This window comes from Neptuniibacter sp. 1_MG-2023 (genome assembly GCF_030547185.1).
In the GTDB taxonomy this organism is placed as follows: Bacteria; Pseudomonadota; Gammaproteobacteria; order Pseudomonadales; family Balneatricaceae; genus Neptuniibacter.
In genome coordinates, this window is record NZ_JAUOQR010000008.1 from 57,672 (window position 1) to 151,014 (window position 93,343).

Genomic DNA, 93,343 nt, shown 5'->3' on the forward strand with positions numbered 1-93,343 from the left:
CCCTCAAGCAACAGCTCAATCGGTTGAACAGATCGTTATTAATGATCCTTTACTCACCTATCGAATCTTACGCGTGGTCAATTCTGCGGCATTCAATTTCCCAAGAGAGATAGAGTCTTTATCTCATGCGATTAGCTTATTGGGATTTGATCAAATTCGTAAATGGGTCAGCCTCTTCTTAGTCACCGATACCCAAGAAAAACCGGAAGAATTAACACGCTCGATGCTGGTAAGAGGGCGTATGTGCGAGTTGCTCGCCGAAATGCTTGGCAGAGAGCAACCTATTAATAACTTTATTGCAGGGCTATTTTCAAAACTTGATGCGCTACTCGATATGGAGATGCCTGACCTGCTAACACAAGTCTCACTCCAGAACGATGTTAAAGCTGCACTGCTAAACCACGAAGGTCAATTAGGGCAGATCTTAGAGCAAGTTTGCCAATATGAAAGTGGTGAATTTGATAAAATGACCTTTCTACTAGATAAAGCCTACTATGAGACCGCTTATCGACATAGCTTAAACTGGTCTCAGCAAGTGATGGCATCACTCAGTGATAAATAAACACCTTTTCGAATCCTAATGCATTTATTAGATAATATTGAGCTATCTCTGCTCCTAATCCTATCTTCTGCAGTAACTTCATTTATAACTGCAGCGATGGGAATAGGCGGAGGGGTGCTTCTCTTAGCTATTCTAGCCTCAGTTCTCCCGCCAGCGGCCCTTATACCTGTCCACGGCCTCGTCCAGCTTGGTTCAAATGGAAATAGGGCTTGGATGACCAAACAGCATACCGACTGGACCATGGTTAAATTCTTCTCCATCGGCGCTTTGCTAGGTGCCCTTTGCGCCTCATTTATTGTGATTCAGCTTCCACTTGTTTTAATTCAATTGAGCGTAGCGTTCTTCATTTTATATCTAATTTGGGGACCAAAACCAAAACAGCAGCAGATGGGTAATAAAGGCTATCTATTGGCTGGGTTAGGGACAACACTGATCTCAATGTTTGTTGGCGCAACCGGCCCCCTTGTTGCAGGTTTTGTGCATCGCCAAAGCTACGATAAATTTACCACGACCAGCACCTTTGCAACCTGTATGAGCCTGCAACATCTTCTAAAAATACTTGTATTTACATTTGTTGGCTTTGCATTTTGGGAGTGGCTACCTTTAGCCATATTGATGATTTTAGGTGGCATCTTCGGCACTTGGCTAGGGCTGAAAATGTTACATAAAATACCCACTAAGTACTTTTCCAATATTTTTAGAGTCGTGATTACCTTGCTCGCCATACGCTTACTGTGGCAAGCGGTTGAGAGCTTACTCTGATAAAAAAAACCATAAACTAAAGACAAAAAAAGGGCCGATGGAATATCCATCAGCCCTTATTAGATTGTGCAAAAACCTTAATCGAGCATGCTCAGATCACGCACGGCACCTTTGTCAGCCGATGTAGCCAACAAAGCATAAGCCTTCAGCGCCGCAGACACTTTACGCGGACGCTCTTGAACAGGTTTCCATCCCAATTTATCTTGCTCTACACGACGAGCTGCAAGCTCTTCATCTGACAACAGAACATCGATTGTACGGTTAGGAATGTCGATCCGAATACGATCTCCATTACGTACTAAACCAATTGCACCACCAGCCGCCGCTTCAGGGGACACATGGCCAATAGATAGGCCAGACGTACCACCGGAAAAACGACCATCAGTTAATAGTGCGCAGGCTTTACCTAAGCCTTTAGATTTAATATACGAGGTTGGATAAAGCATCTCCTGCATACCTGGACCACCCTTAGGCCCTTCGTAACGCACGATTACAACATCGCCTGCTTTAACTTTATCATCCAGAATGTTGGCAACAGCCTCATCTTGAGATTCAGTAATATGTGCAGGACCTTCAAATACAAGAATAGACTCATCAACACCAGCAGATTTAACAACGCAACCATCCACAGCAATATTACCGTGCAAGACAGCCAAACCACCTTCTAAGGAGTACGCATTTTCGATCGAACGGATACAACCATTTTCACGATCACCATCCAATGTAGGCCAACGTGTTGCTTGGCTGAATGCAGTCTGAGTTGGGATACCTGCAGGGCCTGCCTTATAAAATTCCATTATTTCTGGTGAAGGGTTCCGCATAATATCCCATTTATCTAGCGCATCCTTCATTGTAGCTTCATGCACAGTAGGGACATCTGTATGTAAGCGACCAGCTCGATCTAGCTCACCCAAAATACCCATAATTCCGCCTGCGCGATGCACATCTTCAACATGGTATTTAGGGGTATTTGGCGCCACTTTACATAGCTGAGGAACAACGCGTGAAAGACGATCTATATCTTTCATCGTAAAGTCGATCTCTGCTTCCTGAGCAATCGCTAAAAGGTGAAGAATGGTGTTGGTAGAACCACCCATAGCAATATCTAGTGTGATCGCATTTTCAAACGCTTTAAAGCCAACAGAACGAGGCAATACACCTTCGTCATCCTGTTCATAATACTTCTTCGCCATCTCAACAATGGTACGACCGGCCCCTAAAAATAGCTGCTCGCGATCTGCATGGGTAGCGACTACAGTCCCATTACCTGGAAGCGCCAAACCTAGAGCTTCAGCAAGACAGTTCATAGAGTTGGCCGTAAACATACCCGAGCAAGAGCCACAAGTAGGGCAGGCTGAACGCTCAACTGCATCCACCATCTCATCTGTCGCATCAGGGTCTACCGCCAGAACCATTGCATCAACCAGATCCAATTTATGCTCAGACAGTTTAGTTTTGCCCGCCTCCATAGGTCCACCGGAAACAAAGATAACTGGGATATTTAGGCGCATAGCTGCCATCAACATTCCCGGTGTGATCTTGTCACAGTTAGAGATACAGACCAATGCATCCGCACAGTGAGCATTGACCATATACTCAACAGAGTCGGCAATAATATCTCGGGACGGCAAAGAATAAAGCATGCCGTCATGACCCATTGCGATACCATCATCGACCGCAATCGTATTAAATTCTTTTGCTACGCCACCCGCCTTTTCAATTTCGCGTGCAACAAGCTGTCCCATGTCTTTAAGATGTACGTGACCTGGAACAAATTGAGTAAACGAGTTAGCCACAGCAATAATAGGCTTGTGGAAATCCTCATCCTTCATACCGGTCGCACGCCATAGCGCACGCGCACCCGCCATATTACGACCCGCAGTCGATGTCTTAGAGCGATATTGAGGCATTAGATTGACCTTTGAAGTTATAAAGTTTTATTTAGCTGATTGCCGATTATAGCAGAATGAAGAGCTAAGCCACCTGCATATATATTGTTTTCTATGCAACAGAACATGCCAATAATTGATTTACCCATTCTTTGTCTAAACTGTAAGTAACAATATACAAGGGAGGGAACGTTATGCGTATTGGCATTCCTAAGGAAATCAAAGTCCATGAGTACCGTGTAGGGCTAACACCTTCTGGCGTCAAACTGCTGTGCCAACAAGGACATTCCCTTTTTATAGAAACAAACGCGGGGGAACAAATAGGCTTTAGTGATCAGCAATACCAACAAGCTGGCGCAACGATCTGTCACCAAGCAGAGGAGATATGGAAGCACGCGGAACTAATCGTTAAAGTAAAAGAGCCACTTAGCTCTGAAATACCCTTTTTACGCCCAGATCATGTTTTATTTACCTATCTACACTTAGCCGCCAACCAGCCTCTTACCGATGCCCTTTTAATCTCCGGATGTACAGCTATCGCCTATGAAACAATCACGGATAAAAACAACCGATTACCTTTACTAGCCCCCATGAGCGAAGTCGCCGGTCGAATGTCCATCCAAGCCGGCGCCCACTGTTTAGAAATATCTCAACAAGGTCGGGGCGTTTTGCTCGGAGGCGTTCCCGGCGTGGCAGCAGGAAAAGTTGCAATTCTAGGTGGTGGTATGGTGGGAACGAACGCTGCGATGATGGCCTTAGGCTTAGGCGCAGATACTACTATTTTCGATAATTCACCAGATAGACTGCGTGAACTCGATACACTCTTCCACGGCAGATTAAAAACCCAATACGCAACGAGTGATAGCATATATAAAGCCGTTACCCACAGCGATCTAATTATCGGCGCGGTCCTTATTCCTGGCGCAGCCGCCCCTAAGCTAGTGTTAAATGATCATCTAAAAGATATGCAAAAGGGAACAGTGTTAGTTGATGTTGCTATAGACCAAGGAGGATGTTTTGAAAGTAGCCATGCCACAACCCATACAGAACCCACATTCACAAAAGAAGGCATAGTTCATTATTGCGTCGCTAACATGCCAGGAGCCGTCGCACGCACATCTACAATGGCACTCACCAACGCAACTTTGCCCTATATTATTCAATTGGCAAATAATAGCTGGGAAAGCGTTCTCAAAGGAGATGAAAACTTTGCAAAAGGACTAAATATTGCTAAGGGCAAACTGTTTTGCAAAGGTGTCGCAACCGCATTTAATCTCCCGCTCCATGCTACGACTGAACTATAAATTATTGATAACCTCTTGATCACTGGATGACTGCACTCTACCCTGTAAAACATCTAAAAGTTTGGGGTTAAGCATGTCAAGTATCGATAAAAAAGAGATCCGTTCAGATAAATGGATGAACTTACTGATAAAAACCGGACTCCCTATTGCCTTTATTAGCATTATTTCATTATGGGTGGGTTGGTATTTTAAAATTCCAGAACTAGGCAACTTGTTTATCATCACCGCAGCCACCGCACTCACATTGGGTATGATCTACAATGTTCGGTTTGTCATTCTCTCTGTACGTCAAATCAAAGCTAAGCAGGCGAAAGAGAAATAAACCTCCGGTAGCTTTCCACTTAAGATATAGATCGACTATAGTATTATCAGTGTTATCTAATATAGGGAGAGTATGATGGATAAAAATATTGGTAATGTTGATAAAGCAATACGCATCATCGTCGGATTAGTGCTGATTGCTTTGGTCTTTGTTGGACCACAAACCCTCTGGGGTTGGATAGGCGTGCCTGTCATTCTCATCGCAGTGTTTGGCTGGTGCCCTCTCTACAAAATACTTGGTATTAGTACCTGTAAACGCTGCAAAGAATAGCGAGTAATCAACATCGTTTTATGGGATGAGTTAACCAACTCATCCCATTTATTTCCCTGTAGGCAATCAATACCCTCTTCACTATTCACTCCCTATACAGTTTATACGCATTAGACTTACCTCTATACTTCCAACACGCACCGTTAAGTTAAATAAACATTTCTATTTACTACTTGATAGCGGATACGGGATACTATTCCCATCAATAAAGTATGAGGTTCTACAATGCTCAACCAGCATTTACGTGTTGCTGTGTTATTTACATCTCTCCTTATAGGTTTTAGTCATAACGCATTTGCAAATGGGCAAGAGAATGTTTTATCGCCAAAACAAGCGATGGAAATTGCCACTAAACATGCAGAAGGGAATGTAATCAAAACAGAAGCATCTGAGCATAATGGCAGAGCCGTATACGTAATCCGTATTGTAAACGAAGGCCGTGTTAAGGATATCTTGGTAGATAGCCTCAACGGTAAAATCGTCAAGCCTGAAAAGGACTAAATCAGACATGAAATTACTCGTTGTTGAAGATGATCCAGATCTACGCCGCCAACTCGTAACGGCATTGGGCAGTAATAATTACACTGTAGAAGAAAGTGCTGACGGTGAAGAAGCACTTTATATGGGTGAAGAGTATCCCTACGATCTGGCCATTGTCGACTTAGGACTACCTAAGTTATCAGGCATTGAAGTAATTAGAGGCTGGCGTGCGGCAGGCAAAGAGTTTCCTATTATCATTCTCACTGCACGTGGGGACTGGCAGGACAAAGTAGAAGGTTTAGAGGCCGGTGCAGATGACTATCTAGTCAAACCTTTCCATATGGAAGAGCTGACCGCCCGCCTTAATGCTTTGTTACGACGTGCAGCGGGGCATTCAAAACCGATTCTTGAATTTGGCCCAATTAAAATTGATACCACTGGACGTGTTGTTTATCGCAACGATGAAGCGGTAAAGCTCACAAGTTACGAATATCGTACCTTTGAATACTTAGTCTTAAATGCGGGCAAAACCATTTCAAAAAGCGAGTTAACCGAGCACCTTTACCATCAAGATTTTGACCGTGATAGTAATGTGTTAGAAGTCTTTGTGCGTCGATTACGTCAAAAATTAGACCCCGATCAAAACCTAGATCCTATTACAACGGTTCGAGGGCTAGGCTATCGCTTTGCATTAAGTACATCTAAGGATAGCGAGTGAATGTAAAATCCCCCCTGCACTCATTGCAGGGGCGCTTACTTATTGCCTCAGCCGTCATATTGCCGATTGTGCTTCTCATTGCAGGCATCGCTTTAAGTAAAGCCTATAACTACAGTTTAGAAAATGCAGTTAAAGACCGTCTTCAACTGCAAGTTTATCTGCTGTTAGGTGCCGTCGAGCTAAAAGAAGACCATATTATCTTCCCCGAACGCCTCCAAGAACCACGCTACGAGCAGGTAAACTCGGGGCTCTATGCGGCAATCCACGATCAGAACGGCAAACTTCTTTGGCGCTCTTTATCCTCCATTCTACTAGATGATCCAAAACTATCAGAAGTGATCAGCTTAGCTGGTATCACCACTGGGGAACCCCTTTTCGAGCATAAACCCGATGCTGGCGTATTCAGTTTCCAGTTACGTATCATCTGGGAAACTGAAGGAAAAGAGCACTCATTCCTATTTACTGTGATGGAGTCTGACGAATTAGTTACACGTGACATCACCGCCTATGAACAGCAATTAATTGTCTGGCTAGGGATTATCTTTCTCGTCGCACTGCTCGCACAAACATTGATTTTAAGCTGGGGCTTAACGCCTCTAAGACGATTAGCGCGCGACTTAAAAGCGATAGAGTCAGGTAAAGCGGATAAATTAAGTGGCCATTACCCCGACGAAGTTCAACCCGTCACTGAAAACTTAAACGAGCTGATCGAAAGCGAAAGAAAGCAACGGGAGCGATATCGCAATACCTTAGGAGATCTTGCCCATAGTTTAAAAACGCCGCTCGCTGTAATGAGAGGAGCTGAGCTCGAAGAACATGAGCTCCACACTTACCAAACACTAGTCGCTGAACAGGTGGAACGAATGGATCAAATCGTTCAATATCAGCTCACTCGTGCGGTAAAAAGCCATCAAAAACCACTAGGAAAATCGGTACAAGTCACACCGATTATTGAACGAATGCTAGCCGCTCTAGGTAAAGTATATAGACATAAAGCGGTGCGCACCGACGTACAACTTGCTGATGATCTGCTCTTTCATGGTGATGAACGAGATCTAATGGAAGTGCTCGGTAATATTATGGAAAATGCGTTTAAATATGGTCACAATCGGGTCTGTGTATCCGGCACTCATCTTAATGACGAATTAAAACTCTCAATCTGTGATGATGGACCGGGCGTTACCCCAGATATGCGTCAGGTTATCCTACAACGTGGAGAGCGCTTAGACACTTCGATTCAAGGACAAGGTATAGGTCTTTCAGTAGCTACCGATATTATCAGTAGCTACCAAGGCGAGATTGAAGTGCAAAATTCACCTTTAGGAGGCGCCTGTTTTATTATCCGCTTTCCTGACTAGCCTTTTACAAAAAAGTTAGCCCAAATCCCGTATAAAAACTTTCGAGTTCCGTTGCAAGTTAAAAAGCGCCTTCTTCTCTTTAGGAAGCTGATCAACATTACTTTCAACAAAACCACGTTCAATAAACCAATGGGCTGTTTTTGTTGTCAGAACAAACAATTTTTCTAAACCTTGCCCTTTAGCTTGCTTCTCCACTGCGCGTAACAGCTCATCGCCCCTTGCCCCACCTTTATATTCAGAAGCAACAACAACGCAGGCCAACTCACCAACTTTCTCATCTGCAAATGGATATAGAGCAGCACAACCAATAACAACGCCGTCACGCTCAATCAAAGTAAAGCGTTCTATCTCGTTCTCCAGTACCTCGCGGGAACGGCGTACCAAAGTCCCATTCTCCTCTAAAGGACGAATCAACTCTAATACAGCACCTACATCCTCTATACTGGCTTTCTTGAGCTGCTCATAAGATTCAGACAGAATCATCGTTCCAGAGCCATCCCGGGTAAACAGCTCAGCTAATAAGGCTCCATCCTCTTTGAAACTAATCAGATGACACCGCTTAACCCCTTTACGACATGCATTAACTGCCGCCTCTAAATGACGCGAAAGCTCAGTATGTGCTTGATCTGTATCCTGCAATGAAGATAAGTAATGACTCACTAACCGTTCAGCTTTACGCGTTAATAGTTCGCTGCGAAGCGCCCCTGCACTATCAAGAACCCCATTATCAGCACCAAAAATAATTAATTTATCCGCACTCAATGCTGTTGCGGCACAAGTAGCAACATCTTCAACAGATAAATTGAATAACTCACCTGTCGGCGAATAACCTAAATGGGATAAAAGAACGATATTGCCATCATCCAATTGCTGAATAATTGCTTCATGATCTATACGGCGAACTTCGCCGGTATGAGCCATATCAATACCATCTAAAACACCAACGGGCTTAGCCGTCACAAAATTGCCAGAAATAACCTTTATGCGAGACCCAGCCATAGGTGTATTCGGCAGCCCGAGCGACAAACGTGCTTCAATCTCGGCACGCACAATAGCTGATGCCTCAATTACACAGGTCATCGTATCTTGATCCGTCACCCGCAGATGATGGTGCAACTGTGATGGAATCGACTTCTGTTGTAACCGTTCACTAATTTGTGGGCGTGACCCATGCACTAAAATCAACCTCACTCCAAGGCTGTTCAGCAGCGCAATATCATGCACAATGTTAGCAAAGTTAGGCTCGGCAACAGACTCCCCGCTCAACATCAATACAAAGGTGTTTCCACGATGAGCATTAATGTATGGAGAGGAGTGGCGGAACCAATTAACGTATTGTTTAGTTTCGTCGTTCACGGCAGTCTACAAACAGTATTGAGTGATCATTTTCTCTAGTATGGCTACTGTAGGCTTTATCTGATCAAAAGCCAAATACTCATCCGGTTGATGCGCCTGATCAATCGACCCAGGTCCCATCACAATCGTATCCATGCCTAAATCTTGTAAAAACGGCGCTTCTGTTCCAAATGCGACAGATTCAGCTTGAAAGCCAGTTAATTTTTCAGCGGTTCGCACCAGCTCAGAATCCCGTTGGTTTGCAAAAGAGGGAATACCGGGGAACAGTGATTTTGTCGTTATCGCCACACCGAATTGATCCGCAAAGGGAGCCAAACGCCGACTGACATCTTCTCGTAAATTATCTAAGCTCATTCCAGGTAGAGGACGAAGGTCATATTCCAGCTCACAATGCCCACAGATCCGATTTGGGTTGTCACCCCCATGAATACAACCTAAATTAAGCGTTGGTTCTGCAATTTTAAAAGCACTGTTCTGATGATCACGCTTCATTTCATTACGAAAAGAGATCAGTTCGGACAACACAGAGTGCATCGCATCTAATGCATTAGCACCAAGAGATGGGTCTGAAGAATGGCCGGCTTTACCCTCGATTCTTACCGACTCCATCATCATCCCCTTATGCATGTAAATGGGCTTCATTCCTGTAGGCTCACCTATCACGGCGTAACGCGCTTTAGGCTTACCTGTTGATGCTAAAGCACGGGCACCACTCATCGAACTCTCTTCATCCGCAGTTGCAAGAATAATCAATGGCTGCTTTAAGGGTTGATCAAGAAACTTCTTCGCAGCTTCGATAGCAATCGGGAAAAACCCTTTCATATCGCAGGTGCCTAATCCATAAAAGCGATTATCTTTCTCCGTCAACGTCAAAGGATCACTTTGCCAACGTTCAGCATTAAAAGGGACAGTATCCGTATGGCCAGAAAGCACTAATCCACCAGGGCCTTTTCCTAAAGTCGCTATAAGGTTCGCTTTACCTGGGTGTCCTTCAACAGGAATCACTTCAGTATCAAAACCCAAATGAGATAACCAGCCTTCTAACAGCTCAATAACAGGCAGGTTACTTTGATCCCAATCAGCTTGAGTACAACTGACCGAGGGACTTGCGATCAACTGCGACAACATAGTGACCAGATCAGGGCATTTCTTCGACATCAGTGACTCCAAACAAAGATAGATTTAACGCCTTTAATATAATTATCATGGCGGATAACGTCTAAAAAACATTTTAAGCCGAGCAGTTTAGTTTAGATAGGGTTTTCCCGCTGCAGCTGAGGTAAACTGCACCATATTAGACCACCCGCATTAATCTAAGCGAGGTCTAAATCTTAAACAATAATAAAAAGAATAAAGACAATTCCCTAACTCCAGAGTATAGAGAATCAAACGATGGCACTTGAAGTAGAGCTCAAACTAACCTTAAGCCCACACCATATTGAATCCCTAAAGCGTCAACCGCTGTTTAGGTCTCAACAGATTCGAGAGCTAAAAACAGAGCAATTGGGCAACACCTACTATGACACCCCTGACCAGTTGCTCACACAACATAAAGTAGCATTACGCATTCGTAAGAAAGGGGAGCAACTCATCCAAACACTCAAAAGCAGTGGCAGCTCAGAAGCGGGCTTGCACAGCAGAAATGAGTGGGAGTGGCTGCTCAACTCACCGGAATTAGATTTCCAGCTACTCGCCTCTGCTGAATGGCCAAAAGCGCTCGATAGTAAAACCCTACAGAGTAATATAGCGCCAGTATTTACAACCAACTTCCAACGCACGACTTGGATCTTAGATAGCTTAGATAGCCAAGGACAGGTATTAAAAGCAGAGATAGCATTAGATCAAGGCACTGTAACCGCGGCCGGAAAAGAAGACACCATCTGCGAATTGGAGATCGAATTACTAGAAGGTAATGGATCAGAGTTAGTAAAATTCGCTCTTAAATTAGCTAAGCATGTGCCGCTCTATATTAGTGATGTAAGTAAAGCAGAGCGCGGCTACCGTTTATTGCAACCGGACAACTATGAGGTCCATCGCACCTCAGCACAGCTGGATGCCGACACGAGCCTTGAACAAGTCTTCATTAAACTACTAAAAAATGAACTCAGCTTGTGGCCTCGCTACTTTGAAGCTTGGCACTTTACCAATAACTGGAAATTCATACCTCTTGCCCTCGAGTCATTGAGAAATGTAAGTGCATGCTATGAAAGCTTTAGCAGTATTATTCCAGCAGAACCCGATGGCGTAATAGATAAACTACTCACCAAATTAATACGCCAACTTAGAGATATAGACGCATGGCGTAGAACAGCGTTACTCTCAGGCCATAAGGATAACCGTTGGTTCAAACAGCAAGCAGAACAAGCTGCAGCCAGAATCAATGTCCTATTACAAACAGCAGAGCCCGGCGTACTTGCTCTATTAATTTCAGAACAATTAATCGAGCAAACTTGGCGCAGCCGCTGGAATGAGCATCACAAACAGCTCGCTAAGCAAGCGCTATTTGATAAATAAATATTTAATCATCGCCCAGCGCCTGATCACAATCAGGAACTGGGCAAACGAGCACTGATACGATTAAGGGATTCTTCTCAGGAGCCATATTACTCATGCTGAAACCGCAGATGGAACAACTACCCGAAGCGCTACACCCCCTCTTACAACAAAACTGGGATCAAGTTGCGCCTGTCTTAGAGCAGATTAAGTCATCCCCTACATCCTTTGCCGATGACTTAACCCGAACATTAACGGGTAGCACATTTGTTGCTGAACAGCTGAGTCGTCACCCTGAAATGCTTCCTGAACTACTCACCAGTGGTGACCTATATTCCGCCTATGATGAGGATCACTATCAAAACAGTTTAAAATCACTCTTTGCACCATTAGAAACTGAAGAGCAACTGCATAAAGCCGTACGCTGCTTTAGGCAACGCGAACAAGTACGCTTGATCTGGCGAGATCTAAACCGTTTCAGCGATATGCGCACAACCACCCGCGAACTTTCCTGGTTAGCCGACGCCTGTGTAGAACAAACCATGAACTGGTTATATCAGCAAGCCAGTGAACGCTGGGGAACACCTATAGGTAGAGAGAGCAAAGAGCCACAACGTATGGTGGTACTTGGCATGGGGAAACTCGGTGCTAATGAACTCAACCTCTCATCAGATATAGATCTGATCTTTGTTTATCCAGAGAATGGCGAAACCCAAGGCAGTAAAAAATGCCTAGATAATCAGGATTTCTTTATTCGCCTAGGTAAAAAGCTGATTCAAGCGCTTGATAATACCACCATCGATGGCTTTGTTTTTCGTGTAGATATGCGTTTACGGCCTTTCGGATCGGCGGGGCCTTTGGCCATTAGCTTTGATGCGATGGAAGGCTACTATCAAGAACATGGCCGTGAGTGGGAACGCTACGCGATGATCAAAGCTCGCGTCATGGCTGGCGACAAAGATGCAGGCAATGAACTTATGGGGATTCTTCGTCCCTTTGTCTATCGAAAATATATAGACTTCAGCGCCTTTGATTCCCTAAGGGAAATGAAGGATATGATCAATCGTGAAGTCCGTCGCAAAGGGTTAAACAATAACGTTAAACTCGGTTCAGGCGGCATACGTGAAGTTGAATTTATCGCGCAAGTATTCCAGCTTTTACGTGGTGGCAGAGATTCAAGGTTACAACAACGGGAGTTATGCAACATTCTCCCTCTCCTACCTGAAGCGGTTGGTATGCCTCAAGTCGCGTCTGATGAACTAATGCAAGCTTATGAATTTTTACGTAATACAGAGCATGCTATTCAAGCAGTTGCTGACAAACAAACTCAAGAGCTTCCTACAACAGAGGTAGAACAACTCAGACTTGCATTTAGCATGGGATTTAGCACATGGGACGCCTTTTTAAACAGCCTCGAAGAACAGCGGGAAAATGTGCGTCAGCACTTTGCTGATCTGATCGCTCCTTGCGAAGAGGAAGACCCAGAACAGACTTTAACCGATCAGCAGTTATGGTTATCCCTCTGGAAAGACGAGCTAGAAAACATTCAAGCAGAAGCCATTTTAAAAGAACAAGGTTTTGATACCCCAGAAAAGGCGTGGGCACTTATTGATAGCCTACGCCAATCAAAGACAGTACAAATGCTCCAGAAAATAGCACAAGAACGTTTACTCTTAGTGCTACCCGCTCTTTTTCAAGAAGTGACTAAAACTGACAACCCAACTGAAACATTAAGCCGCGTTTTTGAGTTAATTCAGGCGATACTACGCCGCTCAGCTTACTTAGTCCTCTTAGCTGAAAACCCCAACGCCCTACAGCAACTCGTTAAGCTCTGCTCGGCTTCAAACTGGTTTTCAGAGAAACTAAAAACACAGCCTATATTACTTGATGAGCTGATCGATCAAAACACACTTTACACTCCTACTGACAAGCAACAGCTAGATAGTGAGCTACGCCAGCAGCTATTACGTATACCTGAAGAAGATACCGAGCAACTCATGGATGCGTTACGTTACTTCAAAAATGCCCATGTATTAAAAGTTGCAGCATCAGAGATAACCGGCGCCCTTCCTCTAATGAAAGTAAGTGATTACTTAACCTGGACGGCTGAAGTTATTATCGAAGCGGTTGTTGATATCGCTTGGAGACTAATGACTGAAAAGCACGGTTTACCACAAAAAACAGCCGGCGTTCCCTGCAATCCTGACTTTATCGTTTTAGGCTACGGTAAAATGGGCGGCATAGAACTTTCCTATGGATCAGATTTAGATCTTGTCTTTATCCATGATGCAGACCCTAACCTCTTTACTGATGGCGAAAAACAGATCGCCAATGCCGTTTTTTATACCCGTTTAGGGCAAAAAATCATCCATATACTCAACACCTTCACTACTTCAGGTCAGTTATATGAAGTGGATATGCGACTTCGCCCTTCAGGAAATTCAGGCTTGTTAGTCAGCTCATTAAAAGCCTTTGCTGAATACCAACAGAAAGAGGCATGGACATGGGAGCACCAAGCTTTAGTACGTGCACGGGTCGTCGCTGGCGATAAAGCACTACAAACACGTTTCGAATTAGTTCGTGCTGAAATTCTCAGCAAGAAACGTAATACCGAGCAGTTGCTAGCTGATGTCACTGAGATGCGTGAAAAAATGCGTCAGCATTTAGGCAGTAAAGAGAGCGAAAGCGATCAAGTTTTTCATTTAAAACATGATCGAGGCGGCATTGTAGATATTGAGTTTTTAGTACAATACCTCGTACTCAATTACTCAAATCAATATCCCGAACTGTACCAGTTCACCGATAATATCCGCATTTTGGATGCCGTTGAGAATGTAGGTCTACTGGAAGAACAAGAGACTGAAACACTACGAGAAGCCTACAAAGCTTATCGTGCCGTAGGCCATAAACAATCAATGCAAGACCTATCAAATACGATATCAGCTTCAGAGATGAAAGACCTTAGAGAAACGGTCGCCACGATTTGGCAGAAAGTGATCAACAAATAACAAAAAAGGCGGACTTTTTTCAAAGTCCGCCTTTTTATAATGAAAACAGCTTAGATTAAACGTCGGTCAACCAACCGTGCTTATCTTCAGCTTTACCCCATTGAATATCATTCAGAGCGGTACGTAGTTTAACGGTAGTTTCACCAATACCACCGTTACCTACTTTGTATTCTTTATCTTGGTAAACCATAGTACCAACAGGTGCTAGAACAGCAGCAGTGCCTGACAAAGCAGCTTCACAACCCGGCTTTTTGATGCGTTCAAGCATCTCATCAACGGTAATTGTACGCTCAGAAACTTTCATACCTAAATCGCGAGCAATCGTTAAAACGCTATCACGGGTAACGCCGTGCAAGAAACTATCATCAAGGGAGCGGGTGATCACTTCATCACCATCAATTAATAGGAAGTTTGCCGCGCCGGTTTCCTGAACATCCCCATTTGGACAGAATAAAACCTGATCGACCTTATGTTCCGCTTTAGCTTTCATGGTGGGTAAAAGCGCACTCGCGTAGTTACCACCACTTTTGATCATGCCATTATGAGGTGCGCAGCGCAGGCCTTGATCTTCTACCAAAATACGTAACGCACGATCACCACCCGCAAAATAATCCCCTACCGGCGATAACAACACATAAAAACAAGCGGTTTCAGAAGGTGCGGCGGCTTTACCTACAGCGGGCTCAGTACCAAACAATGTAGGACGAATATACATTGAACCCGGAGGCTGTGGCACATCAGACGCAAAACGTTTAACCGTATCTAAAATCATCTGAGTGACAAAAGCTTCATCTAATTCAGGTAGTGCCAACAAACGTGCACTTTGCGCTAAGCGCGCGACATTACGATCAATCCGGAAAACCTTAACTGAACCATCCGCATGTTTAAATGCTTTAAGACCTTCGAAACAGGTACTGGCATAATGCAACGCATGAGCACCCGGATGTAACTGAATGCTATTACTCGGGACCATTTCGACCGCACTCCAGCTTGAACCGTCAAACCAAGTGATTGACATTTCCGGCATAAAAACGGAGCCAAATGCAGTAGCCATGATACCTTCCTTTAATTAATTACCCGCTGTGCCGATAAATCCCCTCATAATAGGGACAGCGACAGAGATGAAACATGATGAGTGTAAATAGGGCTGACATTCTAATCCTCAATAGAACAAATTGGAATTACCTCAGCCGCTAACTTGCCCTCTTCTATAAAAAAAACGCTCTAGCCCTATTTTTGCATAGAAATTGGGTGTTTTTTGCTAATTATTGTATGATTCTCAACTTTAAATAATCGATTCTTTGGCCCAATTTACCAAACAAGGCCACCATCAGCGTGAGCCAAGACCTTATTTTACTCGGTTGCTTTTAGATAAATAAAAACAACCTTTAATCGAGAAACAATGGAACAATTATTCATTAAGCTAGTAAACCTAGGAAGATCTGCACCCAAACGTGCATTCCTAGTTATTTTTCTTTGTCTCGCGCTATGTGATCTATTGTTAGTTCGCGATATAAACTGGCTCATAGAAAATTGGGAGGGAAAACGGTTTTGGGTTAATTATAGCTTCAGCCTAATCTCATTATTGCTCCTTATGCTGATCATCTCGCCAAGTAAAAACGGCCCGGTTCGATCTATATTTCTGTTTTTTATCTTAGGCACCCAAATCGCCCAACAATCTTACTTTTCCATTTATCGAAATTTTGTCACGGTCTTTGACCTACGGTTTGTCGCTGCCGATCCCTTACTGACCTTAGAGTTATGGCTTGATAACGCCATTATATTCAAACCGATCTTATTACTTGCGATAGAGCTCCCGCTCTTAATGTTACTTTTCCGCTTAAACCTCAAACCTAAATGGTGGGTTAGAGGCGGTAGCTTTCTTGTTGCATCACTGTTCTTTTTACTTGTCTCATTTAGCTGGTATGGCATTAGCAAATATCAATTTAGTTCAGTCGCCTACGCTGGCGTGTTTCCTAACCTTATCGAAAGAAATGCCTTTGAAGGCAAGTTAGCTGACAAACCAGTCTTAACCGCTCAAGAACCCGCCAGTAACGCACCCAATATAGTTTTTGTAGTTGGTGAATCCCTTACCCTAGATCACACAGGTATTGCCGGATATGAACGGCAAACAACACCAAGATTACAAGGGATGATGGAACGTGGCGAGATGCTGTTGTATCGCAATGCAGTCAGTATAGGCACACGTACACTTAGCTCAGTGCCTTATATGCTCACAGGCTTACAAGGAATCGATCCTCACGGCCTCGTCTATAGTAGCCCCACTATTTTCAATTACGCCAAAGCGGCGGGATACAGAACGGCGTTAATAACGGCTCAAGACTTTCAGTGGCGAAATGTAGATCAAATATTTGTTGATCAAGACTTAGATTTCTACAAACCAGGTACAGACTTCAGCGTCTCAGTTTCCGTCTCAGAAGGGGCGGATGATATGAAAGTACTTAAAGAAGGTATTATTCCCTTCCTTGACTCATCATTAGGTGATCATCAAAAAGCACCTATGCTTTTAGTGGCGCAGATGAACGGTAGTCATTACCCCTATAGCAACCACTCGCCTGAGTCGATCAAAAAATTCCTTCCAGAAGAGAAGCCTAACGGTATTAATGCCTACGACAACACTGTGTTATACACAGACCTGTACCTTGAGACATTGGTCAAAAATATCAGGCAGCGTGACCCAAATGCCTGGGTATTCTATTCTTCCGATCATGGCCAAGATATCTCCCACAACAAAACATCGTTCAACTCAGGCTATGGGTCCGGCGTTATACACAACCCGCTAATGGTATTCCCACCGGCAGAGTTCTTGGAAACACTGAGAATCAATGAAACGGCGCCGGTTAGCCAAGCGGATATTTTTGCAACTATTATCAATTTAATGCAGATTGAACCTGTATCAGAAATCAACGGCATCGATTTGAGAACGGCGATCGACCCAACAAGGTTACGTGTCGTATCCGCTTATATGAAAACGCTCCACAATGAGCCAAATGCGGTTCTTATTATGCCGAACCTCAGCTATATCTATATCGATTTTGATCGACAAAGCGCTACGCTGACTGATGGAAACACCATCATTCCCTATAAAGAGATGGCCGCAGAATATCGAGCTATTTTTGATCGTCGTCTAAAACCAACAAACCACAATGAGCCTTAGATTATGTTTGCTAATGCTGCGTTTACTTATCAAATGCTAGGTCGCTTCAAATGAAAACACTGATTATCGGACCTTCATGGGTTGGCGATATGCTGATGAGTCAATCACTCTACAAGCATCTAAAGCAACAAAACCCTGCACGAGAAATCGATGTATTAGCGCCTAACTGGTGCCGTCCTGTTTTAGCTAGAATGCCCGAGATCAATCAAGCAATTGAGATGCCGGTCGGCCATGGTAGTTTACAATGGTCACTGAGGAAAAAAATTGGCAAACAACTCGCTCAAACAGGCTATGAGCAAGCATTTATTCTACCCAACTCCTTAAAGTCCGCATTAATCCCTTGGTTTGCGAAGATCCCAACACGCACAGGATGGCGTGGGGAGATGCGCTATGGATTGCTAAATGATCTACGCGTATTAGATAAAGACGCATTTCCCTTGATGGTCCAACGTTATGTCGCTTTATCACAACCATCAGAAGCGTCAGCCTTAGCATTAGATAACATACTCTATCCACGCCTTACCGTAGACGATGAACAGCGTATAAAAGCTTTAGAGCAGTTCAGCCTTACAACCGATCAAGCCATTGCTTTCTGCCCAGGTGCAGAATTTGGCCCGGCTAAACGTTGGCCCGATTACCATTATGCGTCACTCGCGAAAAAACTAATTGCCGACGGCTATCAGATTTGGTTATTTGGCTCAGCAAAAGACCAAGATACCTGCCAACAAATACAGAACCAGCTAACAAGCAACGAACAAGCAAGCTGCCATAATCTAGCCGGAGAGACCAGCTTACCCCAAGCGATCGACCTCATTTCGCAGTGTAAAGCGGCTGTCAGTAACGATTCAGGCCTAATGCATATTGCAGCAGCCGTTAATACACCGCTAGTAGCTCTTTATGGGCCCACCAGCCCAGGCTTCACCCCGCCGCTATCTCAACAAGCAGAAATAATCCGCTTGATTGATGGTTTTCACAAAATAAGAAAAGGCGATGCAGACCAAGGCTACCATCAAAGCCTCATCGATATCAGCCCAGATATGGCTTATACAGCACTGCAACAGTGGTTAAAATAATGAAAGTACTGATCGTAAAAACTTCCTCTATGGGCGATGTCATCCATACACTTCCTGCATTAACTGATGCCGCTGCTGCCTATCCTGATATTCGCTTTGATTGGGTAGTGGAGGAGGGGTTTCAAGAGATCCCCCATTGGCATCCCAAAGTGGATCACGTCATTCCTGTTGCGATTAGACGGTGGCGCAAAAGCATTATTCAAACCTTAAAAAAGGGTGAATGGTCAGCTTATAAAGCTCAATTACAGGCACAAAATTACGATTTTGTTATTGATGCTCAAGGACTATTAAAAAGCGCGCTTCTAGTTTCTAAACTTGCCCACGGCCCCAGCTATGGCTTAGATAAAGAGTCTGCTAAAGAACCGCTGGCAGCCCGCTTTTACGACAACCCCATCTATGTAGATAAAAACCTACATGCTGTCGAGCGTATACGTCAATTATTTGCCAAAGCTCTAAATTACCCCCTACCTAAGCAGCTAGGTGATTTTTCCATTCGCCAACATTTTGTACCAACATCACCGACAGAGCCCTATTTAGTATTCCAACACAGTACAACTCGATTTGATAAGCATTGGCCTGAAGAGTATTGGATCTCACTCATCGAAAAAGCCAGTGATTGGAAGATTAAACTCCCTTGGGGTAGTGAAGCAGAGAAAGAGCGTGCCGAGCGCTTAGCGCACAACCAACCACACGTAGAGGTTCTCCCTAAACTATCGCTGTCAGAAATAGCAACTGTGCTTGTTAGTGCCACAGGGTGTGTTTCAGTAGATACAGGCTTATCTCACCTCGCTGCCGCGCTTGATACACCCAACTTAATACTTTTTGGCCCAACCGACCCCGGCTTAGTGGGTGGTTACGGCAAAAATCAGCAATGCTTAGAAGCTAAAAATTATCCTCTCAACACACACAAAGCTGAACCTGCCGTTTTTGCTCCGTTAACACCGGACATAGTTTGGGCCACTTTCCAAAAAATGATTTAACCCTTACTGATCTTAATCACATTATCACACGGATATATTGGCGGCCTCATTCATACCAACTAGCATTAGAGTAGGGTATGTTTTAATAAAAAACAGAGCGAAAACCAAATGTTCGAATCACTACTAGAGCGCCGAGATCAAGCAGATGTTGAACGGCTATCTAATGAGATCAAAACAGCCTTGGCCGATCATCATCACTGGATGCATAAAATCAGCCTAGCGATTGCAGCACGCAAGCCAATAGATGAGCCTTCATTTATTGCTGAAGATGCGCACCAGTATTGTAATTTTGGCCTATGGATAGACTCAATATTAAAAGACAAAGATTTCCAGACTCACGCATTTACAAGAATTGACCAACTCCATAAAACCCTTCATGACCAAGCACGAATGTTGTTAGTCTCTCTCGAAAAGACCCAACAATTTGACGAGCAGAAATATGATGATTTCTTAGAGACCCAACGTAACTTTTTTAATGAAGTGCTTTCAATGTTGGAATTCTCAGTCATCAGTAAATACCAATTTGACCCTACAACCAAATTACTTAATCGCAGAAGTGCAAATATGCTGTTGGCCCATGAAAAGGCACGTATTCAGCAAACAAACCACTCCGACTGCTGTATTGCCTTAGGTGATATAGATAAGTTTAAGGACTTTAATGACACCTATGGTCACGACTTAGGGGATTTAGTTTTAGAACATGTCGCCTTTATATTTAATACAACAATAAGAAAGCATGATTCTGTTGCACGCTTTGGCGGTGAAGAATTTCTTTTCGTTATGCCTAACTTAAATTTAGAAAATGCGAAAAAAGTCATTGAACGGGTACGTAAAAAACTAGAAAGCACACCTTTTATACATCAAGGGAACGCACTAACGATCACTGCATCATTCGGAGTTACTCAGCTTAGCCATGATGATGATATCAAAAACTCTATAAAGCGAGCGGATGTCGCGCTATATACCGCAAAAAACAGCGGCCGAAATAAAACCATTAGCTTAGATGCTGCAGAAGCCGAAGCGATTAATCACAACAGTGCCGATAGTGAACTTAATCAAGTAGACGCCTAAACAGCTGGTAATCTAAACATATAGATATAGTTTAAGGACGTAATAAAGTGATTGAAGAGCTTTCCTAGAACAAGGAAAAAAATGGTGCCGGCACGAGGAGTCGAACCCCGGACCTACTGATTACAAGTCAGTTGCTCTACCAACTGAGCTATACCGGCACACTGAGGACGCGAATCTTAGGGATTTTTTATCAGCGAATCAAGCCCCTTTTTTAAAAAAATAACTTTTCTTTAACATTATTCTCTTCTGATAGATCTACCTAGTATTTTTATAACCCATCCGACCTCCGACATATTCCTTGACAATGAAATTGAACGATCGTTAAACTTGGTCGATTAAGGTTCTATAAAAGAGCATTGCAAAGACCTACTTTAGAACAGGTTCTTAGATAAATAGAACCAATTCTTAGACAAATGGTTGCGGCATACGCTTTACCATGTAAGCCTAATAACTCACCTTGTTCGGAGAAAAATAATGCGCGCTTATCAAGTAACGACTGCTGATGGCATCAATGCGGTCCAACAAGTAGAAATAGATATTCCTACCCCGGCTGCTGATGAAATTTTGGTAAAAATGAAAGCCTGTTCACTCAACTATCGTGACATACTGATCACCATGGGTGGATATGTAAGGAATGATATACGTCCAATCATCCCTCTTTCTGATGGTGCAGGCGAAGTTGTTAGCGTAGGTGATTCTGTCACCAACTTTCAAGCAGGTGATCGCGTTATTGGCAACTTTTTCCAAGCCTGGAAAGAGGGAAAAATTGATGACGATGGACTTAATTCTGCAATGGGCGGCAGTATAAATGGTGTGCTTGCCGACTACTTTATCCTTAAAGCCGATTGTAGTGTCAAAATCCCTGATTATCTCTCATATGCTGAAGCTGCAACGCTCCCTTGCGCAGCAACGACTGCATGGCATTCACTTGTCTCTGTTGGTGAATTAAAGCCTAACCATACAGTTCTACTTCTAGGTACTGGCGGCGTTTCTATCTTTGGATTACAAATCGCTAAGGCCCTAGGTGCCAAGACGATTATCACCTCTTCCAGTGATGAAAAGCTTGCGCACGCTCGCACACTTGGCGCAGATCACACAATCAATTATAAAACTCATCCAAATTGGGAAGAAGAAGTACTAAAAGTCACTAACGGAGAAGGTGTAGATAACGTACTTGAAGTTGGTGGTGCAGGTACATTTGAAAAATCTTCAGCCTGCGTAAAACCCAATGGAACGGTCTCCCTAATAGGCATTCTGACCGGACTTGAAAGCCCCTCCATTAGCTTGATGACTATTTTCAACCTATTACGGATTCAAGGCATTTATGTCGGCAGCACCGAGATGCTTACGCAGCTAATCTCAGCTATGGAAACCCATAAGATCCATCCTCAGATTGATAAAAAGTTCCCATTCTCTCAGGCACTCGATGCTTATGAATGGATGGCGCAAGCTAAACATTTCGGCAAAGTTGTGATCGAAAGCGAAGACTAAGATAGATTTGCGGGGGAGCTAAAAAAGAGCATCGGCTCCCCCACATTTTTATTACAGCGATGTTTGTGTTTCTACCGGCAATGATTTTAACCGGAAGGAATGGAAAATATGATACATAATAGGCACGAGCACTAGGCTCACGAGCATAGAAAAGCTTAGACCCCAAACAACAGTCACAGCCAAGGGCTGTAACATTTCAGCCCCATCGCCCCAACCTAAAGCCAAAGGCAACATGCCGACAACCGTACTTAATGTCGTCATTAAAATCGGTCTTAAACGCAATCGTGCAGCCGTAACAATCGATTTAGATAACTCTGCACCTCGCGCACGTTCCAACTCAATATACTCAACCATCAAGATAGCATTATTCACTACAATACCAACTAACATGATCATACCGAGCCAAACGGGCATAGACAGCGGCAGAGCCAATGCATAAATACCTAACGCCACCCCCACAGAAGCAAATGGCACACTCAAAATAATAATTAATGGGTTCATTAGTGACTCATACTGAATAGCCATCACAACAAACACTAAGAAAAGCGCCAAGAGTAATAAAATATCTGTTAATTCTTGCTGTTCAGCTAACGCTTTTTTAGAACCACCATCATACAAAGTATATCCAGCAGGTAGCTCAATCTGCTCTCTTAATTGATCTAAGGCTTGAACCGCCTCTCCTAAGGTAGCATTACCGGTCAAGGACGCAGTTACCTCAACAATACGCATCTGGTTATCACGTTTAATCGTAGCGGGTGTTTCTAACAATTCGATAGACGCAACCGTACCAAGATAGACCGGTGGCGAATCACCCGATGCAGGGAAAAGAATAATAGACTCTAAATCCTGTGGAGAGATTATCTCTGTTTGCGCTAAGCGAAGACGGATATCGTAGGATCGATCACCCTCAAGAAAATCGCTTACAACAGTACCTTGCAAAGCAATTTGTGTGGCTTGAGTAAGATCCTGTAGATTTAAACCTAATTGTGCGGCCCGCTTTCGATCCAAAGTAATGGCAATTTCAAACTGCTCGTCCTCGGCGGAATGGGTAATATTACTCAAACTTGGGATATTAGCCATTTTCGCGCTGATATCATCAGCAATCAGCTTAAGCTGCTCATTATCACTACCCTGTATTCTTAAACTAAGGTCATCATCGCCTCTATTTGTTCTAATGCCCCTAATACCTCGTTGAGACATATTAATCTTAAAACCGGCCAACTGAAGGTCATTTATCTGCTTATTCATACGCTCCATCCACTCATGACTACTTGCTGAGCGCTCTGATAGAGGTTTAAGCTGGGCAATGATAGTGGTACGGCTAGGTGTTTCCCTTTGCGTTCGACCAAATACGGAACCACCTACTAAAGTAAAAACAGTATCGATTTCTGGCTGTTTGGCAAACAAGCTTTCAATTATATGCGCTTTCTCATCCATCTCTTCCAATGAAATACCAATATCAGCAGAGACAATCACTCGAACACGCCCATCATCCAGTTGCGGCAAAAATATCTGTTTACCACTCATAAAAACAGGAACACTAGCCGCTAAACCAAGGACAAATAAAACCACCGTAAGCCAACGTACTTTAAGTACTTTAGATATGATAACCGCGTAAAAATCCTGCAAGTGGTTAACGCCCTTATCCACCTGTTTACGCAGCCAGTTTGTATTCAAGCTAGTCACTTTCGCGGCATAAGCTGGCACTAGCGTTAACGCAATAATCATTGATGCAAAAATGGCCGCAGAGATAGTAAAAATCAGCTCCCGAAACAACAAGCCTGTCAGCCCACCAATAAAGAGAAAAGGTAATACCGCAGACAGGTTAGTAGAGGTGGAGGCGATGATAGCCCCATTTACCTCTGTAGCCGCATCAGAGGCCGCATCCTCAGGCTTTTCGTGCTCACATTGATGTCGATATATGTTTTCCAACATCACAATCGTATTGTCTACCAACATCCCCACGCCTAACGCTAAACCACCTAAGGTCATCACGTTTAAAGTTAGCCCACCGAGCCCCATCAAGACACAGGTAAACATAATGGCAATAGGGATAGCGCTACCAATAATCAGCGTGCGACGTAAGTTGCCTAGGAAGATATACACAACCGACATCGCCAACAAAGCACCACTAATGGCCGCTAAACTAGCATTTTGTAAAGATTGAAAAATATAAACAGACTGATCAGATACAGTAGTTACACTGACATCTTCAGGTAAAATTTTCTGTTCTTTGAGCCAACGCAATCGCTCTTGAACTACATCAACTACTGACGTGGTGTTAGCTGTAGGCTGCTTCTGGATAGATAATTTGATGCCACCAATACCATTAGCACGTACTTTAATACGCTCATCCTCATGGGTATCAAGCACCTCAGCAACATCACTAAGATAGACGGTGTTCCCAGCATGCTGGGCCACTGGAAGTTGCCTTATCTCCTCCACACTTTTAAGGCGACCGCTAATACGGCCCGTAATTTCATGGGCGGGCATCTGCAATCGCCCTATGGGCTCATCGCTATTAGATTTTTCCAAAGTATCAATAACATCTTGATAACTCAGCCCTAACCCCGCTAAGCGACTTTGATCAGGAATAATCTGAATTTCTCTCTCTAGTCCACCACCCACCTCAGCAGCAGCGACACCAGGCAAATTCAAAAACCATTTAGCAAATACATCATCTACCCAACGGCGAAGCTCGACCCCGTTTCTGAATTGAGAACTAATAACAAACTCCATAACGGGAATTTGAGATGGATCGAGTTTAAAAATAACGGGAGGATCAATACTATCGGGAAGAAATCTTTTTGCGCGGTCTAATCGTGTACTGGCATCGCGTAGCGCAATATCAATATCCTTCCCATAATCAAACGCCAAATCAACCGTTGAGAGCCCGCGCGTTGTATTAGATTGAACACTGATTGCATCTTCTGTAATTGCTAATTGCTCTTCAAGCTGGCGAGTTACTTTATCCTCCATCACAGAAACAGGTACACCGCTATCGATAATGCGCACACGCACTTCTGGATAAATAATATTAGGTAAAAGATCTATAGCTAAACGGCTAAGTGTAAATAATCCCAAGACAATCACAGCCGCAGCAATCATACTCACCCCAACAGGATGGCGAATGGACCAGCTGGCAATGCTTTTACGATGGTTATTCATTAGGAGAGTCTATGCGAAGGTTGTTATTAAGTTCTGCAGGTGCTGTATTCGATGCAATAACTTTGACCTGCGTACCATTGCGTAAATTCGTATAGCCCCGAGTTACTATTCTTTCACCCTCTTCAAGGCCTCTTAAAATCTCAATTTGTTCGCCTATTTTCAACCCACTCACAACTGGTCGAATCTCCGTCCGATTATCATCACCGATAATATAGACATATTCCCCCTGCGAAGAACGTCTAAGGGCAGCAAAAGGAATCAACAGCCGAACAGCTTCCTGAGTTTTTAATTTAACCCGTGCCAACTGCCCAGGTAGAGCGCCTTTAGGTACAGGAGACAATGCAATTTCTACGATCCCGGTACGCGTAACCGGATTAAGGGTGGGATAGATACGGGTTATTTTTCCTTTAACAAAAGGTTCTGCTAAATCTTGGCTACCAGCAAGTGCATCAATAGTCATAGAAACCGCATCACCTAAATGCAGTTTATTAATCAACAAGGCCGATACATTTAATTCAGTAATCAATGAGCTTTGATCGGAGATAGTTAATAGATGGCTATAGCTTTCAACGATATTACCTTGCTCAGTTAAACGCTCACTAATAACCCCATCAATCGGTGCTCTTATTTGCGTGTAATCTAATCGAGTCGCTAAAAGCTGCTCGTCTGCTTGAGCAACTGCCAATTCAGTTTCAACCCGTGTTAATTCTATTTCCGCCGCTAATTTACGTTTCGCTAAGCCGCGGATACGCTTTAAATCCTTTTCCGCTTTACTGCGTAAGGCTTGTGCACGTTTAAACTGTGCTTTTAACAAACGATCATCAAGACGCGCAACTATATCCCCAGCCTTTACCTGATCACCTTCATAAAAAGGGAAGAACGTAATGCTGCCCTCCTCCTGACTATAGATGTGTATATCTTGGTGGGCTCGCAATGTACCTGTTCGTTCTCGCTCTATAGAGGTACTAACTTTTGATGCAGCAACGATTTGGACCAGATGCTCTTTTTTCTTCTTCACCTGATTCGCTTCAGGCTCAGAACAGCTACTTAATATCATGCAAAGAAAGAGAGAACCAATTATTAGAAAAAGATTACGCAACATCAAAATATACCTATAAATAAAGCGACACTGCGTCCACTTATCTAACTAAAAAGAAAAGAGTCACGCGATTTGTACTTTTTTGTTTCATTCTAGAAGCTAAAAAAATTCAGGTCTATATCTATGTTTTACTACTCTTATATTACAAATAATAGAGCACATAAACTTACTCTACTTCATATAAATTAAAATTAAGAAACATCTTCAAAACTAACCGTTTTTATCGCCGTAATATTGATATGGTTTTATCTTCATACGCTAAGCCGTTTACTGAAATTCAAACGCTTTACCCTATACAAAAAGAGCGACAATAACGATTACTTCTAATTTAAAAATAGCTAATATAGCTAATACACAAACCGCTCTAGTTAAGCCTAAAAAGAATACCAACATCGCCTAAGCAAGCAAAACATACTACATAAGTAGTAATTAACTAGATATAAGCTTGCACAAAAACAAATAAAGACTATGGTGTTACAAAATACTACTTAAGAGTTGATTTCATATGATTAGCTACAGTAATAAGTTACGTAAAACTGAGCAGCTACAATCCGAGCCATCTCTAGTATCAACCCCAAAAAACAGAACTAACTTCCGCTGCTTTCAGAACTTAAAAGACGCATTAGAACGTTCTGAAGAACTACTCCATAAAGCAGAAGAATTACAAAAAGAGTTTGGCAAAAAAAGCATGAGATCTTAACCACATATACAACATTACAAATTCATCTCTTTTTTTGCACACTAAAAGAAAAAACACTCCTACTTGGCTTTATTTACCTTACTCACTAAGGATAAAGCCACTCGCAAATAAATCTCTATAAGCGATCAATTCAAACAGCAAGGCCTTTTTTTATCCTTTATAAAGTGTCTTTTAGACCTTTTAAGCATCTAAAGTTCCACAAACACCGCTACAAAAACCACTAACTAATCTTTATCTAACCGGCTTAGCATCTTTAATCATGCTCTAAGCCTTAAATAACCAATAACAGATAAGCTTCCCCACAACACTTCCAACAAAAACACAGGCCAATTTTCATCTAAATAAAGTTGCGGCAACAGAATAAAAGCAGCATAAGCACTAAATAGAAAATAACCTTTTTGTGATAACTGCCGACTAGAAAAACGCCAATAAGATAGGCAAAAAGCAATCACCGAGCTCCATGCCAAGATATATAGCCCAACCATCTGATCAACTAGCAAAAACCAGATACAGCCAATACAAAAAACAATACAAACAAGAAAAGCGAGATAGCGGTTAGTCAGAAAAAGTGCCGGCAACTTATACCGATAAAGCGCAGCAAGACTGATCAATGCCCAAAAAGCGTTGATCAATACCGGCTGCCATGATGAGAGAAGCATAGAAGAAACAACGACAAGTACAGCAGCACAGAAATTGATTACATAGTAACCACGATCTGAACTACGTTTTAAAATCGATATCCATCCATGTGCAAATATATATAAGGCGGTCCCCGCCCAACCTAAGGTTAATTCAAGCACTAATTAATCAACCTCTAAATGCATATTTCGCACATAGAGTTCTCGCCCCGCGTGGGGGCCATCTACAATCCGTACTTTTGAGTAATTCATCATACCGTCGAAAATTTTCTCTGTGGCATGAGGTTTTAATACAACCTGATCCCAGCTCAACACTACGGCTCGACTGCCTTGAGGAACCACATAAAAAAGCTTGTCAGCCTCCTCTGAGGTTAGCTCAAAACCGGTGACAACAGGGAAACCCTCCGTTGGGACAAGCCTGACATAACCGCTACCTCCGCCTAATTTAGGCGCACTTAAAATTTGGTCTATCATCCCTTTCTGCTTTAGAGTCGCCAACGCCGTATTAAAGTTAGTAATAAACGCAGCACCTTCCTCAGTTTTAGGCGCGATTAGGTGGATAGCATCCTTTGAACTGTACCCTGCTAATAATTTAAATTCGTGAATACGATGGGGGTAATACTCTTGTATCAAGTTACGTGCAACTTCGACACTGATAGGTAACAGATCTATTTCGCCCTTTACCAGTGCTGTAATCGCCATTACCTCTCCACTAAAGACTGTCGCATCATTAAGTAAAAAAGCTAATTTTTCGCCATAACTATAGCCAGCCACTCGGCCCACTTTTAGGTGATTAATGTCAGTCAGATCTGGCTCAACTGAATTGTTTTGTGTTGAGTAAAAAACACCATTCTCAACCTTCATCAACGGCGCAGAAAACAATACTTCATCCGCACGCTGCTGTGTCCAAAAATAGGGGAAGCTGGCCTTAACACCGCTTTTTACCACCTGTTGATAACTAAAGTAATAATCCAGCTCTTGCCAAGAGGGTGACAACCCCATCTGGTAATAAACCATCTGCACTATGCTTGATGCTGTACCTAGTTCCATACCGGGTTTATTCACATATGGAGGCCAGTGAGCGGTATAGACCTCTGATGGCGCAAACGGCTGGGCCTGAAGGGGTAAGCAGAAAAATAAAAAACTTAATAACCCAGCACGTAATAAATTAGCGGCTTTTGGCATACCAATAGCCTCCTAATAATGAAAGGATCATAACGCAACTTAACATCAGCAAGTTATCCGTTTCCCAACTCGCTATTTCAGTCAAAAAGCCGGACGGTTCCACATCCCGATAACCTAGCGTTGCGTTCGATGTGTATGCGCGGCTATATTGAGAGAGCGATACAGCAAGATCAAATAAGCTTATAAAACCTATACCCACTAAAATTAGGTCGGTATAGAAGGTGCTTTTTTCTGAACGTGATGTATGAATATCTTTAAGACGACTAGAGCAGGTATCCAATAAACGTTGGGAGTTTTCAGTTAATTTATTGAAATCCCACCCACTGAGAATCTGCTCGATAAGCTGCTTCTTATCCCGCTGTAGATATTTTAAACTTTCTTGGTAAGCACAAGTATGCATTCTAGTGATTGCACGAATACCATCTAAGGTTTGCTCTGCACTATGGGTATTATTTTCTAAATATGCATCAGAGATCGCACGATATAAATGCGTATTACATACATCTTGCACTGCATATACATACTGAGATAAGCACATAGCTTCTAGCATGTAATCTAGCTCGCCCTTCTGTTCTTCCACTAAGACATAGTGAAGCCAGGAAAGGGCATGGTTTTTTTCACCGCGTATTATTTTATTTGCATCTTCAGGGCAAGGCGTATCTCGTAGCCAATCAACTATCGCCTGTTTATTCTCTGCCATTTCGGAATGACTAAGTCGCATTAAACTTGAGCTCCACAACTGCTCCACCTCAGAGTCACCCGTGAAGGGCATGTTAATATCCGTGAAACCCGTAAACTTACCCACAGTTTCCAGATAAGATGGCTGCACAGACTGAGGAAGACTTTTAAGCAATGGGAAAAGAATCTCTCGATAAAAGCGATCAATTAACTCGGTTGTTTTCGTCTGTAAATACGTTTCCAGCTCGCTCCCATATTCCGTATCTTCAAGATCAAAACAGATCGAAACAATACTCATACAGTTACTATAAACCTGAACATCTAACTGAGCTTGCAACTCAGGGTAATCTTGTTTCAGTCGAAATAAGCAAAGTGTATTTCGGTCATCTACATTTATCTTTTCGTAGGCTTTTTCATTACGAAATTGCTGCACTCGGATAGAAGGAGCAGCTTGTGACAGGCTATCAAGGAATATCTTATACCCCTGACTTTGTTCATTAACACCCACCTTCAAATTCAGATGGCTTCGAATCGGGGTAAGGGTAATCAGCTGCATCGGATGTCCTTAGGATTTTTTCGAGTATTTTAGAGAAAACTTTCTTTTACAAACAGACAAAAGGAGCATAAAAGCCCTATTAGATAAAAACTAGATCAAACAGCGAGGGGGTAGAAAGATCTTACAGGTGTAACGACTAATCAGCGGTCAGTACCCGAACCGCCATCCCCTTTTTGGGCAATGCATCTATCCGATGAGAAAAAACTAATATTATTTCTACCTAAGCGTTTAGAAGCATACATAGCTATATCTGCATTATTGATTAAATCTATAGACGTATTTCCATCATCAGGGAACATGGCAATACCGACAGATGCTCCTATATTCAACACATCATTGCACACACTTATGGGTTCATTAATGGATTCAACAACACGCTTAGCCACATACTCAACCTCATCTTTGCCCTGAGGGTTATTGAGGATAAACATAAATTCATCACCACCCACTCGCGCAACTGTATCCGACTCCCGCACTAACGCGAGTAAGCGCTTGGCAACCTCTTTTAATAAACCATCGCCAATGTTATGGCCAAAGCGGTCATTAACAGCTTTAAAGCCATCAAGATCTAAAAACATTACCGCAAGACTAAACTGCTCACGATTCGAATTGATAAGTTTTTGGTTGATACGATCCATCAATAATGTGCGATTAGGCAGATCAGTCAAAGCATCATGAAAAGCCAAATGTTTAAGATGCTCATCTTTACGTCTAAGCGCTGTAATATCATTGAATACCGACACATAACGAACAGGCTCACCGTTTTCATCACGTACCATACTGATGGTCATACTTTCTAAATAAAGGTCCCCATCTTTACGGCGGTTCCATATTTCACCGCTCCAACGACTATTCGTCTGGATCTCTTCCCACATTGATACATAAAATTGCTCATCATGCCGGTTAGACTGCAGGATACGAGGGTTTTTTCCAATGACATCTGCTTCGCTATAACCTGTAATATCAGTAAAAGCAGGATTCACTGATAAAATAGCGCCATTTGTATCGGTAATAAGAACACCATCCAACGTATTTTCAAAAACACAGGCTGCGAGTTCAAGCTCTTCCGCGGTTTCTTTAAAAACAGTCACCTCATTGGCTAAAATCGAAAACCCTTTGACCCTGCCCTCATCATCGAAATCTGGAATATAGTGCCCGATGATATGCCCATCACTGCCATCAACTTTATTGAGAGTCCGCTCAAAACGTTGTGGCTCACCGGCAAGTGCTCGACTAATATGAGGCTCATTTAAAGCAAACAGTTCCTCATCAACCAAATCTTGGAATGCGATCCCTACAATTTCTTCAGGCTTTTTCTCAAACCACTCTTGGTAAGCATTATTGGCATACAAACAACGGAGATCGGTTCCCCAATAGCCAATCATACTCGGCGAAGCGTCAATAATAGAGCTGATAAATTGCTCACGCTCAACAGATTCCTTTAACGCCTGCTCAGCCTTTCTGAGCCTTTGACGAAGGGCGCATAAATGGCTAAAAAAATACGCCATAGCACCTGATATGATGGCAAACATGGCCATATCAAGAAAATCAAACATAGACTCTACTGGAGGATGTGAAAACAATAATGGCCACAAGAATGTGACCACCAAACATGAAAATAACGTTGTTAATAAACCTGCGTAAAACCCCGCATAAATCGCAACTACGATCACAGCAGGATAAAATGTCAGCCACGTAAGTTCCGACTCTAGCCCTTGCAAAGGCCATACTCTTATACCAGCGGCTAAGCTAACCATGAAAAATGCCGTGATAAATGCCTTAATGACCCTAGATCCTTTTCCCGTTATGACATTCATGTATTACCGTTGGCCATATGTAGCTGTTTTTCCAGTTCCAACGGATCGTCAGTAAAGAAAGAATAGATGTGCGTAGTTTACGCTGTTTACGGAGGTTATAGAATCGTTCGAGGCCTATTCATCATTGTTTCGCTTCACTAGGCGCACACCAAGACTCTAACGTCCAAACTCCCGTATCAAGCATTCCACATCTGTATAAGCCTAGCAGACTTCAACAGAAATGGTATTACTGGTAACAAGGTTTTTGCCTACTAAGAAGCAGACTAGATCAACACTTTTACAAATGGCCTTCTAATAAATAACTAAGATATAATTTGACCTAGCTAAAGAAGCACTATAAGGTAGTACCTCGTAAGACGCTTTATTCTCTATTTATGCACCTCATTTCGATACCTTTCTAAGTCCCTCGTCCTGTTTTCATATTTACAAAGTAAAAACGCCTGCATTTATCTGCCTAATTTCTGGCGGACTCATATTTCCGAAAATAGGATAAAAAAATTATGTCTACTACAACAACTGGCACAGTAAAATGGTTTAATGACGAGAAAGGCTTTGGCTTTATCGAACAAAAATCAGGTGCTGATGTTTTTGCTCACTTTAGCGCTATTGCTGGCGACGGCTTTAAAAGCTTACAAGAAGGTCAACAGGTTGAGTTCACTGTAACTCAAGGCCAGAAAGGCCCTCAGGCTGAAAATATCCGCCCGTTATAAGTCGCTATTGAGTTAAATCAATTTTGACAGTCAAGAGCACAGGCTAATCTGTGCTCTTTCTAAACATCACTTCGTTACACCCTATCCAACACTGTATTTTGTCAATTAGACTACTCAGTTCCTCTTATGCTGTCGTCACGACTCCAGATGAATCAGTCCTGATAAATAGCACGTTAAACACTATCGTTTTCAGGATATAGGGCATTCGAAGCATTATAGAGTTACTACTATGTTAGAAAATTTAAATGGGGATCTTTGTGTGTCCCGCTTTGCAGGTAAAGAACATGACCTTTGGGCATGCTATGAACCGCTTACAACGCAAGAAAATACTAAACGCCAAACGTGGAAACGTTTGACTGGACTCTTATCTATCTCTGAAATGCATGGCTATCTAGAGAGAAATTACCACTCTACTGCCATCACAGACAAATACGCATCTATCTCGGCCCGAGCCTAACGACAATACCTTAGCTCGCGCATATAAAGATAAAGCCCCCGATCCACTTAACAAGATCAGGGGCGAATGCAATTAAGGCTCTTGCTTTGTTGGAGCAATCACAATCTCTCTAATACAAACATTTTGCGGCTGCTGATAAGCAAATAACGCTGACGCAGATATATCTTCCGGCCTTATCGCTCCACCTATAGCCTCTTTCCACTCTTGATAACCATCAATAACCTCCTGCGACGTTGTATGAGAAAGCAATTCCGTCTCTACTGCCCCAGGTGCCAGTGTAATAACACGAACATTTTTATCGGCCACCTCTTCACGTAAATTTTCACTGATCGCATGTACCGCAAATTTGGTACCGCAATAAGCCGCATGATTAGGAAAGGTCTTTCGCCCAGCAACTGAGCTCACATTAATGATTGTGCCACACTGCCTCTCTTTCATCCCAGCCAGCACCAAATGAACACCATTCAATAGTCCTAACACATTCACATCAAACATCTGTTTCCATTCAGCAGGGTTCTGACTATCCATCTGCCCTAGCAACATACAACCCGCATTATTGATAAGACAATCAACTGGCCCATAAACCCCTTCAGCTTCGGTAATAGCCACAGACATAGATTGGCTATCACTCACATCAACCTGCCGACATAAGGTATCTGATAATTGAAGCGCTTCTAGCTGATCTACACGCCTTGCCAGTAACAACAATGGAAATCCCTCAGCATTAAAGCTGCGCGCCATTGCAGCACCAATACCGGAACTCGCACCAGTGATAACAACTAATGGTTTTTTCACAATCCACCTCTCACAAAATTAAAATCACGGCAACACTATCTGTGTCCATTTTAACTTGCTTACTGTTATGATAAATAACCCTAATATGAAAACATTGTTTGAAAATAATGAACAAAATATATTGGAATGGTATTCGCTCCTTTTTGGCCGTTGCTAAACATGGCAGCTTTTCAGCCGCCGCAGAAGCAACAGGGCTATCTAAAGCCAGTCTGAGCCAGCAAGTGTCACACCTTGAGCAATTACTGAATGTTCAGCTGCTCTATAGGACCACGCGCTCTTTGCGCCTATCTGAGGTTGGCGTTCAATATTATGAGATGTGCAAACAGGGCTTTGACCAGCTCGATGCAGCACAAGAGTGGGCCCAGCACACAAATCAAGAGCTACAAGGCGCCATAAAAGTGAACTCTGTTGGTGGGATTATTGGAGAAGACGTTATTGCTCCACTCCTGATCGGGTTTCAGCGTGAATACCCACAGATTAACGTTGAGCTCGACTTTTCTAGCCGTAGAGTTGACCTTATTAATGATAAATATGATCTTGTAATAAGAATGGGAGACCTACCAGACTCCAGTCTAATTGCTCGCAAGCTGCATACCTTAACGACCCATTACGTAGCTAGCCCATCCTTAATGCATAAATACCCACCGATATTACATCCTCAGGAGCTTAATCAACTCCCTATGATTTGCGGTAGCGTAACTGAGTGGGAATTTTCAACACAAAATGAACAATATAAAATCAATTTTAAACAAGGTTTTAAAATTCCAAATGGCAGGGTCATGTTACAAGCGGCCCAAGCAGGCTTAGGCGTTGCAAGGCTACCTGATATTTACGTACAGACAGCGATGAATAACGGCGATCTTATTGAGATCTTGCCCGATTGGGCTCAATCAACCACCTTATCGTTGATCTGTCCTCCTTCTCGCTACCAATTACAAAGAATTAAAACCTTGATGGACTGGTTAGCTACCCACTTCCAAGAGCAATATGATCAAGTTCTTTTAGATAAACGCTGAACGTTAACACTCAGCCCATCCTTATAGCTAAGACCCACCAAAAACAACAAGGGTAATCTCTATCTATTTAGGAAATGACGACCATTATTGAAGCATAGCGCCGATATATACAATATATTTAATGTATAACCTTTATAAATTCTCATTTCTCTACAATACTGCTTGGATGAAACTAAAAAAATCAAACACCTCAACCAGTGATTTCACCTCTGAGCATCTATTTAAAATGGTGTTTGATCAACAACCTCAATTTATGGCGGTTTTATCTCCCGATGGGCGCGTACAGGAGGTCAACCGCCTTGTCCTAAACAGGCAAGGCGCTAAACGCGAAGACTACATTGGAAAGTTATTTTGGGAATCCCCAGCTTGGAAAGGAATGCCAGAATGGGAAAAAATTTGGAAAGCCCGTTTTAAGCAAGCCGCGTCCCAACGCACACCTATTATCACGGAGGACATTTATAATATTGATGGCTCTATTTTTTATGCCGACGCAACGACAACTGGCCTATACCTAGCAGATGATGGTCCACTCATTGGTTATATCGTGCAAGCAACAGATACCACTGAACGCCGTTTAATTGAAAATAAAAATCTCGAGATTCACGACCGCCTAAACTTTGTTCTTGAGCAAAGTAAAACAGGGAGCTGGGATCTAAATATAATTGATCACACATCTTATCGCTCACCCCAACATGACCAAATCTTTGGATATGAGCGTCAATTGCCTGAATGGACCTATGAGATGTTCCTCGAGCATATTGTCCCCGAGGATAGAGCCGAAATAGATCAAAAATTCCAGCAATCGATCAAAGATAAATCTGACTGGGATTTCGAATGTAGAATCCTTCGTAAAGACGGTGAGATCCGTTGGATTTGGGGATCAGGAAGCCATCGACTCAATGCGAAAGGCCAAATTAAGAGCATGGCGGGTATAGTGCAAGATATCACCAAACGTAAACAGTTTGAGGCCGATAAACTACACTATGCAGCTGAACTCAAAAGCCTCTTTCAAGCCTTACCTGATATTTACTTCCAACTAAAATCTGACGGTACAATTTTAGATGTTCAGGCCCAAAATCAACGTCAGCTTTATATGGAGCCCTGCTCTTTTATCGGCAAAAAGATGCAAGAGGTTTTACCGCCAGATGTAAGCCAACTATTTCAGACTAAACTCGATGAGATAGAACGCTTCCAAACAATGCAAATATTTACCTACGCACTCACAATACAAGGGGAATTAAAGTACTTTGATGCACGATTAAATCAAATGTCCATTGATAACAAACTAGTTTGCGTTATTCGCGATGTCACTGAAATAAAACGTTCGGAAAAAGAACTTTATCATCTAGCCCATCACGATGCCCTTACCGGCCTGCCCAATCGCCTACTGTTAAATGAACATTTAGATCATGCAATTAAACGAGCAAAACGCTCTAAATCCATAGTTGCAGTTATCTTCTTTGATTTGGATAACTTCAAGATCATCAATGATAGTTTTGGTCACATTATTGGAGATCTACTACTGAAAGAAGCAGCACAACGGCTGCAAAGCTGCGTACGGGAAGAGGACTCTGTTTCACGCATTAGTGGTGATGAATTTATTCTTTTACTAGAAGACATTGATCACACAGATGACCTCATTGTTGTAATAAAAAAATTATTAGACACCTTCCAAAAAGAGTTTGTATTAACAGACCATACTGTCTCCGTCACCGCCAGTATAGGTATTAGCCTTTACCCTCAAGACGGTCAAAACTCCACTGAGCTATTGCGCAATGCTGATGCAGCAATGTACCGGGCAAAAAACAATGGTCGTAATACTTACCAGTTTTACAGAGAGGATATGACTAACAGTGCGCTTGAGCATATATTTTTCAAAACCAGCTTGCATCAAGCCATTGAAAGGAGTGAATTTCATCTAAATTTCCAGCCACAAATACGTTTGCAAGATAACGCTATCATTGGGTTAGAGGTATTGATTCGTTGGACACACCCATCAGCAGGAAACATACCACCAGGTAAATTCATCCCCTTCGCAGAAGAATCCAATTTAATTATTCAGATTGGTGACTGGGTTTTACTTGAAGCCTGTAGCCAAGCCAAAAAATGGCTTGATCAGGGCATTGAATTTGGTCGCATTGCGGTCAATGTAGCAGGCCCTCAAATCAAACGGGGAAAACTCGTCGACACTGTAAAAGCTGTTTTAGTAGAAACCGGCTTACCTCCCAACCATCTGGAGCTAGAAGTAACAGAAAGCTACATTATGCAGGAAGCAGATAGAGCCGTAGAACAACTGAACGAACTCAAAAACCTTGGCATCACTTTATCTATTGATGACTTTGGAACGGGCTATTCATCGCTTAGTTATCTAAAAAAGCTCCCTATTCATAAATTGAAAATTGATCGTAGTTTTATCCGCGATATTCCATCCGATACAGATGACATGGCCATCTCAAAGGCGGTCATTGCTTTAGGTGCAAGCCTAGGACTTACAGTGATTGCAGAAGGTGTTGAAACACAAGAACAAGTGGACTTTCTCACTCATGCAGGCTGCAACGAAGTCCAAGGCTTTTTATATAGCCAGCCTGTGGATAAAAATGCGATTGAATCATTTTTACTCGGCAAGCGAGATCTGCCAGTCTTACCCACAAACAAAGATCATCCATGACATCAACGAAGCATCTGATCAAACTCGGCATGAATAACGATGAAAACAGTAGGCAAGAAGAAGGGAATACAATAGCGAAAAAATGTATCTAAGAGCCGATTAAAGCTCTTAGATACACGGATATCATACTTCGACAGTCGCTGCCTCAGATGCAGCTCTCATAACAGCCTCTGTGCCGTTTTTAGCACCCTGTTCCGATGTGTAACCTTGGCTCGAAAGAATAACCTCATGATTACCAGCCTTCAAATTGAAGTACCACTTACCACTTTTACCCTCAAACACTTTGTAGCGTTCTTCAAGGGCAGCATTCTTTTTAACTGATTCAATACCATTTTTAGCGCTAGCTTTAGCTTTATAACCTTCAGAAGAGCCAATATTCTCGCCATTGCCTGCTTTTAGTCTAAAACGAAACTCCCCTGCTTTATCTTCGTACAGTTCAAACTTAGCAGCCATTATATTCACCTCGTGAGTTATCAACTCGAATTGGATTAATTTAGGTATCTAAGGTTGGACGAGACAGCTCAAATAAGACTTCATCCATAAAAAGACATCTACGATTTGAGCATATCCACATGAACCTAAGGTGAATTAAGTCCTCGTTAGCGGTCTTCGAAAAGTAGGCAATTAGAAGATTTTAGGGCAGATTTTTTTTGCGAAAGCATATGACACAAGCCACATAATTATTAAGGCTAATTCCAGATCGTCATCTCAAACATTTCAATAATAATGTTTAAATACTTAGAGGGAGATCGCATCACTGCGAATAATACCGTTTCATAATAATCCACATTACAGTGCAAACTAAAACACTAATCCCGCGGCACTTTATACTAATGCGATTACTTAGCATCATATATAAGGAGGCTTATATAGCCCCTTCACATAAATTATTTGTAACCCTAAAAAAGTAGAAACGCTAATCAAGTTACTCCCTGCCAAAACAGGCATCAAGCAACCTTATTAAATATGGAAGGGGCTAATTAGATGGTAGATCATGCCGCACACTCCGGCGCATTTGCTTGCTGCCATAGAGAATTCATAGCATTCCAGTACCAGTTATTAAGGGAGATAATCTCCTCTATAGACTCACAAGTCGATAGAATTTCATGATGTGTTTCAGTAAGCGAATGGGTCCGCTCTATTAGTTCGTTCAAGCTCATAGAAGTAGGTATGCTCATGTTTTAATCTCCTCACAGCCAAGCTGTGAAAGTTTATTAATAAAACGTTGGCTGTTGCCTTATATCTATTCCCCGCAATTCAAAAACGAGTCACTTTATATAGATATAAACAACTAACTACTCTGCTATGTTTTTATCTTTATCAAATTTACAATTCAGGCTCTTATTATAAGGAGTTAGTGACAGCGAATCTGAGATCAACATCTTTGCTTTTTCTAACCTAGCACTTTCTAACCCCTACAGGCCTGCCTATAAAATAACCAATTTACAACCAAAAGTCATTATATTTTTGTGCAGTGCAGCAAAATACTTAATATGACCGATTCATGTAAATTCAAGGGCCTCTATATAAATAGATGCAAAGGCAGCTAAAAATGATAACTGCACCGCACAAAGAAAATTGTCAGCATAATATTCAAGACAATTTTACGTAATGAGCAATATTAGGGCACCGTCAAAACAAAGTAGAACCTAAAGTGCGATATGATATGAGCGCATAAACAGGATTCAAGGACGCATCTCAGTATGAGCAAAACACTTTCAACATCGGCACTTGCAAAAAACAGAGCGATATCAGGTAAAGAACTATTTTCACAGTTAGAAGCATGTGGTTTCATCCAACGCGCAGGAAACGAGTGGAAGTTACTCCCAGCAGGCGAAAAAGCAGGAGGCCAATATTTTGATCATCCAAAATACGGTAAGTACATTACTTGGCCCGAAGACCTCTCACTCGAAAGCTCATCTGCAAACCCAACAAATTCAAGTCTGGAAAAACTTGTCACAGCTACAGTGATCGGTAAAACCTTCAAGCTGTCAGCAAATCGAATGAATTCAATCCTGTCAGAACTGGGCTGGATAGATAAAGCACTCAAAGGCTGGACCATCACCTCTTCCGGCACAGCAGCTGGTGGTGAACAAAAAGAAGATTTCCGCTCAGGTATCCCTTATGTTGTTTGGCCCCAATCCATCACTAAAAACAAAGCCCTAAAAACCACCATTAGCGAAGTCCAAGGTGAAGCGGCATCCGAAGAAGCAAAACAAGAAACGAGTGATGACTCAAACTTCCGTGACAAATTTGAAGCAAAACTTCGTACCACCGATGGACATTACGTTCGCTCCAAAGCAGAAATGCTCATAGATAATTGGTTGTACATGGCTGAAATAGTTCATGCCTATGAGCGAAAACTACCTATTGAAGAGGAGGTCTACTGCGACTTCTACATCCCAACAGGCAAGGTCTACATCGAGTACTGGGGCTACGAAAACGATTCAAAATATCTACACAGAAAAGCACAGAAGCAGGAAATTTATAAACAATACGGCTTTAAGTTAATCGAACTTGAAGATAAGGACGTTCAGAACTTAGATGATGTTCTACCTCGCATGCTATTGAAGCATGGGGTGCAGTCATATTGATTGCTTGATATTTGAAGTTGTGGCCAAAGCATAGGAGATTATCTAAAAGCAGATAAAACGAAGGGGAACTGTATGGTTACCACTTCCCCTTGTTGTTTTGGATATAGGTAAGAATGAGGCCAGTATCTATTTCTCGGACACTAAGAACAAAAAGGCCGATACTTAGTTGATGTTTTCGCCTCTACCCTTAAGCCTCACTAAAGGCTTAAAGTAATCCAGTGCTGTAACTATTTCCACATAACGTCTGATTTTTCCTTCGCAGCAGCAGTAAGAAGCTCAATGAGCGGAAGCGCACGATTGGTAATGCTCACTTCTGCCTCCTCAGTATCCTCGTCCATCACGGGTGACTGGTTTTTATCCGCATCAATTGCAGCGGATAACTTGCTCAGTGCTTCAGGCACATCTTCGGCCAGAATTGCGCCAGGTACGGTAGCGCTATGTCCCATCATTTTTAGCATGGAAAGACCTACATCGCCAAACATCGTAATACTGCTATATGCATCGGTTGAAAATGTTATCAGCATGAGCTGCTCCTTGAATTAATAAACCTCCACTACTGAGTAAAATATAGCAGATAGAACAGACATCTACATTGTTACAGGTCCCTGTGACACCAATACGTGATACCCCGCTCGACAAATATCGGATGTTGCATTGTGACCAACAGACAAATACGTCATGCAAACGGATCTTGGGGGCGCCTTTGGCTCGGTTAGATAGCCAACAAGAACACACATAAAGAAAAAAGAGGGATTATTCGCTGCGCTCACCCTTCGGGCCGTCGCAAGCTCCGTTGTCTCGCTTCGCTCAGCTCGAACCCATCGGGGGTTCTCACCCTCCAGTTTGGTGCACTGAATTTTGGTGAGGAGGAAACTGAAAGATGTGGAGACATATAAAAAAGTGGCGCGCCTGGAGGGATTCGAACCCCCGACCAACAGGATCGGAACCTGCTACTCTATCCAGCTGAGCTACAGGCGCACTCAAGAAGTGTTTGCGTGGCGTATTCTACCGATGCGCTGCTTATTCGCCAAGGCTTTTTAAGCTCAATTTGTTTGGGATTGAGTAGAGGTCGTGCAATATAGGCTTTTTAACTCTTCTTCGAGGTCGCCTTGCATAATAACCTCCCATTCATCTTTGTCTTCTGTATAAGCTAAGAACGAATGGCAACTACTGCACCTATAGATGCGCTGATTAGGTATAGAACTTAATAAGGTAAGCTTGGTTGTTGGGCTTGGTTTACCGGTCAACGTTCGGCAAACACAATTCTCATACATTCCATTGCTGGTCATCATAACCCCGCTGTTGATTTTAGACCTTAGTCTTAATATATTTTTACTCCTTTAGTTTAATAAAATCCATTCCTTTATCAATTCCTTGTTAAATTTAAGGTTTATTGCTTTTTAACTACAAAAAATTGCCCTAAATCAGCGGATTGCTGCGTTCTCCTGCCAAAGCCCCATTTCAGTTGTGATTATTTACCGTTATAATCCGCAGCCGGTGAAACTTTGAGCAGTCGAGTCTGAATTTCCGCCTCAGAGCAACTTATGTTGTGGTTGGGCATCCTACAGATCGCACTGCGCATATTAATTTGTGGTTTATTGAGAGGTCGTGACTGTGAAAAAAATCACTTCAGCATTGGTTGCTCTAGGTCTAGGTATTGCATTAAGTGCATCTGTACAGGCGACATCTAACGATGAAGCTGTTGCCGAGCGCATTAAAGCAGTAGGTTCTGTTTGTATAGAAGGCGATGATAGCTGTGGCGGCGCTGCTGCTGTAGCGGCTCCTGCTGCGGCTCGTACAGGCGAGCAAGTTTATTCAACTAAGTGTGCTGCGTGTCACGCAACAGGCGCTGCAGGTGCACCGAAATTTGGTACTTCTGAGTGGGCTGACCGTGGAGCTAAAGGCATTGACGCTCTACTTGCTTCAGCGATTAATGGCTTAAATGCTATGCCACCACGTGGCTTATGTGCTGATTGTTCTGATGATGAGCTAAAAGGTGCGATTCAGCATATGATGGATAGCGCTCAGTAATTAAGCGCCGTTCTGATATAAAAAAAGCCGCTTATGCGGCTTTTTTTATCTTTGTCTTATAACAAATCTAGTCAAACATATTTTTTAAACTATTCAGCGTAGCTTGGCCCCGTTTCTGATTTTGCACAGGGCACTTCTCTCCCGCTCCCTCTATCTCTAAATCTTCAGGCGGTAGTTCATCTAAAAAGCGACTTGGTAGGCAGTCCAACACTTCACCATATTGTTTACGTTGCTTCGCTAAGGTAATGGTCAAACAGCGTTTCGCCCGCGTAATACCTACATAGGCTAAGCGTCGCTCCTCTTCGATATTATCGGTTTCTATACTGTTCCTATGGGGAAGCAGCTCCTCTTCCATCCCCATAAGAAATACATGAGGAAATTCGAGCCCTTTTGACGCATGCAATGTCATTAATTGAACACGATTTGAATCGTCCTCTTCCTCTTGCCTATCTAGCATATCGATCAATATTAAGCGGTTAATCGCCTCTTGGATTCCCGCATCAGGTTCTTCTTCCTGTAAGCGCTCCATGGTCGATTTAAGTGAGTCCATTAAGAAATGCACATTCTGCATTCGCTTTTCGGCCATCGCATCACTAGAGCTATTTTGCGCAATCCAGCCTTCGTAATCGATATCGCGCATCATTTCATAGATCGCATCAATCGGATCACCTTGGTGACATTGACGGTAGATATGTTGCATCCAGCTACAGAAACGGCGCAACCGCTCTAAAGCATTGGCAGGCATCACTTGCTCTAAACCTAGTTCTTCGCAGGCATTGAACATACTGATCTGGCGTTCAACCGAGTACTGGCCTAGCTTTTGTAGCGTGCTCGGACCAATCTCTCGGCGCGGCAGATTGATAATACGTAGAAAAGCGTTGTCATCATCAGGATTAACCAACACTTTTAGGTAGCTCATTAAATCTTTAATTTCTGCACGGGCAAAAAAGGAGGTGCCACCATTTAACTTGTAAGGTACTTGATAGTGTTGCAGCTTCATCTCCAATAGACGTGCCTGGAAATTGCCACGGTATAAAACAGCCATATCTTTAAACTGAATATTATTCCGCAGATGCAGGTCTAAAGTTTCTGTTGCTATCCGTTCACATTCAGCATCTTCATTACGCGTATGTATCACCCTTATAGGATCACCCATACCCATATCACTCCATAAGGTTTTTTCATACACATGGGGGTTATTGGCAATCAGGGTATTGGCTGCTTTCAGTATACGGCTCGTGGAACGGTAGTTTTGTTCTAGTTTGACAACTTTTAGACTTGGGTAATCTTTCTCAAGCTGCACTAAGTTCTCAGGCCGCGCGCCGCGCCAAGCATAAATAGATTGGTCATCATCCCCTACAACGGTTAGTGCGCCTCGATGCCCAACTAAGAGTTTAACTAAACGATATTGAGAAAGGTTGGTATCTTGGTACTCATCCACCAGCAAATAACGTAACCGGTTTTGCCAACGCTCTAAAACCTTCGGATGTTCTTCAAACAGGCGAACAGGCACAAGAATTAGATCATCAAAGTCTACTGCGTTATAAGCACGCAAGTGTTGCTCGTATTCCTCATAGGCACGGGCACATAAAATATCTTGTGGTAACTGCGCTGACGCCAAAGCTTGAGCTGGCGTTAGCATCTCGTTCTTCCAACTAGAGATCTGATTTCGGACTATATCAACCTGATCACTTTCTTCGTTGTTCTGTAGCATCAGATCTTTTAATAGGGCTTTTGTGTCCTGATCATCAAAGATAGAAAATCCCGGCTTAAAGCCAAGATGCTTATGCTCACGCTTAATAATTGTAAGGCCAAGGTTATGGAAGGTAGCAACGGTCAGGCCTTTACCTGCTGGACTCCCCTCTAGCAGAGCATTAACACGCTCTTTCATCTCTCGTGATGCCTTGTTAGTAAAGGTAACAGCGGCAATATTGCGCCCAGCAATTCCACATGAGTTGATCAAGTATGCGATCTTGCGCGTAATTACACTGGTTTTGCCAGACCCGGCACCGGCAAGCACCAGTAAAGGACCACCAATATAGTCCACCGCTTCTTTCTGTCGTGGATTTAATCGAGACATTCTTTAAAAAACCTTAAAAAACGGCTAAAGCTTAGCCATACGCAGCCGAAACATAAAGGATGCGACTAGGGTAATACCAACTATAAATTTAGATAACTCTTTGATATATAAAAATAAAACAAGTGTTTGAATAATTCTTGCAGAGTGTTAATCTGAATAAAGTAAGACTTATTGGTAATTATGACACGAAAATTTTACAGGGAGACATCTCTTTATAAAATTTGTGTCTATAAATAAAGTGTCACACTGGGAAGTTGGCGATGTGCTCAGCGCTACAGCAGTTACCCGATAAACATAAAAAGATTTTACTGATCGATAGTCATCAGGAGAATCAAAGCAGACTTAAGTCGATACTGGAGCAACATCCACTGTATCAACTAACGCGCTGCAATGACCATGTAGAAGCATTGCTGATTCTGCAGCAGTCCTCTATTGATTTCATTTTACTCAGCTGTAACAACTCTCCACTCCCTTGCACAACTATAATTTCTGACCTGCATAAATTTCGCCCAAACACGCCAATTATTGCACTCAGCCCTCACATTACCGAAGAACAGGGGCAGAAACTCTTAACAGCGAACGCCACCGACTTTTTATCTTATGAGACACTGAATACAGAGATATTTTTAAGGACGCTACGCCACGCAGAACTCACCATTAAGCAAAGCACAGAGATACAACTTTTACGCCATTCCGATACTTTAGCTCCTGTTGGCAACCGCCAATTCTTCTATTTAACCCTCCTATACAAACTCAATTCCCTAATACAACAAGGCCGCCAACTTGCCCTAATCACTATTGATTTAGACCATTTCCGTAAATTTAATACCCGTTATGGTTTTTCAGCAGGTGATGAAGTTGTTTTAGAATTAGGTAAACGTATACAAAGTAGCGTTAGCAACGATGAAATGGTCGCAAGAATAGGCAACGATGAATTCGCCATTATTCTGGATCTACCAAGTACAGCGCCACTATTAGACACCGTCAAATCCCTACTGGGTAAGCTTATCGCCACATTAAAATCGTCCTATACTCACAGCCAGTCTCAGACCCAGATCGACTGTAGCATTGGTGCGGTATTGGCCCCTGAACATGGCAGTGAAGTTGATCTACTTACCAAGCGAGCCAGCATGGCTCGTATGCAAGCCAAACAAATTCATGGCTGTAGTTATTCAATCTATCGCCCTGGTATGGAATTAACGTCTGATAAAACCGTAGGTCTTGAATCAGAAATAATGACCGCCCTAAGAGCAGAACAGTTTGTGCTCTTTTACCAACCCCGTATCGACCTCCGTTCAGGCAAGATTGTCGGGGCTGAAGCGCTAATTCGTTGGCAACATCCAACCCGCGGAATGATAATGCCTGGCGACTTTATCCCCCTATGTGAGCGGAATGGTTTAATTGTACCTATAGGGTATTGGACCATTAGACAGGCAGGCTTGCACCTTAAAGAATTAAAAGAAGCAGGCATCCATATTGATCGTTTAGGGGTCAACTTATCTTTCCGGCAGTTTAAGGATGATATGTTAGTCGATACCATCAAACGTATTATCAAACAGGAAGATATAGATACATCGGTTCTCGAATTTGAGTTAACAGAGTCAGCTATTTTTAACGATGAGAACCACGTTAGGGAGTGCCTCGATTCCTTAGCAGAAGAGGGGATCACTTTTTCATTAGATGACTTTGGTACCGGCTACTCCTCATTTTCATTACTGCATAAACTGCCCATCAGTGCGTTAAAAATTGATCGCTCATTTGTAAGTCACCTCAATGAGTCTTCAGAAGCCGAGGAGATTGTGCGCTCTATCATTAGCCTTGCCCATAATATGAAATTAACGGTTGTCGCTGAGGGCGTTGAAACAAGGGAGCAGTTAGACTTTTTGATTCAAGATAACTGCGACCAGATCCAAGGCTACTTCTACAGCCCTCCCGTTAGCTTCAGTGATTTTAAGCGAATGTTTCCTAAACCTCAGTAGCAACAGAAAACCTCTTCGAGCTAATACAATATTACCGCTGCGCTATCAGCTTTATCTTAATAAAGCCCTAGCAGATACTCGATAGCTCAACGCTTCCAGTAGATGCTTACTCTCCACCTTTTCCGCACCAGCAAGATCCGCAATGGTTCGCGCCACCCTTAAAACACGATGATACGCACGAGCTGACAACTGTAGTTTCTCCAACGCCTTAGCCAACATATCTTTATCTGAATCACTGATACAACAGATCTGTTCAAGCTGTTTACCCTCCAACATCTGGTTTGGGTAGCCTTGGCGCTCCATCTGCTGTGATCTTGCAAGAATAACGCGCTCTCTTACCTGCTCACTTGTTTCTTCAGCATCGGGGTAAGCCATCAGCTCTTTTTGTGACAAGGCTTGAACACTTAACTGCAAGTCAATACGATCCAACAATGGGCCCGATACTCGGGACTGATAACGTCGCACTTGATCAGGACTACAGCGGCAACGTTCCGTACCATCATTGTAGTAACCACATGGACAAGGGTTCATTGCGGTAACTAATTGAAATCGAGCAGGGAACACAGATTGACGAGCGGCGCGAGAGATTAAAATCTCACCAGATTCGATAGGTTCACGCAGTACCTCTAAAACCTTACGACTAAACTCAGGCAGCTCATCTAAGAATAAAACACCTTGATGAGCAAGAGAGATCTCACCCGGTTTAGGATTCCCACCCCCGCCCACCAAAGCAACAGAGGATGCAGTGTGGTGTGGCGCACGAAAAGGGCGCTGACAGATAAGCCCTTCACCGCCACTACGTTGCGCAATCGAATGTATTGATGCCACCTGTAAACGTTCAGATTCTGTCATTTCAGGTAGCAAGCCGGGCAAACGATTGGCCAACATACTTTTACCGCTACCGGGAGGGCCGACCAATAGTATGTTATGTGAACCTGCCGCCGCGATCTCTAAAGCCCTTTTCGCTTGAAGCTGCCCCTTAACATCATTCAGATCGGGATAGACTGCACTATATGTATGCGCTCCGGGACTAGCGACCGCACAGCTAATCAATTGCTCTGCTTTTAAATGGGCACAAACATCCAACAGATGAGAAGCGGGATAAACACTCAACCCTGAGGCAAGCGTTGCATCATCTCCATTTGAAGAAGGAAGAAACAAACCCCGACCAGCCCCACGACAAGCCAGTGCTACAGGCAGCACACCCGCAACAGGTCTGAGCTCACCAGAAAGAGCGAGTTCACCAATCAGCTCTTGGGACTTCAGGGGCTCCACCGGTACTTGGCCACTTGCAGCTAAAATACCAATGGCGACAGCAAGATCGTAACGCCCACCCTCTTTAGGAAGATCTGCAGGCGCGAGATTTACTGTAATTCTACGTTGAGGAAAGTCATATCCAGAATTTATTAAGGCACTGCGGACCCGTTCTCGACTCTCTTTAACCGCAGTTTCAGGCAAGCCAACAATGGAGAAACTAGGCAGTCCACCTGAGAGGTGAACTTCCACAGTAACTAGGGGCGCATCAATTCCCACCTGCGCACGGGTATAAACAATCGCTAATGACATAAGCTTCCATCCTTGGAAGAATATTGAAAAAACTAAAGATAACCGCTAAACAGAAACTTGAAAAGGGCCCTTCTTATTCATGATTATTGGAGGGCCGATTAATGCTCAACAGCCAAATGTTCAAGAAGCTGCTGCAAAGTTAGTGGCATACCAAAATAACGGCCCTGCATTAGCATACAACCTTGCTCTGATAACTGTCCTCGCTGACCCTCAGTGCTAACACCATCGGCCAACACTTCAATATCCAGCTTATCCGCAATTTTTAAAACGTTATCAATAATTTTATGGCGCCCCTCATCACTATTCATCATAGTGACTAGGCCTGCGTCGAGTTTAATAAAATCAGGATCTATATCACGTATTTTCTCCAGAACCGGCGCCTCACAAACGAATCCGCTGATGGATAAAAGCGCTTCGCTAGTCAACAGATCAAACAAGGCGCCCTCTTTTTCCAACGCGGTTTGAATATCCACGTCGATCATCACCCGCCCTATTTGCTGATATTGGCTTAACTGATTAACCCAACGCTGAATGCTTTCTTTGCTCGATAGCTGCTGAGATTCAATGCGAAAAGAGATAAAACGAAGGCTAGGGAAACGCTCCCAAACTACATCTAAAGAGCGCAGTTCTGAATCGATCCAATGCTCAAATTGTTCGATGGAATCTGAATGTTCCAACAGTGCTGAAAATTCAGAAAATGGCACTAAGCCTAACTCAGGATGAATCCAACTAGGCCTTGCATGTACAGCCACAACTCGATGACTATAAATACTGTAAATAGGCAGATAGGTCATCTGGATTTCATGGCTGACAAGCGCAGTCACCAGATCCTCCTCTCGGAGAATCTGAGGGCCTTTGCTTCTCTCCATTAATGCACTATAGGCTCTAAATGTGTTCCGCCCACCCTGCTTAGCCGCATACATCGCAACATCTGCTTTTTTAACCAGATCTTTACCCCGCTCTGCATGTTCGGGATAGAGTGATATACCTACACTACCACTAATAAAAATCTCTCGATGGTCAACAAACACACCATGGGATAGCTGCTCAACAACCCTTTGTGCCACTTTAACAGCCGCATCCATACCATCAACAGCCGGTAGCATCATCACGAACTCATCACTACTTAAGCGTGCTAATGCATCTTCATCACGCACCACTGAGCCTAATCTACGTGCGACCTCCTGCAACAAATTGTCGCCAACATCGCGCCCTAAATTATCGTTAATCCATTTAAAACGGTCCAAATCAACCAGCATTACAGCCAGCTGTTCATTATCTGCTTTAGATTTTTCCAGTCGCTTATCCAGTATGCTTTGAAACATCTCCCAATTAAGTAGACGTGTAAGCTCATCATATTGAGGAATTTGTGACGGCGCTTCAGCGCTAGTTTTTAGCTGACTCATATTAAAAAATTGAGCAATATAACCAACAAACTCATTGTCATTATTGGTTATCTTTATCACATTAAACCAAGCGGGATAAACAGAACCATTTTTATGCCTATTAAACAGTTCACCCTGCCATACATGAGTATCATTAAGATCAAGCCAAGCTTGCTCGTAGCTCGTATCTGATAAATTACCCGCACCTAAGACGCTCGGTTTCTGACCCACAACCTCATCAAAGCTATAACCGGAAATTTGCTGGAAGGCAGGGTTCACCCGAATAATATTATTATCCCTATCCGTCACAATCACAGCCTGAGGAGAACATAGAAACAACTGCTGCTCAAAATCTTTCATTATAAAAAACCAACCCCGTCTGGGTTAAATGTAAATGAGATAACATGTAAAACGGCTTAACTTTTCTATTTAAGACTACGGCTTTTTCTGTAAGGTTTCGTCTAACGCCTTTAACTGCAATTCTAATGCTTCAACTTTTTCTCTCGTCCGCAACAAAACCGCTTTTTGCGCATCAAACTCTTCTCTACTGACAATATCCAATCGATCAAACGTACCTTGTAGTAGGGATTTCACCTGCGCCTTAACGTTTTCTTGGTCTAGCACTTTCGCTTCACCAGAGAATAACTGAGAAAACTGTTCTGCTAAGCCTTCAATTAAATGTGGCTTGATCATTTTGTACCTCTAAAATCAGATAAAACACGACTCCAACTATAGCAATAAACCCATAACAAACCAGCCTCTCAAACAACAGCACCATTATGGTGCATCTACAAAAATAGCACTCAAACAACCGCCCTAAAATATCGCACAAAAATCAACCAAAGACAAAACAAACCAAATAACTAATTGATATTAAAGAGCTTTTAAAACATGGCACATCCTTCGCTATAGTCAGGGCAAGAATTGGTAATTAACTGTTTACTTAGCAATTTAAGTATTTTGTATTGAATTTAGTATTTATGGGGGATAACAAAATGAAGATGGTCTCCGCTGTCATCAAACCATTCAAACTGGATGATGTCCGTGAAGCTCTTTCTGAAATCGGTGTTCAAGGTATCACCGTTACAGAAGTAAAAGGCTTTGGACGTCAAAAAGGTCACACAGAGCTATATCGTGGCGCTGAATATGTAGTCGATTTTCTACCTAAAGTACGTGTAGATGCGGCTGTGTCCAGTGACATAGTAGATCAGGTCGTAGAAGCGATCAGTTCAGCCGCTCAAACCGGCAAAATAGGTGACGGTAAGATTTTCGTTACTTCTATTGAACAAGTAGTGCGTATCCGTACCGGTGAAACCGGCACTGAAGCGCTTTAAACATAGACTTACGATTGCTTCTGGAGGAACCAACCAATGGAAGAACTTTTAAATTCAACAGCTGCTGATGTAACTCAGCTGAAGTATGCCCTAGATACTTTCTATTTCTTAGTATGTGGTGCATTGGTCATGTGGATGGCTGCTGGCTTTGCTATGCTGGAATCTGGCCTAGTACGTGCTAAAAACACCACAGAAATTCTAACTAAAAACGTCGCGTTATACGCGGTGTCATGCATCATGTACTTAGTTTGCGGTTACGCAATCATGTACGGTGGTGACTACCTACTTTCAGGTATTACTGGTGATGGATTCACTGGCGCTGAAGAACCTGCTACTTACGCTCCATCAGCTGACTTCTTCTTCCAAGTGGTATTCGTAGCGACTGCAATGTCTATCGTTTCTGGTGCCGTTGCTGAGCGTATGAAGCTTTGGGCTTTCCTTGCTTTCGCTATCGTAATGACTGGTTTCATCTATCCAATGGAAGGTTCTTGGACTTGGGGTGGCAATGCTGTATTCGGCATGTACACGCTTGGCGATCTAGGTTTCTCTGACTTCGCAGGTTCTGGTATCGTTCACATGGCTGGTGCTGCTGCAGCTCTTGCTGGTGTTCTGGTTCTTGGTGCTCGTAAAGGCAAATACACTAAAGAAGGTGGCGTTAACGCTATCCCTGGTGCCAACCTTCCTCTAGCTACACTAGGTACATTCATCTTGTGGTTGGGTTGGTTCGGTTTCAACGGTGGTTCTGTACTTGCTACATCCGACGTTGAAAACTCAAACGCTGTTGCTGTTGTGTTCATGAACACTAACGCAGCTGCTGCCGGCGGTGTTGTTGCTGCGCTAATTGTTGCTCGCCTACTGTTTGGTAAAGCGGATCTAACAATGGCACTTAACGGTGCGCTAGCAGGTCTAGTTGCTATCACTGCTGAACCATCAACTCCTTCTGCACTACAAGCTACATTGTTCGGTGCGATGGGTGGTGTATTAGTAGTATTCAGTATCCTAACACTTGATAAAATGAAGATTGATGACCCAGTCGGTGCAATCTCTGTACACGGTGTTGTAGGTCTTCTAGGTCTTCTACTAGTACCACTAACTAACGATGGTGCTGCGTTCTCTGGCCAGATCATTGGTGCACTAACTATCTTCGGTTGGGTATTCGGAACAAGCTTGGTTACTTGGTTTGTAATTAAAGCGGTTATCGGTGTACGTGTAACTGAAGAAGAAGAGTACGAAGGTGTAGATATCTCTGAATGTGGTATGGAAGCATACCCAGAGTTTACATCTGCTAAGTAATCTATCTCTAGATTGAAAAGGGGTGCTTCGGCACCCTTTTTTTGTATTATTAACAAGCGCTTTTGAACCCCCTCCTGTAAATCTGATATACCACTCTGCATTTTTCTAGGTATACTTATCCCCATAGTTCACTGTAGTTAAAACTGCTAAGTGTTGAGCTAAACACTTAACGCAGGTACAAACTGAGGAATCGCATAATGAAACTGGTCACGGCGGTGATTAAACCATTTAAACTTGATGATGTACGTGAAGCTCTTTCTGATATTGGTATTCAAGGCGTTACCGTTACAGAAGTTAAAGGCTTTGGCCGTCAGAAAGGCCACACTGAACTCTATCGTGGCGCAGAGTACGTAGTAGACTTCCTACCAAAAGTTAAAATCGAAATTGCTGTTGATACAGATATGGTTGAGCAAGTGATCGAATCTATTGCAAAAACAGCTAATACTGGAAAGATCGGGGACGGGAAAATATTTGTTGCCCCCCTTGAACAAGTGATACGAATACGTACAGGCGAAAGCGGGCCTGACGCCCTTTAAAAACAAAAAAGCGCCTAACGGCGCTTTTTTTTACTAAAAGACAAAACGCTGAGCCAAATCAAACTATTTAAATGAAATAAAGTTCATTATTTAGTGGTTTTCAGCAAACAATTAAAACAAAAATAATATAATGTCGAAACTATTAACATCTAAAAATAACATCAAAATGCTGATCGACTGGTTTAGCCAATCCAGTATCGGTATTTTGTTACTTGATCACTCACTGCAACCGGTGGCGAGTAATCCCTACGCGCTCGAACTCATTTGGGGGGCCGCGCAAACAGCCGAGTCAAAAAGTGAATTGCCTCAACTATTTAAACAAAAGATCAAGGCTCATTTAGACCGCCTGAAAAATACTGATATTCAACATCACTCCGATTATCAGCTTATAGAGCAATCTAATTCGCCTCCTATTCTACTCAAGATCGAATGTTCTCTAGTCGAAATAGACCCAACAGAACAAGGCTTTTTCATTACCCTTCGTAATGCGAGTAAAAATGCTCATTTGGCAAGAGAGCTCAAACTGTTTAGGAATGCTGTAGAAAACACAGGAAGCGCTGTAGTTATTACGAATGCTCAAGGTGAAATAGAGTACGCCAACACTCGTTTCAGCGATATTACCGGTTATAGCTTTCCTGAGATACAGGGTAAAAAAACCAGCATTTTACGCTCAGACACAACATCAAAGGGTGCCCATGACAACCTATGGAAAACCATTAGTCGTCATAAAAAATGGCATGGAACACTTCTAAATAAACGGAAGGACGGCACTACATATTGGTCTTTACAAAATATATCGCCAATACATGATGAGCTAGGAAATATAACGAACTTTGTCTCAGTCAGTGAAGATATCTCTAAAATAAAAGAGCATGATCAGCAACTGGAAAAAATGGCTTATTTTGACCCACTCACCAATTTAGGCAATCGTCGAAACTTCAGACGAACCCTTGATCAATATCTGCAAAGCCCAGCCAATGATGGCCCCCATGCTCTACTGCTTCTGGATTTAGATCATTTCAAGCAGATAAACGACACTATGGGTCATGAAGCAGGCGACGCTTTACTGAACACCATCGCCAATAGGCTCTGCTATTGCGTGCCAGATCAGGCCTCTGTCTTTAGATTAGGCGGCGATGAATTTACCATCATATTCCATGCACTGAATGACCCTAATTTAATTATCCATAATGTAAATGAGATTCTGAGACTCCTCTCACAGCCAGTACAAATAGGCTTCCATGATGTGAGAATCACCGTCAGCATAGGGATAACCTTAATTGGTGCCGATAGCCAAGATCCGAGCGACCTGTTAAGAAATGCAGATTTGGCTATGTATCATGCTAAGCAACTCGGGCGAAACACCTTTGCTTTTTATGAAACACATATGGATGAAAAAGCTCAACGAATACTAAGTATCGAGCACGATTTAAGAAACGCACTCACAAGCAAGCAATTATCCTTAGTCTACCAACCTCAAGTTGATGGGAAGGATGGGCGAATTTCTGCAATAGAAGCTCTTTTACGCTGGGAACATCCGAGCAGAGGGACGATTCCACCCGACGAGTTCATTCCCCATGCAGAAGAAACAGGGGCGATTATTCCTATTGGCCGCTGGGTATTACTAGAAGCTTGCAAAGCAGCCCAGCAGTTGCAAGATGAAGGCTTGCCGCCTTTAAAGGTCTGTGTAAATTTATCCGCCCGACAGTTCGATGATCCCGATCTAATTGAACATATTGAGGAAGCTATTTATAAATCCGGCTTGGCCTCAGAATGGCTAGAATTAGAGATCACCGAAAGTATGCTAATGCGTGATATGCAGCATGCTATAGAGACACTTAAAAAAATAAAAATGATGGGTATCAGCTTAGCTATAGATGATTTTGGAACAGGCTATTCATCATTAAGTCATTTAAAGAAAATGCCCGTAGACCTATTAAAAGTAGACCGCTCTTTCCTACAAGACATCCCTGCCGATAAAGACAATATTGCTATTACATCAACCATTATCGCCATGGCAAAACAACTGGGCTTAAGTGTAGTAGCAGAAGGCGTAGAAACTAAAGAGCAGATGCTCTTTCTCCAAGGGATAGACTGCAGGATGATGCAAGGGTTCCTATTTAGCCGACCCATCAGTTTTGAAACATTCAAAACTCTGTACCAGACCTGTCAGTTTCATTGCGGGATATGCAAAGAATATGAAATATGCACATTAAAACAGGATGCCGAAAAAGGTGTGTCTTTTCTCAATTAAAAAACGACTAACCGGAAGGCAAAGCCCGTCCTTATTAGAATCAACACTGTTCTCTGTCTGTATATCCTGAGCATATATCCTATAAAAGCTCGTTTAATATCAGGCCGAACCCAACACCCTCTATGTAGTGGTCTACAATGTTAAATAATATTAATAAATATAATGGCTTTTGAGCGTTTTATGGCTAAATTAGTTTTAGGTTATATCTGCCTATTGCTCGCCTTCCCAGCACAGTCGCACACTGCACCACTTGAGTTTAAAACAACTCATTTACCTCCCTTTATGTTCACTAGAGATGGAAATGTAGAGGGACCTGGCAAAGAGATTATTGCAGCAGCATGTAAAGCTGAGCAGTTAGCATGTCACTTTGAGATGCTCCCATGGCGACGTGCCCATCAAGCGGTCAAGAGAGGTACGGCTGACGGTTTATTCCTAGTAGGGAAAAATAGCGATAGAGCAAAATGGCTGTACTTCAGTCCGCCTATTTTAGAAACAGGTTACGGCTTTTTCTCCCATAGCAGTCTGGATGTAAACTACACCCGCTTAGAGAGCTTAGCGGGTTTATGTGTCGCCGTAAATTCGCCCTCTAACATGCTGAATCGTTTAAAAGGCATCAGAGAGGAGATGGTGTCTAGTAACATAGAACCGATTAAAATCATCACTACAACCAACTTCCCTACCGCCATCAAGATGGTCAATGGTGCCCGATGTGATTTGGTTTTCGGTAACGTAGATGTAGTAAAAACAGTTATCAAAGAACTACAGCTGGCATCTATACGCCCTGCAGGTTTCTATAAGCATGTTTTCTATTACGTAGGGCTATCAAAAAGCAGATTTTCTAAAGATCTAGTTGATAGGTTCAATCAGCAATTGATGCAACTCTATCAACAAGGAAAAATCCAAACGATCTTAAGGCGTTATGATTTAACGCCTGCAGACCTTACGGACACCGATTGGGATTATTGAGAATCCGATAATCGCCTATAACAGCGTCCCGTTAAAATTACCTAGTCTTAGGTAAATTATCTTTTACTGATTACGTGCACAAGGCAAGCGGATTATAGCTTCTAGTCCACCTTCTGGATGATTACGTAAAACGAGCGTTCCGCCTAAGCGCTCTATCGCACGCTGCGCAATACTTAGGCCTAAGCCATACCCTTCTGTCTGACTCTGCCCTCTATAGAAGGGATTACATAACTGTGTCAATTGCTCTTCAGTAACACCTGGGCCATGATCTCGAATACAAACAACACACTGATCTGCTTTATCCACCGTTAAATCAATTTGAGTGCCTTCGGGTGTATGTTTACAGGCATTACCTAAAATATTATTAATCGCTCGCTCCAGCAATTTAACATTCACGCCGATCTCACAATCGGACTTCATATCAAGGCAGAACTCCCTTTTTGGATAGGCAAAATGTGCATCATCCACCCATTCCTGTAACAAAGGATAGAGCCATACATTTTCACCAAGCCCCTCCATCTGCTCAAGGCGAGACAAAGATAGAATCTCCCCGATCAATTGATCTAAGCGCTGACATTCACGAATAATTCGCTGTACCGCTTTATCATCTTCTCCCATGCGCTGTTCAGCTATACCCGCAGCTGCCTGCAAACGGGCTAAAGGAGCACGGAGCTCATGGGAAACATCCTGCATTAAACGTTGATGCGATGTGATTGTCTGTTGTACATAATCAGCCATGTGATCAAAATCACGGGCCAGCTCACCTAATTCATCCCCTCTTTTACGCAGTTTTTTATCAGTACGACGTTCTAATTCTCCACGATAAATCGCCTGACTATGCTCTCGCAGCAAGTTTAATGGCCTTGTGATAATCATCGAAACGAGCAGCGCGCCTGCAGAAGCGATCAGAAGTATAAGTACCATCTGCACGGACAGAATCGTCGCTAAAACATGGGTAAATGGCGAAGCATCCCAATGCAGATCTACATCAACTTGATAAATGTTCCCACTATCGGAGCTCACATTAAAAACATAAAGCGAATCCGCATCACGCCGGAAGTTATTAAAACCAATCACTTTTTTCTTTTGCTTTAGATCAGTAATAAAAACGCGTTCGGAAATATTCCACCAAACATCACGACGAAAATTTTCACGCTGATTGTTGTCCCTAGCGTGTTTGTCCTTTTTACCGCTCTCCTTATCATCGTCATCATCGCGATGCCGCGGCGGTGGAGGTGGGCGCGGCAATAAGGTTTGAAAGCCTTTACGCTCATACTTTTCAACCATTATCTCTGCATAGCCTTGAGCTTTCGCAGTGACGACCTCTTTAAAACGATCTTGCTCAGTAACTGCGCCGACAAAGAAAATCGTTGCCAGTAGCACGATAAAGCTGACGGCCCAAATAGAGGCAAAAACTTTCCAGAATAGACGCTTATACCACTTCATTGCTCACCTTTAACAAACTGATAACCTACTCCACGCACCGTTTTAATAAGCTCTTTTCCTGAAAGATGCTCCGCTAACTTCTGCCTAACTCGGCTAACATGAACATCAATAGCTCTATCATAAGCAGCGAGCTTCCGATGAAGCACCAGTTCAGTCAGCTGCTCTTTCTCTAAAACATTACCTGCATTAGCAATAAGGTAAGCCAATACATTAAATTCGGTACCCGTCAGATCAATTTCGTTTCCATTTACTTTTACTTCGCGAATACCTGGATCTAAACTAACGCCACCAACAGCCACTGAAGCTTCAGGAAAGAGCGTAGTTCGCTGTTGAGGCTCTGCACGCCTAAGTACCGCTCTAATACGCGCAAGCAGCTCACGAGGATTACAGGGCTTACTCAGGTAATCATCCGCCCCCATCTCTAATCCAAGAATACGATCAATATCCTCACCCCGACCCGTTAACATAATGACGGGAAGCTGAACCTTAGGGCGAATCTGTTGTAATAACTCCAAGCCACTTTTACCTGGCATCATTACATCCAAAATAATCAGATCATAACGATCCGCACGGGCCAACCGCTCACAAGCCTCATCGGCATTATGTGCATACTCCATCAGATAGCCTTCGTGCTCCAGATAGTCCCCTATCAATTCACACAACTCTGTATCGTCATCGACCATAAGTAGTCGTTGCTTGTCACCCATGCTTATACTTCCCAACTATTAGTTATCAATACTGCCATTAAATAATAGAGCTTTTAGCTTTAAAAAACCTGACCGTTAATGCGCATTTACTAAACTTTACAACTCCTATACCCAACTTTGCAGTGACATCACGCAAACTTCACTACATCGAAACAGACAACACCGGAGAGAACAAAATGCGTAAACAACTTATTGTAGGTATCTCAGCAGCGATTATTTCTTTATCTAGCGCTGGTTTTACATTAGCGCATGCCGACGATGACGATCGTATGCAAAAACGTCACGAACACCGTATCGAACATCGCATTGAGCATTTAACTAAAACGTTGAGCCTAACAGAAGAACAGCAGGTTCAGCTAAAAGAGCAGATGTTAAGCCAACAGGAGAAGCGCGGAGATAAACATAAATCCCGTAAGGATGTGTTTAAACAGCTCCAGCAGCTTGACCCAAGCGCAGCAGACTACCAAACACAGCTGAATAGCTTAGTGCTACAAGCCCAAGATCAAACTAAATCTATGATTTTGGAAAAAGCGGAACAGAAAGAGAAACTGTTTGAGATCTTAACGCCCGAACAGGAGAAACAGTTCATCGAATTAAAAAGCGAAATGGATGACAAAAAATCTAAACATCGTCCCGACCACAAAGATGATCGTCACGGTGAAAAGAAATGCCGCTAATCGCATGTTCCTGTAAAGCGAATTAGCACTAACTTATTGTCATAAGCTCCTCTAGTCAGACTTTTGCCCGCTCCCCAAGCGGGCTTTTTTTTGCCCATAAATAATCTGAGAAGCCACACTCGTTATCACAACAAAGATCGATCAATGCTTACCTTAGCAAGCTACAAATTATCTCAAGGGCTTCGCTCTGGCACCCGTTCTGGGTATAAAGGGTGAGTTCCTACAGACGTAATTCTGAGTAAAAAGCACCTATCTCCGCTTTCTTGCGTTAAAAAGTCTTTTCAGATTTCCGTATTTACCCATCTTTACAACACTTATACCCAACTTTGCGGTGACATCATGCAAACTTCACTACATCGAAACAGACAAACACCGGAGAGACAAAAATGCGTACCAAACTTATTGCAGGACTTTCAGCAGCGATCATTACTCTATCTGGCGCTGGTTTTACATTAGCGCATGCCGACGATGACGATCGTATGCAAAAACGTCACGAACACCGTATCGAACATCGCATTGAGCACTTAACCAAAGACCTGAGCCTAACAAAAGAACAGCAGGTTCAGCTAAAAGAGCAGATGTTAAGCCAACAGGAGAAGCGCGGAGATAAACAAGCATCTCGTAAAGATGTGTTTAAACAGCTTCAGCAGCTTGATCCAAGCGCAGCAGACTACCAAACACAGCTGAATAGCTTAGTGCTACAAGCCCAAGATCAAACTAAATCTATGATTTTGGAAAAAGCTGAACAGAAAGAGAAACTGTTTGAGATCTTAACGCCCGAACAGGAGAAACAGTTCATCGAATTAAAAAGCGAAATGGATGATAAAAAATCCAAACATCGTCCCGACCACAAAGATGGTCGTCACGGTGAAAAGAAATGCCGCTAATCGCATGTTCCTGTAAAGCGAATTAGCACTAGCTTATTGTCATAAGCTCCTCTAGTCAGACTTTTGCCCGCTCCCCAAGCGGGCTTTTTTGTGCCCGACACTATCAACTTAGAAACCACACCCTTTATCACAATAGAAGTCGATTAATGCTTAGCACGTTGGAAGCTATTTATCTGAGGGGCTCTAGTCTTTCTTCTCGATCGTTACTTCAAGGGTTTTATCTCACCCGCAAACCATTTCTGAACATACAGAGAACCCACAATCGGGGCTGTACCTTCGTCAGGTACTTCCTTATAACGCACACTATTTTTAGTTTCTTTCTCGTACTCAAAAGTAACAACTTTTTTCAACATAGCTCTGTTCCCAGTAAACGATTGGTCGGCGTGATGTTTTCTTAAAGGAGTGGAAAAAACAAGAGCGGACTCCGTTGATGTTCTTGCGACTAAGCGGGCTTAGCCACCAGCCTTTCGCTCTGGCACCCGTTCCGAGTATAAAGGATGAGCTCCTACAGATACTTTGTCATTCAAAGCAAGCGCCTGTAGGAGGCCAACCTTTGGCCGAAGCCGCTTACAGAGTACCTGTCCTCATTTATATATAATGGGCTCCATATACCTCCCCATGCCAGACATCCACCTCTCTGATCTGCTTATCTTTGTAACGCAGTCGGGATCGCAAAACAAGTACACGGCCTAGGGCGTTAAAGACAACACAAAGAGACAGCTCATACCTATTCGGCACTAAAAAAAAGGCTGATGCATTGCATCAGCCTTTTTATTTTGATCTGTCATAAAGCAAGAATAATTTAGCTGGTTTTCTCAAACATTAAATCCCAAACCCCGTGACCTAAACGCTCTCCGCGCTTCTGGAATTTGGTCACCGGACGCCATTCAGGTTGGGGAGAATACTGGCCCTCACCGGCGAAATTAACATAGCCTTCAGCAGCGCTCATCACGTCCATCATATGTTCCGCATAGTTTTCCCAATCGGTTGCCATATGGAAGACTCCGCCTACTTTTAGCTTCTGGCGTAGGGTTTGTGCAAATTCAGGTTGTACGATACGGCGCTTATGGTGACGTTTTTTATGCCAGGGGTCAGCAAAAAAGAGCTGTATGCAATCTAAGCTATTATTTGGAATACATTGGGCTAAGACTTCAATAGCATCCTCACAGAATACACGGATATTGGTTAGGCCTTCCTTTTCTGCATTGCTGAGTAAGCGGCCAACACCCGGACGGTGAACTTCAACGCCGATGTAGTTTTTTTCAGGCTGATCTTTTGCCATCTCAACCAGTGAATCGCCCATACCAAAACCGATCTCAAGAACTACAGGCGCTTCGCGACCAAACACTTGGTTAAAGTCCAGCAGGCCATTTTTCAGCTCTAGCCCCATGATTGGCCAGACATCATCCATCGCCTTCTGTTGCCCTTCGGTCATCCGACCCGCGCGTAGTACAAAGCTTTTAACCGTACGCATGTGCTTTTCTTCAGCGGGATTTCCATCCTGCTGTTGTTCGACCTTATTCTCTTCTGACATCAACCTGACCTAAAAAGCAAAGCCTGATCTTTCGATCAGGCTAAAAAAATATTCCATAGCTTCGAACTTAGCGTAACTACTGTAGAAACAGCAGCCTAGCCAATAATAGTGCCATCCATTGGTGAGGATGCACTGGCATATCGTTTACGCGGCATACGACCCGCAAGAAACGCTTCACGACCCGCTTCAATGGCTTTGCGCATAGCTGACGCCATTAAAACAGGGTTACGGGCACCGGCAATAGCTGAGTTCATCAGCACCGCATCACAGCCCATTTCCATGGCAACAGCCGCTTCAGACGCCGTACCTACACCAGCATCCACTAATACAGGCACTTTCGCGTCTTCCATAATGACGTTGATGTTGTGCGGATTCAAAATACCTAAACCAGAACCAATCATAGAACCCAATGGCATGATAGCTACACAGCCAAGGCTCTCTAGCTCTTGCGCCACGATGGGATCATCACTGGTATAAACCATGACTTTAAAACCGTCTTGGACCAGTTTATCCGCTGCTTTAATGGTATCAACCACATTTGGGTAAAGCGTTTTCTGATCACCTAAAACTTCAAGTTTTACTAGATCGTGACCATTCATTAACTCACGCGCTAATTTACAGGTACGCACTGCGTCTTCTGCGTTAAAGCAACCTGCTGTGTTAGGCAAAATTGTGTATTTATCGGGTGTGATGATATCCAATAAATTAGGTTCATCTGGGTTTTGCCCTATATTGGTACGTCTAACGGCAACCGTCACAATCTCGGCACCACTTGCCTCAATAGCGATACGGGTTTCTTCTAAATCTTTGTATTTACCAGTACCAATTAACAAACGTGAGTTATAACTCTGCCCTGCGATAATCAATGGGTCATTCTGATGAGACATGATCTATATCCAAAAAAGTTGTAGTAATTATGAGTCGATTTTAGGCTTAAAACTATCGACCTCAACCTCCACCAATCGCATGGACAATTTCAACGCGATCCGCTTCTTTCAATACTGTTTCTGCATGTTCACTACGGGGAATGATTTCTAAATTAAGCTCAATAGCAATGCGTTTATCACCAAGCTCAAGCTGTGAAATCAGGCCAGTAAGGGTGATCTCATCCTGCACTTGCAGCATCTCACCATTTACCTGAATCTGCATTGATTTATCTCCTGTTCGAAATAATTGCTGTATAGCCGACGAGTGCCCACCCACATAAGAAAGCCACGCCACCTAATGGGGTTATCGCCCCAAGCACCTTAATGCCCGTCAACGCTAACAGATAAAGACTGCCGGAAAAAAGTAGGATCCCTAATGTAAATGCGATACCCGCCCATCCTAAGTGTTTACTGGATAAATTCGCCGGAGCTACCGCAATAAATAGCAGTGCAAAAGTGTGATAAAACTGATATTCCACACCGGTTTGATAGACTGCGTACAAGTTTGGCTCAAGCAGATCTTTTAAGCCATGCGCACCGAACGCTCCGCAGGCAACGGCAAAGAAACCGCTCATTGCCGAGATCATTAATATAAGTTTTTTCGACATTAGGAACCCAGATATATTAAAGATTATACCGAAATAGTTCATCCATGTAGCTAGAGATCTGTACCAAACACTTAGATTGCAGGCACAAAAAAGCCGCTTTGCGCGGCTTTTTCTAAAATAGTACTGACTAGGCTTCCATAGAGATGCGGATCTTCTTCATCGCATTCTTTTCTAACTGGCGGATACGTTCGGCTGAAACCTCATATTCCGCAGCTAACTCATGCAGAGTTGCTTTATCATCAGACAACCAACGACGCGCTAGAATATCTTTACTGCGCTCATCTAAATCGGACATAGCGCTCATCAAACGTCGCTGAGAGTCTTGCTCCCAGTTGCTATCTTCTACTTGCTGCGACGGATCTGCACTTTTATCTTCAAGGAAGTGCGCAGGCGCCCAAGCAGCCTGTTCATCGTCAGCACCTTCAGGCGCATCAAATGCAGTATCAACGGATGCCATACGGCCTTCCATTTGACGTACAACCTTAGCATCTACACCTAAATCTTCTGCGATAGAATTAACTTCATCCGTTGTCATCCAGCCTAAGCCTTTTTTCTTCGAACGAAGATTAAAGAATAACTTACGCTGAGCTTTAGTAGTCGCTACTTTAACAATGCGCCAGTTACGCAGAATAAACTCATGCATTTCGGCTTTCACCCAATGCACAGCAAAAGAGACCAGACGCACGCCCATAGTAGGATCAAAGCGTTTAACGGCTTTCATCAATCCGACATTACCTTCCTGAATTAGATCCCCTAAAGGTAAACCGTAACCAGAATAGGTTTTAGCAACGTGAACAACAAAGCGTAGGTGAGACATAACCAAGCGGCGAGCCGCTTCTACATCACCATCAAAATGCAAACGCTCACCCAAAGAACGCTCCTCTTCGGCACTTAATACTGGTATAGCAGTAACAGACTGCATATATGCATCCAGATTACGTCCCGGAGAAAGTGTATCAATAACTTGTAAGCTAGTGCTCATTAATGACCTCGCATCATTTTTGCATCTTCTAAAGTTCGCAAATATGACTCAATTTATAGTACAAAAGTTCAATCTAATTTCCGTTACTTGGCATAACGGACCGAAAAATATAGCAGGATAACAATAAAACGCAAATGTTACTGCTCGATGAAATCGATTTACTGAGGTTCTATCTCTCTCAAATGACGGCCAACCGCTAATCTCGCCCCAAACAAACCCAGCAGTACTCCAACACCAATCAAGGATAGACTATCCATAAAGCCTAAGCGTTGTAATTCAAAGTCTGTTTGATATAGCTCAATAAGTTGTCCTACTGGGGCACTAATCAAAAGAAAGCTAATTTCCACAAATATCCAAGCGATAAATGAGCCGATCAGCCCAAACCAAAAACCTGTATAGATAAATGGCCGCTTAACCCAAGCATCCGTTGCGCCTACTAATTTAGCCACTTGAATTTCATCTTTACGACTTTCTATAGACAACCGAATTGTATTACCCACCACCAACAAAACGGAAAGTGCTAATAAGGCGCCTAAGACCAATACTAAACGATTTGCTAATCGAACAAAGGACGCTAAACGTTCAACCCACACCATATCGAGTACCGCGTCCTCCACCTCTGGGAGTTCGATAAGCTCTTGTTGAAGCGCGGTTAGAACAGACTTTTTGTTATCCAATGGCTGTACAACAACAACCGCTGGCAACGGGTTTTTATCGAGAAACTCCAGCACGTCCGAAAAGCCTGATATGCGCTGAAATTCATGTAAACCTTGCTCTTTAGTCACTAATTCAACCGCAGCCAAATCCGTTCGCAGTAACATTTTCTGACTAAAGCGTTCCGCTTCTTCTGCAGGCAGAGTCTTTTGTAAATAGAGAGAAATACGCGGATCACCTTTCCATTCGCCACTTAGCTGATTTATATTTTTTAGACCAACAAACATTAAGCCGGGAAGCGCTAAAGCGATCGCAAGCACCGCCAATGTCATAAAACTAGGCAGAGGAGTTAACCACAAACGCTGCAATGATTGTTTTGCCGTACTTTTGTTATGGCGAACCCAGCTTTTAAACTCTGCGACAAAATCAACCTTATGCTTTGCCGCCCCTTTATGTGCAGAAGCAGCTGCTCCATCGACTGCGGGCTTTTCTACGGACCTTTGACGCTCCGCCCCTCTTTTGACCGGTTCACGGTTAGACATTAATCAGTCTCCCTTGATCAAGGGTCAATGTCCGATAGGGCATACGTGATACTAGAGCCAAATCATGGGTTGCGATTAAAACCGTAGTACCGTGGAGATTAAATTCCATAAACAGACGCATAATCTCTTCAGACAACGCAGGGTCTAAGTTACCTGTCGGCTCATCCGCTAATAGAACTTGAGGTTTATGCACAATCGCACGGGCAATACCTATACGCTGCTGTTCACCTGTGGATAAAGTAATAGGGTTGAGCTTTTCTTTATGTAACAAACCAACTTTGTCTAACGCTGCACGTACCCGCTTACCTATATCTTCCTCATCGTAGCCGGAGATATGTAGAGGCAAAGCGACGTTTTCAAATACGCTGCGATCAAATAGCAGCTGGTGATTCTGGAAAACCACACCTATACGACGCCGATGATAAGGGATATCGTCACGACTAAACTGAGCAAGATCTTGACCTGCGATAGACACCTGTCCACGACTTGCCCTTTCCATCAACATAATTAATTTGAGAAGGGTACTTTTACCTGCGCCAGAGTGTCCTGTAAGAAAGGCCATCTCCCCGCGGTTTAGTCTAAAACTGACATCACGCAGGGCGTCATGCCCTTCTGGGTAGCGTTTACTGACGTTCTCAAACTTAATCATCGCTGACGGTCATATCCAAACACGTATACAAAAGTTAGGCTAGATGCCGCTAATCAAACAGGGCGTCTACAAACTCTTGTGAGTTAAAAGGGCGCAAATCATCAATCTGCTCACCAACACCGATAAAGCGAATCGGCAGATCCATCTGCTTAGCTATAGCAAAGATTACCCCACCTTTAGCTGTACCATCTAGCTTGGTCAGTGAGATACCTGTGACGCCAACGCTCTCTTTAAAAATCTTAGCTTGGCTCAGTGCGTTTTGGCCTGTACCGGCATCAAGTACTAACATAACTTCATGGGGCGCTTCAGGCGATAGCTTTTGCGTTACACGCACAACTTTCTCAAGCTCTTGCATCAGGTTATCTTTGTTCTGTAGACGACCTGCCGTGTCAGCGATCAAAATATCAATATTCTTCGCTTGTGCCGATTGTACAGCGTCATAGATAACCGAGGCAGAATCGGCTCCTGTATGTTGAGCTACGACGGGAACTTTATTACGCTCCCCCCAAACTTGTAACTGCTCAACAGCGGCCGCACGGAAGGTATCACCCGCAGCCAACATGACAGACTTACCTTCACTTTGGAACTTCTTAGCCAACTTACCGATGGTCGTCGTTTTGCCTACACCATTAACACCTACCATCAAAATAACATAAGGCTTTTGACTGCAATCAATCTGCAATGGTTGTTCTGATTGATGTAAAAGAGTTGATAACTCCTCTTTTAAAGCCGCCTGCAATGCCTGCGGATCGCCCAACTGCTTACGGGCAACCTTTTCTGTCAAACGACCAATAATATCGGAAGTTGCTTCAACCCCAACATCAGCCATTAACAGGAGGGTTTCAATCTCTTCAAGTAGATCATCATCGATCTCCTTAGCGCCTAAAAAGATGTTACCTAGCTGCTCAGTTAAGCTTGCTTTAGTTTTACTTAAACCTTTTTTGATTCGCGCAAAGAAGCCTTTTTTCTCCTCCACCTGATCTTCGCTTTTCAGGTCGACCTCTGCTTCTTCAAGTTCAGGTATTTCATCTATGATCGCATCAACTATCTCTTCTTTTTCAGCCGGCTCCTCAGAGAGCGTAGGCGTCTCTTCAAAAACCTCAGCGGCAATAGTTTCAGGAACGGTTTCCGGCTCAACTGTTTCTATTTCTGGTTCAACATTTTCCGTAGCAACAGGATCTTGCTCATCTATAGCTTTTGCAACCGCTGGCTGCTCTGCTTGATCCTCTTTTAGCTCAGCGATCGGCTGCTGGCTCTCTTCAACTTTCTCAACTGAGTTATTTTCTACTTCACTATGCTCAACGGTTTCTTCAGCTGAAGAGCCTCCGAACATGGATTTCAGTTTTTTAAACATTTAACGTCCTCATGCTAAGGCGTTAGACAACCCCAACCTCAGCTTAAAAAAATTCGATTATTGCCAATAGCAAATCAATCGGATGAATTGTCATCACGAAGATAACGATAGATACCCGCCAACACGACAACTGTAATAAAGGCACCGGCATAAGCGATGTAACTGGTATCCCAACCTTTATCAACAAACATCTCTTGTAAACTTAACATCCGCTATCCACTCTCAATTACCTTATAACAACTGAAAAATCAGCAGTTCATCGACAAAGTCTGGTATCTTATCACAGTAAATCGGCAGCATAACCCAGATCAGAGACCCAAGCGGTTCTATCTTTATGCTTAGGCCTAATTGGTTTAAGCCAAAGCGCCGTTATATGAACATTTAGTGCCTGAGAATCTTCAAGATGACAAACGAGTACCGCCCCATTTTCAATCGCAAATATCTTGTAGGCTTAGTATGGTTCAGCCTCATCGCCATTCTTATTCTTTCATCTATGGGACCCGGTGCGGTTAAGTATCACAGCATCGAAAACAACGACAGTAAAACCATCTATTGGATGGAACTGGACGACCAACCGATGCAGCTGGTTTTTCTTTTAGCTACTCAGCCAGCGCTCAATAATACTCAGCAACAACTTCAGCAATTAAAAAGCTTAATTTTACAGCAACGCTTACGGGCATTAGCCAGCCCCACCTATAGCTATAACGTCAATCCTAAGCAAGACCGTATCGAAGTTACTTTATCTTGGGCTAGTGGCCAACCATTACCAGAGCTCAACACTATATGGAAAACCCTAAATAAGCCGGTTGATAGTGTTCGCTGGAAGGAGCCGTTTACAAAAATTCAGGCACGTTACTATTTAGCTGATCAATCAGAAGAACAAAAATTGATTAACTATTTCTATCAACAGCTCCAACCCAGCAATAATACTGCCGTACTCAGTCTGCTTAACGACTCCTATCTTGGGTTATTTGACGCACCTATATTTGCTATCAGTGGAGAGGATGCGGAGGATTATGTTGAGGTTATTGAGGAGCAACTACCACACTCGCTACAATCACACCAAACCCAAAAAGCTCAAATTAAGAGCGCCGCGCTGGTTCGCGAACAAAGCCTAGGAGATAGATTCCGTTTACTGCTTGGGCAATCTCTTCCTCCGCGAGCATCACAGGACTTTGTTACACACCGCATTACCGCTCAAGTCGTGCAAGATCTACTGACCGAATACAAAGAACAACACAAACTAAACTTCCGCATTCTCTGGGCTTCCCTCAAGGATATAGGTTTTCAGGCGCTTATTTTTGAAGGCGATCAGAACCCCGAGCCTATTCTGCCTCAACTACAGCAACAGATTAATGAGGATTTAGTTGAGCAGAGTAAAAACCGACTCGCAGCAAACTGGCAAGAACGTATGCGTGACAATATGAACCAAGTCACCGCTTTGAGCTTAATCGCTTTTTATCAGCTGCCAACTGATACAATGGAAATCTATATTGATCAGATTCTAGATCAAGACGCGGATGATATTATTAAGCAGACACAGCAAGCACTGGATAGATCGCAACCTATTAGCCTTTTCCAATCTCCAGTGCTTTAAGGACCATAAATGAGCCATAAAAACCCACCTCGTCGCAAACAAGGCAAACCATCTACACCAAGCTCTCAGCTACGCATTATTGGTGGTGAATGGAGAGGGCGTAAACTTGAGTTTTTAGCCACAGAAGGCTTACGCCCTACACCTGATCGTGTCAGAGAAACGCTATTTAATTGGATACAAACGATCGTACCCGGCGCTCAATCTTTAGATCTGTTTAGTGGTAGTGGTGCTCTGGGCTTGGAGGCTCTCTCTCGAGGTGCAGAACGTACCACCTTCATAGAGAAAGATACGGCAGCTGCTCGTCAATTAAATAACAATCTACAGCGTTTAAAAGCTCAAAATGGAGAGGTTATTCAAGCTGATGTACTAGAATGGCTGGAGTCTCGACAACAAGATCAGGAAAGTAAGTATGACCTAATCTTTATGGACCCACCCTTTAGGAAAAACCTAATAGCCCCCTGCTGTGAACTACTGGAAAAGAGAAATTTGCTCCGCGACAACGCTTATATCTACATTGAAACCGAAGCAGAACTTATAGACCCCAACGTTCCAGCCCATTGGCATGAGCATCGTAAAAAAACGGCGGGGCAGGTTACTTACCGCCTATATCAACGAATCTCAGAATCTGAGATATAAGCATTTATTATGCTTATATCTCCAAGCCATATAAAAAATGTTGAGTAAGACATTTAATTTGCTGCTTGCTATCGACCAACCCAGATCCCGTATTACGAATACTTGTTGTAATACCCATGATCAAACCTAAAGCTGCGGCCGGTATAGGATCGCCTCCCCGTGAAGGCTTCTGAGCAATCTGCTTCTGCTTACGTGCTTTTTTAACAATTTTTGCTAATAGGTGTAACCACTCTCGGTGTTCATCCCGAATCTTATCCGAGATTGCTTGTAGCTCAACTGTGTGAGCAACACCTTGATGGAAAACCTGCCAGATACGTGCAGGGCGCCCTTCGGCTAATATGAGCGCGCTCCACTGCGTGATAAATTCACCCAATGACTCTAACGCATCTTGTCGTGCCGATTGCAGCTGATCGATAAAGATATCGTCTATAGGAAAACGACATTCATCATACAGCGCCTCAACAAGGTTTGTACGGTTTTTAAAATGCCAATAAAGCGCACCGTGAGTCAGCCCCGCCGCTGACGCAACATCTTTCAAGCTAGTATTAGAGATACCTCTCTCAGCAAATAAAGTTAATGCTGTATCCAAAAGCAACTGGCGTGTTTGTTCTGCTTCTTCTTTGGTCCTTCGTGACATATACCTTTAACAACCGTCCATTAAATCAGATACGCATTATATAGTAGTCACTACACTCAATAAGTTACAGAAAGATTAAGTCTCTTATGAAAACACCTATAAAAGTAAAATTAGCGCGCGGCTTGCACATCATCCAAATATAATTTGGCGCTGTATTTTTTAAGGTCATCAACATTAAGCGAGTTTGGCAGTGAAAATCTCGCTGTAAAAACTTGTCCTGGTTTGATATATCCGTCCACATGGGAAACATAACGCTCTATTTTCCCATTACGTTTTAGATATAACCCCATCACAACATTAGTTAAGGTAGATCCATTAGCAGCATAGCGCCAACGGGTATCTAAAAGATGAGACCCCGCCTTGCGCGTTGACTCAACCTTGAGAACAGACTCCACCGACTTAACAAAATTCGCTTGCTGAAGCTGACGTAGCTCTTCACCTTTAGCTTGCTGATGCTGGACATATGCGCCTAGAGCAGTCGATAACAACGCTGTAACTCCACCCCCTTCACCAGCAGCAACCTCATTACTATTTTTTTGCCACAGCACGTTATTATCTAGCAGGGCAGCAGCGCGTGGATTAATTTGATTCTTTTTGTAATAGGGCAGTACCTTCGTCCCTACAGTTTTTGCTTCTTGATAACGTTCGGCATTCACTGGGTGATCATGGTGAAACAGCGCACGAGCATTCCCCTCCTGCGTATATTTACGCTGCCAAATACGGCTTGCAGCGAGAGGGTCATAGCCCGCCAGCGCTGTATACAAAATACCAATGCGATCCGCCTCTCGCTCACTCTCATGGGTAAATGCAGCTTGATAGCCACTACGTCCCGCAGAATTAGAACCAACCAAGGCACTAACCTGCGCATGTGTTTGACGCTCATAAACATGGTTAGCCACAGTATGTGCTATCTCATGCCCCAATACAGCGGCAAGTTCGGCATCATCTTTCAAATCGGTCATCAACTGCGAATGAACAACAATATAAGTGCCCCCCGTAGTAAATGCGTTAAATGAATTACGCTTAATCAACAGCGGCTGCCAACGCTCCTGCTTCAGATGAGAAACTTTGTGAATACGGTCAAAGATACGAACAAGGCGCTGATATTGCGTCCGGCTAATTGCCGCATTAATCGGGCGCTTATTTTTTTGTTCCTGTGCAATGATCTTTTCAACATAGGCATTTCCCTGCTCTATCTGCGCACTACGATTAGCCATACTCAAACTTCGCTGCCCAGTAACGCGGTCACGCTCACTAACAGACTCCGCCACTTGATATAAACCTTGATCAACTTTTTGTAGCGCTTGGCACCCTGATAAAGCTACCAATATCAGAGCAACAAAACCTATTCGCCATGACCGAATCACACTAATACCCCTAAAATCCTTATAGTTATTTGTAATAACGGATTGTTTTTTTATAACCGATAGAGATCAACACATTCCATTATAGTATTTGTACAGCCCGAACAATTCGGATAATATGCCGCAATTGCAAACTTGCTATGTCACTAGAACTTGATTAAGCGAGTTTTAAGTAGACAATAACTCCTGTGAACCATATATGAATATTGCTGTTTATCCAGGAACTTTTGACCCAATAACGAATGGCCATGCTGATCTTATTCAACGTGCAGCCAAACTTTTCGATAAAGTCGTTGTCTCAGTTGCTGAAAGTCCCAAAAAACAACCCATGCTATCCTTAGAAACTCGTGTAGCATTGGTTCGTGAAGTAACTGAACACCTTGATAACATCGTCATTGTAGGTTTTGATTGTCTATTAGCAGAACTACTTGAGCAACAGAACGCTAATATTATTTTGCGTGGGTTACGTGCAGTATCGGATTTTGAGTACGAGTTTCAACTTGCTGCGATGAACCGACATTTGACACCCGATGTAGAAAGTATTTTTTTAACACCGGCGGAACACTTATCTTTTGTTTCCTCCACGCTGATCCGTGAGATCTCAAGCTTGGGTGGAGATGTAAGTAAGTTTGTACACCCTTCGGTGGCAAAGGTCCTGAGTGAGCACCTGGACCATTAATTTATAGAGTGATAGTGAGGTAGCCACCATGGCATTGATCATTACTGACGAATGCATCAACTGTGATGTATGTGAGCCGGAATGCCCTAACGAGGCAATCTCTCCAGGTGATGAAATTTATGAGATTGAGCCTTCAAAATGTACTGAGTGTGTAGGTCATTACGACACACCACAGTGTGTTGAAGTTTGCCCAGTTGACTGTATCCCTAAAGATCCGGATCATGTTGAAACTGAAGCACAGCTAATGGAAAAATACACTAAGCTTACCGGCTAATTGTATTTCCCTTAGCACAATAAAAAAGCAGGCTTAGCCTGCTTTTTTATTGTCTAAATATTACCCAAGTTTACTGATAACGCTCCTGCCAGAAGATCATACGATCACTCCCTCGCGCACGTCCAAACGTCACTATCGCATTCGGAAGATTAGCATCATCGCCACTACCATCTTGATTCCAATCATAGCGTAACCAAGCATCAAGATTGACCACTGCGACAGGAAAAGATCCTGTATTATCATCGCCTCCAGTTCCAACGCCCGGCGCACTAAAGCCTAAATTAAATTCACCGGCACTTGCCGCAGCATTAACACCTGTAATATTTAACGAACCTAGCGTACTACCATCACCAACAGACACCGTTCGCTCTGCATCAGTCACTCCACTTAGAGTGCTATCGAAAGTAATTGAGCTTAAAGGCAATACAGTACAACTGTCGTCAAGGCTAGTTACAAAAGCGCTACCATCCCAATATTGCACAGAGAAAGGCACCTTAAGATCTTCACTCTCAGGCCCATGAACTGATTGAATTTGCAGGCGGCCATAACGCAGAATTTGCTCGCCACCTATAGCGGCCGCTGAACAGTTACCATCGACAACACAATCGTTATTATCTGCAGCATTCATTGTAAGTTCGCTCGTAGAGAACCCTCTAGCATCTCGCTCACTTGAAATACTTAGGCCTAACTGCAGTTTATTAAACGGGCCATCTTCTAGCCCCGCCGCATCTGGATTTCGGCTAAAGAAAGTGCTCGTGCTATCAAAGGCATATTCACCCAATTGCCAATTATCACTATTAGAATAGCCACCCAGTCTCGTGCCTAAATCTATACCTAAATTATCATTTTCAGCTTCTGCTTGAATAGTTGCAGTCCCGCTGTATTCGTTATAATCATAATTCTGAGTAATCCGTTGCGCGTCACTCGCCGTACTATCAGTCACCCCTGCTGGCCGAGCCTCTATAGTGTATTTAAACTCAGCGAAAGGTTGCTGCATATAAGTAAATGAAGATGAGCAACTTGCCACAATGCTATCACTAACGATCGCAAAGTGGTCGGGGTAGAAGCGTCCAACCTTGACTGGAACACTGGTAATATCCCCGGCAATACTACCCAGATAATTAGCAAGGGATGCTTTTATATTGATACTACCCACTTCATCATATTGAAGAGTTCCGGTGACTGCCGTGCCACCTCGGGTTAAATATGACTCAAACGTTAAAGGGCTCTCCCCCGTTAAATTACCTTCTATACCACTCGCCGGTGTAAAAGAGTCGAGACTTAACTCAACGTCACCGGCAAAATTTGGAGTGATGCTATTATTGACCGTAACATCCACACCATCATCAGGGGCACCATCTCGGTCCGTGTCATAAGCGCTTTGATAAAGATAAGCATTAAGCGTGACATCAAAATCGCTCCCTGCAGAGGTGAACCCAGAACCTGAAGTTTCATCACCTTCAGGGTTATTAACTGTACCGGCGTTAATTGAAGAGAAACCAAATGCAAAAGGTCTCACTACAAATGAGTTACTGCTCCCACTGATCGTTGCTTTACCACTGCCTCCAGTAACATCAACTTCGGCCTGAGCATAAAGCTGAATTTGTCCAGCATCTTGATAGTTAATAACAATCTCACCTTCTCCCTCCACATTAAAATCAACAGAAGAGGTAAGGTAAGTTGGTGTTTCGGAAAGATCGGCCCCTGGGGCAGGCGTTCCGTTGCCATTAACAAATAATGCATCGTCAGCAGCACAGGTATTGGGGGAGATACACTGATAACCAAAACCAACATCAACGCTGTTTCCTGGTTTTAGGGCGGTACATCGACCTGTATCAGGATCAGTTTGAATTGCTTTGATAGTTATCGTCTGCGCATTAGGCGTTTGGTTGTTAAGCTTTCCGGCTATCTGTATATCGATCTCTTCTAAAAAGCCATCAGCATAAAACTTAAACGCCGCATCCGCGTATTCAATATTAGGATCGGAAGCTTCTCCATCACGATCGGTCGCAGAACCATCGTCCACATCTATATCCAAAACACCAACAGAGGTTCGAATCAACTGCACGGTTGTCGCCATTGCGCTGCCATCAAACGTATATGTTGCTGGGCTAAACGTATTGGTGACGTTAGTTCCGGACACTAATTCACTCGATAAGCTAATCGTGGTTCCACTCTCAGGAGCAATACTTTGCCCACTCTCATCTTTAGCCGTAATCGTTATATTGGCCGCTTCACAAGTGAGCGCAGGAGAGCTATGGCTTATCTCATAGTAAGAGACGGCAGAAGCACACTCCTCTCGAACCGTACCATTCCAGTTTTTACCCGCAACTTGATTAGCATAAATATCGCTGACATCACTATCGGCTAAAACATCTTCAAAAATAATAACTTCATCCAACTGACCTTCGAAGTAAACGGGCGTCCCTTGGGTGTTCTCCATACGTCCGATGGATGAAAAGCCATTACCAATATCACCCGTAGAGCTTGTTCCGCTTTTATCCAACGCCCCGTCGATGTAAATTTTATATTCACCCGACACCACCTCTCGTGTTAACACTACATGGTGCCAACTCCCATCATTTATCACTGTATTGGACTTGGTCGCTGCGTAATCATCGCCGACGGTTAGCCCTATATGTCCTGACGCATCAATCCATCCCCAAAAGATATCATCAGCACCGCCATTCTCCTCTATACCCGCCACACCGGGCGCTTGCCATGCCACATCATTCCCTGATTGAGTAGTTTTAATCCAAAAAATCAAACTCGCAGTTGTCTGTAACTGCGACAGGTCGGTAGCCGTTACATAATCAGTAACACCATCAAAATCACCCGCCCGACAAATAGCTCCAGAGGAAATTGTATCTGCATTTTGAGCCACGCCGTGATTATCATTACCACTGCTATCTTCAACTTCGTCAGCAGTTCCATTCCAGCCACTTTCATCAAAATGCCAATCGGCCAACGCGGAACAACCGGGACGCAAAGAACCATCATAGTTTTTGCCTGCATTTTGGTTAGTGTAGATGCTAGATATATCCGCGTTACTTAACACGGAATTAAAAATAAGTATTTCATCCACATCACCATTCGCAGAGTTAGCACCCTCACCGGCAATATAACTACCACGATTATCACCCACATAAAGCGATAGCAGTTCACCAATACCCAGACTTGAAGGGATACTGCTATTTATCTCCTCCTCTCCATTTACAAATAGCTGCATCTGCTGGCCCGTCATATCCCATGTTACAACGAGGTGTACCCAATCAGATGAACCATAGCTAAATGTGCTTGAAGAGGAGTAACGATAATCTGCATCAGAGGTATTTTCCAAACCAAACCGGAGACGACTATCGGTTTCTTCGGTTAAGAAAAAATACTTATTATTTGGATCAGGTGTTGAGGCACTGAGCAAGACTTTACGGCCATCTGTTCCCCATGTAGTGGAGGATCGGTACCAAAAGCTTATCGTGCCGGTATTACCCACTTGGTCATCAATGTCGATCGTAGTATCAATCGCATACTGTTCAGCAGCTGTTGTATTTTGGCCTATATTCCCTGCACGGCAAACTTTACCGTCAACAATACTAGTTACATTTCCGCTGCCTGTATCAACAATAGAGCCGTTATTGCTACCAATACTGTCAACTATTTCACCACTAACGCCACTCCAACTACCCTCATCCAAACGGTATTCGGCAAGGGGGGTTGGTAGTACACTGGTACAGGTCACCGACGCCCGCGTACTTCCATCAGCGTTTAAACCATTACCTTCATTTGTATAGATCTGGCTGGCATGGGAGGCATCTAACTCTGCAGCATAAATTTTAAATTCATCCATATAGCCATCAAAAGCTTGGCTACTACTGAAACTCCCGCCAAAGGCGTCTTGCTCCTGCCCGATAACAACAGCCGATGCATCATTAATTGAAATTTGCCCAGAACTACCAGAGGTATGACAGCCGGCTAACCCACCATCCACATAAAGACACATCCCGTTCCCGCTACGGGTTACTAACAAGTGATGCCAACTGTCATCGGTCAGTGTAGTGCCAGCACTTATCGTCGCACCGCTATCTCCGACATTAAGTCTCACTTGAGTACTGTTGACGAGGTAGATCTCAATCTCCTCATCCCCAGTAGAGCTACCTAAGGCATGGAAGATCTCTTGCTGGGATTTAGAAACGGCTGTTTTAATCCAAACCGAGACACTAAAATCATTTAAAGAGTTCACCGCACTTTGAGGTACGGTAATCCAGTCTAGCGTGCCCGTTGCGCTCAGGTCTAAACTTCGATTAATCTGCGCCACACTATCCGTGCTATCGGCACTATTTGCTGTACCATCATAAAAACTCGCGCTATCGGTTACACCCGTTGCCAGTGAACATTCATCAAACCGATACTCTAAACGCGGGCTAGGCAGAGCTATTGACGTGGTTTCTAACTCAATTTTCACATAATCAGTATAGTGTGTAGCGCTTTGATTATTATTCTGTTTCCGCCCACTGTTAACCGATAATATTTCGATCTCCCCATCATCAATATAATTAGAAATATTAGAAGAGACCGATCCAGTCAACGTATCAAGACTTGAGCTGCTGCTACTATCAAGCTGCTCGAAACTACCATTAAAGTTACGTATATAAAGAACCGCACCTCGCTGACCATTACTTGAATGATCCCCAAACCCAACCCAAGTGGCGGTAATAGAATTTATATCGGCAGCATCTTCATTAATCGAAAATCGATACAACATTTTGGGATAATGACGGCGAGTAGAGGCGCTATAACTGGCACTTGAACCGTTCTGAGTATTTATATTGGAGTCAGTGAAGCTGCTTAGATCACTAATCGCAGTTAACGTTGTATTGCTACCTCGTAAGGAGGTGTGATTACCAGAACTAAAGTCATAAGTGACCGTTGCCGCGTTAAGATGCAGTGACAAACCACAGAGTACTAAAAAACACCCACACATGCTGCGCATAGTCTGGCTAAGCATTTAAAACTCCTGTGTAATTAACGACAACGGCCCCTTGAGTATAAACAAGAAGTTAGCAACTTTCCGTAGATAAGATTTCTACTGGCCATTTAACGCGTTGCTTGTAGGGAGGCAAGATCAAATCGCTGATCTAATATTCGTCCAATCACCGAGCCTTCAGCCAGATGATAGGCATACTGCATATGCAAGCAGCGGATCTTATCCCAGTGCGAGATGCCACCGATGCCATACTGCTTATAAAGCGGAGTAAAACCTAACGCATCAATACGTGACTTTTGATCATCAGTTACGGTTGACCAGCGCAGATCCACATAACGCTGCTGATCAGCAAGGTGTTCAGTAAGAAGAGCTTCATCCTCCAGCAACTCCTGCTCCAACTGCTTTACAGCTCCTGAAGTCTCAATCTCCGCTATCGCTTGGTAGATATCTTTGCTCGATAACCAAAATAGGGTCGGGAACGGCTTATCATCAACTAAAGCCTCCATCTGTAAAACAAGGGGAACACCCTGCTCATTCTGTACGGCAATTCCTGCTAATCCACGTGGTGTACGCCCTAGTTGCTGGCATATAAGTTCTAATTGCTGTTCTGTCGGTTTAATCAAAGCACTTCTCATTATCAATGGAATATCACAACTATCTATCAGCAAAGGCTTATTAATATTTGGAATAATTATACGTTGCCATAATCCTCACCCCGACCTAACCAACGCTGGACCAGAGATTCAGAACTGTCAGGCCAGTCTTGCATGTGAGAGGCGAGCATTTTAACTCGGCTTAATAGATCTGAATCCCGCTGCAGATCGGCCATTTTAAACTGCATCACGCCTGTCTGTCTTGTTCCTAAAACTTCACCGGGGCCACGTAATTCAAGATCTTTCTCAGCGATACGGAAGCCATCGGTTGTTTCTCGCATTACACTCAGTCGCTCACGCCCCTGTTTGGAGAGTGGCGCATGGTACATCAGCACACAATGGCTCTCTACCGAGCCTCGCCCTACACGTCCCCGCAGCTGATGGAGCTGAGCTAAACCGAGCCGCTCGGGATTTTCTATAATCATCACACTGGCATTAGGTACATCCACACCCACTTCAATCACCGTAGTGGCCACCAGCAGATCTAACTCAGCCGCTTTAAACTGACGCATAATGTCTGCTTTTTCTGCAGGCTTCATACGACCATGTACTAAACCCACTCTTAGTTCGGATAACGTTTCTTTTAACGTTTCAGCTGTGACCTCTGCCGCTTGACATTGCAAGGCTTCAGATTCTTCGATCAGCGTACACACCCAATAAACCTGACGCTGATCTTTACATGCATTTCTCACCCGCTGGATAACTTCTTCGCGACGGTTATCAGCAATCACCACTGTATTAACAGGTGTGCGGCCGGGTGGTAATTCATCAATAATTGAGCAATCTAAATCAGCGTAAGCGCTCATTGTTAACGTACGAGGGATAGGCGTGGCTGTCATAATTAACTGATGAGGCGCCAATTCACCATTACGGCCTTTCTCCCGTAAAGAGAGGCGTTGATGTACACCAAAACGATGCTGCTCATCAATCACTATCAACCCTAAATCGGAAAACACGACCTCTTCCTGAAATAGCGCATGGGTACCTACAACCACGCGCGCCTCACCACTACGGATTAATTCAAGCTGCTCTTTTCGCGCTTTACCTTTTAGCTTACCTGCCAACCACGCAACTTTGACCCCTAAAGGCTCCAGCCATTGGCTAAAGTTCAAAAAGTGCTGTTCCGCAAGAATCTCAGTAGGAGCCATCACCGTAGCTTGAAGCCCACTCTCGACGGACTGAATGGCCGCTAGGGCCGCCACAACCGTTTTGCCGGAACCTACATCTCCTTGCACCAGTCGCAGCATAGGGAAGGCCTGAGAGAGGTCAGCAGCGACTTCATCACTAACCCGAGTTTGAGCACCGGTCAACGGAAAAGGCAGCTGATTTAGAAACTTGGCTTTCAGCTCACCACTGCCCGGCAACTCTGGAGCCCCTTTTTGACGTGTTTTTTGACGTAGCTTCAACAGCGATAGGTGGTGGGCTAGCAGCTCCTCAAACGCCAAACGTCTCTGCGCTGGATGCATACCTTCTAATAAAAGTTGTTTTTCTGCATCAACCGGAGGTCGATGTAGAAAAGCAACGGCACTATCTAAGCCGGGAAACTGCCAACCTTGTCTTAAAGATTCGGGAACAAGTTCCTGTAAAGCACCTTGCTCAAGGTAACCTAGTGCTTGCTCAGTTAAGGCGCGTAAACGTCCTTGATGAAGCCCTTCAGTCGTGGGGTAAATCGGTGTTAAATGCTCCTCCACAGGCACAAGGTCATCAGGATCAACCTTTTTGTATTCAGGGTGAACAATCTCTAAACCATTAGCACCAGTGCGTGCCTCACCAAAACAGCGGATCCGTACCCCCGGTTTAAGGTTATTCTTCTGTGCCGCAGAGAAATGAAAAAAGCGTAGGGTCAGCATACCTGTCCCATCTTGAATCCGACAAAGCAAACTACGGCGGCGCCCTTTGCTCACATCAGCAAGCTTTACCTCACCCTCAACAACACATTCATCTCCCGGCCTTAAAGCACCTATAGGCACAATATGCGTTCGATCTTGGTATCGTAAAGGCAGGTGAAAAAGGAGATCCTGCAAGGTACGAATACCTAAGTTATGGAGCTTAATTTCTAGTGCAGCTCCTACACCTTTAAGCTCGCTAACCGGTATATCGGCTAGAGATGTCGTCATTGTTTACTCGCAGGGTTAAAACTACCAATCGCATCAATCAATACATCAATTGCCTGCGGCCGAGGATAGCTCGCACGCCATGCAACACCTACTGTTCGCTGAGGCACTGGGTCTTTAAAGGGACGTGTAACAACAAGATCTGAAGAAGCGGGGCCATAAACAGCCGACTGAGGCAGTACGGAACAACCCAATCCAGAACCCACCATCATACGTATAGTTTCGAGTGAACTTCCCTCGGTAATAGTGTGTTGGTCATGGAGCGTTTGCGATAAGGTAGGACAAGACTCCAACACTTGATCGCGAAAACAGTGACCCTCACCCAGCAGCAGCAAAGGCGTTTGCGGCAGGTCTTCACTGTTGATCGTTTTATATTGCGCCCAAGGATGGTTCTTTGGCATCAACATCTCAAAATCTTCATCATATAAAGGGCGAGTAAGGATATCCGGTTCACTAAAAGGCAAAGCAACAATAATGGCATCCAACTCACCATTACGAATTTTCAAACGTAGGCTTTCTGTGAAGTTTTCTTCAATATACAGCGGCATATCTGGCGCTAGCTTCTGCACTTGAGAGACGAGATGGGGAAATAGATAAGGTCCAATCGTATAGATAGCACCGACTCTTAATGGGCTTTTAAGTTGATCTTTACCCTCAAGTGCCAAATCTTTGATTGTGTCAGCCTGCTCGAGAACGCGTTGCGCCTGCTGGACAACTTTTTCGCCTACAGGCGTCAAACGAACTGAGTTTTTACTACGTTCAAATAGAGGAACACCTAGCTCCTCTTCTAATTTCTTGACCGCGATAGATAAGGTGGGCTGGCTGACAAAGCATTTTTCTGCAGCGTGGCCAAAATGCTGTTCTCGGGCCAACGTCACGATATATCGCAGTTCTGTTAGAGTCATTCAGCGTTATCCTTTGCTATGATGCCATTTGGTTAATTGGAGGCCTTATGCAACTGAATACACAACAACACACTATTCTGATCGCAGGTTGTGGCGATGTAGGTTCAACCTTAGGTCAGTTATTAACTACTCAAGGGAAAGAAGTCATTGGCCTGAGACGTAATATAAACCAGCTTCCACAAGGCATCCAAGGAATAAGCGCAGATCTATCACAATTTGATGATCTGAAAGCAAAGTTACAAGGTATTCATTGCGATATTGTAGTTTATGCAGCCTCTGCACCCAGCTTTACCCCTGAAGCTTATCAACAAACCTATGTCGATGGCCTAAAAAATATTATTAACAGCCTAGACTCTCCACCTAAACATCTATTTTTTACCTCTAGCTCAGGCGTCTATCACCAAAATGATCACGGCTGGGTTGATGAACAGAGTCCTTGTTTACCCTCTGCGTTTAGTGGGCAGATAATGCTAGAAGCGGAACAAACAGCTTTAAGTACAGAGTATCCGGCAACGGCGGTACGCTTTACTGGAATCTATGGACCGAATCGTAATCACTTATTAAACAGGGTAAGCCGGGGAGATGTAGCTCCTGAATCCCCTACCCAATTTACAAATAGGATTCATCGCGATGACTGTGCGGGTGTTCTTGCACACTTAATCACAAAAGCCTTAAATGATGAGCCTCTTGAGACTATCTACCTCGCAACCGACGATACTCCTGCCACAATGTATGATGTAACCCATTGGATGGCACAACAACTCAGCATTAAGGTCATCTCCGAATCTGCTTCTCGACGGGCAGGAAGCAAACGCTGTAGCAATCAACGCTTAAAAGAGAGTGGCTACAGCTTTAAATATCCTAGCTATAAAGAGGGTTATAGCGCGTTATTAGATCCTGATCGTTAAGATTGCTCGATAACAACAAGCACAAAAAAGCCCAACGCTGAGCTGGGCTTTTTATTCACTTAAGATTTACACTTATCGTTATCGTGCAAACTCTTCAAGCAATGTTTGTTGCGCAGAGAAGACCTCTTCATCTTCAGCTGGCTGGTTTTGCAAATAACTACCATCCGCCTGCAATTCCCAGCTTTGGCAGTTATCTTTCATATAGTAATCCAGTTCACGCTTCAAACGTTCCGCATGCTTGCCAAATACTTGGAAGCCGGTTTCCACACGATTAAGCATGTTACGCTCCATCCAATCGGCACTTGCACAAAACACCTCGGGCTTACCATTATTACCAAAATAGTAAACTCGGGTATGCTCTAAGAAACGACCAATAATAGAACGCACATGAATATTATCAGATAGCCCTTCAATACCAGGGCGTAAGCGACACATACCACGAATAATCAGATCAATTTTAACGCCCGCAGCCGACGCTTCATAAAGCGCTCGAATCATCTTAGGCTCAGTTAAACCATTAACTTTGACCATAATATGGCCCTGCTTTCCTGATTTAGCTAAACGGGTTTCATTACGAATTAGCTCGATCATTTTTGCATGCAATGTAAAAGGTGCGTTATACAGCTTTTTAAGCTTCTGTATTTTACCCATACCCGTAAGCTGCTGGAAAACCTTATGTACATCTTCACCTACATCTTGATCCGCGGTGAGATAACTATAATCTGTATACAAACGGGCGGTGCCTGAGTGGTAGTTACCTGTCCCTAAGTGGGAGTAACGCACCAACTTTTGCCCCTCTTCGCGAATGATCAACATCGCTTTCGCATGACACTTATAGCCAACCACACCATACACAACAAGACAGCCGGCCTCTTGCAGCCGTGCCGCTAAATGCAGGTTGCTCTCTTCATCAAAACGCGCTCTAAGCTCAATAACAACAGTTACTTCTTTCCCAGACCGTGCAGCTTCCACTAACGCGTTAACAATGTCGGATTTAACACCCGTACGGTAAAGCGTCTGCTTAATTGCAACCACATCAGGGTCTTTCGCCGCTTGACGGAGTAGGTCGACCACTGGCGTGAATGATTGGAATGGGTGCATCAAAAGCTGATCGCCAGATTTAAGCGCTTCAAAGGCATTATCCCCTTTAAGCTTACCAGGCACACCGGGTGAGAAAGGCTTCCAACGTAGATCATTACGTTCAACCAAATCGCGAACAGCCATTAGACGCGTCAGGTTCACCGGGCCATTAACACGGTAGGTCTGAGACTCATCAAGCTTGTACTCTTTCTGCAAAAATGCGATCAGTTCTTCCGGGGTACGCTGGTCAACCTCAAGTCGTACAGCATCACCATACTTACGCGAATGAAGCTCACCACGTAATGTATTTGCAAGATCTTCCACCTCTTCCATATCAAAGGTCATATCCGCATTACGGGTAATACGGAACTGGAAACAACCTTCTACCTTCATGCCAGGGAACAGTTCATCTGCAAATTCATGGATAATAGAGGAGAGAAAGATAAGATTATCCCCCCCATCACACAGCTCATCGGGAAGACGAATTAAGCGCGGCAGAGAGCGAGGCGCAGGAATAATAGCCATACCAGTTTCACGACCAAAGGCATCTTTACCATCTAATTCCACAATAAAGTTTAAACTTTTATTAACAAGACGTGGAAAAGGGTGTGATGGGTCTAAGCCAACAGGGCTAATAACCGGTACGACTTTTTCTTGAAAATAATTTTCGACCCAAGCTTTCTGGTCATCCGTCCATAAATGACGTCGAATAAAGTGGATATCCTCCTTCTCCATCTCCAAGAAGAGCATATCATTTAAGATTCGATATTGACGATCAACGACCAAGTGGCAGATCTCACTAATACGATCTAGCACTGTTTTAGGGTGCATCGCATCAGGTCCTACCGCTTCTCGGCCATATTTAAGCTGCTTCATCTGCTCAGCAACACGAATCTCAAAAAACTCATCAAGATTGCTAGAAAAGATCAAGAGAAACATCAAGCGCTCTAGCAGAGGATGTTGCTCATCCAACGCTTGTTCAAGTACGCGAATATTAAATTGAAGATGGCTCAGCTCTCGGTTGATATATAACTCAGGCGCCTTTAAATCGACCGGTGTCTCTTCAACTTCCTGCTCTGTAATCGCTACACTTTCACGACTTTCCAGCAGTGCGGCTGCAGCTTCCCTCTGCTCAAACGCCGCGGCGGCTTCACTTTGTGCAAGCGCCGTTGCCGCTTCATTCTGTTCAACTGTATCAACCATACTAACTCAGCCTATTTCCTTGATCATTTCAGCCTAAACAATAGTAGACTGATTACTCATTTAATAACTGTGCAACACGTTTAGCAAAATATGTCAGCACACCATCAGCCCCAGCACGCTTAAATGCGACAAGAGATTCCAACATCACACTACGCTCATCCAGCCAACCATTTTGGAAAGCTGCCATATGCATAGCGTATTCACCACTTACCTGATAAGCATAAGTAGGTGCTTTTAATTCATCTTTTACGCGACGGACAATATCTAAATATGGCATCCCTGGTTTAACCATGACCATATCTGCGCCTTCAGCTAAATCCAATGCAACTTCATGTAAAGCTTCGTCACTGTTCGCAGGGTCCATTTGATAACTAAACTTGTTACCTTTACCTATATTCCCTGCAGAGCCTACAGCGTCACGGAAAGGTCCGTAGTAAGCACTTGCATATTTAGCAGAGTAGGCCATGATCAGCGTATTAACAAAGCCTCCACTTTCTAGCTCATCGCGAATAGCACCTATACGACCATCCATCATATCGCTCGGCGCAATCACGTCTGCACCCGCTTCAGCATGGGAGACCGCTTGCTGAATTAACGTATCAACTGTGCGGTCATTAAGAACATAACCCGTCTCATCGATGATGCCGTCCTGTCCATGGGTAGTAAATGGATCAAGCGCCACGTCCGTCATAATACCCATATCCGGACAGGCATCTTTAATCGCTTTAACTGCGCGCTGAGCAAGACCGTCAGGGTTATACGCTTCTTCCGCAAATTCTGTTTTTACATTAAGAGGGGTCACAGGAAATAACGCCATCGCGGGTACACCCAACGAACTCAGCTCTTTAGCTTCCTTGACCAATAGATCGATACTCATCCGCTCAACACCAGGCATAGAAGCAACCTGTTCAGTTTCATTTTGCCCTTCAATGACAAAAACTGGATAGATGAGATCATCTGGCGTCAGAACGTTCTCTCGCATAAGACGACGTGAGAAATCACTCGCACGCATACGACGCATACGGGTTTCTGGAAAAAAGCGCTGGCTGTTATTAAAGGACACGGTAACTCCCTTCTAATATAGATAGGTGATTGGACATAAAAAAGATGACAAGCATATGACATCAGGACTTAAAACTGAGTTTAAACCTATTTTTCGGTCATTCTTTATCATAATAGTAATAAAATAGATCTTATCTTAATCTCTACCCAAAAGGGTATGACCGAACTCATATGATGCAAAGTTAAAGGACTTAAAGTTATGAAAAAAATCGCTGTGATTTTATCAGGCTGTGGTGTTTATGATGGTTCTGAAATTTATGAATCAGTGCTCACTCTATTAGAAATTGCAAAAAATGGGGCTGAATATCAATGTATGGCTCCTAATATCGAACAATTTCATGTTATCAACCATCTGAGTGGCGACATTGCAGAGAATGAAAAGCGTAACGTGCTCACTGAAGCCGCCCGCCTAGCCCGGGGTGATATTATCGACTTAGCAACAGCAAAAGCGGAAGACTATGACGCATTAATCATTCCTGGTGGCTTTGGAGCAGCGAAGAATTTATCTGATTTTGCAATCAATGGCTCCAACTGTCAGGTCAATGGCGATGTTGCTGCTTTTACTCAAGCAATGCATAAAGCAGGCAAACCGGTAGGTTTGATCTGTATAACGCCAGCGATTAGTCCACTTCTATTCGGAAATACCGTTAAATTCACCCTTGGGAACGATATAGACACAATTCAAACTGCAGAAGCGATGGGCGGCACTCATATCAACTGCGCAGTTAACGATATTGTGGTCGATGAAACTCTAAAAGTCGTAACAACACCCGCCTATATGCTTGCAGGCTCAATCACTGAAGCAGCGGCCGGTATTGAAAAACTGGTGAAAAAAGTTCTTCTACTTGCCTAACAACTTAAGTATATAAAAACCCTTCCCATTGTCTCAGGGAAGGGTAAGAACACTACTTATTTAGGTGTTTTTTGGCAGGGAAATTCTGATTTAAGGCCGGTGAAAATAGAATTTTTAAGCGCGGTCGCATCATCATCTCTATCAGAAAGATAAGGTGCTAATTGCTCAATCACATCCGCTCTAGCTTTTGAACTAGGCACACAGAAGTGAAGGTAGCTATCATCCGAACCTCGATCGCCCAATCGCGTACGTAATGCCCGCTCCATAAAGCCACTTTTTTCCGCCTGTTTTAGCTCATCGGCATTATTCTTATCTGTAACTAATGCACCATCTAAAAATCCGCTGATATAGGTCGCGCAAGCAAGAGCCTCTTCTGAAGCTGGATTTTTATGCAACAAATGACAAGAATTTAACAGTTCATCTTCATGCATCTGAAGTAAAGCAGCAGAAGCTGAAAAGGAGGTAAGACTGATCGCAATCGCTAAACAAAATTGAATCTTAGCGCGACGATAAAGACGTTTATTGTTTTTAGTGTTCATGCCGATACCTCTGTAAAAATAACATGTCGTAGTACTTTAGCCTCTATCAACAAGTATCATCAATAAAACAATCGTATATTATTAATAAAAGAGTTGATTTAGTTCAGCTGTTACATAAATCATAACGATATAGACCCATATTCTGAGTGCAACTCAATCATAAAAAGGCCCATTCTCTTGGCCGCAGACAATAAAAAAGCCCCTTTCGGAGCTTTACTTAACCTACAGTTCGAAAAAGGATATTAAAGGCGAACCTCGATACCATTTTTACGCATATGTTCTTTTGCTTGAGGAATAGAGTACTCATTAAAATGGAAGATTGAAGCCGCTAAGACAGCATCCGCCTTTCCTTCAATACAGCCTTCAACAAGATGATCTAAATTACCAACGCCACCAGAAGCAATAATCGGCACATTTACCGCTTCACTGATTGCACGCGTGACTTCAAGATCATAACCATTTTTCACCCCATCCTGATCCATAGAGGTTAGCAATATCTCACCAGCACCTAACTCAACCATTTTTTGCGCCCATTCGACCGCATCAATACCTGTAGGCTTTCGCCCACCGTGGGTAAAAATCTCCCAACGGTTCTCTTCACCCTCGTTAGAAACTTTCTTGGCATCAATTGCGACCACAATACACTGAGAACCAAAGCGGTCGGCGGCTTCTTTTACAAATTCAGGATTAAATACTGCAGCAGAGTTAATCGAGACTTTATCTGCACCCGCATTAAGCATAGTGCGTATATCATCGCAGGTACGAATACCGCCGCCAACAGTCAGTGGGATAAACACTTGAGAAGCCATACGTTCTACCGTATGAACCATAGTGTCACGACCTTCGTGAGTTGCAGTGATATCAAGAAAAGTGATCTCATCAGCCCCCTGCTCATCATAGCGTTTAGCTACTTCCACAGGATCCCCCGCATCACGAATATCGACAAACTGAACACCCTTAACAACGCGACCGTTTTCTACGTCTAAGCAGGGAATAATGCGTTTTGCTAATGCCATTAGATTTTACCGTCCCAGTTAAGGAAGTTCTTCAACAATTGCAGACCCGCTTTTGAGCTTTTTTCTGGATGGAACTGCACGGCAAAAGCATTATCTCTCGCCAACGCCACATCAAACTGTTTGCCATAATGACAAACACCTGCCACAAGATCGCGGTGCTTTGCTTCCACATAATAGCTGTGGACAAAATAGAAGCGGCTGCCATCAGCTATATCAGCCCACAAAGGATGGTCACCTAACTGAGAAACCTCATTCCAGCCCATATGTGGTACTTTTAGACGTTCGCCGTTTTCCTTTAGGTCATCACCAAAGTATTTCACATTGCCCGCAAACTGTGACAAACACTCAACACCACCGTTCTCTTCGGAATGCTCCATCAACGCTTGCATACCCACACAGATACCTAAAAACGGCTTACCGGACTCAATAGCCTCTGTGACTTCTTTATCAACCCCAAGACGTAGCATCTCAGCAACGCAATCACGAATAGCACCAACACCAGGCAAAATAACACGATCAGCACTAGCCACTAGAGCAGGATCTGCAGTTACACGCACCTCAACACCCGGTTCAACAAATTCCAACGCTTTGGCAACAGAGTGCAAGTTGCCCATTCCATAGTCGATTACAGCTACACTCGACATAGTTTATAGGCACCCTTTTGTAGATGGCATGACATTAGCCGCACGCGCATCTATCTCTAATGCATAACGTAGCGCACGACCGAAAGCTTTGAAAATCGTTTCTGCTTGGTGATGAGCATTAAAACCTTTCAAGTTATCCACATGCAGCGTAACCCCGGCATGATTTACAAAACCTTGGAAGAACTCCCAGAACAGCTGAGTATCAAAACTCCCTATATTTCCACGGGTAAAATCAACCTTCATCTCTAAACCTGGACGGCCGGAAAAGTCGATAACTACACGCGACAAGGCTTCATCCAGCGGGCAATAAGCATGGCCATAACGCATAATGCCTTTACGATCACCTACCGCTTCTTTAAACGCTTGGCCTAAGGTAATTCCTATATCTTCTACAGTGTGATGATCATCAATGTGGTTATCGCCTTTTGCCTGGATGTCCAGATCAATAAGGCCATGACGGGAGATCTGCTCCATCATATGCTCTAAAAAAGGCACACCGGTGTCTGCCTTAAATTGGCCAGTACCATCAATATTTACGGACACAGTAATTTGTGTCTCTAAAGTGTTTCGGCTTACCTTGGCTGTGCGTTCCGCCATGGTTATCTCCCGCTAGTATTATCAGAGCAGCAATTATACAACCATAGTCATCTCCATGCACCGTTACATCAGCATTCGTTTCAAGCAAAAGTTGCATAGATGAACTATCTTGAAAGGAGAGCAAATAAGCTAGGCACATAATTCAGATGGATGATACAAAGCTACATCAACTTTTGCGGGATAATAATAAAGCGCTACTCTTAGTGATAGACGCTTTACCTTTTCCTATCTATTACAAAGATATTCATGGCAGATACCTTGGTTGCAATAAAGCCTATACCGAATATGTTGGGGTCGAAAGGGAAGTTATTATTGGTAAAACCGCATATCAACTCTTTGCCCCTGAAGTTGCTGATATTTTTACCGCTTTAGATAAACAACTGATTAATGAGCCGGGGATTCAAATCAATGAAACACCTATTCATAGGTCCGATAAAGATAGCAGCTATGTCAAACTGCATAAGGCAACCTTTTGTGATGAAACAGGGAGTGTTGCTGGGTTAATTGGTGCGATCATTGATATTACGGAACAGAAAAATCTAGAAAATAAATTCCAACACTTAGCCTCCTATGACGATCTGACCGGCATCTACAATCGCAGAGAAGGGACTAAGCAGTTAATCAACCTTTGCACTGAAACTATACGAAAAAAGCGCCCACTATCCCTTATCATATTAGACCTAGATAATTTCAAGAGAGTTAATGACACTTATGGTCACGGTTCAGGCGATGTGGTTTTAAAAATGGCCGCACAAACCCTCGAACACAATTCACGAACCAGCGATATCATCTGCCGTTATGGCGGCGAAGAGTTTTTAATCATACTTCCAGAAACTACAACAGCTGGAGCTATTATTATCGCTGAGCGCTATAGATTGCTACTTGAACAATTAAACGTCCAAATCACCAGTAGTGATAGCTTAACCATCACAGCAAGTATGGGCATTGGCGAGTTAGATTTAAACTTCCCAGACCAAGAGCTAATGCTAAAACAAGCCGACAAAGCTCTCTATAAAGCCAAGGAAAATGGCAAAAACCAAGTCTGCTATTAAAATTTATTCATCCCCTCTTAAGCGTAAAAGATTGAAACTTCACTAATACTGTTTATCCTCACAGATCAAACCACTAGCCAAGGAGAGAATAATGAAAGGTTTGCTGAAACTTGTCGCTGGATTAGGCGTACTGGTGATTGTATTAATTGTTGCCGGTGGTGCTATTCTCGGCGCGTTTTTCGACCCAAATGAATATAAGCCTGAAATTGAAAAAGCAGCTTTAAAAGAAGGCGGCATTGAGCTTAAGATCAATGGCGATATAGGCTGGTCAGTTTTTCCTTGGCTTGGGCTAGAAGTTAATAAAATTGATGTTAAGTTCCCAGGCAAAAACGATCTGGCTAGCTTAAACAAAGCACAGTTAGCGGTTCGTATTCCTGCACTGATCTCAGGCAAGGTTGAGATGAAGAGCATCGTTGTCGATGGACTTCAGTTAAACCTTGTTAAAGAGAAAGATGGCTCAACAAACTGGATCGCAGAGGTTAGCAGTACAGTCTCTAGTGAAAGTGAGACAAATACGAAAACTGAAACCAGCACGGAAAAGTCATCATCTCCAGCGATTGCTCTTAATATAGATAGCATCCAAATAAGCAACAGTAATATTAACTATTTAGATAAAAGCACAGACACTCAAGCACTGCTAAGTGATTTTAATATGAGTTCTGGCCAAGTCGTTACTAATGCTTTTTTCCCTGCAGAGTTGAGCTTCAATGCAACACAACTAGTCAAAGGTGAAGAACAGGTAAAAGCTGCGGCTAATCTATCTGCTGAGTTTTTCTTAGATCTTGATAACCAGCTTTACAAAATTAAAGGCCTAGATAGTAAGTTTAATTTATCGGGCAAACCTTTAGCGGGCAAAAGCTTAGAGATCACAAGCACAGCAAACATAGAAGCTAATTTAGCGACACAACAGCTAACCCTATCTGACCTAACCCTTTCCTTAGCAAACCTTAAAGCTACAGGTAATCTAGCGGTAAGTAGCTTCGCGGCACCGATTATCACTGGTAAACTATCTGTAGCATCCTTTGATCTCAATAAATTATTGACCTCTATAGGACAAGCCGAGATTGAAACTACAGATTCTGATGCCCTCTCAGCCATTAGCTTCAATACAGAGCTGGCAGGTCCCGCCAACACAGTAACAGCTAAAACATTGAACCTAACCTTGGACGACACTAAGTTCAGTGGTTCGGCAGCCTTTAACCTAGCTAACAGCAACATCAGCCTGAATATTCAAGGCGACAAACTAGATGCTGATCGCTACATGCCACCAGCAACAGATAAAAAAGCATCAGAAGCCTCTACAGCAGAAAAAAGTGCTTCAACAACGGCTAGTACCGGCTATTCAAAAGATGAAATATTACCCATCGATACTCTCCGCTCATTAGCTCTCGACCTTAGCGTTGGCTTAAAAGCATTACATGTCGCAAACCTCGATGTGAGTAATATCTTAGTAAAGGTAAGTGCTCATAATGGGTTAATAAAAGCGAGCAAAATTGATGCGGATCTGTACAAAGGTAGCGTTAAAAATAATGTAACTATTGATGTACGCAACAACACACCGATCATTACGTCACAGAAATCTATCTCAGGTATCCAGATCGGTGACATGCTCAAAGCACTCGCGGATGTGGACCAGCTTACCGGTTCGTTAAATTCTCAATCCAATTTAACCTTACGCGGTAACTCTGTATTTGATTTTGTTAACAGCGTTACAGGTACAGCAAACGTCAACATGAAAGATGGCGAACTGCACGGTATCGATATGGCCCAAACGGTTTGCCAAGGTCTTAACAATCTTAGTTCGCTTGGTGTTAACACAACAGAAGTCGACAAATCCACCCCGTTTGCCAATATGGGTGCATCCGCCAATATTAAAAATGGTGTCATTAACAACCAAGATTTAAAAGCCGCTCTGGATGCGATGAGCTTAAGCGGCAAAGGCACAGTAAACCTACCTAAACAGCTGCTTGATTACCGTTTAGGCTTTATGGTCGAAAAGAATCTATTTAAGGAAACCTGCTCTTTCCCTGACAAACTTGAAGGCGTAGAGATTCCAATCGATTGTAAAGGTAGCTTTGATACCGATCCGGTAAAACTGTGTAAACCTGATTTCAGCTTTATTAGCGATGCGCTAAAAAATCAGGTAAAGGAAAAAGTTGAGGCTCAAAAAGCAGAAGTGAAAGAAAAAGTGGAAGCCAAGAAGGAAGAAGCTAAAGAAAAACTTAAAGATAAGCTTGATAGCAAACTTAAAGGGCTTTTCTAAATATAATGCTCTCCGAGAACTTCTCAAGCGCCGTGTTGGACTGGTTTGACCAGCACGGCCGCCATGATCTTCCATGGCAGCAAAACAAAGACGCTTACCACACTTGGATCTCGGAGATAATGCTTCAACAGACCCAAGTCACCACGGTTATTCCATACTACCAACGCTTTATTGAACGCTTTCCTACTGTGGACTCTTTAGCTAAAGCTGAGCAAGATGAAGTCCTACACTTATGGACAGGCTTAGGCTATTACGCCCGTGCCCGCAATCTTCATAAAACGGCCCAAATAGTCGCCAATGAACTCAACGGACAGTTCCCCGAAACCGTTCTTGAACTAGAAGCACTACCTGGAATAGGCCGCTCTACTGCTGGCGCTATCTTATCGATCAGCACTGGAAAGTGGGCACCTATTCTTGATGGTAATGTTAAAAGAGTACTCGCGCGTTTCTATGCGATAGAAGGCTGGCCAGGTACAACCGCAAACCAGAAAACCTTGTGGCAATATGCAGAGCAAAATACGCCTCAAGAACGAGTTGCAGACTACACCCAAGCGATGATGGACTTAGGTGCAACCCTTTGTACTCGGAGCAAACCTAGCTGCTTACTCTGCCCACTACAACAAGGGTGCAAAGCATGGGAGTTAGGTAAAACCGATCAGTTGCCTACACCTAAGCCGAAAAAGACCCTGCCAATTAAACAAACTTATATGTTGATCCTGCAACAACATAAAGAAAATGAAGTACTGCTTTATCAGCGCCCACCTAGTGGTTTATGGGGCGGCTTATGGAGTTTTCCACAAGTGGCTGATCTTAGAGATACCTTCAATGAAACAGGCTTAGAGCTAGATCAGGCGTCTATACAAACCTTAGCTCCAATCCGCCATACCTTTAGTCACTTCCATTTAGATATCACACCTGTACAAGCACAAATAAATACCCCTACAGACTGTGTCATGGAAGGAAAACCTATGCTCTGGTATAACATACAGCAACCAGAAAATGTTGGCCTAGCAGCACCAGTGAAAAAACTACTGGAATCACTGGCTAACTAATAACCTAGAAATGAACGCTTTCGGAGTCACAAATGAGCCGCACTGTTTTATGTCGAAAATACAAAGAGGAACTTGAAGGGTTAGATCGTCCACCCTATCCAGGACCTAAAGGCCAAGATATTTATGACAACGTATCCAAAAAAGCATGGAAAGAGTGGACTGACCATCAAACCATGATTATTAACGAAAAACATTTAAGCCTTATGGACCCATCAACTCGTGAATATCTTCAATCTGAGATGGAAAAATTCATGACCGGTGACGACTATGAAAAGGCCGAAGGTTATGTGCCCCCTTCGAAATAGTTTTTTTCTAACAAGTGGTTGACAGTTTTACGCGAAGACGGTTTAATACGCGCCACTTGAGTAGCCCAGATAGCTCAGTCGGTAGAGCAGAGGATTGAAAATCCTCGTGTCGGCGGTTCGATTCCGTCTCTGGGCACCAC

At 43.4% G+C, this 93,343-nt stretch carries 83 protein-coding genes, 3 tRNA genes and 1 other RNA gene (1 of these 87 running past the window's edge); 41 read left to right on the forward strand and 46 right to left on the reverse strand.

Annotation, left to right across the window (positions count from 1 at the left end; translation table 11 throughout):
* On the forward strand, positions 1 to 562 hold the end of the coding sequence (locus tag Q4492_RS10460; protein ID WP_303417667.1) for an EAL and HDOD domain-containing protein. 665 nt of this gene lie to the left of the window's left edge; the window shows 562 of its 1,227 coding nt (coding positions 666-1,227); its start codon lies off the left edge, out of view; the stop codon is at positions 560 to 562.
* Between the two features lie 18 nt (positions 563 to 580).
* Positions 581 to 1,324 (forward strand): sulfite exporter TauE/SafE family protein, encoded by a 744-nt coding sequence (locus tag Q4492_RS10465; RefSeq protein WP_067866725.1) that lies wholly within the window; start codon positions 581 to 583, stop codon positions 1,322 to 1,324.
* Between the two features lie 77 nt (positions 1,325 to 1,401).
* Here the strand turns inward: Q4492_RS10465 and ilvD are convergent, their stop codons facing one another.
* Positions 1,402 to 3,234, reverse strand: a complete 1,833-nt coding sequence (ilvD, locus tag Q4492_RS10470; RefSeq protein WP_303417670.1) for a dihydroxy-acid dehydratase — start codon at positions 3,232 to 3,234, stop codon at positions 1,402 to 1,404.
* A 173-nt stretch (positions 3,235 to 3,407) separates the two neighbouring features.
* Between ilvD and ald the strand changes: the two genes are divergently transcribed.
* The 6 genes from ald (at position 3,408) to Q4492_RS10500 (ending at position 7,665) form a co-directional block, all read left to right on the forward strand.
* Positions 3,408 to 4,517: an alanine dehydrogenase gene (ald, locus tag Q4492_RS10475; protein WP_303417672.1), complete on the forward strand. Its 1,110-nt coding sequence runs from the start codon at positions 3,408 to 3,410 to the stop codon at positions 4,515 to 4,517.
* Positions 4,518 to 4,590: 73 nt separating this feature from the next.
* Positions 4,591 to 4,839, forward strand: coding sequence for a hypothetical protein (locus tag Q4492_RS10480; RefSeq protein WP_303417674.1), 249 nt, complete (start codon positions 4,591 to 4,593; stop codon positions 4,837 to 4,839).
* 75 nt (positions 4,840 to 4,914) lie between these two features.
* Complete coding sequence (locus Q4492_RS10485) at positions 4,915 to 5,109, forward strand: DUF2892 domain-containing protein (RefSeq protein WP_303417676.1); 195 nt, start codon at positions 4,915 to 4,917, stop codon at positions 5,107 to 5,109.
* 225 nt (positions 5,110 to 5,334) lie between these two features.
* On the forward strand, positions 5,335 to 5,610 hold the full coding sequence (locus tag Q4492_RS10490) for a PepSY domain-containing protein (protein WP_303417678.1): 276 nt from the start codon (positions 5,335 to 5,337) through the stop codon (positions 5,608 to 5,610).
* A 7-nt stretch (positions 5,611 to 5,617) separates the two neighbouring features.
* Positions 5,618 to 6,307: a response regulator transcription factor gene (locus Q4492_RS10495; protein ID WP_303417680.1), complete on the forward strand. Its 690-nt coding sequence runs from the start codon at positions 5,618 to 5,620 to the stop codon at positions 6,305 to 6,307.
* On the forward strand, positions 6,304 to 7,665 hold the full coding sequence (locus tag Q4492_RS10500; RefSeq protein WP_303417682.1) for an ATP-binding protein: 1,362 nt from the start codon (positions 6,304 to 6,306) through the stop codon (positions 7,663 to 7,665). Before Q4492_RS10495 ends, Q4492_RS10500 begins: the two co-directional genes overlap by 4 nt.
* Positions 7,666 to 7,680: 15 nt before the next feature.
* Here Q4492_RS10500 and argA read toward each other — a convergent pair whose 3' ends face one another.
* Complete coding sequence (gene argA, locus Q4492_RS10505; RefSeq protein WP_303417684.1) at positions 7,681 to 9,021, reverse strand: amino-acid N-acetyltransferase; 1,341 nt, start codon at positions 9,019 to 9,021, stop codon at positions 7,681 to 7,683.
* 6 nt (positions 9,022 to 9,027) lie between these two features.
* The gene (argE, locus tag Q4492_RS10510; protein WP_303417686.1) at positions 9,028 to 10,179 is read right to left on the reverse strand and encodes an acetylornithine deacetylase; all 1,152 of its coding nucleotides are present in this window, start codon (positions 10,177 to 10,179) and stop codon (positions 9,028 to 9,030) included.
* Between the two features lie 234 nt (positions 10,180 to 10,413).
* Between argE and Q4492_RS10515 the strand changes: the two genes are divergently transcribed.
* Positions 10,414 to 11,535: an inorganic triphosphatase gene (locus Q4492_RS10515; protein ID WP_303417688.1), complete on the forward strand. Its 1,122-nt coding sequence runs from the start codon at positions 10,414 to 10,416 to the stop codon at positions 11,533 to 11,535.
* 95 nt (positions 11,536 to 11,630) lie between these two features.
* Positions 11,631 to 14,522 carry a bifunctional [glutamate--ammonia ligase]-adenylyl-L-tyrosine phosphorylase/[glutamate--ammonia-ligase] adenylyltransferase gene (glnE, locus tag Q4492_RS10520; protein WP_303417690.1) on the forward strand — a complete coding sequence of 964 codons (2,892 nt, stop codon included), beginning with the start codon at positions 11,631 to 11,633 and terminating at the stop codon, positions 14,520 to 14,522.
* Positions 14,523 to 14,577: 55 nt separating this feature from the next.
* Here glnE and Q4492_RS10525 read toward each other — a convergent pair whose 3' ends face one another.
* Positions 14,578 to 15,576, reverse strand: a complete 999-nt coding sequence (locus Q4492_RS10525; protein ID WP_303417692.1) for a branched-chain amino acid aminotransferase — start codon at positions 15,574 to 15,576, stop codon at positions 14,578 to 14,580.
* Between the two features lie 540 nt (positions 15,577 to 16,116).
* Between Q4492_RS10525 and Q4492_RS10530 the strand changes: the two genes are divergently transcribed.
* The 4 genes from Q4492_RS10530 (at position 16,117) to Q4492_RS10545 (ending at position 20,824) form a co-directional block, all read left to right on the forward strand.
* Positions 16,117 to 17,700, forward strand: a complete 1,584-nt coding sequence (locus Q4492_RS10530) for a phosphoethanolamine transferase (RefSeq protein ID WP_303417694.1) — start codon at positions 16,117 to 16,119, stop codon at positions 17,698 to 17,700.
* A gap of 50 nt (positions 17,701 to 17,750) precedes the next feature.
* On the forward strand, positions 17,751 to 18,773 hold the full coding sequence (waaF, locus tag Q4492_RS10535) for a lipopolysaccharide heptosyltransferase II (protein ID WP_303417696.1): 1,023 nt from the start codon (positions 17,751 to 17,753) through the stop codon (positions 18,771 to 18,773).
* Positions 18,773 to 19,753 (forward strand): lipopolysaccharide heptosyltransferase RfaC, encoded by a 981-nt coding sequence (gene rfaC / locus Q4492_RS10540; protein ID WP_303417698.1) that lies wholly within the window; start codon positions 18,773 to 18,775, stop codon positions 19,751 to 19,753. Before waaF ends, rfaC begins: the two co-directional genes overlap by 1 nt.
* Before the next feature lie 108 nt (positions 19,754 to 19,861).
* A complete protein-coding gene (locus Q4492_RS10545; RefSeq protein WP_303417699.1) occupies positions 19,862 to 20,824 on the forward strand; it encodes a diguanylate cyclase in 963 nt (320 codons plus the stop codon).
* An 82-nt stretch (positions 20,825 to 20,906) separates the two neighbouring features.
* Here the strand turns inward: Q4492_RS10545 and Q4492_RS10550 are convergent.
* Positions 20,907 to 20,982: transfer RNA gene (locus Q4492_RS10550), tRNA-Thr, on the reverse strand.
* Positions 20,983 to 21,298: 316 nt separating this feature from the next.
* Between Q4492_RS10550 and Q4492_RS10555 the strand changes: the two genes are divergently transcribed.
* On the forward strand, positions 21,299 to 22,315 hold the full coding sequence (locus Q4492_RS10555) for an NAD(P)-dependent alcohol dehydrogenase (protein ID WP_303417701.1): 1,017 nt from the start codon (positions 21,299 to 21,301) through the stop codon (positions 22,313 to 22,315).
* 51 nt (positions 22,316 to 22,366) lie between these two features.
* Here Q4492_RS10555 and Q4492_RS10560 read toward each other — a convergent pair whose 3' ends face one another.
* Positions 22,367 to 25,483: an efflux RND transporter permease subunit gene (locus Q4492_RS10560; protein WP_303417703.1), complete on the reverse strand. Its 3,117-nt coding sequence runs from the start codon at positions 25,481 to 25,483 to the stop codon at positions 22,367 to 22,369.
* Positions 25,476 to 26,585 carry an efflux RND transporter periplasmic adaptor subunit gene (locus Q4492_RS10565; RefSeq protein WP_303417705.1) on the reverse strand — a complete coding sequence of 370 codons (1,110 nt, stop codon included), beginning with the start codon at positions 26,583 to 26,585 and terminating at the stop codon, positions 25,476 to 25,478. Before Q4492_RS10565 ends, Q4492_RS10560 begins: the two co-directional genes overlap by 8 nt.
* Before the next feature lie 502 nt (positions 26,586 to 27,087).
* On the opposite strand from Q4492_RS10565, the gene Q4492_RS10570 reads away from it, so the two are divergent.
* Positions 27,088 to 27,282 carry a hypothetical protein gene (locus Q4492_RS10570; RefSeq protein ID WP_303417707.1) on the forward strand — a complete coding sequence of 65 codons (195 nt, stop codon included), beginning with the start codon at positions 27,088 to 27,090 and terminating at the stop codon, positions 27,280 to 27,282.
* A gap of 257 nt (positions 27,283 to 27,539) precedes the next feature.
* On the opposite strand, the gene Q4492_RS10575 is transcribed toward Q4492_RS10570, so the two are convergent.
* From Q4492_RS10575 to Q4492_RS10590, 4 genes are all read right to left on the reverse strand, one after another.
* Positions 27,540 to 28,082 (reverse strand): hypothetical protein, encoded by a 543-nt coding sequence (locus tag Q4492_RS10575; RefSeq protein WP_303417709.1) that lies wholly within the window; start codon positions 28,080 to 28,082, stop codon positions 27,540 to 27,542.
* Positions 28,083 to 28,085: 3 nt separating this feature from the next.
* Positions 28,086 to 29,105 (reverse strand): ABC transporter substrate-binding protein, encoded by a 1,020-nt coding sequence (locus Q4492_RS10580; protein ID WP_303417711.1) that lies wholly within the window; start codon positions 29,103 to 29,105, stop codon positions 28,086 to 28,088.
* The gene (locus Q4492_RS10585; protein ID WP_303417713.1) at positions 29,089 to 30,339 is read right to left on the reverse strand and encodes a hypothetical protein; all 1,251 of its coding nucleotides are present in this window, start codon (positions 30,337 to 30,339) and stop codon (positions 29,089 to 29,091) included. The genes Q4492_RS10580 and Q4492_RS10585 overlap by 17 nt, the downstream gene beginning before the upstream one ends.
* A 140-nt stretch (positions 30,340 to 30,479) precedes the next feature.
* A complete protein-coding gene (locus Q4492_RS10590; RefSeq protein ID WP_303417715.1) occupies positions 30,480 to 32,096 on the reverse strand; it encodes a diguanylate cyclase in 1,617 nt (538 codons plus the stop codon).
* Between the two features lie 560 nt (positions 32,097 to 32,656).
* Between Q4492_RS10590 and Q4492_RS10595 the strand changes: the two genes are divergently transcribed.
* Together Q4492_RS10595 and Q4492_RS10600 are read left to right on the forward strand one after the other, a co-directional pair.
* Entirely contained in the window at positions 32,657 to 32,866 is a 210-nt protein-coding gene (locus Q4492_RS10595; RefSeq protein WP_067985069.1) for a cold-shock protein, read from the forward strand.
* Between the two features lie 229 nt (positions 32,867 to 33,095).
* Positions 33,096 to 33,323 carry a hypothetical protein gene (locus Q4492_RS10600; RefSeq protein ID WP_303417723.1) on the forward strand — a complete coding sequence of 76 codons (228 nt, stop codon included), beginning with the start codon at positions 33,096 to 33,098 and terminating at the stop codon, positions 33,321 to 33,323.
* Between the two features lie 72 nt (positions 33,324 to 33,395).
* On the opposite strand, the gene Q4492_RS10605 is transcribed toward Q4492_RS10600, so the two are convergent.
* A complete protein-coding gene (locus tag Q4492_RS10605) occupies positions 33,396 to 34,118 on the reverse strand; it encodes an SDR family oxidoreductase (RefSeq protein WP_303417725.1) in 723 nt (240 codons plus the stop codon).
* 107 nt (positions 34,119 to 34,225) lie between these two features.
* On the opposite strand from Q4492_RS10605, the gene Q4492_RS10610 reads away from it, so the two are divergent.
* Positions 34,226 to 35,134: a LysR family transcriptional regulator gene (locus Q4492_RS10610; RefSeq protein WP_303417727.1), complete on the forward strand. Its 909-nt coding sequence runs from the start codon at positions 34,226 to 34,228 to the stop codon at positions 35,132 to 35,134.
* Between the two features lie 166 nt (positions 35,135 to 35,300).
* Positions 35,301 to 37,802, forward strand: coding sequence for a GGDEF and EAL domain-containing protein (locus Q4492_RS10615; RefSeq protein WP_303417729.1), 2,502 nt, complete (start codon positions 35,301 to 35,303; stop codon positions 37,800 to 37,802).
* A gap of 123 nt (positions 37,803 to 37,925) precedes the next feature.
* On the opposite strand, the gene Q4492_RS10620 is transcribed toward Q4492_RS10615, so the two are convergent.
* Positions 37,926 to 38,255, reverse strand: a complete 330-nt coding sequence (locus Q4492_RS10620; protein ID WP_303417730.1) for a YegP family protein — start codon at positions 38,253 to 38,255, stop codon at positions 37,926 to 37,928.
* A gap of 539 nt (positions 38,256 to 38,794) precedes the next feature.
* On the reverse strand, positions 38,795 to 38,980 hold the full coding sequence (locus Q4492_RS10625) for a hypothetical protein (protein ID WP_303417732.1): 186 nt from the start codon (positions 38,978 to 38,980) through the stop codon (positions 38,795 to 38,797).
* Positions 38,981 to 39,505: 525 nt separating this feature from the next.
* On the opposite strand from Q4492_RS10625, the gene Q4492_RS10630 reads away from it, so the two are divergent.
* A complete protein-coding gene (locus Q4492_RS10630) occupies positions 39,506 to 40,396 on the forward strand; it encodes a hypothetical protein (RefSeq protein ID WP_303417734.1) in 891 nt (296 codons plus the stop codon).
* A gap of 227 nt (positions 40,397 to 40,623) precedes the next feature.
* Here the strand turns inward: Q4492_RS10630 and Q4492_RS10635 are convergent, their stop codons facing one another.
* The 4 genes from Q4492_RS10635 to Q4492_RS10650 all read right to left on the reverse strand — a co-directional run bounded on the left by Q4492_RS10635 (position 40,624) and on the right by Q4492_RS10650 (position 41,688).
* Positions 40,624 to 40,920 carry a DUF1840 domain-containing protein gene (locus Q4492_RS10635; protein WP_067985058.1) on the reverse strand — a complete coding sequence of 99 codons (297 nt, stop codon included), beginning with the start codon at positions 40,918 to 40,920 and terminating at the stop codon, positions 40,624 to 40,626.
* Between the two features lie 212 nt (positions 40,921 to 41,132).
* Positions 41,133 to 41,251, reverse strand: a non-coding RNA gene (locus Q4492_RS10640) — RtT sRNA.
* 46 nt (positions 41,252 to 41,297) lie between these two features.
* Positions 41,298 to 41,374 (reverse strand) — tRNA-Arg (locus Q4492_RS10645).
* A gap of 65 nt (positions 41,375 to 41,439) precedes the next feature.
* Positions 41,440 to 41,688, reverse strand: a complete 249-nt coding sequence (locus Q4492_RS10650) for a hypothetical protein (RefSeq protein ID WP_303417737.1) — start codon at positions 41,686 to 41,688, stop codon at positions 41,440 to 41,442.
* 322 nt (positions 41,689 to 42,010) lie between these two features.
* Between Q4492_RS10650 and Q4492_RS10655 the strand changes: the two genes are divergently transcribed.
* Positions 42,011 to 42,427 carry a cytochrome c5 family protein gene (locus Q4492_RS10655; RefSeq protein ID WP_303417739.1) on the forward strand — a complete coding sequence of 139 codons (417 nt, stop codon included), beginning with the start codon at positions 42,011 to 42,013 and terminating at the stop codon, positions 42,425 to 42,427.
* Positions 42,428 to 42,494: 67 nt separating this feature from the next.
* On the opposite strand, the gene rep is transcribed toward Q4492_RS10655, so the two are convergent.
* Positions 42,495 to 44,507: a DNA helicase Rep gene (gene rep, locus Q4492_RS10660; protein WP_303417741.1), complete on the reverse strand. Its 2,013-nt coding sequence runs from the start codon at positions 44,505 to 44,507 to the stop codon at positions 42,495 to 42,497.
* Positions 44,508 to 44,767: 260 nt separating this feature from the next.
* Between rep and Q4492_RS10665 the strand changes: the two genes are divergently transcribed.
* Positions 44,768 to 46,486 (forward strand): GGDEF domain-containing response regulator, encoded by a 1,719-nt coding sequence (locus tag Q4492_RS10665; protein WP_303417743.1) that lies wholly within the window; start codon positions 44,768 to 44,770, stop codon positions 46,484 to 46,486.
* 51 nt (positions 46,487 to 46,537) lie between these two features.
* Here the strand turns inward: Q4492_RS10665 and Q4492_RS10670 are convergent, their stop codons facing one another.
* From Q4492_RS10670 to Q4492_RS10680, 3 genes are all read right to left on the reverse strand, one after another.
* The gene (locus Q4492_RS10670; RefSeq protein ID WP_303417745.1) at positions 46,538 to 48,052 is read right to left on the reverse strand and encodes a YifB family Mg chelatase-like AAA ATPase; all 1,515 of its coding nucleotides are present in this window, start codon (positions 48,050 to 48,052) and stop codon (positions 46,538 to 46,540) included.
* Between the two features lie 98 nt (positions 48,053 to 48,150).
* The gene (locus Q4492_RS10675) at positions 48,151 to 49,797 is read right to left on the reverse strand and encodes a diguanylate cyclase (RefSeq protein ID WP_303417747.1); all 1,647 of its coding nucleotides are present in this window, start codon (positions 49,795 to 49,797) and stop codon (positions 48,151 to 48,153) included.
* Positions 49,798 to 49,872: 75 nt separating this feature from the next.
* Positions 49,873 to 50,130 carry an accessory factor UbiK family protein gene (locus tag Q4492_RS10680; RefSeq protein WP_067869797.1) on the reverse strand — a complete coding sequence of 86 codons (258 nt, stop codon included), beginning with the start codon at positions 50,128 to 50,130 and terminating at the stop codon, positions 49,873 to 49,875.
* A gap of 302 nt (positions 50,131 to 50,432) precedes the next feature.
* Between Q4492_RS10680 and Q4492_RS10685 the strand changes: the two genes are divergently transcribed.
* The 5 genes from Q4492_RS10685 (at position 50,433) to Q4492_RS10705 (ending at position 55,820) form a co-directional block, all read left to right on the forward strand.
* Complete coding sequence (locus Q4492_RS10685; RefSeq protein ID WP_067869800.1) at positions 50,433 to 50,771, forward strand: P-II family nitrogen regulator; 339 nt, start codon at positions 50,433 to 50,435, stop codon at positions 50,769 to 50,771.
* Between the two features lie 36 nt (positions 50,772 to 50,807).
* Positions 50,808 to 52,064, forward strand: a complete 1,257-nt coding sequence (locus tag Q4492_RS10690) for an ammonium transporter (RefSeq protein ID WP_303417752.1) — start codon at positions 50,808 to 50,810, stop codon at positions 52,062 to 52,064.
* A 197-nt stretch (positions 52,065 to 52,261) separates the two neighbouring features.
* A complete protein-coding gene (gene glnK, locus Q4492_RS10695) occupies positions 52,262 to 52,600 on the forward strand; it encodes a P-II family nitrogen regulator (RefSeq protein WP_067869806.1) in 339 nt (112 codons plus the stop codon).
* Positions 52,601 to 52,730: 130 nt separating this feature from the next.
* A complete protein-coding gene (locus tag Q4492_RS10700; RefSeq protein WP_303417755.1) occupies positions 52,731 to 54,854 on the forward strand; it encodes a bifunctional diguanylate cyclase/phosphodiesterase in 2,124 nt (707 codons plus the stop codon).
* A 180-nt stretch (positions 54,855 to 55,034) separates the two neighbouring features.
* Complete coding sequence (locus tag Q4492_RS10705; protein WP_303417757.1) at positions 55,035 to 55,820, forward strand: ABC transporter substrate-binding protein; 786 nt, start codon at positions 55,035 to 55,037, stop codon at positions 55,818 to 55,820.
* A 63-nt stretch (positions 55,821 to 55,883) separates the two neighbouring features.
* Here Q4492_RS10705 and Q4492_RS10710 read toward each other — a convergent pair whose 3' ends face one another.
* Positions 55,884 to 57,266 carry a HAMP domain-containing sensor histidine kinase gene (locus Q4492_RS10710; protein ID WP_303417759.1) on the reverse strand — a complete coding sequence of 461 codons (1,383 nt, stop codon included), beginning with the start codon at positions 57,264 to 57,266 and terminating at the stop codon, positions 55,884 to 55,886.
* On the reverse strand, positions 57,263 to 57,973 hold the full coding sequence (locus Q4492_RS10715; protein ID WP_303417761.1) for a response regulator transcription factor: 711 nt from the start codon (positions 57,971 to 57,973) through the stop codon (positions 57,263 to 57,265). Before Q4492_RS10715 ends, Q4492_RS10710 begins: the two co-directional genes overlap by 4 nt.
* Before the next feature lie 176 nt (positions 57,974 to 58,149).
* Here Q4492_RS10715 and Q4492_RS10720 point away from each other — a divergent pair, with 176 nt between their 5' ends.
* Together Q4492_RS10720 and Q4492_RS10725 are read left to right on the forward strand one after the other, a co-directional pair.
* Positions 58,150 to 58,650 carry a Spy/CpxP family protein refolding chaperone gene (locus Q4492_RS10720; RefSeq protein WP_303417763.1) on the forward strand — a complete coding sequence of 167 codons (501 nt, stop codon included), beginning with the start codon at positions 58,150 to 58,152 and terminating at the stop codon, positions 58,648 to 58,650.
* A 386-nt stretch (positions 58,651 to 59,036) separates the two neighbouring features.
* Positions 59,037 to 59,537, forward strand: coding sequence for a Spy/CpxP family protein refolding chaperone (locus tag Q4492_RS10725; RefSeq protein ID WP_303417765.1), 501 nt, complete (start codon positions 59,037 to 59,039; stop codon positions 59,535 to 59,537).
* Between the two features lie 203 nt (positions 59,538 to 59,740).
* Here Q4492_RS10725 and Q4492_RS10730 read toward each other — a convergent pair whose 3' ends face one another.
* The 10 genes from Q4492_RS10730 to Q4492_RS10775 all read right to left on the reverse strand — a co-directional run bounded on the left by Q4492_RS10730 (position 59,741) and on the right by Q4492_RS10775 (position 66,995).
* Entirely contained in the window at positions 59,741 to 59,890 is a 150-nt protein-coding gene (locus Q4492_RS10730) for a hypothetical protein (protein WP_303417767.1), read from the reverse strand.
* 449 nt (positions 59,891 to 60,339) lie between these two features.
* Positions 60,340 to 61,071, reverse strand: a complete 732-nt coding sequence (gene trmB / locus Q4492_RS10735) for a tRNA (guanosine(46)-N7)-methyltransferase TrmB (protein ID WP_303417769.1) — start codon at positions 61,069 to 61,071, stop codon at positions 60,340 to 60,342.
* Between the two features lie 95 nt (positions 61,072 to 61,166).
* Positions 61,167 to 61,958 (reverse strand): thiazole synthase, encoded by a 792-nt coding sequence (locus Q4492_RS10740; protein ID WP_303417771.1) that lies wholly within the window; start codon positions 61,956 to 61,958, stop codon positions 61,167 to 61,169.
* Between the two features lie 61 nt (positions 61,959 to 62,019).
* Positions 62,020 to 62,220 (reverse strand): sulfur carrier protein ThiS, encoded by a 201-nt coding sequence (thiS, locus tag Q4492_RS10745; RefSeq protein ID WP_067868849.1) that lies wholly within the window; start codon positions 62,218 to 62,220, stop codon positions 62,020 to 62,022.
* A 4-nt stretch (positions 62,221 to 62,224) separates the two neighbouring features.
* Positions 62,225 to 62,605 carry a DUF423 domain-containing protein gene (locus tag Q4492_RS10750; protein WP_303417774.1) on the reverse strand — a complete coding sequence of 127 codons (381 nt, stop codon included), beginning with the start codon at positions 62,603 to 62,605 and terminating at the stop codon, positions 62,225 to 62,227.
* Between the two features lie 127 nt (positions 62,606 to 62,732).
* On the reverse strand, positions 62,733 to 63,587 hold the full coding sequence (rpoH, locus tag Q4492_RS10755) for an RNA polymerase sigma factor RpoH (RefSeq protein ID WP_067868843.1): 855 nt from the start codon (positions 63,585 to 63,587) through the stop codon (positions 62,733 to 62,735).
* Between the two features lie 158 nt (positions 63,588 to 63,745).
* Positions 63,746 to 64,783, reverse strand: coding sequence for a permease-like cell division protein FtsX (gene ftsX, locus Q4492_RS10760; RefSeq protein WP_303417777.1), 1,038 nt, complete (start codon positions 64,781 to 64,783; stop codon positions 63,746 to 63,748).
* Positions 64,776 to 65,432 (reverse strand): cell division ATP-binding protein FtsE, encoded by a 657-nt coding sequence (gene ftsE, locus Q4492_RS10765; RefSeq protein ID WP_303417779.1) that lies wholly within the window; start codon positions 65,430 to 65,432, stop codon positions 64,776 to 64,778. Before ftsE ends, ftsX begins: the two co-directional genes overlap by 8 nt.
* Positions 65,433 to 65,481: 49 nt before the next feature.
* Positions 65,482 to 66,786, reverse strand: coding sequence for a signal recognition particle-docking protein FtsY (gene ftsY / locus Q4492_RS10770; RefSeq protein WP_303417781.1), 1,305 nt, complete (start codon positions 66,784 to 66,786; stop codon positions 65,482 to 65,484).
* A 74-nt stretch (positions 66,787 to 66,860) separates the two neighbouring features.
* The gene (locus Q4492_RS10775; RefSeq protein WP_269454622.1) at positions 66,861 to 66,995 is read right to left on the reverse strand and encodes a hypothetical protein; all 135 of its coding nucleotides are present in this window, start codon (positions 66,993 to 66,995) and stop codon (positions 66,861 to 66,863) included.
* A gap of 194 nt (positions 66,996 to 67,189) precedes the next feature.
* Between Q4492_RS10775 and Q4492_RS10780 the strand changes: the two genes are divergently transcribed.
* Positions 67,190 to 68,383, forward strand: a complete 1,194-nt coding sequence (locus Q4492_RS10780) for a hypothetical protein (RefSeq protein WP_303417782.1) — start codon at positions 67,190 to 67,192, stop codon at positions 68,381 to 68,383.
* 9 nt (positions 68,384 to 68,392) lie between these two features.
* A complete protein-coding gene (rsmD, locus tag Q4492_RS10785; RefSeq protein WP_303417784.1) occupies positions 68,393 to 69,019 on the forward strand; it encodes a 16S rRNA (guanine(966)-N(2))-methyltransferase RsmD in 627 nt (208 codons plus the stop codon).
* 13 nt (positions 69,020 to 69,032) lie between these two features.
* On the opposite strand, the gene Q4492_RS10790 is transcribed toward rsmD, so the two are convergent.
* Complete coding sequence (locus Q4492_RS10790; protein ID WP_303417786.1) at positions 69,033 to 69,656, reverse strand: TetR family transcriptional regulator; 624 nt, start codon at positions 69,654 to 69,656, stop codon at positions 69,033 to 69,035.
* Positions 69,657 to 69,766: 110 nt separating this feature from the next.
* On the reverse strand, positions 69,767 to 71,023 hold the full coding sequence (locus Q4492_RS10795) for a M48 family metallopeptidase (protein ID WP_303417788.1): 1,257 nt from the start codon (positions 71,021 to 71,023) through the stop codon (positions 69,767 to 69,769).
* Positions 71,024 to 71,219: 196 nt separating this feature from the next.
* Between Q4492_RS10795 and coaD the strand changes: the two genes are divergently transcribed.
* Positions 71,220 to 71,699 carry a pantetheine-phosphate adenylyltransferase gene (gene coaD, locus Q4492_RS10800; protein WP_303417790.1) on the forward strand — a complete coding sequence of 160 codons (480 nt, stop codon included), beginning with the start codon at positions 71,220 to 71,222 and terminating at the stop codon, positions 71,697 to 71,699.
* Between the two features lie 28 nt (positions 71,700 to 71,727).
* Positions 71,728 to 71,973, forward strand: a complete 246-nt coding sequence (locus tag Q4492_RS10805; RefSeq protein ID WP_067868824.1) for a YfhL family 4Fe-4S dicluster ferredoxin — start codon at positions 71,728 to 71,730, stop codon at positions 71,971 to 71,973.
* A gap of 70 nt (positions 71,974 to 72,043) precedes the next feature.
* Here Q4492_RS10805 and Q4492_RS10810 read toward each other — a convergent pair whose 3' ends face one another.
* The 4 genes from Q4492_RS10810 to Q4492_RS10825 form a co-directional block, all read right to left on the reverse strand.
* Positions 72,044 to 76,978: a LamG domain-containing protein gene (locus Q4492_RS10810; RefSeq protein ID WP_303417792.1), complete on the reverse strand. Its 4,935-nt coding sequence runs from the start codon at positions 76,976 to 76,978 to the stop codon at positions 72,044 to 72,046.
* Between the two features lie 89 nt (positions 76,979 to 77,067).
* A complete protein-coding gene (locus tag Q4492_RS10815) occupies positions 77,068 to 77,580 on the reverse strand; it encodes a DUF501 domain-containing protein (RefSeq protein WP_303417794.1) in 513 nt (170 codons plus the stop codon).
* Between the two features lie 68 nt (positions 77,581 to 77,648).
* The gene (recG, locus tag Q4492_RS10820; protein ID WP_303417796.1) at positions 77,649 to 79,727 is read right to left on the reverse strand and encodes an ATP-dependent DNA helicase RecG; all 2,079 of its coding nucleotides are present in this window, start codon (positions 79,725 to 79,727) and stop codon (positions 77,649 to 77,651) included.
* Positions 79,724 to 80,629 (reverse strand): hydrogen peroxide-inducible genes activator, encoded by a 906-nt coding sequence (locus Q4492_RS10825; RefSeq protein ID WP_303417798.1) that lies wholly within the window; start codon positions 80,627 to 80,629, stop codon positions 79,724 to 79,726. The genes recG and Q4492_RS10825 overlap by 4 nt, the downstream gene beginning before the upstream one ends.
* 47 nt (positions 80,630 to 80,676) lie before the next feature.
* Here Q4492_RS10825 and Q4492_RS10830 point away from each other — a divergent pair, with 47 nt between their 5' ends.
* Positions 80,677 to 81,537, forward strand: a complete 861-nt coding sequence (locus Q4492_RS10830) for an SDR family oxidoreductase (protein WP_303417800.1) — start codon at positions 80,677 to 80,679, stop codon at positions 81,535 to 81,537.
* Positions 81,538 to 81,615: 78 nt separating this feature from the next.
* On the opposite strand, the gene ppk1 is transcribed toward Q4492_RS10830, so the two are convergent.
* Together ppk1 and hemB are read right to left on the reverse strand one after the other, a co-directional pair.
* On the reverse strand, positions 81,616 to 83,820 hold the full coding sequence (ppk1, locus tag Q4492_RS10835; RefSeq protein WP_303417802.1) for a polyphosphate kinase 1: 2,205 nt from the start codon (positions 83,818 to 83,820) through the stop codon (positions 81,616 to 81,618).
* A gap of 52 nt (positions 83,821 to 83,872) precedes the next feature.
* Positions 83,873 to 84,883 (reverse strand): porphobilinogen synthase, encoded by a 1,011-nt coding sequence (hemB, locus tag Q4492_RS10840; protein WP_303417804.1) that lies wholly within the window; start codon positions 84,881 to 84,883, stop codon positions 83,873 to 83,875.
* Between the two features lie 198 nt (positions 84,884 to 85,081).
* Between hemB and elbB the strand changes: the two genes are divergently transcribed.
* Positions 85,082 to 85,735, forward strand: a complete 654-nt coding sequence (gene elbB, locus Q4492_RS10845; protein WP_303417806.1) for an isoprenoid biosynthesis glyoxalase ElbB — start codon at positions 85,082 to 85,084, stop codon at positions 85,733 to 85,735.
* A 56-nt stretch (positions 85,736 to 85,791) separates the two neighbouring features.
* Here elbB and Q4492_RS10850 read toward each other — a convergent pair whose 3' ends face one another.
* The 4 genes from Q4492_RS10850 to hisB form a co-directional block, all read right to left on the reverse strand.
* Positions 85,792 to 86,274: a hypothetical protein gene (locus Q4492_RS10850; protein WP_303417808.1), complete on the reverse strand. Its 483-nt coding sequence runs from the start codon at positions 86,272 to 86,274 to the stop codon at positions 85,792 to 85,794.
* A gap of 242 nt (positions 86,275 to 86,516) precedes the next feature.
* On the reverse strand, positions 86,517 to 87,290 hold the full coding sequence (gene hisF / locus Q4492_RS10855) for an imidazole glycerol phosphate synthase subunit HisF (protein WP_303417810.1): 774 nt from the start codon (positions 87,288 to 87,290) through the stop codon (positions 86,517 to 86,519).
* Positions 87,290 to 87,934 carry an imidazole glycerol phosphate synthase subunit HisH gene (hisH, locus tag Q4492_RS10860; protein WP_303417813.1) on the reverse strand — a complete coding sequence of 215 codons (645 nt, stop codon included), beginning with the start codon at positions 87,932 to 87,934 and terminating at the stop codon, positions 87,290 to 87,292. Before hisH ends, hisF begins: the two co-directional genes overlap by 1 nt.
* Positions 87,935 to 87,937: 3 nt before the next feature.
* Positions 87,938 to 88,531: an imidazoleglycerol-phosphate dehydratase HisB gene (hisB, locus tag Q4492_RS10865; protein ID WP_303417814.1), complete on the reverse strand. Its 594-nt coding sequence runs from the start codon at positions 88,529 to 88,531 to the stop codon at positions 87,938 to 87,940.
* Positions 88,532 to 88,677: 146 nt separating this feature from the next.
* Between hisB and Q4492_RS10870 the strand changes: the two genes are divergently transcribed.
* The 5 genes from Q4492_RS10870 (at position 88,678) to Q4492_RS10890 (ending at position 93,342) form a co-directional block, all read left to right on the forward strand.
* The gene (locus Q4492_RS10870) at positions 88,678 to 89,583 is read left to right on the forward strand and encodes a GGDEF domain-containing protein (RefSeq protein ID WP_303417816.1); all 906 of its coding nucleotides are present in this window, start codon (positions 88,678 to 88,680) and stop codon (positions 89,581 to 89,583) included.
* A 91-nt stretch (positions 89,584 to 89,674) separates the two neighbouring features.
* On the forward strand, positions 89,675 to 91,846 hold the full coding sequence (locus Q4492_RS10875) for an AsmA family protein (RefSeq protein WP_303417819.1): 2,172 nt from the start codon (positions 89,675 to 89,677) through the stop codon (positions 91,844 to 91,846).
* A 5-nt stretch (positions 91,847 to 91,851) separates the two neighbouring features.
* A complete protein-coding gene (mutY, locus tag Q4492_RS10880) occupies positions 91,852 to 92,898 on the forward strand; it encodes an A/G-specific adenine glycosylase (RefSeq protein WP_303417821.1) in 1,047 nt (348 codons plus the stop codon).
* Between the two features lie 32 nt (positions 92,899 to 92,930).
* Positions 92,931 to 93,203: an oxidative damage protection protein gene (locus Q4492_RS10885; protein ID WP_067984955.1), complete on the forward strand. Its 273-nt coding sequence runs from the start codon at positions 92,931 to 92,933 to the stop codon at positions 93,201 to 93,203.
* Between the two features lie 63 nt (positions 93,204 to 93,266).
* Positions 93,267 to 93,342: transfer RNA gene (locus tag Q4492_RS10890), tRNA-Phe, on the forward strand.
* Position 93,343: the final 1 nt, after the last annotated feature.

What these genes read in the sequence shown, in the direction of transcription:
- ilvD (WP_303417670.1), bottom strand. Translation starts at nt 3,234, where the DNA reads ATGCCTCAATATCGCTCTAAGACATCGACTGCGGGTCGTAATATGGCG.
- Q4492_RS10710 (WP_303417759.1), bottom strand. Translation starts at nt 57,266, where the DNA reads ATGAAGTGGTATAAGCGTCTATTCTGGAAAGTTTTTGCCTCTATTTGG.
- Q4492_RS10665 (WP_303417743.1), top strand. Translation starts at nt 44,768, where the DNA reads ATGTGCTCAGCGCTACAGCAGTTACCCGATAAACATAAAAAGATTTTA.
- Q4492_RS10600 (WP_303417723.1), top strand. Translation starts at nt 33,096, where the DNA reads ATGTTAGAAAATTTAAATGGGGATCTTTGTGTGTCCCGCTTTGCAGGT.
- hisH (WP_303417813.1), bottom strand. Translation starts at nt 87,934, where the DNA reads ATGTCGAGTGTAGCTGTAATCGACTATGGAATGGGCAACTTGCACTCT.
- Q4492_RS10560 (WP_303417703.1), bottom strand. Translation starts at nt 25,483, where the DNA reads ATGAATAACCATCGTAAAAGCATTGCCAGCTGGTCCATTCGCCATCCT.
- Q4492_RS10680 (WP_067869797.1), bottom strand. Translation starts at nt 50,130, where the DNA reads ATGATCAAGCCACATTTAATTGAAGGCTTAGCAGAACAGTTTTCTCAG.
- Q4492_RS10490 (WP_303417678.1), top strand. Translation starts at nt 5,335, where the DNA reads ATGCTCAACCAGCATTTACGTGTTGCTGTGTTATTTACATCTCTCCTT.
- Q4492_RS10725 (WP_303417765.1), top strand. Translation starts at nt 59,037, where the DNA reads ATGCGTACCAAACTTATTGCAGGACTTTCAGCAGCGATCATTACTCTA.
- Q4492_RS10515 (WP_303417688.1), top strand. Translation starts at nt 10,414, where the DNA reads ATGGCACTTGAAGTAGAGCTCAAACTAACCTTAAGCCCACACCATATT.
- elbB (WP_303417806.1), top strand. Translation starts at nt 85,082, where the DNA reads ATGAAAAAAATCGCTGTGATTTTATCAGGCTGTGGTGTTTATGATGGT.
- Q4492_RS10805 (WP_067868824.1), top strand. Translation starts at nt 71,728, where the DNA reads ATGGCATTGATCATTACTGACGAATGCATCAACTGTGATGTATGTGAG.
- Q4492_RS10730 (WP_303417767.1), bottom strand. Translation starts at nt 59,890, where the DNA reads ATGTTGAAAAAAGTTGTTACTTTTGAGTACGAGAAAGAAACTAAAAAT.
- Q4492_RS10850 (WP_303417808.1), bottom strand. Translation starts at nt 86,274, where the DNA reads ATGAACACTAAAAACAATAAACGTCTTTATCGTCGCGCTAAGATTCAA.
- rsmD (WP_303417784.1), top strand. Translation starts at nt 68,393, where the DNA reads ATGAGCCATAAAAACCCACCTCGTCGCAAACAAGGCAAACCATCTACA.
- recG (WP_303417796.1), bottom strand. Translation starts at nt 79,727, where the DNA reads ATGACGACATCTCTAGCCGATATACCGGTTAGCGAGCTTAAAGGTGTA.
- ftsE (WP_303417779.1), bottom strand. Translation starts at nt 65,432, where the DNA reads ATGATTAAGTTTGAGAACGTCAGTAAACGCTACCCAGAAGGGCATGAC.
- Q4492_RS10750 (WP_303417774.1), bottom strand. Translation starts at nt 62,605, where the DNA reads ATGTCGAAAAAACTTATATTAATGATCTCGGCAATGAGCGGTTTCTTT.
- Q4492_RS10485 (WP_303417676.1), top strand. Translation starts at nt 4,915, where the DNA reads ATGGATAAAAATATTGGTAATGTTGATAAAGCAATACGCATCATCGTC.
- coaD (WP_303417790.1), top strand. Translation starts at nt 71,220, where the DNA reads ATGAATATTGCTGTTTATCCAGGAACTTTTGACCCAATAACGAATGGC.
- Q4492_RS10675 (WP_303417747.1), bottom strand. Translation starts at nt 49,797, where the DNA reads ATGAAAGATTTTGAGCAGCAGTTGTTTCTATGTTCTCCTCAGGCTGTG.
- Q4492_RS10790 (WP_303417786.1), bottom strand. Translation starts at nt 69,656, where the DNA reads ATGTCACGAAGGACCAAAGAAGAAGCAGAACAAACACGCCAGTTGCTT.
- Q4492_RS10565 (WP_303417705.1), bottom strand. Translation starts at nt 26,585, where the DNA reads ATGTTGCGTAATCTTTTTCTAATAATTGGTTCTCTCTTTCTTTGCATG.
- glnE (WP_303417690.1), top strand. Translation starts at nt 11,631, where the DNA reads ATGCTGAAACCGCAGATGGAACAACTACCCGAAGCGCTACACCCCCTC.
- Q4492_RS10480 (WP_303417674.1), top strand. Translation starts at nt 4,591, where the DNA reads ATGTCAAGTATCGATAAAAAAGAGATCCGTTCAGATAAATGGATGAAC.
- Q4492_RS10545 (WP_303417699.1), top strand. Translation starts at nt 19,862, where the DNA reads ATGTTCGAATCACTACTAGAGCGCCGAGATCAAGCAGATGTTGAACGG.
- rep (WP_303417741.1), bottom strand. Translation starts at nt 44,507, where the DNA reads ATGTCTCGATTAAATCCACGACAGAAAGAAGCGGTGGACTATATTGGT.
- Q4492_RS10615 (WP_303417729.1), top strand. Translation starts at nt 35,301, where the DNA reads ATGAAACTAAAAAAATCAAACACCTCAACCAGTGATTTCACCTCTGAG.
- ald (WP_303417672.1), top strand. Translation starts at nt 3,408, where the DNA reads ATGCGTATTGGCATTCCTAAGGAAATCAAAGTCCATGAGTACCGTGTA.
- argE (WP_303417686.1), bottom strand. Translation starts at nt 10,179, where the DNA reads ATGTCGAAGAAATGCCCTGATCTGGTCACTATGTTGTCGCAGTTGATC.
- ppk1 (WP_303417802.1), bottom strand. Translation starts at nt 83,820, where the DNA reads ATGGTTGATACAGTTGAACAGAATGAAGCGGCAACGGCGCTTGCACAA.
- Q4492_RS10590 (WP_303417715.1), bottom strand. Translation starts at nt 32,096, where the DNA reads ATGGTTAGCTTAGCCGCTGGTATAAGAGTATGGCCTTTGCAAGGGCTA.
- Q4492_RS10555 (WP_303417701.1), top strand. Translation starts at nt 21,299, where the DNA reads ATGCGCGCTTATCAAGTAACGACTGCTGATGGCATCAATGCGGTCCAA.
- Q4492_RS10570 (WP_303417707.1), top strand. Translation starts at nt 27,088, where the DNA reads ATGATTAGCTACAGTAATAAGTTACGTAAAACTGAGCAGCTACAATCC.
- Q4492_RS10825 (WP_303417798.1), bottom strand. Translation starts at nt 80,629, where the DNA reads ATGACTCTAACAGAACTGCGATATATCGTGACGTTGGCCCGAGAACAG.
- Q4492_RS10525 (WP_303417692.1), bottom strand. Translation starts at nt 15,576, where the DNA reads ATGGCTACTGCATTTGGCTCCGTTTTTATGCCGGAAATGTCAATCACT.
- Q4492_RS10495 (WP_303417680.1), top strand. Translation starts at nt 5,618, where the DNA reads ATGAAATTACTCGTTGTTGAAGATGATCCAGATCTACGCCGCCAACTC.
- Q4492_RS10670 (WP_303417745.1), bottom strand. Translation starts at nt 48,052, where the DNA reads ATGTCATTAGCGATTGTTTATACCCGTGCGCAGGTGGGAATTGATGCG.
- Q4492_RS10720 (WP_303417763.1), top strand. Translation starts at nt 58,150, where the DNA reads ATGCGTAAACAACTTATTGTAGGTATCTCAGCAGCGATTATTTCTTTA.
- Q4492_RS10635 (WP_067985058.1), bottom strand. Translation starts at nt 40,920, where the DNA reads ATGCTGATAACATTTTCAACCGATGCATATAGCAGTATTACGATGTTT.
- Q4492_RS10580 (WP_303417711.1), bottom strand. Translation starts at nt 29,105, where the DNA reads ATGCCAAAAGCCGCTAATTTATTACGTGCTGGGTTATTAAGTTTTTTA.
- Q4492_RS10465 (WP_067866725.1), top strand. Translation starts at nt 581, where the DNA reads ATGCATTTATTAGATAATATTGAGCTATCTCTGCTCCTAATCCTATCT.
- rfaC (WP_303417698.1), top strand. Translation starts at nt 18,773, where the DNA reads ATGAAAGTACTGATCGTAAAAACTTCCTCTATGGGCGATGTCATCCAT.
- Q4492_RS10620 (WP_303417730.1), bottom strand. Translation starts at nt 38,255, where the DNA reads ATGGCTGCTAAGTTTGAACTGTACGAAGATAAAGCAGGGGAGTTTCGT.
- Q4492_RS10740 (WP_303417771.1), bottom strand. Translation starts at nt 61,958, where the DNA reads ATGTCTCATCAGAATGACCCATTGATTATCGCAGGGCAGAGTTATAAC.
- Q4492_RS10690 (WP_303417752.1), top strand. Translation starts at nt 50,808, where the DNA reads ATGGAAGAACTTTTAAATTCAACAGCTGCTGATGTAACTCAGCTGAAG.
- mutY (WP_303417821.1), top strand. Translation starts at nt 91,852, where the DNA reads ATGCTCTCCGAGAACTTCTCAAGCGCCGTGTTGGACTGGTTTGACCAG.
- Q4492_RS10530 (WP_303417694.1), top strand. Translation starts at nt 16,117, where the DNA reads ATGCTGATCATCTCGCCAAGTAAAAACGGCCCGGTTCGATCTATATTT.
- Q4492_RS10830 (WP_303417800.1), top strand. Translation starts at nt 80,677, where the DNA reads ATGCAACTGAATACACAACAACACACTATTCTGATCGCAGGTTGTGGC.
- Q4492_RS10810 (WP_303417792.1), bottom strand. Translation starts at nt 76,978, where the DNA reads ATGCTTAGCCAGACTATGCGCAGCATGTGTGGGTGTTTTTTAGTACTC.
- trmB (WP_303417769.1), bottom strand. Translation starts at nt 61,071, where the DNA reads ATGTCAGAAGAGAATAAGGTCGAACAACAGCAGGATGGAAATCCCGCT.
- Q4492_RS10585 (WP_303417713.1), bottom strand. Translation starts at nt 30,339, where the DNA reads ATGCAGCTGATTACCCTTACCCCGATTCGAAGCCATCTGAATTTGAAG.
- hisB (WP_303417814.1), bottom strand. Translation starts at nt 88,531, where the DNA reads ATGGCGGAACGCACAGCCAAGGTAAGCCGAAACACTTTAGAGACACAA.
- ftsY (WP_303417781.1), bottom strand. Translation starts at nt 66,786, where the DNA reads ATGTTTAAAAAACTGAAATCCATGTTCGGAGGCTCTTCAGCTGAAGAA.
- waaF (WP_303417696.1), top strand. Translation starts at nt 17,751, where the DNA reads ATGAAAACACTGATTATCGGACCTTCATGGGTTGGCGATATGCTGATG.
- Q4492_RS10630 (WP_303417734.1), top strand. Translation starts at nt 39,506, where the DNA reads ATGAGCAAAACACTTTCAACATCGGCACTTGCAAAAAACAGAGCGATA.
- Q4492_RS10625 (WP_303417732.1), bottom strand. Translation starts at nt 38,980, where the DNA reads ATGAGCATACCTACTTCTATGAGCTTGAACGAACTAATAGAGCGGACC.
- Q4492_RS10650 (WP_303417737.1), bottom strand. Translation starts at nt 41,688, where the DNA reads ATGATGACCAGCAATGGAATGTATGAGAATTGTGTTTGCCGAACGTTG.
- Q4492_RS10715 (WP_303417761.1), bottom strand. Translation starts at nt 57,973, where the DNA reads ATGGGTGACAAGCAACGACTACTTATGGTCGATGACGATACAGAGTTG.
- glnK (WP_067869806.1), top strand. Translation starts at nt 52,262, where the DNA reads ATGAAACTGGTCACGGCGGTGATTAAACCATTTAAACTTGATGATGTA.
- Q4492_RS10610 (WP_303417727.1), top strand. Translation starts at nt 34,226, where the DNA reads ATGAACAAAATATATTGGAATGGTATTCGCTCCTTTTTGGCCGTTGCT.
- Q4492_RS10705 (WP_303417757.1), top strand. Translation starts at nt 55,035, where the DNA reads ATGGCTAAATTAGTTTTAGGTTATATCTGCCTATTGCTCGCCTTCCCA.
- hisF (WP_303417810.1), bottom strand. Translation starts at nt 87,290, where the DNA reads ATGGCATTAGCAAAACGCATTATTCCCTGCTTAGACGTAGAAAACGGT.
- Q4492_RS10870 (WP_303417816.1), top strand. Translation starts at nt 88,678, where the DNA reads ATGGATGATACAAAGCTACATCAACTTTTGCGGGATAATAATAAAGCG.
- Q4492_RS10685 (WP_067869800.1), top strand. Translation starts at nt 50,433, where the DNA reads ATGAAGATGGTCTCCGCTGTCATCAAACCATTCAAACTGGATGATGTC.
- rpoH (WP_067868843.1), bottom strand. Translation starts at nt 63,587, where the DNA reads ATGAGCACTAGCTTACAAGTTATTGATACACTTTCTCCGGGACGTAAT.
- Q4492_RS10875 (WP_303417819.1), top strand. Translation starts at nt 89,675, where the DNA reads ATGAAAGGTTTGCTGAAACTTGTCGCTGGATTAGGCGTACTGGTGATT.
- Q4492_RS10780 (WP_303417782.1), top strand. Translation starts at nt 67,190, where the DNA reads ATGACAAACGAGTACCGCCCCATTTTCAATCGCAAATATCTTGTAGGC.
- Q4492_RS10775 (WP_269454622.1), bottom strand. Translation starts at nt 66,995, where the DNA reads ATGTTAAGTTTACAAGAGATGTTTGTTGATAAAGGTTGGGATACCAGT.
- Q4492_RS10595 (WP_067985069.1), top strand. Translation starts at nt 32,657, where the DNA reads ATGTCTACTACAACAACTGGCACAGTAAAATGGTTTAATGACGAGAAA.
- thiS (WP_067868849.1), bottom strand. Translation starts at nt 62,220, where the DNA reads ATGCAGATTCAGGTAAATGGTGAGATGCTGCAAGTGCAGGATGAGATC.
- ftsX (WP_303417777.1), bottom strand. Translation starts at nt 64,783, where the DNA reads ATGTCTAACCGTGAACCGGTCAAAAGAGGGGCGGAGCGTCAAAGGTCC.
- Q4492_RS10700 (WP_303417755.1), top strand. Translation starts at nt 52,731, where the DNA reads ATGTCGAAACTATTAACATCTAAAAATAACATCAAAATGCTGATCGAC.
- Q4492_RS10885 (WP_067984955.1), top strand. Translation starts at nt 92,931, where the DNA reads ATGAGCCGCACTGTTTTATGTCGAAAATACAAAGAGGAACTTGAAGGG.